Here is a 115,343-nt window from a genome sequence, read left to right as displayed (position 1 = left end):
AGTGTTTGTGCTTAAGCCGATTCTGCCGTCATGTTCACTAAGCGCGGTGTACTCTTAGTCGCTTTCTTGGCTGACACTGGGGTTTTAGGTTCTGGCAAACGTATGGTTAATGACATCACTAACGCCACCACCAGCAGGACTAAAATCACGTTGAATGTCGCAATAAAGCCACCGAATAACGAGGCGACAATCGAACCGATAATGCTGCCGACACCAAAACCTAAGTAGATAACCCCATAGTTTTTAGTTAGGTTATTCAGGCCGAAGAAGTCGCTCACCAGTGAGGGATAAACAGTAATAGTGCCACCAAAACTAAAGGCAACGCAGGCAACGGCAACGAAGAACAGATTAGCATTCAAAGGTACAAACAGCAGTAACACCATACCGACTAAAGTGATGATCTGCGCCAGCGAAATAACCCGAATGCGAGGAATTTTGTCCGACAGGATACCCAGCACCAAACGACCACTGAGGTTCGCCATGGCAATTACCGCAACCGCATTAGCAGCGACCAATACTGGCAAGTCGACCATCTTCTCGCCGATATCTTTCGCTACACCAATCACATACAAACCACTCATACAGGCCGACAGGAACATCAATGCCAACATCCAGTATTGTGGTTTACGCATGGCTTCTGCGAGGGTGAAGTCGCGGCTCTCGGCCAGCTGACTTGCGGCTGATTGTGCTGGCGCATCTTTCATCAACATGCCGCCACACAAAACTAGCGCCATGGCGATTAAGCCCCACAGTTGGAAGGTAGTTTCAAGGCCAGTATTTTCGAGTAACAGCACGTTGATGTACTTAAATCCAAGGCTACCTAGACCATAAGCGCCAATCGCTAACGCCGAAATCAGCCCTTTGCGTTCGGGGAACCACTTCACGCAGTTAGACAAAGTCATTAAGTAGCCAGTGCCATCGGCAAAGCCCACTAAAATCCCGGCACACAGGTAGAGCATCATCAAGTTACTGGCTTGGGCAGTGAGTAAGAATCCCAGCCCGAGTAATAGGCCTGCACCTAAGGTGACATTACGTACGCCGAAGCGTTCCTGTAATTTGCCCGCCATGGAAGAAGCCACGGCCAAAGACAAACTCAGCAAACCAAATACAAACGCCACTTGGCTGACAGGCTCGTCGAGCTTAGTGGCCAACTGCGCATTGAACAGGCTCCAAGTGTAAACTGAGCCGAGTGCAAACTGGGTGATAATAGTACCAACTAAGGTCAGGTACCGAGTACGGTTCATTTCTTTAGTCATGATGCATCTCGCTTTAGGGATCAGGAATTGAGTCCACTATAAGAGAGATGCCATTCGCGCCGATCAATTAAGGCATGAAATACAGATCTGCAGGAATGAATGACAATTACAGCCTCATCAGCTGTCGAAAAGCCTTAATATTACTACGGCTAACGGGCACCTCGAACGACAAATCATGCAAGCGGATCAGGTAAGTGCTATTGAACCAAGGCACGATTTCGCGGATCTTGTTGATATTGACGCAATAGGAACGGTGGCAACGGAAAAAACCCTCGGCGGGCAAGCGGCTGACAAACTCGCTAATGGTCATCTGCATCACATAACGGTCGGTGCGGGTATAGACATAGGTGAGTTTTTCATCAGCCTCGGCGTAATAAATCTGCTCGCAGGGCGTGACGATAATTCGCTCCCCTTTGACTAAGTTCACGGTACGACTCGCATTACTCGCGGCTTCATGTTGCGGCTTTGGCGCTTGTCGCCCCGCCTGTTCAATCTTCTGCAATAAGCTGATGATCCGCGGCTCATTGTAAGGCTTGAGAATATAATCGAAGGCTTCGAGCTCGAACGCTTCTACCGCAAATTCTTTATAGGCAGTCACAAACACCACATGGGGTGGATGGGTCGATTTATGCAGATTCTTCGCCAGCAATAGGCCATCGATGGACGGAATTTGGATATCCAAAAACACCACATCAACCTCATGATCCTGCAGATATTTAAAGGCCTCCAAGCCATCCTCAAAGCTTGCCACTATGTCTATTTCACTGTGGCTCTTTACTAAATACTCCAGCTCCTCACGGGCCAGATATTCATCTTCAACTATGATGGCTTTTAACATACTTGCGCCTCATTTTCCGGTAAATAAAAGCTGACTTCAGTCCCCGGCTCCAGCCGTTTAAGCTGCAGCCCTTCGCCGTACAATAACTTCACCCTCTGGTGCACATTCATCAGCCCAATACTGCTGCTTTCTATGCGACCCGCGGCGACGCCATCTATCACCTCTTGGCTGATGCCATAACCTGTGTCACGCACGGCCACGCGAATGCCAGCATCGAGTTTTTTCACTTCTATGGTCACTCTGCCCGGCGCACTGCGCGGCTGAATGCCGTGCAAAATGGCGTTTTCCACCAGCGGCTGCAACAAGAGGCAAGGTACACAAAAATGCACATCGTCGACATCGAACACCACCTCAAGCTTGTCGCCAAAACGCGCCTGCTCAATCGCCACATAATCGCGTACTTGTTTGACTTCTTCTTGGATATCAATCAGCTCATCGCCCTTGGCTAGGTTATAGCGCAGATAATCGGCCAGATTGGCAATCAACTCCCGCGCCTGCTGCGGCCGAATACGGATCAAAGAAGAAATCGCATTGAGGGCATTAAACAAAAAGTGCGGGTTAATCTTGCTCTGCAGCGCAGTAAACTCCGCCTTGCGGGTCATCTCCTGCAGTTGCTCGATACGCGACACTTCCATCTGGGTCGAAATCAGCTGCGACAAGCCCACAGCCATCTCTCGTAGCGAGCTGGTAATCCGATAGTTATTGCGATAATAAATCTTCAGCGTACCGCTTACCGTGCCGTTTTCACGCAGCGGGATTATGATGACCGAATGAAAATCCGATAAATGATATTGGCGTAAGTCGTTGTTAATAATGTTTTGATCTAGCTCTATCGCCCTTTGAGTCATTTCGCTAATCGCTTGATGACCATCGACCTCGTAGTAATCTTTGCCAACGCCCATATAGGCTAATACATCGCGAGTATCAGTAATGGCCACGGCATCGGCATGGATCTCATTACGGATAACAGCGCACACTTGCTCTAAGGCATGGCGGTCAATTTTGCGGAAGAAAGGTAAGGTTTTGTTGGCAATATCCAGCGCGAGCTTGGCCTGCTTAGCGGCAATGAGCTCTTTCTCATCGTCGAGGTCCTGCACTAGCTTAATAATCAGTCCGATACACACAGTGCCCGCAATCATGGGATAGGCAATGTGACTGACTATCTCAACGCCCACCTCGTGTGGCTCTGTCAGCAACCAAATCAACAACATGGTCAGCGTTTCGCACAACATGCCCGCCACAATGCCATAAATCCACAACTTAGATTTGGGGCATTTGTAGTAAATCCAGGTCGCCATTAGACCGGCAATAATGCTGGCGATTAAACACGGAATCGAGGTATCACCATCCATATCAATCAGATATCTATGCAGCCCCGACAGCACGCCCGCTGGAATACCAACCCAAGGGCCAAATAATATCCCGCCGGAAATAATCGCGATAATCCGCACGTTGACCAACGCGCCTTCAACCTCAATGCCGGTATAAGTACTGAACACCGCAAATAAGCAAAATATCGCCGCAACAGAAACTAACTCTGCGGGGGTGTGATTACGCTTTTGGAATAAACGCTGGAACGGTCGAGTGCGGGTTAAAAAGAACAAGGTCATCAGCATCAAGGCTGCCCGTTCAAATACCGCCAGTAACATCATTTGATTTTCGAGCACGCTTTCCCCTTTGCAGATCTGACTTAACGTGTGCAGGATTACAATCACCGAGACTAACCCAAAACTCGTCCACTATGACGGCTCGAGTAAAACATCAAACGCTAATGCCCACATAAATACAGGCTTGCTAAAGTAAAGGACAGCAAAAACTCCCATACACGCGGGCTCAGTCACATATTCACGTTTGAATCGGGTTAACAAAGTCTATTGAAGGACGATTTGCAAAATCCACGGGAATACCCGAAGCTAAAACCTTCGGCTCGAATACAAGATGAAATCTAAAACCAGTTCAGCATGCCAGATAAACACTAACTAAGTGTGTCCTCACCAAGGAATAAGGAGCGAACATGAGTGAAGTTCAAGCACAGTTTTATGGTGGCCCTAAGGAATGCCCTATTGAAAATGGCCGCATTCAAGTTCAACGAATTTCCCCCAAAATCAGTGATGTTGGCGGTATTCCCGTCGCACGGGCTATTCCACAAAAAGAGCGTCGTCTTATCGGCCCTTGGTGTTTCCTCGACCATATTGGCCCAGTCACCGACGGCCCAGAGCTAAACGTTGGTCAGCATCCACATATTGGGCTACAAACTTTTACTTGGATGCTCGAAGGCGAAATCATGCACAAGGACAGTCTCGGCAGCGCCCAAGTGATCCGCCCCAAACAAGTTAACTTGATGACCGCCGGACACGGTATCGCCCACACCGAAGAGTCCGTAGCAGGCCATAGCACTCTGCACGCGGCGCAGCTGTGGATTGCCCTACCGCTTGAGCATAAAGACACAAGCCCGAGGTTCGATCACTATCCCGAACTCCCGACGTGGCACAATGCGGGCGTTGATTTCACTCTGCTGATTGGCCGTTGGCAGCAGCAACAGGCGCCCACATTGCACTTCTCGCCGATAGTGGCGATGGATTTATTTGCCGCCGAAAACACTGAGCTTACCCTGACTCTCGACCCGAGTTTTGAATACGCCCTCATGCCACTCGAAGGCTTTTTCCGTATCGATGACCAAAGTTTCAATAATAATGATCTCGCCTATCTGGGCATGTTACGTGAAAGCGTCACAGTCGAACTCGACGCGGGTTGTCGCATACTCTTGATTGGCGGCGCACCACTGGCCGACCCTGTCAGTATTTGGTGGAATTTTGTCGGCCACAGCAAAGACGAAATCGCTAAAGCCCAAGCTGATTGGGAGGCCCACTCGACACGTTTTGATACTGTGCCCGGCTATAACGGCAAGCGCTTAGTGCCACCGCCGATACCTTGGTGATCTTCAGCTAAATAATGGCAGGCAAATACTTGATAGCTAGCCCATTAGCGTCAATCCGATAACTGCCCACGCCTAGGATGGCTTACCCCATGAGTCTATGTGGTAAGCCTGATTATTAGCTCGCAGCTTGATATGAGTGTGCGAGAACATCCCGAGTAAACTGCACGCTAAGCTACTCACTGGGCTATAAATTTTACGGATTTTTTACGCGCTATCTTAAAATGGCTTTGTTAGAGTACAGACACTTTCTTTATATGCGTCTTTCTATCCATGACTTCATCCATAGCGGCTCCCATGACTCAATACTGGCGTTCGCACCCAACATTTTTTACTGGCACAGTGCTAGTTATCGCGATTTTTAGCAGTGCATTTATCGATTATTTTGCTGGTTCCACCATAGCCGTGCTGCTGATCTTACAATTGGCCGTGGTGGCTATCGCCCTACAATGCAACACCAACTTTGCCTATTTTGCGGCAGTATTTGAGGCGACCAGTTTTAATTTTCTGTTTACCACACCGCGTTATTCGCTACAGATGTTCAATCTTGAGGACATTCTCAATTTAACTGTGTTTCTACTTGTCGCCCTCACCACCAGCAAATTGGCCGAACTTTATCGCCGCCAGCAGGCGGCACTCGAACAGGCTCAGTTACGCAACAGCATCTTATTGTCGGTTTCCCATGACTTACGCACCCCGCTCTCGACCATTATCGGCACCTTAACGACCCTGAAGGAATACATGCCTAAGCTCAGTGCGTCGCAAAAGACTGAGCTGATTGATAGCGCGGCCGCCGAGAGTCATCGTCTGCATCAATATATCGAAAACCTGTTACAGGCCACTAAGTTACAACACGGTGCACTCAAATTTAACCTAGACGAAGCCAATCTGCGCGAAGTGTTACAGCGCACTATCGCCCGCTTTCAAACCGCGCAACCTAGGATCAAAATTCACAGTGAGCCAGAGCTACCACCATTAATGATTTGCAGCTCTTTGATTGAACAGGCGATTTTTAATGTGCTCGACAATGCCCTGCACTATTCACCCACCAGCCAACCTGTAACAGTCAATCTCTATCGCCACCAAGATATGCTGCGCATCGATATTCAAGACTTAGGACAAGGCATAGCCCCATCTCAAAAGGAGGCGATTTTCGAACTGTTTTACCGCCAACATCCTTCTACCGATGGCGGCGCAGGATTGGGCCTTCCTGTCGCCAAAGGCATTATTATTGCCCATAACGGGAGTCTCAGTGCCGAAAATGTTGCTCAAGGCAGTCTGATCCGCATCGCGTTACCGATAACGAAGGAAAATGTATAAATGGCTTACAAGGTGTTAGTCGTGGATGATGAGCCGCAAATTCATACCTTTATGCGGATCTCACTCGAGGCGGAAGGCTTTGAATACATAAGCGCCACCAGCATAGCCACGGCGCTCAAACAGTACCGCAGCCATCAACCGCACCTTATCGTGCTCGACCTCGGCCTGCCCGATGGTGATGGCATCGAGTTACTCCATGCGCTGCGCCAACAGGATAAGACCCCTGTGCTAGTACTCACCGCCCGCGATCAGGAGGAAGAAAAAATCCGCCTACTCGAGGCAGGTGCTAACGATTACCTGAGTAAGCCCTTTGGGATCAGGGAATTAATCGTTCGCATCAAGGTGTTGGTTCGCGACCTTGTGGATACCTCAAGCGGCGCCGATATGCTGCAATTTGGCCCACTCACTCTACAAAAGAGCAGCCATCAATGCTGGCTTAACCAGCAGGAAATCGCCCTCACCAAAAAGGAGTTTGCCCTACTCGTTCAGTTAATGTCCCACCCTGGGCAATTGCTGAAACAGAGCGACCTGCTGCGCAATATCTGGGGCGAAACTCACCAAGAAGATGGCCATTATCTGCGGATTTTAGTCAGCCAATTGCGTAAAAAGCTTAACGATAGTGACGAACAGCAACTGATCAAAACCGAGCCTGGCTTAGGGTATCGACTCACCGACCTCGGCCCGCCCTAGGCCAGCTCGCCTCACTCTTTAGTTCAACCACACAAGGATATGAAATGGCACATTTTACTGTCATCGGATTAGGCCGCTTCGGCGTCGCTGTTAGCCGAGAACTGATCCACTTAGGTCATACGGTCACTGGTGTCGATAATGACCATAAAGCTGTTGAAAAATATGTAGAAGTTCTTACCGAAGCCGTAATTTGCGATTGCGCAGATGAGGCGTCGCTAAGGGAACTCGATCTTGCCAGTAGCGAAGTTGTGATTGTCGCTATCGGTTTTGATATGCAATCGAGCCTGCTGTGCACACTGGCACTGAAAAATCTCGGCGTGCAAAATATTTGGGTTAAAGCCAGTAATAAGGCGCACCACACCATATTGTCTAAACTCGATGTTACTCGGATTATCCACCCTGAAGAAGATATGGGGGTCCGCGTCGCCCAGTCGCTAAACTATCCCATGGTGAATAACTTTCTCGCCATCGGCGATGGGCTCTATATTGTTGAAATCCATATTAAAGCCCATTTGCATCAAGCCACTGTTGGCCAACTGCTGGGGAGCTTGCAAGAGAAAAACACTGATGAGCAAATCAACGTGCAACGCAGCCCTAAGGGCAAAGTCGCGCCGTTAATGGTCAAACGAGAGCAAAGTGTATTTAGCAAGATTGATAGCGATTTTACCTTGCACACAGAAGATGCCCTATTCCTTTGCGGTAGCCGTGCCGAGTTAAAACAGCTCGCGCCAAGGTTGGTGTAAGGTGGTTCAATGGCATCCTTCGCTCACCCTAGAGCACACTCCTAAAAGCGGCAAAAAACTCTTTGGCGCGCCGCCCTTTATTTTAAGTGCAAGCTTTGCTCTGTTGATCCTCGTCGGCACATGTTTACTTAAACTGCCCATCGCCACTGTGTCGCCCATTACTTGGCTGCAAAGCCTGTTTACCGTCACCTCGGCGGTGACAGTAACAGGGCTTGTGGTCGTCGATACTGGAAGTGTGTTCACGCCCTTTGGCCAAGTGATAATCGCGCTGTTAATTCAATGCGGGGGTTTAGGCTTGATGACCTTTGCCATTGTCACTCTAATAGCGCTGGGCGGTAAGATTGGCTTTCTGCAGCAAACCGTTGCAAAAGAGGCGTTTAATCAAACCGATACCTCGACATTAGTCTCGACCGCAAAAGCCGTGCTAGCGTTTTCGCTATTGGTTGAAGCCGTCGGCATGCTGATTTTATCTGTCTACTGGAGCGGCGAGCTGGGCTGGCAAACTAGCTTATTCCACGGCTTTTTCTATACCATTAGCGCCTTTAATAACGCGGGTTTTGCCCTAAGCCCAGATAGCTTAATGCCCTATGTGGCCGATCCCGTGATCAACCTGACCATCACAGCTTTGTTTATTATTGGTGGTTTAGGATTTTCGGTGTGGATAGATCTGCGTAGGAACAAACGTTGGTCAAAACTCACCGTTTACAGCCGCATGATGATTACTGGCACTATTGTCATCAACACGGTCGCCGTGATTGCGATTTACTTTATTGAGTACAACAACCCCAACACCTTGGCGCCCTTAAGCGAACTCGGCAAATGGTTGGCCTCTTGGTTTCAAGCCGTAACCCCGCGCACCGCAGGCTTTAATACCCTAGCGATTGACCAACTCGAAGACGCCAGTACCTTGCTCATACTCGTGCTGATGTTTATCGGCGGCGGCTCATTAAGTACCGCCAGCGGCATTAAAGTCGTCACCTTTATGGTACTGATTTTGGCCACTTATGGTTATTTACGCCGCGACGAAGCCATCTATGTGTTTAAACGGGAAATCCCCAAAGATACCGTCAGCAAAGCCTTAGCGCTGACCATCATCTCTCTGGTCGTATCTTGGCTGGCTATCTTCATACTGGTATTAAGCGAGAAAGCGCCGTTAATCGATATCGTCTTCGAGGCCATATCCGCACTGGGCACAGTCGGTTTGTCCCGCGGTTTAACAGGCAACCTCACCAATCTAGGCCAAGCCATCATCATCTTTATGATGTTCATGGGACGCCTCGGCCCACTCATGCTCGCCTATTTCCTCGCGAATCCAAGGGTGAAAAAACTGCGCTACGCAGAAACCAAACTGGCGATTGGGTAAATAGATTGGTTGAACGTGTAATGGCCAATGAGAACTGACCATTGCACTAGAGTTTGTCTAGCCTATTTTGGACATTTTCTAGTTAGACTTTTAGATTTAATCAGTGAGTTTTGGGCTGATGTTTCTATAGGATAATGTTTGGCTAAATAGCGAGTGACTTGTTGCGAGTCCTGGGGCTACAGGCAGCCATGTTTAAGGCGCTCGTTATATTTTTTCTTCAACAATAGCCCTAGCCGATTCTTTTAACAGAGTATTTTTCTGTTCTTCGAGAGACTTTTTAAGGTCTGGACATGTTGTTAGCGTCATGATTTGTTCCAAATATTTAATTTTTTTAGTGTAGTCACGTTCATGAAGAATGAGGCTAATTTCATATCGGGCAAATGCAAGAGCTAGGGTTATCAAATAAGACGCTAGGCCAGCTGTAAAAGAGATGGTTTGCTCAGTGACATAAAGGGTAACTGCTGAATTAGAAGGGAGAGTTTTAGACCATGTAAGGAGAATAAAAGTTATAACACCTGTTATAGCTGCACCACTTAATACGTCAGATTTCTTGATACCTTTTGCTTGTTGAAGCTCCTTATCACTAGACATGTTTGCCATCCATGTGATGTTTTACTATATCCCAAAGAGGATCATCAGGGTATAGGTATAGAACATTCGTTTTTTTAGAGCCATAACTGTCTACGACTACGATTCGTACTCTTCTTGTTTTTAGTCGATGAACTATCAATGGCATAAGGTAATATAAGACTACTACCACAACTATGAGTAGTGATATAACTATAGAAGTTTCCACTGTCTATCCTCGGCAGGTATATGCTCTTTAACCTTTGTGATAGTGTAATTCACTGTCGCTTTACCTGTTAGCTTAGTTTTTTCTTTGTACCAAACCCCTTCAACTTCCAGTAAATCGTCCTTAGAGAATTTTTCTTGATTATCAGACACTCGTTTCAAAAATTTTGGGTCTGTAATGTACGCGATTATACTATTTGAAGGATTATCTTTAGAAATTAACTTCCACTTAGATCTCGGGTTATAGCTCAGTGTTTCTACATAGTAGAAACCAAAAATTTCACCTTCTTCTACTATGTGCTTATGGCTTCTCTTCAGCACAAGATTATTCCTGTCCTCTTTTGTAATCTTAATTTTCGGACAAGACGATATACCATGATCAATAATTAAGGTATCGATCCCATCTTCAGTTAAAGGCGTAGCAATATCACTAATAGCAGAGCGAATTTTAGGGTTGGTTAGAATTGCGCACTGTAGTTCATCTAGAACGACCCTTTCCCCATCAATATCTATTTCAAAACCATCAGCGGTATCTTTAATTACAATTTCTGTAGTACTTAAATCCATCTGACGCAATAGGTTTATTGCACACTGAATCGAGTTGAGTACAGAGTGGCTAACGGACACTTTGTCGAGAGACTGTTGCGACTCAGATTCAGACGTAAATAGTTTTAGCCACCACCATAGCGACCCCTCTTGGAAGCCACCTTCTAACATAATTTCTGTTTCAATCTTTGATCTATATATTCTATTCGCTTCTTTATAAGCTTCACGATATATCGTGTCTAAACCATCAATGCTCGCAGAAACATAAGATGCTTTCATTTGATGAGAACGAATTCTCTTACCTGAGCCGTCATAATGTATCTTTATTGACTGGCTATTAACGAGTTCCATGTTAATCCTTTAAAAATAACGTCTTAGTCTGTATGCGCTGTTTGCAGAGCATAAATTGCTTGTTGGACTTTGCGCTGCCACATCCATGTAATTTGGTATAAATAACGATGCTATAGGAATTTTCTTTTTTGCGGTAGAGGTTTTTATACCGTTTGGTGGGTAATCACTTGATATTGTTTTAGCTTTATCATTATTTCAGGCTCACTTTTGATTGACTAATACGTGTGGTTCACTACATTTTGGCCCTACATTCAGACTAAGACTAGTACCACATCCCCTCATCGACTTACGCCCATAAGGCTGCCGGCTTTTCGCTGTTGGTCATTCAGCTATGTCTTGAGGGGGGGTTATCCTGCTATGTGAAGTGGTTAACTACACCGCTTGTCCTGCGGCGACGCCAGATGCCCAGGCCCATTGAAAATTAAACCCGCCTAACCAACCACTTACGTCCATGACTTCACCGATAAAGTAGAGTCCTGCGACTTTACTGGCTTCCATGGTTTTGGATGACAACTCATTACTATCAATACCACCTAAGGTCACTTCTGCGGTGCGGTAGCCTTCAGTGCCGTTCATTAATAGTGTCCAACGGTGGATATCATCGACTAATTTTGCGCGCTCGGCGTGCACTAGTTGATTTAAGGCTTTGTTCAACAGGGCCTCATCGAATAGCACTTCAACCAGCCGTTTAGGCAACCATTGGCTGAGAGTGTTACGCAGGCTTTGCTTAGGGTGCGCGGCGAATTGTTGCTCTAGCAATTGCGCCAAATCCATATTCGGCAAGAGATCGATTTCTATGGTTTCGCCCGCTTTCCAATAGTTGGAAATCTGCAAAATTGCAGGGCCAGATAAGCCGCGGTGAGTGAATAGCAACGCTTCGCTAAATGCAGTGCCATCTTTGGCGGTAATGCGGCTCGGCACGGCTATGCCCGACAAAGGTTCGAAACGAATTTTATCTTCACTGTGCCAGGTAAACGGTACTAAACCTGCGTGAGTTGGCAGCACTTTTAAGCCAAACTGCTCGGCCAGTTGATAACCGTAAGGCGTGGCGCCGAGTTTAGGCATGGATAAGCCGCCGGTGGCGATAACCAGTGAGTCGCAGCTCAATTCGCCGCTAGAAGTGTTGAGCTCAAAGTGCCCTGCCTCGGTCTTTTTAACGGCCAGAATATCGGTGCGCAGCTTAATGGTCACGCCTGCCCATTCACACTCGGTCAATAGCATAGTGACTATCTCTTTAGCCGAGTCATTGCAGAACAATTGGCCGTGATCGCGTTCGTGATATTCAATACCGTGGCGCTCGACCAGTTCAATAAACTGCTGCGAGGGATAACGCGCGAGTGCCGACTTAACAAAGTGGGGATTACCACAGAGGAAGTTAGCGGGCTCGACTTTAAGGTTAGTGAAGTTACAACGCCCGCCGCCGCTGATGAGGATTTTACGCCCGGCTTGCTTGGCATTGTCGAGTACGAGTACATCACGGCCTCGGTAACCCGCGGTCGCTGCACACATCAATCCCGCGGCGCCGGCTCCGATAATAATGACATCATGATGTTTCACGCTATTACTCCACACAGATAAATTGATTGGTATTGACTGCCAACAGGCAGTTTGCTGACTCACGAACCTTTAGCAGGCAAGCCAGCAACCGCTAAACGGAGCAAAGATAAGCTCAAACGTTAGGCACAAAAAAGGGCGCTATTTTAGCACCCTTTCCTTTATTCAGCATCATTGCGGCTCGCGGTTTATTGCGCGGGCGTTTCTGATTTCTTTTCTCTGCTGAGCAATTCTTTCGCAGCATCGACGGGCGATTTACCTTGGTACAAGACTTGGTAAATCTGCTCGGTGATTGGCATTTCAACCCCAAGGCGTTTCGCAAGCGTAAACACTTCTTTGGTATTGCGATAACCTTCAACCACTTGGCCGATTTCAGCCTGTGCAGTGATCACATCACAGCCTTTACCTAAGGCTAAACCGAAACGACGGTTACGGGATTGGTTGTCGGTACAGGTCAACACTAAGTCGCCTAACCCCGCCATGCCCATAAAAGTGGCCGCATTGGCCCCTAAGGCTTCGCCTAAACGCGTCAATTCAACTAAACCACGGGTAATCAGGGCTGTTCTGGCATTGGCACCAAAGCCGATACCGTCAGACATGCCCGCACCAATCGCGATCACGTTCTTTACCGCGCCGCCAAGTTGCAGTCCGGTAAAGTCGTCGTTGGCGTAAACCCGCAAACGTTTAGGGCTGTGTAACAGCTCAACGAGATCGTTGGTGAACGTAGGACAAGTACCCGCAACCGAAATGGCCGTAGGTAAACCCATGGCTAATTCTTTCGCGAAAGTCGGCCCAGATAACACCGCCAGCGGATATTGCTCACCTAACACATCACGGGCCACATCTTGCAGCAAACGTCCGGTTTCAGGTTCGAGCCCTTTCGTTGCCCATACGATGCGCGCATCGCTACGGAGTAACGGTTTAGCTTGCTCAAGCACAGTACCAAACACATGGCTTGGCACTACCACTAACACATTGTTACTGGCAGCTAAGGCTTTGGCTAAATCGGCTTCGATCTGTAAACAATCAGGAAACGCAATACCAGGCAAAAACGCTTGGTTGCACTTGTCTTGAGCGAGCGTTTGCATGTGGACAGGATCGTGTCCCCATAACAAGGTCTTATGACCGTTGCTAGCTAAAGAAATGGCAAGGGCGGTGCCATAAGAGCCCGCCCCTAATACCGTGATATCGGCAGAGTTTTTCATGTAATTAAGCGTTAGCTTCTTCGGCAGCTGGTGCAGTCGCAGCAGCTTGACGTTGTTGCACGTATTGAGCAAACAGCGCGTCGAAGTTAACTGGTGCTAAGTTCAGTTGTGGGAAAGTACCACGACCGACTAAGCTGCCCACGGTTTCGCGAGCATATGGGAATAGGATGTTAGGGCAGTATGCACCTAATGAATGGGCCAGTTGTGGCTCAGTCAGACCAGTGATAGAGAAGATACCAGCTTGTTGTACTTCACATAGGAAAGCGGTATCGCCACCGTTTTGTGCAGTTACCGTTAAAGACAGGACAACTTCATACACATCGTCAGCTAATTTAGCGCTGCGCGTGTCTAAATCTAACTTAACTTCTGGGTTCCATTCTTTTTGGAATACAGCTGGGCTGTTAGGCGTTTCGAAAGACACATCTTTAGTGTAAACACGTTGGATGTTGAATTGTGGGGCTTGTTGTTCGTTGTTTGCTACTTCAGCCATAATTTCCTACCTATCCTATCAATGTTGTATCGGCTTTTCGTTGAAAGCCAATTATTATTTGAAAGCCAATTCATCTTTGAACGTAAATTGGCTCGGGGCTTATGTTACTCAAGGCCTGTATCAGATCTCGGTATCATCCCAACTTGCACCCATATTCGGGTATCGATCGAACCAGTCTAAAAACTTACATTAAGCCCTTAGCGACCGCAGGATCAGTATGCCAAACAATGATGACTGTATTGCTGCACTGCCTAAAGGATAGGGTGCAGCTTAAATCATAACTGCCGCCGACAACTTATCTTTTGCTTTTTGAAACAGGCATATTTGCTGCCTGCCATTCACCCATACCACCTTTCAAGTTATACAGGTTTTCGAAACCTTTTTGGCTTAAAAGCTGAGCGGCTTGAGACGAGGTCATGCCAGCATTGCATACCAATATAATGGGACTGGCTTTAAACTTTTCAAGGGCTGATATCTGATTATTTTTAATATCTGCTAGCGTAACGTTAATTGCATCAACAATATGCCCCTTGCGGAACTCATCACTTGAGCGCACATCAACCACTTTAGCGTCCTGTCTATTCACCATAATCGTCAGTTCTTGGTGAGAAATACTTTTGATTTTTGACATGCTCGATTTGATGATACTCGCGACAAGCACAACAAATAATCCCACCCAGGCCAGACTTAACATTGAGTGAGCTTTAAAAAATTCGATATATTCTTGCATGATGATTGCCCGCATAAATGGCGAAAATTCGATAAGGGCACAGAGTATACCGATTGCCTTGGCAGATTGCAGCAGTTTAGTCACAGTTCGAGATCGCACTTTTAGCGCAATTGCCTAGGTGCTTGTTACAAGCCAGCCACAGAATTGGACGAATTAGTGATTCGATGACCTTAATCGGGGTAAAGCGCTTTTTCATACCCCGCTAACGTAGTAATATTTGACCAATTTCAGATTTCTATCGCTTCTATAAAACTTAAAGGTATCACTATGACGACAGCTAAACGTCCGCTCGCGTTGTTGATCCTCGATGGCTGGGGCTACCGTGAAAACACGCATAACAATGCGATTTTCCACGCCAATACTCCGGTACTCGACCGTCTCAACGCTCAATATCCCCATAGTTTGATTTCAGGTTCTGGCTTAGATGTAGGCTTACCTGATGGCCAGATGGGAAATTCTGAAGTTGGCCACATTAACTTAGGCTCTGGCCGTGTGGTTTATCAAGAACTCACTCGCATCAGTAAAGCCATTGCAGATCATGAGTTTGAACAAAATCCAGCCCTGTGCGATGCGGTTGACTCGGCCATTAAAGCCGGCGGCGCAGTACACATTATGGGTCTGCTTTCTGCCGGTGGTGTTCACAGCCATGAAGAGCATATCGAAGCGATGTGCCGTATGGCCGTTGCCCGTGGCGCAACTAAGGTTTACTTGCACGCTTTCCTCGACGGCCGCGATACACCACCGCGTAGCGCTAAGACCAGCTTGAGCCATTTTGATGATCTGTTTACTACATTAGGCCATGGCCGTATCGCCTCGATTATTGGTCGTTACTTTGCAATGGACAGGGATAATCGTTGGGATCGCGTCTCGCAAGCCTACGATTTGATCACCCAAGGCAAGTCAAAATTCCAATACGACAATGCGGTTACTGCATTAGAAGCGGCTTACGAGCGTAACGAGAACGACGAGTTCGTCTCTTCATCGGCAATTACAGATGCAGACGGCCAAGTTGCGACCTTGCAAGATGGCGATGCACTGATATTTATGAACTTCCGTGCCGACCGTGCCCGCCAAATCACCCGTAGCTTTATCAACCCAGACTTCGATGGTTTTGAACGCGCTGTGGTGCCGAAAATGCACTTTGTCACTCTGACTGAGTACGCCGGCGACATCAAAGCACCTATTGCGTATCCATCTGAAAACTTGGTAAATACCTTAGGTGAAGTGCTGCAGAAACAAGGTCGCACTCAACTGCGTATCTCTGAAACTGAGAAATACGCCCATGTGACGTTCTTCTTCAACGGCGGCAAAGAAGAGCCATTCGAAGGTGAAGATCGCATCCTAATCAACTCACCTAAAGTGGCGACTTACGATCTACAGCCTGAGATGAGTTCAGCCGAGCTGACCGACAAGTTAGTGGCGGCGATTGAGTCGACCAAGTACGACGTGATCATCTGTAACTATCCGAATGGCGACATGGTTGGCCACACGGGTAATTTCGATGCCGCCGTTAAAGCCTGTGAAGCGGTTGACGCTTGTATCGGCCGTGTAGTGGATGCACTGGCGAAAGTGGGTGGTGAGTGCATTATTACCGCTGACCACGGCAACGCAGAGCAAATGACGGACGAAACCACAGGTCAGGCGCACACAGCGCACACCAGTGAACTGGTACCTTTCGTCTTTGTGGGCCGCAATGCGACCATAGATGAAGGTGGTAAACTCAGCGATGTCGCACCGACTATCTTGACCTTGATTGGCGAAGCCATTCCAGCAGAGATGACGGGCAAGCCCTTAATCCACATTAAAGAGTAACCGTTACCTAGTGAGCACTCGACTCCTTGTTAAAGCCAGCATTCTTGCTGGCTTTATGATGTTATCTTTCTCGGCCAACGCTTCTGATTTGGAGAAGCGTCAGTCCGAGTTGAAATCAATCCAATCGCAAATAAATCAACAACAAAGCGCGTTAAAAACCACCAGTAAACAAAGAGAAAAATTGCTGTCATTGCTGCGAAGCGATGAAGAAGCGATTGCGTCAGCGGCCAAAAAAGTCAACAGCACCAAAAATAGCTTAGCGCAAATAGACACTAAACTGACCGAGCTGAAACAACGTCAAGATGAGTTAGAAACGCTAAAAGTAAGTCAGCAACAAACACTGTCGAAACAGCTGTCGAGCGCCTATCTTGCCGGTAATCACGATTACACTAAGATGATGCTCAATCAGCAAAGTCCTGCCACTATCGAGCGTATGTTGGCCTATTACCAATACCTCAATAAAGCGCGGATGAAGTCGATCAACGAATTAAAGCAAACCTTGACCGAGCTAGATGAGATCAAGGTGTCTCAAACGAGTAAGCAAAAGCAATTAACCAAACTCGTGGCCGAACAACAGGTCCAAGCCAAACGTTTGAGCCAAGAGCAAGATCAGCGACAACTGACCATCAAAGAGCTGCAACGCACCTTAAATTCTAAGGGCGCGGAGCTGGAGCAGTTGCAAATTGAGGAGGCCAGCTTAAAGCGTGTGGTCGAACAAGCGCTGCGGGCCATGAAAGACAATCCTTCGATGGAAGGTTTTGGTAAACAAAGTGGCAAACTCAAATGGCCAACTAAAGGTCGCGTCAGTGCCAGCTTTGGCAGCCAACGTTCCGGCCAAGTCGTGTGGAAAGGCACTATGTTATCCGCGCCAGAAGGGCAAAATATTCGAGCCGTTTCAGGTGGTAAGGTTATTTATGCCGACTGGTTACGCGGTTTTGGTTTAGTGATGGTTATCGATCATGGCAAAGGTTATATGAGCCTGTACGGCCATGCTCAAACCCTATTAAAAAGCCCTGGCGACATGGTAAAAAGCGGCGAAGCGATAGCTTTAGTCGGACGTTCGGGTGGACAGAGCGAGGCTGGCCTATACTTTGAAATAAGGCACAAGGGGCAAGCCGTCGATCCAGCGAAATACTGTCGCTAATCATAACGGTCCCCTCATCACAGGGGACGGCTATGAAACACATGATCCGCTATATCAGTTGCGTTGGATTAGGCCTGACTTTGGGCCTATCCATCAGCCTCTCTAGTCAAGAGAACGCTAAGTCCTATCGCAGTGATTTTGACTATCCGTTACTGCAAGATGTACTTGAAACCGTTGAAACTTATTACGTAAAAACCGTTTCGAAAGAAGAGTTAGTGCAAGCGGCAATCAAAGGTATTTTTGAGCACTTAGATCCCTATTCTAGCTTTTTGAATCACCAAGAATTACTCGATCTCAAAGACTCCAATCGCGGCGAATATTTTGGTTTCGGCTTCGAAGTCGCAACCCAAAATGACCACATCAACATCATCGCCCCCTTCGCCCATTCCCCTGCAGAACAAGCCGGAATACGCGCAGGCGACATTATCGTTAAGCTCAACGACACACTGGCGACCGAGACTAACCTCGCCAATATCCTTGCCGAGATAAAAAAACATAGCCTCAGCAATCAAAGCATTAAGCTAGTGCTTAAGCACAGCAATGACGATGCGACCTTTGAGGTGTCACTCAAGCCGAGCACTATCACTATCGAATCTGTCACCACTCAACTACTTGATGGCAATATTGGTTATGTCAGATTAAGTAGCTTCCAAGAAAACTCGACCGAAGATATGGTGCGTTCACTTAGCCAATGGCAAAACAAACCGCTTGCCGGGCTTATCTTAGATTTACGTAATAATCCCGGCGGCCTGCTCGACCAAGCCGTTAAAATTGCTGACCTATTTCTCGCCAAGGGACGCATAGTCTCAACCTCTGGCCGCTTCTTCGATGCCAACTCCGACTACTATGCCTCACCACAAACCATGCTGACTAACGTGCCCATGCTAGTGTTGATCAACAAAGGCTCGGCCTCTGCATCCGAAGTGCTCGCCGCCGCATTGCAGGAAAATGGTCGGGCTAAGCTCTTAGGTGAGACCAGTTTCGGTAAAGGCACAGTCCAAAGCCTGATCCCCATCTTAGAAGATGGTAACGCGATAAAACTCACCATTGCTCAGTACAATACCCCCAGAGGTGAAAACATTCACAACATAGGAATCGTCCCAGACATAAAAATTGCCGCAGAAACTGGTTCCGGCGCGGGTAATTTGGCTATAATCGACGCCCTATCCGCCCATGCATCTCTGGCCCAAGATCATCAAGTGACCTCAGCCATTGCATGGATACAGCATCATGACTAATAAGAAGAAACTGTGCGCTTACTTTATTCCTTGGCCCTATTGGCCCTAAGCATTTCTCAAAGTCATGCTACCCAGATTGCGCTCATTATTGATGACATAGGTTATCGTCATACCGATCAAGCCGTGCTGGCACTGCCCAGCACAGTGACACTCTCAGTGTTACCTCATACTCCTCTTGGCAAAGAACTCGCAAATGCTGGCCATAAAAAGGGCCACGAAATCATGCTGCATCTGCCTATGCAGGCGCTTAATGGTAAGGCGTTAGGGCTAGGGGGATTGACCAATACTATGACTGAGGTACAAATTCGCGCCAGTGTTGTCGATGCAATTAACAGCGTTCCTTTTGCTAAAGGTGCCAATAACCACATGGGGAGCCTATTGACTCAACTCGATGATCCTATGCTGTGGGTGATGGAAACCCTCAAACAAAAGCATCTGTATTTTATCGATAGTATGACAACAAGATTCACTAAGGCGGGAGAGACAGCGGATCAGTTGGGCGTGCCGTTATTAAAACGCCAACTGTTTCTAGACAATGACATCAGTGCCAAAGCACTCGAAAGACAATTTAGCTTAATGATAAGTCAGGCACATACTCAAGGTAACCTAGTGGCGATTGCCCATCCTTATCCAGAAACCATGCGCTTCTTAAAGGCCAATCTACAAAGACTAAAAACCGAGGGGATAGATCTAGTACCTGCATCAAGCTTGCTCCCCATCGGCATTGCACACAAAAATGGAACTAATAATGGAACTAATCCAGCTGTAACACTGAGATAGACATGTCAGGCAGCAAGGCAAGTAACTCATCACGATTACTCACAATGTCCAGCAGAGTATATTGATCGAGCACATTCAAATACGCTTCAACTGCTTGTGCTAACACGCCTTTCAACTTACAGGCAGGCGTGAATCGGCAGTAAGGTTTACTGCAATCAATCGGCGCTAACGAGTTTTCTAACACCCGAACTAACTGACCTAAGTTAATCTCACTCGCAGGCTTACCCAAACGGAAACCGCCCATCTTACCGCGAATGGTTTCGAGGTAACCCATTTTGCCTAAATGATGCACGATTTTAGATACATGATTTGGAGACAGATCAAATACCTGAGTAATTTCAGCAATTCTAAATAAAGTGGTTCTGTCTGGCTGAACCGCCAAATACATCAAGGTACGAACGCCAAAATCGGTATAACGAGTTAACTGCATATTTCACCTGTCAGCGATAAACTTAATGAGAGGTTTGAGCTTCGAGTTGGGTTATCAACCAAAGCGCCTCTTCGTTCGAATGACCGCATACATCTTCCGATGCATCAAAATCACTACAAACTGCGGGACGATCGGGCGAGCCGAAGATCAAACATAAATTGGCATCACTCAGCTGCACACAACGCTCACCCGCAGCCTTACCATTTGGCATACCAGGAATACAGCTGCTAATTGAAGGCGCAATACAGCAAGCACCACACCCAAGACGACAATTCATTTTCGTTACTCATGAAAGACATAAGGCATTATACCGTTTAATTTGTCCGAGATCAGTGTCACAGGTCAATACTGCCAAGTCGCGCACAAGCGCCATTCTGTGCGAGAAAGGCATAATATGAAATAAGTGGGACAAACTTAGACAAAAGTAGCTGAGATTTAAATTTTACGCCGACGAATATGAGGTAGCGATGCCGAGCTGGGCTGTTAAGCAGGGATGCTGTTGGCCGCGACGATTGAAATAGATAAATTCCAGATACGAAAAAGCCCTAACATTGCTGTTAGGGCTTATCGAAATGTTGGCGGAGCGGACGGGACTCGAACCCGCGACCCCCGGCGTGACAGGCCGGTATTCTAACCAACTGAACTACCGCTCCTTTAGCCTAACGTTTGCACGTTAACCTAAATTAGGCGCTTGGCGATGACCTACTCTCACATGGGGAGACCCCACACTACCATCGGCGCGTTTGCGTTTCACTTCTGAGTTCGGGATGGGATCAGGTGGTTCCACAAGGCTATTGTCACCAAGCAAATTCTGTTTATTACCGTGTCCATCGCTGGCTCACGCTAATAATAATTCGGAAAGCTGATTTGCTTTGTTTGAGTTCGCACTTCATCAAGTGTCGATATTCTGTCTAAGGCTACTTCGTAAAACCCATCTGGGTTGTATGGTTAAGCCTCTCGAGTCATTAGTACATGTTAGCTCAACGCCTCACAACGCTTACACACCATGCCTATCAACGTCCTAGTCTCGAACGGCTCTTTAGAGGAATTAAATTCCTAGGGATGACTCATCTTAGGGCTCGCTTCCCGCTTAGATGCTTTCAGCGGTTATCGATTCCGAACGTAGCTACCGGGCAATGCCATTGGCATGACAACCCGAACACCAGCGGTTCGTCCACTCCGGTCCTCTCGTACTAGGAGCAGCTCCCTTCAATCATCCAACGCCCACGGCAGATAGGGACCGAACTGTCTCACGACGTTCTGAACCCAGCTCGCGTACCACTTTAAATGGCGAACAGCCATACCCTTGGGACCGACTTCAGCCCCAGGATGTGATGAGCCGACATCGAGGTGCCAAACACCGCCGTCGATATGAACTCTTGGGCGGTATCAGCCTGTTATCCCCGGAGTACCTTTTATCCGTTGAGCGATGGCCCTTCCATTCAGAACCACCGGATCACTATGACCTACTTTCGTACCTGCTCGACGTGTATGTCTCGCAGTTAAGCTGGCTTATGCCATTGCACTAACCGTACGATGTCCGACCGTACTTAGCCAACCTTCGTGCTCCTCCGTTACTCTTTGGGAGGAGACCGCCCCAGTCAAACTACCCACCAGGCACTGTCCCTAATCCCGATAAGGGACCTAGGTTAGAACATCAAAACTACAAGGGTGGTATTTCAAGGACGACTCCATCATGACTAGCGTCATAACTTCAAAGTCTCCCACCTATCCTACACATGTAGGTTCAATGTTCAGTGCCAAGCTATAGTAAAGGTTCACGGGGTCTTTCCGTCTAGCCGCGGGTATACGGCATCTTCACCGCAATTTCAACTTCACTGAGTCTCGGCTGGAGACAGCGTGGCCATCATTACGCCATTCGTGCAGGTCGGAACTTACCCGACAAGGAATTTCGCTACCTTAGGACCGTTATAGTTACGGCCGCCGTTTACCGGGGCTTCGATCATGAGCTTCTCTTGCGATAACCCAATCAATTAACCTTCCGGCACCGGGCAGGCGTCACACCGTATACTTCCTCTTGCGAGTTTGCACAGTGCTGTGTTTTTGATAAACAGTTGCAGCCACCTGGTATCTGCGACTCCCGTCAGCTTAGAGAGCAAGTCTCATCACCAACAGGAGCGTACCTTCTCCCGAAGTTACGGTACCATTTTGCCTAGTTCCTTCAGCCGAGTTCTCTCAAGCGCCTTGGTATTCTCTACCCGACCACCTGTGTCGGTTTGGGGTACGATTCCCACTAACCTGAAGCTTAGAAGATTTTCCTGGAAGCATGGCATCAACTACTTCAGTCCCTTAGGACCTCGTCATCAGCTCTCAGTGTGTACATTAAAGTACGTGTTCCCGGATTTGCCTAAGAACACCACCTACCACCTTAAACGCGGACTACCAACGCCGCGCTAGCCTAGCCTTCTCCGTCTCTCCATCGCAGTTAGCGGAAGTACAGAAATATTAATCTGTTTCCCATCGATTACGCCTTTCGGCCTCACCTTAGGGGTCGACTCACCCTGCCCCGATTAACGTTGGACAGGAACCCTTGGTCTTCCGGCGAGGGGGTTTTTCACCCCCTTTATCGTTACTCATGTCAGCATTCGCACTTCTGATACCTCCAGCGTGGGTTACCCCTTCACCTTCAACGGCTTACAGAACGCTCCTCTACCGCGCATCTCTAATGAAATGCACCCGTAGCTTCGGTGACTAGCTTAGCCCCGTTACATCTTCCGCGCAGGCCGACTCGACTAGTGAGCTATTACGCTTTCTTTAAATGATGGCTGCTTCTAAGCCAACATCCTAGCTGTCTAAGCCTTCCCACATCGTTTCCCACTTAGCTAGTACTTTGGGACCTTAGCTGACGGTCTGGGTTGTTTCCCTTTTGACGACGGACGTTAGCACCCGCCGTCTGTCTCCCGAGTAGTACTCATTGGTATTCGGAGTTTGCAAAGGGTTGGTAAGTCGGGATGACCCCCTAGCCTTAACAGTGCTCTACCCCCAATGGTATTCGCTCGAGGCGCTACCTAAATAGCTTTCGAGGAGAACCAGATATCTCCCGGTTTGATTGGCCTTTCACCCCCAGCCACAAGTCATCCGCTAATTTTTCAACATTAGTCGGTTCGGTCCTCCAGTTGATGTTACTCAACCTTCAACCTGCCCATGGCTAGATCACCGGGTTTCGGGTCTACACCTTGCAACTAAACGCGCAGTTAACACTCGGTTTCCCTACGGCTCCGCTATTCGCTTAACCTCGCTACAAAATGTAAGTCGCTGACCCATTATACAAAAGGTACGCAGTCACGGTCTCAAGAACCGCTCCCACTGCTTGTACGTATACGGTTTCAGGTTCTATTTCACTCCCCTCACAGGGGTTCTTTTCGCCTTTCCCTCACGGTACTGGTTCACTATCGGTCAGTCAGGAGTATTTAGCCTTGGAGGATGGTCCCCCCATATTCAAACAGGATGTCACGTGTCCCGCCTTACTCGTTTTCATCAATGGTTAGTTTTCATGTACGGGGCTATCACCCTGTGCCGCTGTGCTTTCCAACACATTCCACTAACACCCCACTGACTTAAGGGCTAATCCCCGTTCGCTCGCCGCTACTAGGGGAATCTCGGTTGATTTCTTTTCCTCCGGGTACTTAGATGTTTCAGTTCCCCGGGTTCGCCTCGCAACACTATGTATTCATGTTGCGATAACAGCTTATGCTGCTGGGTTCCCCCATTCGGACATCGTTAGCTCAAATGCTTGTTACTAGCTCGCCAACGCTTTTCGCAAGTTACTACGTCCTTCATCGCCTCTGACTGCCAAGGCATCCACCGTATACGCTTAGTCGCTTAACCATACAACCCAAATGAGTTTCACTCATCTGAGTCGTATTGCGACCAGCTTGGTTTTACTTGTCTCACTTCTGACCAAAGAAGTGGACGCGCCTTAGACGTAAACTATTCAACTAAGAATAATTTACTTTTGAATATTCAAGACACTTAATAAAGTGTTTGAGAACTCATGATGCAAACGTTTCCACGTTTACATCGGTTTGTAAGTAACATGACGACAGACATCATCACGTTAAATACTATCAGCTTTCCAAATTGTTAAAGAACAATGCGTACCGGCTCGCGGCGCATTCAGCTCTGACTTCTCCTAAGAGAAGATAAACAAGCAATCTGTGTGAACACTCAAAAGGTACACGGATGTACCGAATGTCGAAAATGCAGGAGCATTTTTCGACCAAACATTAAGTTAGTCGTATAGGTAAGGAGGTGATCCAGCCCCAGGTTCCCCTAGGGCTACCTTGTTACGACTTCACCCCAGTCATGAACCACAAAGTGGTGAGCGCCCCCCCGAAGGTTAAGCTACCCACTTCTTTTGCAGCCCACTCCCATGGTGTGACGGGCGGTGTGTACAAGGCCCGGGAACGTATTCACCGTGGCATTCTGATCCACGATTACTAGCGATTCCGACTTCATGGAGTCGAGTTGCAGACTCCAATCCGGACTACGACGAGCTTTGTGAGATTAGCTCCACCTCGCGGCTTTGCAACCCTCTGTACTCGCCATTGTAGCACGTGTGTAGCCCTACTCGTAAGGGCCATGATGACTTGACGTCGTCCCCACCTTCCTCCGGTTTATCACCGGCAGTCTCCCTAGAGTTCCCACCATTACGTGCTGGCAAATAAGGATAGGGGTTGCGCTCGTTGCGGGACTTAACCCAACATTTCACAACACGAGCTGACGACAGCCATGCAGCACCTGTCTCACGGTTCCCGAAGGCACTAAGCTATCTCTAGCGAATTCCGTGGATGTCAAGAGTAGGTAAGGTTCTTCGCGTTGCATCGAATTAAACCACATGCTCCACCGCTTGTGCGGGCCCCCGTCAATTCATTTGAGTTTTAACCTTGCGGCCGTACTCCCCAGGCGGTCTACTTAATGCGTTAGCTTGAGAGCCCAGTGTTCAAGACACCAAACTCCGAGTAGACATCGTTTACGGCGTGGACTACCAGGGTATCTAATCCTGTTTGCTCCCCACGCTTTCGTGCCTGAGCGTCAGTCTTTGTCCAGGGGGCCGCCTTCGCCACCGGTATTCCTCCAGATCTCTACGCATTTCACCGCTACACCTGGAATTCTACCCCCCTCTACAAGACTCTAGTTCGCCAGTTCGAAATGCAATTCCCAGGTTGAGCCCGGGGCTTTCACATCTCGCTTAACAAACCGCCTGCGCACGCTTTACGCCCAGTAATTCCGATTAACGCTCGGACCCTCCGTATTACCGCGGCTGCTGGCACGGAGTTAGCCGGTCCTTCTTCTGTAGGTAACGTCACAGCAACAGCGTATTAAGCTGCTACCTTTCCTCCCTACTGAAAGTGCTTTACAACCCGAAGGCCTTCTTCACACACGCGGCATGGCTGCATCAGGGTTTCCCCCATTGTGCAATATTCCCCACTGCTGCCTCCCGTAGGAGTCTGGGCCGTGTCTCAGTCCCAGTGTGGCTGATCATCCTCTCAGAACAGCTAGGGATCGTCGCCTTGGTGAGCCATTACCTCACCAACTAGCTAATCCCACCTAGGTTCATCCAATCGCGGAAGGCCCGAAGGTCCCCTCCTTTCCCCCGTAGGGCGTATGCGGTATTAGCAGTCGTTTCCAACTGTTATCCCCCTCGACTGGGCAGATCCCTAGGCATTACTCACCCGTCCGCCGCTCGCCGGCAAAGATAGCAAGCTATCTTCCCGCTGCCGCTCGACTTGCATGTGTTAGGCCTGCCGCCAGCGTTCAATCTGAGCCATGATCAAACTCTTCAATTAAAGTTTTGTTGCTTCCGTCTTACGACTTTAGCGGCTCAATGAATTCTGATTTTTTGTTTCTCGCACTCCTTATAAAAGAAGGGCTAAAACAAACTGTACATATTGCTATGAACACTCATTATTACATTGATTTAAATTTTTGACTGCCAACCCTAAGGTTAAGCAGTTTCGATTAACTCAACACCTGTGAGTGTCCACACAGATTTCTTGTTTTATCTTGTTAAAGAGCAACTCAATATCCGTAAGAGGACGTGAGTACCACACTGAGCGTCGAACGCTTCCAGTTGGCTAGGGCTGCGTATTCTACGCATTTCCCGTTTCGCGTCAAGGAGTTTTTTCAACTTCTTGCTGCGATTGAATTAAGTGCGATTCTCAACAGAGAGTAAGCCATTCAATTCAATCTAACTCGTCAGCTTGCTTTCGCTGTCTGCCGTGTCAGTGGATGCGCATTATAGGGAGATTGAGAAAGTGCGCAACCCCTATTTTTAAGATAATTGTCATTTTCTCACTGTTCGTTGGATATTTGACCTGACCAGCTAGTTTTTAACCTTTATAATGCAAAAAACCACTCAATTAGGGACTTTTCTATGTCAGGGCCACTCAGAACTTACCAAGGTATTCATCCTCAATTAGGCAATAATGTGTATGTAGATGAAGCTTCGGTGCTTGTTGGCGATATTGCGTTAGATACTGATGCCAGTATTTGGCCTATGGTGGCGGCGCGTGGTGATGTTAACCATATTCGTATTGGTAAGCGCTCGAACGTGCAAGACGGTAGCATATTGCATGTGACGCGTAAGTCAGCTGCTCGTCCCGATGGTCATCCACTGATTATTGGTGATGATGTGACTATTGGTCACAAGGCGATGCTTCACGGTTGCAAAGTCGGTAACCGAGTATTAGTGGGCATGGGCGCGATTATACTTGACGGTGCGATTTTAGAAGATGATGTGATCTTAGGTGCGGGCTCTTTAGTGCCACCGGGCAAGGTATTACAGAGCGGCTATTTATATGTAGGCAGCCCAGCTAAGCAGGCTCGTCCATTAACGCCTGCCGAAATGGCCTTTTTGCCAGAATCTGCCGACAACTATGTCAGACTGAAAAACGAGTACTTAGTTGAGTTACAAAACATCTAGTCGGTTAGCGTTAGTCGCTTAGTATCGCTATATAAGAAAGGCGGCAGAGACTCATTCAGTCTCTGCCGCCTTTTGCAAAATCTATCCACTGAAACTCGCTATCAAACTAGCCTAGGCGAACTGCGCCAAACTCATCAAACTCTTCGGCTTCAATTAAGTCTTCTGCCATTTCTTCGGCGTCAAATCTCACCGCATCAAATAATGCCAGCATAGCTGCCGCTTCATCGGTGCTCGGCTGTTCAGAGAAATCATTCAGCTCACGTAATTTAGCAGCACTGATATAGCACTTGATGTTCATCCCCTGCGATTGCGCCATAAAACAGATTTGCCCTTGGGCATCGTCCCAATATTGCAGATCAGGGAAAAGAATACTTTGATTCATGCTTCCTACTTAGGCTCTGCCATTAGTTTGTCCCGCAAAAGCGTCAACACCACTTGGGTGTCGGGCTCAATACCTCGCCATAAGGTAAAACTCTTAGCCGCTTGTCCGACTAACATACCTAGCCCATCAATGACTTTCGCCGCACCTTGGGAGAGTGCCCATTGGTTAAACGCGGTGACCGAGGCGCCATACATCATGTCATAACAAACGGTTTGGGTGGTGATGATATGTGCTGGCAAAGGTGGCAACTCGCCCGCAAGGCTAGCCGAGGTTGAATTAATAATGATATCGAACTCGCCCGCAAGCTCACTCATTTCTACGGCGGTGACTTTACTCGCGTAAGCGCCGTTATCCACAGAAGTAAAAATATCGACCAAAAGCTGCGCCTTAGTGTGGGTGCGATTGCTGATGGTCAGTTGTGCAATCTCCGCATTTAATAACGGCAGAATACAACCGCGCGCCGCGCCACCAGCTCCAATGAGTAACACGCGCTGATCTTGCAAGCTACCTAAGTTAGCGATGAGATCGGCCACCAGCCCTAAGCCGTCGGTGTTATCACCGCGAATAGTGCCATCGGCCAATAAACTTAAGGTGTTGACTGCGCCAGCGAGTTTGGCTTCGGGGCTGATACTGTCACACAGCGCAAAAGCTTGCTCCTTAAAAGGCACTGTCACATTGGCGCCCTTACCGCCCGCATTGAAAAACGCCGTCAATGAGGCTTCAAAACCATCGACCGGAGCGAGAATGGCTTCATAGGTTAATGACTCTTGGGTGGGCGCGGCAAATTGTCCATGGATGAACGGCGATTTACTGTGGCTAATTGGATTGCCAAACACTGCGTATCTGTCTGTCATAGCGATATGAAATTTTAGGTTCAATGGCTTTGCAGTCTACCGCGCTTTTGAGCCCACGCAAGACGAATTATGCTCAACTAAATTTCACGCTATAATGCGCCATCGGCTCAATACACTCTACTTTAGTGAACGACTATTCCAATGAACTGGCTTAAAAAGATTTTTAGTAAACACACTCCGCCGCAGGATGATCGCGATCCTAGTCAATCTAACGCCTATGACTTAATCGGCGGCGAAAAGGTGATCCGCGCTATCACTAAATGTTTTTATCAGAAGATGGCAAGCTCAACAGAAACGACAACACTGCTTGCCATTCATAGGGCGCCCATTGCGGAGTCAGAGCAGAAGTTGTTTGAATTTTTAAGTGGTTGGCTAGGCGGACCGCAGCTTTATCAGCAAAAATATGGTCATCCCGCATTGCGAGCACGACACATGCATGTCGATATTGATGAGGCAATGCGCGATCAATGGCTGTTTTGTATGAAGTTTGCTATTGAAGAGAATATTAAAAAGCCAGAGCATCGAGCCGCCATTTTTGAGGCGATTTCAACTCTGGCCGATCATATGCGTAATCAATAACGTGGATATGGCATCCACTTTTTAAGATTAACGGCTAAACCCAGTCGCGTGGTTTGAGGTAGTTATCGTACAAATCTGCCTCTGGGCTTCCCGCCTCTGGCGTATAAGCATATTGCCAACGCACTAATGGCGGCATCGACATTAAGATAGACTCGGTACGTCCACCTGTCTGCAGACCAAACAGCGTGCCTCTGTCGTAGACTAAGTTGAACTCAACATAACGACCACGGCGATAGAGTTGGAACTGACGCTCACGCTCACCGAACTCAGTATCCTTACGACGCTCAACAATCGGCGCATAGGCCGTTAAGAAGCCATTGCCCACGGCTTGCATAAAGCTAAAGCTTTGCTCGAATCCTGCTTGATTCAAGTCATCGAAAAAAAGTCCGCCCACACCGCGGGTTTCATTACGATGCGGCAGGAAGAAATACTCATCGCACCATTTCTTATACTTGGGATAAACCTCATCCCCGAAAGGCGCACAAATATCCTTAGACGTTTGATGCCACTCGCGCACATCTTCCTCAAATGGATAATAAGGTGTTAAGTCAAAACCACCGCCAAACCACCACACAGGATCGGCACCTTCTTTTTGGGCGATGAAGAAGCGCACATTGGCGTGAGTAGTCGGTATATACGGATTGTTAGGATGGATCACTAAAGACACACCCATAGCTTCAAAACTGCGACCCGCCAATTCTGGGCGATGCGCCGTAGCTGATGCCGGCATAGCGGCGCCAGTCACATGGGAAAAGTTAACTCCAGCTTGCTCGAATACTGCACCTTGGGTTAATACTCGGCTCGTGCCACCACCGCCTTCGGCGCGGGTCCATGAATCGGCGGCAAACGTTGCTTGGCCATCCAGAGCCTGTAAACCGGCACAAATTCGGTTTTGTAAATCGAGTAAAAACGCTTTTACCACTGCAACATCAGGCACACTCATCTTGTTATCCTTATTATTGGTTTGCTCATTGTCCATTTCGTAAAATTTTGCCGCTACGCGCATCTATGATGGTCGAGGGCTGACGTTGTTCGCCGAGTTCGCCTAATACCAGTGCATCGATTTTACCGGTAAAATCAGCGAGGATTTCAGCGGCAGTTAATGCGGGATCTTCACCTGCAAGGTTAGCACTGGTCGACACTAAAGGTTTATTAAGCGCGCGGCACAGGGCTTGTACCCCAGCATGGGCCGACACTCGCACTGCGATAGAGTCAAATTCGCCACAGAGGTATTTTGAAACATGCGCTTTGATTGGCATGACAAAGGTAAAAGGCCCGGGCCACTTGGAAAATGCAAATTCAAGCTGCTCAGCCGTTAATTGTGACTCATCAACATAGGCTAAAAGCTGCTGAAAATCACTGGCGACTAAAATCAGTCCTTTTTGCCATGGGCGCTGTTTTACCGCCAATAACTTTTGGATAGCAGTGTCGTTATCAGGGTCACAACCTAGGCCATAAACCGCCTCGGTTGGATAAGCGATAACGCCACCGTCAAGAATGATGTCTTTTATATCGGATGGGTGTAGCTGCAACATTATCAAATCACCTTATGCGTCTTGTCAGTTTTTGTCATTACCCGAATCTTCGCCGCCCCATCTAACGGTCGGTTGGGGATTATACTCAAGCCGCACTAAGGCAACAAATATTATGCAATGGCCTCGCTACAAGGGGCGCTTGTACTTGCAGGTTTTTTGCGGACATTCTAAACGCATCCCCGCCGCACCTTTACGCTCGACTAAGATCCCAAAACCACAGCTCGGGCAATCTTCAGCAACCGGAGGATAATTCACAATAAACTTGCACTTAGGGTAAGCGCTACAGGCATAAAAACTCTTTCCGAAGCGGCTCGTTCTGTGCTCCAGTTTACCCGTTTTGCATTCTGGGCACGGGATATCAGGCTTGTCACCCGCTTGATCCTGTTTTTCAATATGCGTGCAGCTAGGGTATTGAGTGCAACCGATAAAGATCCCAAATCGACCAGATTTTACCGCCAGCTCGTGGCCACATTCAGGGCAAACAGAACCTTCAATCACTTGAGTTTCAATGGATTCGTGCTGCACTAAGGGACGAGTGTAATTACAGCTAGGGTAATTATTGCAGCCAATAAAACCGCCGTGCTTACTGTGCTTGACCGATAACTCGCTGCCACATTCAGGGCAAAGTTCGTATTCTTTTTCCAGTGCGTGTTCGTGGGCACTAAATAATTGTTCATCAATCTTAGACATAATCATTCACCACCTGTCGTAGCGCATTAGGATATCAAGCGCAGTGCCATCAAGGAATTTATGGCATCAAAAAAGGAGGTCTTAGCCTCCTTTCTCTCATAATTCATCTTTCACAACGATTAAGAATGTAGTCGGCCTTCGGGCTGTTCGAAGATTAAATCTTCCATTTGCTCATAAGCGGACTCATGACCAGGAGCGTTAAACAACACCATTAAGATAACCCATTTGAGATCTTCTAAAATCAGGGTTGGCTCATCCAACTCCATGACTCTATCGATCACCATTTCACGGGTTTCGACATTCAGCACTTTAACTTGCTCTAAAAACAGCAAGAAACCGCGGGATTCCACATCCAGCTTGTCCATTTCGTCCTTTGTATAGATACGAAACGAATGCTGATCGTGATTACAAAGATAAGGTTTATCCCCTTCTTGTAATTCTGCTAAGCGCTCTAACCAAGTTAACGCTTTTAAAATCTCGGATTGATGAAATCCGGCACGAGTGAGTTCCTTGGTTAACTCGTCTTCATCAACTAGTAGTTCAACTTCACTGTGAACATAGTTTTCAAATAGATACATGAGGATATCAAACATGGCTAGCTCCTCTTTACTCTGACGTAACCACCGGGTACTGCAATCACCCAACCTTGCAACTCAAGTTCAAGCATTTGTTCTAACACCAGATCTATCGTTTTCCCACTATGTTCAACTACTGCATCAATGGATGTAGTTTCATAACCTACACTAGCTAACAGAGACGAAAATGGCAAATTACAAATCTCGCCTTGCTGTATATGGTGGCATAACTTCAATTCTTCAAGGTGGTAAGCGGTTAAACTTGCCAACTCCTCCACTATATCGGCGGCTGTTTCCACAAGTTTTGCCCCATCACGTAATAAATCATGACAGCCTTGATGGTAACCGCCCAAGATTGAGCCCGGAACGGCAAACACCTCACGCCCTTGCTCCATCGCCAACCTCGCTGTGATTAAAGAACCGCTTTTACGACAGGCTTCAACCACAAGAGTCCCTAAAGACAGACCGCTAATAATCCGATTTCGTTTCGGGAAATTCCCCGCAAAGGGACCGACATCTGGCCAAAACTCGCTAAGTATACAGCCTTGCTGCTGAATATCATGATAAAGCTGCCGATGTTTTCGTGGATAAACAGTCTCAATGCCAGTCCCGAGCACAGCAACAGTTCGCCCTTGATGTTCAACACAGGCTTTATGGGCAGCGCCATCAATCCCCATAGCCATACCGCTGCAGATACCAAATCCCATTGAGGACATCTCCGCAGCCAGCTGATAAGCGACCTGCAATCCACCAGGTGAAGCATTACGACTGCCGACAATTGCAAGATAAGGAAGGGCTAACGCCTCCAAACAACCTTTAACGAACAGGACCGCGGGCGGATCTGAGAGTTGTTTTAATAACGGCGGATAAAGCGGATCGGAGAAACAAACAAGATGATTGTCTGCGGCTTGCTGCTGCCATTCGAGGGCGACATCGACTTTTTGATAATCAATAGCGAGACTATGGAGCAGATGGTCAGATAAAGGTAGCGCTTCTCTCTCGTGCTCTAACCTTTGCCTGAGGTCGTCCACTTCCATGTGCGTTAATAATTGTTGGATCCGAGCGGGTCCCAGCCCAGATACAGCGCAAACAACTAACCAATCGACCAAATGTTCAGATATTACTGACCTCTTAAGGCTAAAGACTCAGGGGCAATTAACTTATCGTCGACACGCACAGGCCGCTCAGTGGAGACAATCAAACCTAAGCTCGCTTTGTCGAATACTTTGAACACCAACAGTTTGCCATGATAGATATCTGGCATTTGAATAGCGCGATCCGATGAGACAGATGCCATTAAGTTATCGTAGGCGGTGCGCTCAGTGGCAGGCACTGGCATACCATCATTGTTGATGACGATGACTTCACCATCACGGTAAATAGAAAACACGACTCCGGGCTCAACCCCATCTTGGGTGCCTTTATCTAAGTACACCACATCCAACTTACCCGCTTCACGCATCTTTGATTCGATAGCAAGCACGACGGCTGGCGTCTTTAACTCTGCCGGTTTTGGCGTAAAGTAAGCTGACATCAAGGAATCACTTTCCATCGGCATGACTCTGAAACCCGCTTTGGTTTCACGAAAGCTGGTTAACAACTTAATTTTTGAAACCTTACCAGACTCAACCACTTGCCCAGTAGAGGCTAAAATGGCCTCTTGTCCTATCGCTTCGCCTGACGCTTTATTGAAAAACTCGCGACCACGTTCGTAAACACCGTACTTTTGATTCATCGGCAGTTCAGCATCAATATAAATCACATCACCCACAATATGGTGACGCGATGGGCTTTCACCTGCTAATACCATAGGTTGCTCGGCAAGCCAGTCGGTTGCGACAACGCGATTCTGCACTAAATACTGTTCAATTAAGGCCAAGTCGACGGCAGGAATGGCATTGCTCTTAGCAATAATCCGTCCTTCAGGACTCTTCTTCACATGGGGTTTAGCACTGTCGACCATGTCGCCGTTGCGCACAAGCCGAGGCTGACCATCGACAAACACGAGCGTGAGTTGATCGCCAGGATAAATAAGATGGGGATTGGCAATCTGTGGGTTTACATCCCAAAGACGTGGCCATTTCCATGGATCATTTAGAAACGCTGCGGAGATATCCCAAAGAGTATCGCCCTTTTTCACCACATATGACTCAGGATGCCCCGCTTTCAGCGTAAGGGTATCGGCGGCAACAAACGTGCAATTGAATGTCATTAACGCGAGTAAAATTAACCGTTTCATGGGTATTTCCATGTTGTTTGGCTCTTAGTTTGAGCTTTTACTGTTATTGATAGGCACTAAAGATTAAAATTAACCCATTAGCATCAGTCAGTATAACTAACTGGCAGAGATTTGACAGACTTGTTAAGAGTTTATGTATGGCACAATTAAAAGTATTACAATTTCCTGACGAAAGATTGCGGACACAAGCCACACCCATCACAGAGTTTAATGCCGAGCTGCAAACTCAAATTGATGATATGTTCGAAACCATGTACCAAGAAAAAGGTATCGGTCTGGCCGCGACCCAAGTGGATTACCATAAACAACTTATTGTCATGGACTTACAAGATGAAGTCGAGCGACCTAAAGTGTTTATTAATCCCGAAATTATCGCCAGCAGCGGTGACTTCTGTAATGAAGAAGGCTGCCTGTCGGTTCCGGGGATTTATGCCAAAGTCGATCGCGCCGAATTTGTTACGGTAAAAGCCTTAGACAGGCACGGCAACGAATTTATTGTTGAGGCCGATGAGCTTTTTGCTATCTGTATTCAACACGAAATGGATCACCTCAAAGGCAAATTGTTTGTCGATTATCTGTCGCCGCTAAAACGTCAGCGGATCAAACAAAAACTTGAAAAAGCGGCCCGATTGGACGCCAAAGAAGCATAGGATCAGATTTGAAACCACTCAACATCATCTTTGCCGGAACACCGGATTTTGCCGCTCGCCACTTACAAGCACTGCTGAACTCACACCACAATGTGATTGGCGTTTACACTCAGCCCGATAGACCCGCTGGCCGCGGCAAGAAACTGACCGCCAGCCCAGTAAAAGAACTCGCCGTCGCCAACAATATTCCTGTGTATCAACCCGGTTCATTACGTAAAGAACCCGCGCAACAAGAACTTGCCGCACTCAACGCCGATATCATGGTGGTAGTTGCCTACGGTCTTATCCTGCCAAAAGTCGTATTAGATACACCGCGTTTAGGTTGTATTAACGTTCACGGTTCTATTTTGCCACGCTGGCGTGGTGCCGCACCGATCCAACGCGCGCTTTGGGCCGGCGACAAAGAAACTGGCGTGACCGTTATGCAGATGGATGTGGGTTTAGATACCGGCGATATGCTACTGAAAACCACTCTGCCGATTGAAGATAGCGACACCTCAGCCAGCCTTTACGAGAAATTGGCGGAACAAGGTCCTGTTGCCCTATTGCAAGCCCTCGAAGGTCTAGCAAACGGCACCTTAGCCGCTGAAAAACAAGATGAAGCCTTAGCGAACTACGCAGAAAAACTCAGTAAAGAAGAAGCCAGACTCGATTGGAATAAATCTGCCCAGCAACTCTGGCAAGAAGTCCGTGCCTTTAATCCTTGGCCAGTGAGTTACTTTGAGCATCAAGGCAATACCATTAAAGTGTGGCAGACCCAAGTTAGCGAAACCACCAGCACAGCCGCTCCGGGCACTATTATCAGCGCCAGCAAAAAAGGCATAGAAGTCGCCACCGCCGACGGCGTATTAACCCTGCTGAGTATGCAGCTGCCGGGGAAAAAGCCGCTCAATGTTGCCGATATTCTCAATGCTCGAGGTGAATGGTTTAGCCCGAATACTCGCCTCGCAAACGAGGCACAATAGTATGAACTTGCGCGCGCTGGCTGCGAAAGCCATCTTCGAAGTATTAGAAAAAGGCGTGTCACTCTCAGTGGCATTGCCCGATCAACAAAAGCACCTTGCCAGTGGCAAAGATAAAGCCCTACTCGCCGAGCTCTGTTACGGCGTGATGCGCACTCTGCCGCAAATAGAGAAACGCATCAGTGAATGCCTAGCGAAACCACTCAAAGGTAAGCAAAGGATTATCCACCAGTTGCTGATCATAGGTTGCTATCAACTTTACTTCACTCGCATTCCAAGCCACGCCGCGATTTCAGAAACCGCCGAAGCCTGTCGCCAGTTAAAATTTGAAGGCATGGTTAAGGTCGTTAACGGTGTACTGCGCAACATTCAGCGTCAGCTTTCGCCGCTAAGCACTGAGTCAGATACCTTAAGCTATAACACGCCCGCTTGGTTGATTAAGCGCTTGAAAGAAGCCTATCCCGAGCAGTGGCAAGACATCATTCAACAAAGCCATGAACGCCCACCTATGTGGCTGCGTAACAATCGCTTATCCCAGAGCCGTACCGAATACCTTGCTGCCTTAGCCGAACTCGAGATTGAAGCGAGCGAAGGCAGCAGTGCCGATGCCATCCTTTTAGCGCATCCAAAAGATGTCGCCACACTGCCACGCTTCCATGAAGGCGCAGCCTCAGTGCAAGATGGCGCGGCGCAATGGGCGGCGACATTACTGGCGCCACAAGCGAATGAGTTAATCCTCGATGCCTGCGCGGCGCCCGGTGGTAAAAGCTGTCATCTACTCGAACTTGAACCAAGCATTAAACTGGTTGCCGTCGACTTTGATGCCAAACGCCTCGAACGCGTGCAACAGAACCTTGACCGCTTGTCATTAAAAGCGGAGCTTATCCATGGCGATGCGGCCAATATTGACTCATGGTGGCAAGGTGGACAATTTGATCGTATCTTACTGGACGCGCCATGCTCGGCCACGGGAGTGATCCGCCGCCATCCCGATATTAAATGGTTACGCAAAAACCATGACATCGAAGAACTGGCTGAACTACAACAGCAAATTCTCGATCATTGCTGGAAGTGGCTCAAACCCGGTGGCACGCTTCTTTATGCCACTTGCTCGATTTTACCGCAGGAAAACCGCGACCAGATCAGTGCGTTTTTAGAGAGAACGGCAGATGCTAAGCTAGACACACTCTCCCAGCAAAATTCGCCACAGGATATAGGTTGGCAAATCACGCCAGGACAAGACAATATGGATGGGTTCTATTACGCCCGTTTATTAAAAGCGACCGATTAGGAAGTAAGCAAGGCCATGAAAATTATCATATTAGGTGCGGGTCAAGTCGGGGGAACCTTGGCCGAGAATTTGGTAGGTGAGAATAATGACATCACCATAGTCGATCATGACAAATCCAGACTACGCGCCCTGCAAGATAAATATGACCTTCGCGTTGTGGCGGGCCATGCAGCCCACCCTGATGTGCTCAGAGAAGCGGGCGCAGAAGATGCCGACATGCTGATCGCGGTAACCAATAGCGATGAATGCAACATGGCCGCCTGTCAGATTGCTTACACCCTTTTCGGCACACCAACAAAAATTGCCCGTATTCGTTCAGAACCTTATCTGGCGATGCGCGATAAACTCTTTATCGACAGTGAAACCAAAAATAGCGACGGTCGCCCCCGCGGCGGCTTCGTGATCGATGAATTAATCGCCCCTGAACAGTTAGTGACCGCTTACATTCAGCGACTTGTTGAATATCCCGGTGCACTGCAAGTACTCGAATTTGCCGAAGGACGGCTAAGCCTAGTGGCCGTTCGCGCCTATTATGGCGGCCCACTGGTGGGGAATGCGTTAGCGGCACTGCGCGAACACATGCCGAATATTGATACCCGGGTTGCGGCGATTTTCCGCCAAGGCCGCCCTATCATGCCTCGCGGTACCACGATTATCGAAGCCGATGATGAAGTCTTCTTCGTCGCCGACAGTCGACACATTCGCGCTGTTATGAGCGAAATGCAAAAGCTCGATAACTCATACCGCAATATTATGATCGCCGGTGGCGGTAACATAGGCTTAGGTTTAGCCAAACGCCTTGAGCGCACCCACTCAGTTAAACTGATTGAGCATAAGTATGAGCGGGCTGAAGCACTATCGGAGCAACTGGAAAATACTACCGTGTTCTGCGGTGACGCTTCGGATCAAGAATTACTGCTCGAAGAACACATAGATCAAACCGACGTATTTATTGCGGTGACCAATGACGATGAAGCAAATATTATGTCGGCATTGCTGGCAAAACGTATGGGCGCGAAAAAGGTCATGGTGCTGATCCAGCGCGAAGCCTATGTGGATATCGTCCAAGAAGCTAATATCGACATTGCTATCTCACCCCAGCAAGCCACCATTTCGGCACTGTTAACCCATATCCGTCAGGGTGATATCTGTAACGTTTACTCCCTACGTCGCGGCGCCGCCGAGGCAATTGAAGCGATTGCCCACGGGGATGCCAGCACGTCTAAAGTGGTTGGCAAAGCCATTGGCGATATTAAGTTGCCACCGGGAACCACCATTGGTGCTATTGTCCGCAACGACGAAGTATTAATGGCTCACGACAAAACCGTGATAGAACAAGGGGATCACGTGATCTTATTCCTAGTGAATAAAAAGTTTGTCGGCGAAGTCGAGAAGCTTTTCCAACCAAGTGCTTTCTTCTTCTAAGAACCTAAGTAAGCCAACTTATGCTGAACTTTAGACCACTATTGTTTATTTTAGGGCTGTTTTTGTCCATGCTGACAGCCTTCATGTTGATCCCACTGCTTCTCGCCGTGTTCAATGCCGAGGAAACCGTGGGCTCTTTCATGCTGTCGGCGTTAGTGACAGGCATTAGTGCCAGCTTGTGTTTACACAATGGCCAGAGCAAGACTATTAACCTCAATATCCGCGATATGTTCCTGTTAACCAGCTTGACGTGGTTGATCGTGAGCCTGTTTGCGGCCATGCCCTTTACCCTATATCACGGGATTGGCTATACCGACGCCTTCTTTGAGACTATGTCCGGCATCACGACCACAGGTTCTACTGTGCTCTCGGGGTTGGATACCATGGATCACAGCATTTTAATCTGGCGTTCTTTATTGCAGTGGCTTGGCGGGATTGGTTTTATCGTGATGGCGGTGGCCATTCTGCCCTTCTTGAACGTCGGTGGTATGCGGCTGTTCCGCACTGAATCGTCCGATTGGAGCGATAAAGCCGTACCACGCACCCAAAGTATGGCTAAGTACTTATTCTTTATTTATATTTTGCTAACTGTTGCCTGCTGCGTTGCTTATCATCTGGCGGGAATGACGTGGTTTCAAGCCATCAACCATGCCATGACCACCCTATCGACTGGCGGCTACTCAACATCTGATAGCTCAATGGCCGCGTTTTCGCACTCGGCTCACTGGGTTGGCGTGTTCTTTATGTCGGCGGGTGGCTTACCGCTACTCATGTTTGTGCACACCATACAGCAAAGGGATCTGCGCATTTGGAACGATGCTCAGGTCAAAGGCTTCTTGTTTTTCCTGACTTTCGTGTCTTGTTCTATTGGCTTTTGGCTGTGGCAAACCCGCGACATTGAACTCCTCGATGCGCTGCGTTTATCCAGCTTTAACGTAGTTTCTGTGGTGACCACTACAGGTTATGGCTTAACGGATTACGGTGCTTGGGGCGCCTTTGCCAACATCGCCTTTATGTTCTTAATGTTTGTCGGTAGCTGCTCTGGCTCAACTTCAGGCGGGATTAAAATCTTCCGCTTTCAAATCGCTGGCGCCATTATGCGCGAGCAATTGAAACAGCAATGTCATCCAAACGGTATCTTTAGGGAACGCTACAACAATCGCATCATCAGTGAAGATATCGTCCGCTCGCTGATCACTTTCGTGCTGTTGTTTGTAATGGTGATTGTAGGCTTGTCGGTAATTTTAGTGCTCACAGGGCTCGACCCTATGACCAGTTTCACGGGCGCTATCACGGCGGTCACGAACGTAGGTCCTGGCTTAGGGCCGATTATTGGCCCTGCGGGTAACTTCTCAACCCTGCCCGATGTGGCGAAATGGGCGTTGTCACTCGGCATGCTCCTCGGTCGTTTAGAAATTCTGACCGTAGCAGTGTTATTCCACCCGAGTTTCTGGAAGTATTAATTCTGTAGAGCTTGGATACTAAAAAGGCGCTTAACAAGTTAAGCGCCTTTTTTATTAAGCCTGACCCGTCCTAAATAGCGGTAACGTCGACTAATTCAAGCAGATGATCGGCATAGACCTTCACATCAACCCAGTCGGTGTAATCGATAACCGACTTAGGATCGGTTGGGCCTTTGGTCATCTTCATAATCAACTGGATCATCAACCTGTCGTACCAAGGCCATGAAGGATAATCCACTTTCCCCGCAATAATTTTAAGATCGGCTGGCGTCCACGGCGATAAGGCGATGAACTTTTGCAGATATTTATTATTCTCAGGAATACGTTTTTCTGGATTTCTCGCTACCACGTTGACGCAGAAGAAACTGTTTGGCAATGCACCCAAAGCCTCTGCATGTTGCTCGATAAACTTGAACACACTCTTATCATAGGTGCCATAGAGTACGCAGGCACCTAAGGCGACAACCTCGTAATCGGGCCAATTGATACAAGTTGCGGCAGCACTATTGATATCGACAAGGTCGACCTTAGCGCCACGAAAGGTTAATTGGTCGGCAATTGCATTGGCAATCTTGGCCGTGTGGCCACCACGGGTAAAATAAAGTACGAGAACGCGTGTCATAGGGAATTACCGATCCACTGAGTTAATGTCACCATTGTGGCAAGATTACGTTAAATAAACCTCTGATAGGATCACAAATCAGCCGTATCTCATATTCTGAGATGCAAAAATTGAGATCTGCATGGCTGAGCAGTATGATTGCGTAAACACAGGTGTTCAATTAGAATTATCTAATCAAAAGCGATGAAGTGAGTGACCTTATGCAAAATGACATAGATGTAGCTGCAATGGTAACTAATGCGGAAAGTGCGGCTAAATGGCTTAAGGCCATAGCGAACCCTTATCGCCTAATGATTTTATGCCTATTACTAGACAAAGAGTTGAGCGTAACTGAACTCAATGCCACTGTACCATTAAGCCAGTCGGCACTATCCCAGCATTTAGCCGTATTACGCGCTGAAGATCTGGTGGATACCCGTAAGAGCTCGCAAATTGTTTACTACAAGCTCAAGAACGAACAAGTCACCCAAGTGATTTCGATTCTGCATAGCCGCTACTGCGCAGTGTAACACGGTAAAGCTAGCTTAAATTTAAGCCCTAATCGCTTGCAAGTGATTAGGGCTTAATGGTTTTTAGTGCTGGCTAAAGCGGTTACCGAAGGCGTCGACTTTTTCCCAATCGGTAAACTCAAAGGTGCCTGTGATATCGGTTGGCCCTTTAGTCATCCACATGATGAAACGTATCATAGTGCGATCGAAGAAACCGTATTTAGGATAATCAATCTTGCCCGCAAACACTTCAAGCAACTGTGGCTGCCATAGTGAAAGCTGCAGAAACTTTTGCATATAAGGATTGGTTTCAGGCGTATTCTTTAAGGGTTTACGCGCCACGACATTAACGGTAAAAAAGCCGTTAATCTTAGTATCGAGCACCGCATGGTGGCGGTTTACAAACTGGTAAAGTTCAGGTCTATGCTTACCATAACGAATACTGGCGCCGATCAGCACTTTATCAAAATCAGCTAAGCTCAACGCATCAGCCTGCTCTAATGTGACCAGAGCAACCTGCTCTCCCGCCTGCTCTGCAATCGTCTTCATTTTTTGGCAAATTGCCAATGTTTGGCCATCAATCGTCGAATAGATTATTAACGTCTGCATGATTAATTCTTCCAAAAAGTTGGCGTAAACAAAATCAGTAAGGTAAATACTTCGAGGCGACCAAACAGCATAGCCGCGACTAATACCCATTTGGCGCCATCGCCAATACTGGCGTAGTTACTGGCTACCGCACCTAAGCCTGGGCCTAGATTGTTTAAGCAAGCCGCGGTAGCACTAAAGGCGGTAATATCATCTAATCCCATCGCCATGAGTGCAAGCATACAGATCACAAACACCAGCGCATAGGCAGAGAAGAATCCCCACACGGCATCGACAACGCGATCGGGCAAGGCTTTAGAACCGATACGGATAGAGAACATCGCCTTAGGATGAACCAGTCGCTTTAATTCGCGCGAGCCCTGTAACAGCAGCAAAATGACCCGAATCACCTTAATCCCACCCGCAGTTGAGCCACCACAGCCACCGATAAAGCTCGAAAATATCAATAGAATAGGTAAAAACAGCGGCCACATGTGGAAGCTTTCAGTACCAAACCCTGCGGTAGTGGCCACGGAAACCGCCTGAAATAAGGCATGGTCTAAGGTTTCTTCCGGCGAATCATAAATGCCCGAATGATAAAGCGTGAGGAAACAAATCGCGGTAAGAATGAGTTGAATCGCCACCAGCATCTTAAATTCGGCATCTTTAAAATACACTTTAACGTTAATTCCTCGCCGCGAAAATGCCGCAAAATGCACGCTAAAGTTAACCGCAGAAACGATTAAAAAGAATACACAAATAAGGTTAATCACTGAACTATCAAAATACCCCATGCTAGCATCATGGGTCGAAAAACCGCCAATAGCGATAGTTGAAAATGAATGGCAAACCGCATCGAACACACTCATGCCCGCCATCCAATAGGCGGTAGCACAGGAAATAGTTAACAATAAATAGATATACCACAGTGCCTTAGCGGTTTCGGCGATCCGCGGGGTCATCTTACTGTCTTTCACTGGGCCCGGAATTTCAGCGCGATAGAGCTGCATCCCCCCTACGCCAAGCACAGGTAAAATTGCCACGGCGAGCACAATAATCCCCATACCGCCGAGCCATTGCAGCATATGGCGATAAAACAGAATGGCTTTAGGTAAGAAGTCGAGCCCGACAATCACTGTGGCTCCGGTGGTGGTTAATGCAGAGAAAGATTCGAAGAAGCTATCGGTCCAGCTAAGGTCGGGTTGACTCGAGAAGATAAACGGTAAAGCACCGATGGAACCCAGTACGGTCCAGAACAGGACCACAATCAAGAAACCCTCTCGGGTACGCAATTCTTCTTTACAGTGGCGATTGGGATACCAGAGCCAGAAACCAATAAATAGGCTGACAAAAAATGCCTGCATAAACGCCGTACCGCCGCCATCGTTATACCAAACAGCGATCAGTGCTGGTGGCAGCATAGTGATTGAAAATAAACCAATCAGCAGGCCTATGATTCGTATTATGGTTTTATATTGCATTAAGCGAGTTCAATCATTCCATTGGCTGCAAAGGTATTTTCAGCATTTGGGCTATTTTGGCATAATTTACGCAGGCATCACAGCTCAAACTCAGGCCTCAAACTTCCCTGACTGAGCGTCGCCAGCGACTCACACAGTAATGCCTGTTGCTGCCTGCCTATCTCGAACACAATATCGACCGCTTCAGCAAATTGCTTATCGATTATCACGGCATCGACTTGCTGTAATAGATGCTCAACATCGCGCAGCTGCGCATAATCACAATGCAACTTGGCGGGATAACGTAACTGTTTTAGTCGCGTCGGCAATTGAACCAAACCTTGCCTTAAGCCCGACGTATAAGCCCGAACCAGTCCACCTACGCCTAGCTTAGTACCGCCATAATAACGCACCACAACAGCGCCCACTTCGCCGATATTCGCCCCTTGCAACACAGCTAACATAGGGCGACCAGCACTGCCGGCAGGTTCGCCGTCATCACTCGAACCAATCAAGACGCTATCATCCGGTGCGCCAGCCACAAAAGCTGAGCAATAATGGCTTGCGCCGGGATAGTCACGCTTTATGTCAGTGAGTACTAACTTAAATTTATCAAAGCTATCGCAATGAAACAGAAAAGAGATAAAGCGGCTATGCTTTATCTCTTCTTCGACCACGATATCTTCACAGGGAACGCTATAACTTTCGAGCACACATCCGCCCTAATCTTTACCCTATGATCAATCGGTCAAACCGAGTTCTCGGGTCATGTTCTCGTTTCTATCTTGATGCACTATGACGTTATCTTCGATGCGAATACCACCAAAAGGTCTTAACTCATCAACCGTTTGCCAGTTGATCTGTTGGCCACGACTATCTTGTTTAAGCTCATTAAGCAGAGTATCGATAATGTATAACCCGGGTTCCATGGTCAGCACTTGGTTTGGCGCTAAAATGCGGGTGCAACGTAGGAATGGATGGGCCTCTGGCGCCGCAATATGAGTTCCGCGTTCATCGTGGGAGAAGCCGCCAACATCATGCACTTGTAGGCCTAACATATGACCTAAGCCATGGGGGAAGAAAGCACTGGTTATGCCTTGATCGACCAAACCTTGGACATCACCTGTGGCTAAATCAAAATCCAATAGCATTTGCGCGACTTTAGCATGGGTGGCCAAGTGTAAATCGGGATAACGCACGCCCGGACGCATCATGTCGATAAGCTCTAGCTGCGCCTTGTTCATCGCAGTGATCAATTCATCGAAACGATTCTTCTCGAATGCATAGGTTCTGGTGATATCAGAGGCATAGCCAAAGTAACTCGCGCCGGCATCGATAAGAAATGACAAACGTTTCGCAGGGCTTTGGTGTTCAAGTGCGGTGTAATGCAAAATCGCCGCATTTTGGTTGAGGGCGATGATATTGCCATAGGGCACTTCATTCTCGCTCTGGCCTACGGCAGATAAATAATGCTGCTGGATTTCGAACTCGCTCGCACCATTATAAAAGGCATTTTTAGCCGCCAAATGTCCCTGCACCGCAATTTGATTCGCGCGGCGCATACATTCCAACTCATATTCGGTTTTAGTGGTTCTGTGGTAATGCAGATAACTCATCACAGCATCGGGATTACGACTGGTAAAACCCAGCACTTCGGCCACATCTAAATGCTCACCTAAATAGGCCCAATTGGCGATATCTGTCGGTAAAAACTCAGCGACCTTATCAGCCTTGGTCAGCAGCTTAATATCGAAATACTCAGTCCAAAACATATCAGGCACATCAGACACTTTGTGCCAAAAATCCACAGGACGATAAAAAATCAGTTGCGGCTTATCACGGCCGTCAACCACTAACCAACAATTCGGATTATCCAACACTGGCAACCATGCCTTGAAGTGCGGGTTTGCCTTAAAGGGATAATTGATATCATCCAAAAACATCCGATGCGGCTGACCCGAATGGATCACTAAACCAGACAAGGCTTCTCGAGACAAAATCTCTGCGACTCGACGGTTTAACTCGGCAATATGGGCACGATAGTGATGAGCCAACTGATCCATTTGTCATCTCCTGCAATGAATAAAAGTTAATAATATGAGCCGAATTTGCTCACATATTCTTAATCTGATCATGAACAACAGATTCAATCAAAACACTAAACTGTCACTCAATCTAAAATACATGGCCGCTGAACAAACAACATTAAAGCGATAACGTCATGATTATCTTTAATAGTTACGTTCAACCCTAGCATGGCTGCAGCGTTTAAACGTCTAAGGTAAACAGCCACAAAGACCTATTTATCCGCAAAGTGATTTAACGCATTCTAGGTGTTCTACACTCTGTGCAGTGTATCACAAAGGTGAAAAATCACTCTAGCCGACAAGAAATTAAACAGTCGTTTAAATTGGGTGTTGTAATTTATCGAATTTCGAAGCACACTGGCACACAACTGGTCAAATGATGGCCGAAGCTGCTGTGAGATAGAGAGTCGTACTAGCACCAACACATAATGGTGGGTATCACTTTTAAGCCAAAAGGAAGCAAGCAATGATCTACCAAAGTCCTACAATTCAGGTTGAGTTACTCGAGGATAATATTGCCAAGCTGTGCTTTAACGCACCCGGTTCGGTGAACAAATTCGACAGAGAAACCCTCGCCTCGCTCGATGCGGCATTAGACAGCATCAAGCAAGATTCCAATATCAAAGCGTTAGTGCTGACCTCAAGTAAAGATACCTTTATTGTGGGCGCCGACATTACCGAATTTTTAGGCCTGTTCGCACAAGATGACGCCGTATTGCTCTCTTGGGTTGAACAAGCCAACGCAGTCTTCAACAAACTCGAAGACTTGCCTTTCCCAACCGCATCAGCAATCAAAGGCTTTGCCTTAGGTGGCGGCTGTGAAACCATTCTGGCAACCGATTTCCGTATCGCAGACACCACAGCCAAAATCGGTTTACCCGAAACTAAACTCGGCATCATCCCAGGTTTTGGCGGCACAGTTCGTCTGCCACGTGTGATTGGTGCAGATAACGCACTTGAGTGGATCACGACCGGTAAAGACCAACGCGCTGAAGATGCACTGAAAGTCGGCGCTGTTGATGCCGTGGTTGCACCACAAGCGTTAGAAGCTGCTGCGATTCAAATGCTGAAAGATGCTGTTGCTGAAAAGCTGGATTGGCAAGCACGTCGTAACCGTAAACTGTCTGCGCTAACACTGCCAAAACTTGAAGCTATGATGTCATTCACCACAGCCAAAGGCATGGTGTTTGCGGTTGCGGGTAAACACTACCCTGCACCAATGGCTGCTGTAAGCGTAATTGAGCAAGCATCGACTAAAGGTCGTGCTGAAGCATTACAAATCGAACATCAAGCCTTTATCAAGCTGGCTAAAACCGACGTTGCTAAGGCACTTATCGGTATTTTCCTTAATGATCAATTTGTTAAAGGTAAAGCGAAGAAAGCCGGCAAGTTAGCGAAAGAAGTCAACAACGCGGCCGTATTAGGCGCAGGCATTATGGGCGGCGGCATCGCTTACCAAAGCGCCAGTAAAGGCACACCGATTGTCATGAAAGACATTGCCCAGCCAGCATTAGATTTAGGCCTCAATGAAGCCGCTAAACTGCTGTCTGCCCAAGTCGCCCGTGGCCGTTCAACGCCAGAAAAAATGGCCAAAGTGCTGAACAACATCACGCCTTCGTTAGATTATGCCGCAATTAAACACAGTGATGTTGTCGTTGAAGCCGTTGTTGAACATCCAAAAATCAAAGCACAGGTTTTAGCCGAAGTTGAAGGTTATGTGAGTGAAGATGCAATTATCGCGTCAAACACCTCAACAATTTCAATCAACTTACTCGCTAAGAGCATGAAGAAACCTGAGCGTTTCTGCGGTATGCATTTCTTCAACCCAGTGCACAAAATGCCGTTGGTCGAAGTTATCCGTGGCGAGCATAGCTCTGAAGAAACCATCGCCTCTGTTGTGGCTTATGCCAGCAAAATGGGCAAGACCCCAATCGTTGTTAATGATTGCCCTGGCTTCTTCGTTAACCGCGTACTCTTCCCTTACTTTGCAGGCTTTAACGGCTTACTTGCCGAAGGTGGCGACTTTGCTGCAATCGACAAAGTGATGGAAAAACAATTCGGTTGGCCAATGGGTCCAGCTTACCTGCTCGACGTAGTCGGTTTAGACACAGGTCATCACGCCCAAGCTGTTATGGCTGAAGGTTTCCCTGATCGCATGGGTAAATCAGGCACTGACGCGATTGATGTGATGTTTGAGAACAAACGTCTTGGCCAGAAAAATGGTAAAGGTTTCTATGTCTATTCAGTCGATAGCCGTGGCAAGCCGAAGAAAGATGTCGATCCAACAAGCTACGGCCTATTGAAAGATGCCTTTGGCGAGTTAAAAGCCTTCGAAGCCGATGACATTATTGCCCGTACAATGATCCCTATGATCATCGAAACCGTGCGCTGTTTAGAAGAAGGTATTGTCGCATCGCCTGCCGAAGCGGATATGGGCCTAGTTTATGGCTTAGGTTTCCCGCCATTCAGAGGCGGCGTGTTCCGTTACTTGGATACCATGGGTGTCGCAAACTTTGTGGCCTTAGCAGACAAATACGCTCACTTGGGCGGTCTGTATCAAGTCACTGATGCGATGCGCACATTAGCAGCCAATAACGGTAGCTACTACCAAGCCTAATTAGCGGGAAAGGAATTTAATCATGAAACAAGCTGTTATCGTAGACTGCATCCGTACTCCGATGGGCCGCTCAAAGGCTGGCGTATTTCGTAATGTGCGTGCAGAAACTCTGTCTGCCGAACTAATGAAAGGTCTGTTGCTGCGTAACCCGCAACTCGACCCAAACCTGATTGAAGATGTGATTTGGGGTTGTGTGCAACAAACCCTAGAGCAAGGCTTCAACATCGCCCGTAACGCTTCGCTATTAGCGGGCATTCCAAAGACTGCTGGCGCTGTGACGGTTAACCGCCTATGTGGTTCATCAATGGATGCTATCCATCAAGCTGCGCGTGCGATTATGACTGGCATGGGCGACACCTTTATTATTGGTGGCGTAGAACACATGGGCCACGTGCCAATGAGCCATGGTGTCGACTTCCACCCAGGTCTTGCTAACAACGTGGCAAAAGCCTCTGGCATGATGGGTTTAACGGCTGAAATGCTGGGTAAACTGCACGGTATTACCCGTGAACAGCAAGATGCTTTTGCGGTACGTTCACACCAACGCGCTTATGCTGCGACGGTTGAAGGCCGCTTTGCCAAAGAAATCTATGGCATTGAAGGTCACGATGCTAACGGTGCCTTAATTAAAGTACTGCAAGACGAAGTGATCCGCCCAGAAACTACCATGGAATCTCTGGCTGCACTGCGCCCCGTGTTTGATCCAGTAAACGGTACAGTGACTGCTGGTACTTCTTCTGCACTGTCTGATGGCGCATCAGCCATGTTGATCATGGAAGAATCTAAAGCGCGTGCACTTGGCTTACCAATTCGTGCACGCATTCGCTCTATGGCGGTTGCAGGTTGTGACGCGGCTATTATGGGTTACGGTCCAGTGCCAGCCACGCAAAAAGCACTGGCTCGCGCCGGTATCACAGTTGCCGATTTAGATGTGATTGAACTTAACGAAGCGTTTGCTGCTCAGTCTTTACCTTGTGTGAAAGATTTAGGTCTAGCAGATGTGGTTGATGACAAAATAAACCTCAACGGCGGCGCAATTGCACTAGGTCACCCACTGGGTTGTTCAGGCGCTCGTATCTCTACGACGCTGATCAACTTAATGGAAGACAAAGACGCGACCTTAGGGTTAGCGACCATGTGTATTGGTTTAGGCCAAGGTATCGCCACTGTATTCGAACGCGTTTAATTCGTTACTCGAATAATTTCAAAGCCGGAACTTGTTCCGGCTTTTTTATGCCAAATTTTCTGCCAGCGTAAATATTAATATTTCTCATTTCTTCTGCTGTTCATTTGAAAATCAGTCCGTTATCAACTTAACTACAAGGGCATCACTGGCTATTGTGGACAACAACAGGCAAGCAATCATCAGCCAAATCTAGGCAGTGTAGTGCAAGGATGCAATTCGTTGTTTTACAAGAGGAATGCCTGATGCTACAAACGGAACAGACCCTTTTCGAACAAATGCGGATCACTGAGCTGGAGATCGAGTCTCGTAAGGCGCTCTTCTCTTTTACTGGGGCAGACGTAAAGGCCCTACAATCCTTTAAGCCCATCATTGAAGAAAACATCGATAAAATCGTCGATGACTTTTATGGCTTACAAACCAGCGTGTCAGAAATTGCGCTGCTGATCGGAGACTCAGACACCCTTGCCCGCTTACGTACCGCACAGAGAAGATATGTGCTCGATTTATTTAATGGTGTTTATGATCTTGAGTACGTAAACAATCGCCTGCGGATTGGGTTGGTCCATAAACGCATTGGTGTTGAGCCTAAGCTTTACCTGTCTGCGGTACACACGCTAAAAGAGCTTATCTACGCCGTGATCAACTGTTCAGTGCAAGATACACATCAAGGCGAATGTATCCGTGCCGCGATTGATAAACTGGTGCTGTTTGATGTCACGCTGGTATTTGATACTTATATTCGCAGCTTAGTATCCGAGATTGAGAACGCTAAGGATAAAGCCGAAAAATATGCCCAAAGCATGGAAAGCAAAGTCAAAGAGCGGACACAGCAGTTAGAAGAACTGTCGCAAACCGATCCCTTAACAGGCCTGCTTAACGTTAGGCATTTACAAGAAACGGCAACGCGCATACTCAGGGCCGCCCAAAGGCGTGCAGAACCCGTCAGCGTGATCTACTTAGACGTAGATGATTTTAAGTCATTCAACGACACCCAAGGCCATAGATCTGGGGATGAAGTACTGCGCGCTGTAGCAAAAGCGATTAAAGAAATCACTCGGGCCGAGGACCATTGCTTTCGATATGGTGGAGATGAGTTCTGTATCATTATGCCTAACTGCCGTGAAGAACAAGCTCGGGATAATTTCATCACTCGATTCAATCAAAAAATAAAACTCAGTTTAAACAATATTTCCTTAAGCTTTGGCATTATTGATACTGGACCCTACGAATATGAAGAAGCCAATAGCTTAATTCATAAAGCCGATCAGCGAATGTATAGCTACAAACGTGCATCCAAACAGCAGCAACAAACTATGGCGGCAGCAAATGATTTAGCACCTGAGAATAGTACCGCAGATGTCCATTCAATCTCTCAATCTCAAAGCGTTGATAAAGCCGTCGAGTAATTTTGAAACCCATTCGTCATCATGTTCCACGTGGAACATTAAATATCTAACATTCGTATTGATAGATACATCTCAATGAAACCAGATCACAAATTGAAACCGCCAACTTGGTTTATCATGGGGGCTAGAGTAACATTAGCTAATTCTGCTTAACCGTTCAGTAGAGGTAATATGAACGACGCTTTCTCAACCGCACAGCATAGACTCGATGCTCTTGGTTTACGCTGCCCAGAGCCTGTAATGATGGTGCGTAAAACGGTAAGACAAATGGCTGCTGGCGAGACTCTGCTGATCATTGCCGATGATCCTGCTACGACGCGCGATATTCCAAGCTTTTGTGAATTTATGGATCACACCTTAATTGCCAGTGAAACCACACAAACGCCATATCAATATTTGATCAAAAAAGGACTTTAAGTCGTATTCGTTAACGACTTAATCATGAACAAAGGATGTGAGAAACTATGCCAAAACTGCTGGCGATTGCCTATAAAACTGTAAAGCGCGGCCCAATGAATGAAGTTCTCTGTGCCAATGTCACCCAACTCAGTGGCGTAGAGAAAGATGTGTTTGGTCGTCCAGGCAAACGCCAAGTCACTGTGCTTTCTAAACTTCAGTGGCAACAGGCCTGCCATAGTATCGAGGCAGATTTACCTTGGACGACTCGCAGAGCAAATCTGCTGGTTGATGATCTCGTATTTAGCAGTGCCGATGTTGGTAAACATTTACAGATCGGCGAGTTGCGACTTGAAATCACGGGTGAGACCGACCCCTGTAAAAAAATGGAAATAGCACATGTCGGTTTAGAAGCCGCGCTCACGCCAGATTGGCGAGGCGGTGTAACCTGCCGAGTATTGAATGATGCCATGATCCATTTAGGCGATGAGATCACTCTGGTTAATCCAAGCTAATTTTATTCCCAGCTAGTCGGCTCTCTTAGTTAATTCTCCATACTCCTCAGTAAATAGAACCAAGTGACTTGGTTCTACTTCTGCTATGCCAGCTCTCTTATCCATATCGCCATGACTTATCCTTCACTCGGTCATCAATTGAAACAGTATTTACGTTTTCCTTCTTATCTATTTATGCGATAACTAGACTGAGTATTAACAAAAGTTCATCTTAAAATTAATACCACTCGAGCAGTCCATAAGAACGATAACAGGAAGTGACATGTTGAAATCTAAACTTACCCCGCTTTATATCGCCCTCGCTCTAGGTATGAATACCCTCGCCGTTAACGCAGCAGAAACGAAGGAAGCCGAATGGAATGTTAACGCTCCAGCAAATGCTCCCTTAGAGCAAGTCAAAATTGATGTTAATGAAGGCACTTGGATGAACCTTAGTGTCAGTCCAGATGGCAAGCATATCGTCTTCGACTTACTCGGCGACATTTATCAAATCCCAGTATCAGGCGGTGAAGCTAAGCCATTAGCCCAAGGCATTGCTTGGCAGATGCAGCCCGTCTATAGCCCAGATGGCAAACACATCGCATTTACCTCGGATGGCGATGGTGGTGATAACATTTGGATCATGGATGCCGATGGTAGCAATCCACGAACTGTCACCCAAGAAACATTCAGGTTGCTAAACAGTCCAGCTTGGAGCCCTGACTCTCAGTATCTTGTTGCACGTAAGCATTTTACCGCCAGCCGCAGTTTAGGTGCGGGTGAAGTGTGGCTATACCACGTAGCGGGCGGCGAAGGCGTCAAACTAACTGAACGCCCAAATGATCAGAAAGATTTAGGCGAACCCGCGTACTCGCCCGATGGCCGTTATATCTACTTTAGCCAAGATGATACGCCAGGCAAAACATTCCACTATTCAAAGGACTCAGTTAACGGTATCTACAAACTCAAACGTTATGATACCCAAACCGGTGACATTGAAATTTTGATTGAAGGTACCGGTGGCGCAATTCGACCAACACCAAGTCCTGATGGCACTAAGCTCGCCTATATAAAGCGCGATGATTTTAATTCATCACTCTACCTGCTCGACCTCAAGTCTGGTGAAACCACTAAACTGTTTGGCGAACTAGACCGTGATATGCAAGAGACTTGGGCGATTCATGGCGTCTACCCGACAATGGCGTGGACTCAAGATAACAAGGATATTTTCTTCTGGGCGAAGGGAAAGATTAACCGCCTGAATGTTGCCAACAAAACACTCACAGATATCCCCTTTAGCGTAAAAACTGAGTTAGCAGTACAACCCTCAGTGCGCTTTAAGCAAGATATAGATAAAGATGTTTTCGAGGTCAAAATGCTACGTATGGCGCAGGTCTCTCCCGATGGCAGTAAAGTCGCCTTCGAAGCACTAGGGAAGATTTGGTTAAAATCATTACCCGATGGAAAAATGTCGCGCTTAACTGAACTCAATAATGGGATTGAAGAACTGTATCCCCAATGGTCCCGCGATGGCAAAAATATTGTTTTCACCACTTGGAATGACCAAGACCAAGGAACAGTGCAAGTCATTAGTGCCAAAGGTGGCAAACCTAAGCAGCTAACATCTGAGCCAGGAAAGTACGTAGAACCCACCTTTTCACCGGATGGTGAACTCGTTGTGTATCGCAAAACCCAAGGCGGTAACCTCACACCAAGAACTTGGTCGCAGGAGCCTGGACTATATAAAGTCGATATCAAAGGCAAACAAAATATGAAGATCAGTGCCGATGGCTACCAAGCTCAATTTGGTGCCAATGCCGATCGCGTCTTTTTTATGAATAGCAGCGAAGATGAAACGCCACAGTTATCATCTATCAACTTAGATGGCTTCGATAAGCGAGTTCATTACAGCAGTAAGCATGCGACTGAGTTTAGGGTTTCACCCGATGGTGAGCAACTCGCCTTCGCTGAACGCTTTAAGGTTTGGGTGACGCCTTTTGCTAAACACGGTGAAACAGTTGAGATTGGACCCAATGCCAACAATCTACCCGTAAGCCAATTGAGTGTCCGTGCGGGTGAAAGTATCAGTTGGAACAGTAAAAGCAACCAACTGTATTGGACGCTTGGCCCCGAACTTTATCAAGCCAAGGTTGATACTCAATATCTCAATAAAGATGAAAAGGCTCAGCCAAGCATTATCAATTTAGGCTTTACCGAAAAGGCCGATGTTCCACGTGGAACAATCGCCTTCGTCGGTGGCAAAGTGATTACAATGGAAAATGACCAAGTCATCGACAATGGCGTGGTCATAGTCAAAGATAATCATATTGTCGCCGTAGGTGATGCCAATATCGGGATTCCTAAAGATGCACAGATCATCGACATCAAAGGAAAATCGATCATGCCAGGGCTATTCGATGCCCACGCCCATGGACCGCAAGCAGATGATGAAATTGTGCCACAACAGAACTGGGCGCTGTATTCTGGCCTTTCCTTGGGTGTCACCACGATTCACGATCCCTCGAATGACACGACAGAGATTTTTGCCGCTTCCGAACAACAAAAAGCAGGACACATAGTTGGCCCGCGTATTTTCTCTACTGGTACCATATTATATGGTGCCAATGCGCCTGGCTACACATCGCATATAGACTCACTCGATGATGCCAAGTTTCATCTTGAACGTCTGAAAAAAGTCGGGGCGTTTAGCGTAAAAAGCTACAACCAACCGCGACGCAATCAGCGGCAACAAGTCATCGCTGCCGCTCGTGAACTCGAAATGATGGTCGTGCCTGAGGGTGGCAGTTTGCTGCAACACAATCTCACTATGGTCGCCGATGGCCATACAACGGTTGAGCACTCTCTGCCAGTGGCAGCGATTTATAACGACATCAAACAATTCTGGAGCCAGACTAAAGTCGGTTACACCCCAACCTTAGTGGTCGCCTATGGCGGTATTTCGGGCGAAAACTACTGGTACGACAAAACCGATGTGTGGGCGCATCCACGCCTGTCCATGTATGTCCCCGCCGATATATTACAGGCGAGATCAATGCGACGCCCGCATGCTCCAGATGGCCACTATAATCATTTCAATGTTGCAAAAGTCGCTAACGAGCTCAATAAGTTAGGGGTTCACCCAAATATTGGCGCCCACGGTCAGCGTGAAGGTTTAGCGGCACATTGGGAAATGTGGATGTTCGCCCAAGGCGGCATGAGTAATATGGAAGTATTGAAAACGGCCACCATTAATCCTGCGACAACCTTTGGTATGGAACAACAGCTAGGCTCGATTAAAGAAGGTAAGCTCGCAGACTTAATCGTTATTGATGGTGATCCATTAGCCGACATACGCGTCACAGATAAAGTCACTTATACCATGGTCAACGGTAAGCTTTTTGATGCTGAGACGATGAATGAGCTTAATGGGGATAAGGAAAAACGTAAGCCATTTTTATTTGAGAAAATCTAAACTCTATCCTCAAGGCTAGAATGGGAGAGTCGCTTTCCTGTTTTAATTATTTGGTTTAACCAGATATCACCAATGAAGATAAAAGCATGTTCCACGTGGAACATGCTTTTTTACATTTTGTGCATTGTTTATTGTGTATATGGACAAGAACTCGAATATTGCTATGAGTACTGTCCTACATCACATCAGCAAGATGAACGATTACTGATGTTAGCAGTGATGCTGACCGGCACAGGAATCAACACAGGCCTGGTAGGAAATACACTCTACAAGGTGATCATTTACCATACCCACCGCCTGCATAAAGGCATAACAAATTGTTGGACCGACGAAATTAAATCCAAGCTTCTTTAACGCTTTTGACATGGCTTCAGATTCTGGTGTTTGTGCAGGAACCTGCGACATAGCAGTAAACTGATTAACTATGGGCTTACCACCAACAAAGCTCCATAAAAATGCAGAGAAATCCTTCCCATCGGCAGTATAGGCTAAATATCCTGTAGTGGCACACTAATTTTGGCCACCTAAATAGAGGTGATATTATTACCTCGTAGATGACTTTAGGTGAACACGTGAGATCGACAACCAGAAAAACATTTAGTGCTGAATTCAAACTTGAAGCAGCCCAATTAGTCCTCGATAAAAACCATAGCATCATCGAAGCTGCAAAGGCGATGAACGTAGGTAAGTCCACTATGGATAAATGGGTGAGACAGTTAAAACTAGAACGCTAGGGTGGCACACCAAAAGCATCTCCGATTACCCCTGAAAAAATTGAAATCCGTGAGCTGAAGAAGCAAATAGCTCGTCTTGAGGAGCACAATCTTATCCTAAAAAAGGCTACCGCTCTCTTGATGTCAGACTCGATGAACAATTTACGCTAATCAGCGCACTCAAGCAGAGCCACTCTATTCTCACAATTTGTAATGCATTCAAAGTACATCGAAGTAGCTATAAGTATTGGCTAAAAAGAAAAGAACATATTGATGCAGACTTGACTATTTTATGCAGTGAAGTGAAGGCCGCACATCGTATTAGTCATGGCTCTGCCGGTGCGCGAACGATAGCGCAATTAGTGACTAACAAAGGGATTGGTCTCAGTCGTTATCGAGCCCGTAATCTAATGAAAAAGCTTGGGCTATTAAGCTGTCAGCAGCCTAAGCATTCTTATAGGAAAGCGACACAAGAGCATGTTGCAATCCCCAATACGCTTAATCGACAGTTTGCAGTAACTCAACCAGATCAAGTGTGGTGTGGCGACGTGACGTATGTTTGGGTCGGTAATCGTTGGGCATATTTAGCGGTTGTTCTAGACCTGTTTTCCCGTAAACCTGTTGGGTGGGCTTTGTCATTATCACCTGACAGCGAGCTGACCTGTAAAGCCTTGAAAATGGCATTTGAGTTAAGGGGGAAACCTGAGAATGTGATTTACCACAGCGATCAAGGTTCACATTACACAAGCTTGAAATTCAGACAATTAATATGGCGTCTTCAGATTGAGCAAAGTATGAGTCGCCGCGGGAATTGTTGGGATAACGCACCAATGGAGCGTTTCTTTAGAAGTTTGAAATCTGAGTGGATACCCGCCAGTGGTTATGGGAATTTTACAGAAGCAGATAAAGAGATCACAAATTACATCACTGGATATTACAGTGAGACCAGACCCCATCAATATAATGGTGGGTTAACGCCAAATGAGTCAGAACGTTTATATTGGAATGACTCTAAAACCGTGGCCAATTTTACTTGACCACTACAATCCTTTGGCATTCTTGATGATAGAGTTCACCTTCAAGCGATTACGCACTATGCCGGGATTCAACATAAGCTCCACCACTTTCGCCTCATCAAAGCCAGCAATCACTTCGGGTTCAAAATTGGCAAAGGCTTGTTCGTAATTTTGTTGTTTCTTCAGGATAGTTATCCAAGATAATCCGGCCTGTTGACCATCTAAACACAACTTAGCAAACAGCTCCTTAGGATCATAAACCGGCCGCCCCCACACTTTGTCATGATACTCACGATACAAGGGATCATCACTTACCCAGCCACAACGGATCTCTTCCATGGTATATAACCTTATTGTTTTAATTAAGAAGGTAAAAAATAACCTACATAAGCAGATATCTACAAGGTATAATCGAACCCATTTTCTATTCAGGCTGACGGCAGTAGACAAGTAGACATGACGACAAAACACGACGTAAAAACATTTCAGGGTTTCATTCTCACCCTGCAGGAATATTGGGCACAGCAAGGCTGTGCAATCGTTCAACCTCTAGATATGGAAGTCGGCGCGGGAACATTCCACCCACAAACTTTCCTACGTTCTCTAGGGCCAGAACCTATGAGCAGTGCCTATGTGCAGCCATCGCGCCGCCCTACGGACGGTCGTTACGGTGAAAACCCTAACCGTCTGCAGCACTACTACCAATTCCAAGTCGTGTTGAAGCCTTCACCTGACAATATTCAAGAGCTGTATTTAGGCTCACTGCAAGCGCTGGGTATCGATACTCAAATCCACGATATCCGCTTTGTAGAAGATAACTGGGAATCACCAACACTAGGTGCTTGGGGCTTAGGCTGGGAAATCTGGCTTAATGGTATGGAAGTAACTCAGTTTACTTACTTCCAACAGGTTGGCGGCATCGAATGCAGCCCAGTCACAGGTGAAATCACCTATGGCCTAGAGCGTCTGGCTATGTATATCCAAGGTGTTGATAGCGTTTATGATCTCGTTTGGACCGATGGTCCACTGGGTCGCATCACCTATGGCGATGTGTTCCATCAAAACGAAGTCGAGCAATCGACCTATAACTTCGAACACGCCGATGTGGACTTTATGTTCACCCTGTTCGATCAGTGCGAAAAAATGTGTCAGCATTTATTGTCACTGGAAAAACCTTTACCTCTGCCCGCTTACGAGCAAGTGATGAAAGCCTCGCACGCCTTCAACTTACTCGATGCCCGCCATGCCATTTCAGTGACCGAGCGCCAACGCTACATCTTACGCGTTCGCACTATGGCGAAAGCGGTCGCAGAATCTTATTATCAGGCACGCGAAGCGCTTGGCTTCCCAATGTGTAAGTAGAGGTAAAAACATGAATTTTGAAAACTTACTCATAGAGTTAGGCACAGAAGAGTTACCACCTAAGTCACTGCGTAAACTGGCTGAATCCTTTTTAGCTAACTTTACCGAAGAACTCAGCAAAGCCGATTTAGCATTTAGCTCTGCCGTTTGGTACGCAGCGCCACGTCGTCTGGCGATTAACGTCACTGAACTTGCGCTTGCACAAGCCGACAAAGTGGTTGAGAAACGTGGCCCCGCCGTGAGTTCAGCCTTTGATGCTGAAGGTAAGCCAACTAAAGCCGCCGAAGGTTGGGCACGTGGTAATGGTATTACTGTTGAGCAAGCGGAACGTTTAGTGACAGATAAAGGCGAATGGTTAGTCCATAACGCCAAAGTTGAAGGCGTCGAAACAAAAAGTTTGATCGCTGCTATGGCTCAACGTGCACTCGATAAATTACCCATCCCTAAGCCAATGCGTTGGGGCAATAATAAAACCCAATTTATTCGCCCTGTGCACACCGCGACTATGTTGTTAGGCAGTGAGTTGATTGAAGGTGAATTGCTGGGTATCAAATCGGCACGCACTGTTCGCGGTCACCGCTTTATGGGACTCAAGCAGTTTGAATTAGCGCACGCTGATCACTACCTTGCCGACCTAAAAGAAAAAGGCAAAGTCATCGCCGATTACGAAAGCCGTAAAGCATTGATCAAAGCCGATGCCGAAAAAGCCGCCGCTAAGATTGGTGGTACAGCCGATATCGAAGATAGCCTACTTGAAGAAGTCGCCTCTTTGGTTGAATGGCCAGTGGTATTGACCGCCAGCTTCGAAGAAAAATTCTTAGCCGTACCGTCTGAAGCTTTGGTCTACACCATGAAGGGCGATCAAAAATACTTCCCAGTCTTTGATGAAGTGGGCAAGTTACTGCCAAATTTTATCTTTGTGACCAACATAGAATCTAAAGATCCTGCGCAAATTATCTCTGGTAACGAGAAAGTCGTTCGTCCACGTCTTGCCGACGCCGAATTCTTCTTTAATACTGATAAAAAACATACGCTGGAATCACGTTTACCTAGCTTAGAAACAGTATTGTTCCAACAGCAGCTGGGTACATTAAAAGACAAAGTAAATCGTATCTCTGCCCTAGCCGGCTTTATTGCCGAGCAAACTGGTGCGAATGCGGTTGATGCAGCACGCGCAGGTTTGTTATCTAAAACCGATTTGATGACCAATATGGTGATGGAATTTACCGACACTCAAGGCACTATGGGTATGCATTACGCCCGCCTCGATGGTGAAACCGAAGCCGTTGCAGTTGCAATGGAAGAACAATACAAACCTAAGTTCTCTGGCGATACAGTGCCAAATGCTGGCGTATCTTGCGCTGTCGCATTAGCAGACAAGCTCGATACTTTAGTCGGTATCTTTGGTATTGGCCAAGCACCAAAAGGCGCAGCCGATCCCTTTGCCCTACGCCGCGCAGCAATTGGCGTGCTACGTATCATAGTAGAAAACAAGCTACCACTTGATTTAGTTGATCTTATCGCTAAAGCTCAAGCACTGCATGGCACTAACTTAAGCAACGCCAATGCAAGCGATGAAGTGTTAGAGTTCTTAATGGCACGCTTCCGCGCTTGGTATCAAGATAAAGGCATTGGTGTTGATGTGATCTTAGCCGTGCTAGCACGTCGCCCAACACGCCCAGCTGATTTTGATAGCCGTATCAATGCGGTATCACACTTTAGAAGCCTAGAAGCTTCTAGTGCACTTGCGGCAGCGAACAAACGTGTATCCAACATTCTGGCTAAGGTTGAAGGTGCTTTACCAACAACCATCAATGCGAATCTGTTAACTGAAGCCGCAGAGCAAGCATTAGCGGCCAAGTTGAACGAGCTGCAACCACTACTGGCGCCTTTGTTTGCCAATGCCGATTACCAACAAGCCTTAACCTTGTTAGCTGGCCTACGTGAAAGCGTGGATCAGTTCTTCGAAGATGTGATGGTAATGGCGGATGATGAAGCTTTGAAAAACAATCGTTTAGCATTGTTGAATAATCTACGCGAGCAGTTCCTGCACGTCGCGGATATATCACTACTGCAATAACAATACTAACGTTTTTTAAATTATCGCTTTATAAAAAACGCGCTAAATAGCGCGTTTTTTATTGCCCTGATTTCTTAAACAGCCCAATCAGAACTGCGTCAGTTTTTGATGTAAGCCATCAAATTGAGTTTGATCTAAGTTAACTTGCTGCAGTAAATTCGCCAGTATTTCAGGAGACAATTGCCCTGCTTGATGCAGCATAGAAATCTCGCTGATCACATTCGCCCGCCATATCACAGCGGCGAGCCCAACTTGCGGGCGCGAGTTCACACTGGCGAGCTTGTCTAATTCTGTTTCAAAGGTATTGGGTAACTGCCAATGCTTAGCGAGCAATGAACTTAAGGTTAACGATTTCGTCGTCATCACTTGTCTAAATAACCCAGAATTAGGCTGCTCTCCCGGCTCCGCCTGCACAAACGCATCGAGTAGCATTTTGAAAATGGCTAGCTTGCCGACATCATGCAGTAAACCCAATAAAAAAGCCGTATCTTGATCTTCGTCGCTTAACTCACTGGCGAGAAAGGCGACCTGCATCGAGTGGCGCCAAATTTCAGCGCCGAAACGACGAAAATAGATTGGCTTGATATCCAACATTTCACGCACTAGGCAAGTGGTGACAAACTTTCTCAACTGTTCACGACCAAGCTGTACCAAAGCCTGTTGTAAACTGGTGATATCCCTATCGCTACGTTTAAACGCAGGGGAGTTACATAGCTTAAGTACCTCAATACTCAGTAAAGGATCTCGCTCAATAAGCGCTAATAGATCCTTAATATCAAACTGAGGATCGGCCAGCTTACGATCTAGCTCCAATACCTTTGACGGTAGCTTTAGCACTTTTTCGGCGATCACTTGTGGCGATGCCAAGGCCTGCTCTATCTCCGCCATGACTCGGCGTTCAAGATTATTAGCTACACCGCCAGTGTCCTTAACCCGTGTTGGAAACAACAAACTATAAAAGAGTGCGGCTAAATCCACAGATACCACACTAATGTCTTCGAGAGGTTTAGCTGGCTTTCGCGCAGGTTCAAGCGACTTACCTAAGTCAGTGGTTGAAAAACTTTTGGGCCTCTCAACCGTCGCTGTATCGCGAATATTAAAGAGCTTATTAAAAAGTGATTTAATCAAGGAGCATCAACCTGTCATTATAAATAATTGTTAAAAAGTCAGTTAAATATTGCCCATAATAAATCCATTTTGATCCGCTAAAGCTATATATAAACACGTTGCAGACATGCTAATGGCTTGCTTAAGTGTAACATATTCAATTCATTTCTGACGTCTACAATCCCGCTATTGCTGCCTTTATAAAGACAATCTTGGTTACAACTTGAAACCTCAAAAAACTTACATTCTGGCAGCATTTAGCTGACAATATGTCCACCCTTCATAAAGTGATACGTATTTCGTCTCCCTTTAAGTCATTCACGACATACTCGCCAGCTAACGACGGAATATTTGATGATCGAGGTAATAAAAGCGGGTGCACTAACCACAGTTCAAGATCTCGGACGCATGGGATACCGACATTTAGGTGTAACCCAAGCTGGCGCCTTAGATAGACCTGCCCTGTGTTTAGCAAACCGCCTATTATCAAACCCAGATAACACACCCGTATTAGAATTGACCTTCGGCCAATCGATTTTTTTGTTTAAACGCGACGCTTGGATTGCCTTAACCGGTGCCGATTTCGATGCTCGTATAGACAATAAGCCCATAGTTTGCGGCTGGCGTTACTCCATTAAGGCAGGGCAAAAACTCAGTCTTAGAGGGGGAAATAAAGGCATGCGTGCTTATATTGCCGTTGATGGTGGCGTTAAAGTACCGCTAGTGATGAATTCTGCCGCTACCGATTTAACCTCAGGTATAGGTGGATTTCATGGCCGCGCATTAGAAGCGGGCGATCGCCTGACCTTAGGTTCTGCTCATCCACTAAGAAGGCAAGTCGGTGCAATTCAAAAAAGTTGGGATGGGCATATTCGCGCACTCGCGACCAAGCACACTCAAGCCTTCTCGTTAAAATCTCAGCAAACATTCTGGCAAACACAGTGGCAACTTTCAGCTGAAAGTGATCGTGCGAGTGCAATACTCAAAGGTGATACGTTAACATTGGCAAAACCATTCCCTGTTCAATCACACACAGTTACGCCCGGAGTGGTTCAAGTCTCCGCTTCTGGGCAACCACTCGTGTTACTTGCCGATGCGCAGACCACCAGCAGTCATCCTCAAATAGCCGTGATTATTGAAGCCGATCTTTGGAAGCTTGCGCAAACTCGCCCAGGGCAAACAGTTAAATTCGAATTGGTCGACGATGAACAAGCCGCAACGGCGCAGGCAGAATGGCATGACTACTTCTATCGCTTACAACGCAGTCTAGGTTAACAGGCCGCTTAATCATCGCGTCCAAGAAACATCACCCCGCATTCCTAGCAAGCTTCATTCGACTTCATTCAAATAGTCCCCACAATAACGCTAATTCGCACTTAGGTTCGGTGTAACTTGCTGGCTATAAAATAGTGCCACATCTTGCAATTGCTCAGAGCTTAACGCGCTGACCTGAGCTTGCATCAAAGGATCGAGTCGTAAACCTGCTTTAAAATCGACGAGCTGTTTATTGAGGTAAGCAAATTTCTGTCCCTTCAAGTTTGGGAATTGCTTGGCCATAGCGATCACTGCATTACCATGACACGACTCACACTGAGCCGTAGCCAACGCCTGACCACGTTCACTATCTGCTTGATAAACCTCTCCAAAAACCTCTGTAGATAAGCCACATAAGGCAATCAAGCTTATGATAAGAGCTTTCATTTAGTTTCCTTAGAGACAGAATTAACGAGCGCAGGCGGCAGGCTAGGTTCTAAGGGAAGACGCCTAAAAAGCGTCATATCCATTTCAGCTTGACCATAATAAGTGCTTAGATAACTCAAGGTAGGCTCCCAAGTATCCGACAAGTCCCACAGGCCTTGAGTGTCAACCATCCACTGCAGAGTCTCTTTCCAAAAAGCTTTATCGCCATGATTTTGCACGACTATCATGCTGGTATGGCAAGCATTACACTGATAATTCACTAACTCCCAGCCTGGAGCCATAATTAAACCCGATTTAGGGTCCACAGGATACTCAGCGGCTAGCGAAATACTGGATGCCACTAGCCCAAGAAAAATAAATAGCTTGTTCAGCACTCTCATTACACCACCCTGACGACAATACGATGGCAACCATTAAACATATATCCCTTAGGATTCCATTGTGGCTGTACTACTGGCTGACTATCTCCTTGGTTATCAGTCGCTTTGGCCCAGATTTCATAATATCCCTGCGACGGTAATTGCAATTCAATTTTCCACTGCTGCCATGCCGCTACGTTTTTAGGTTTTTCTAACTCAGCGGTAAACCAGCGGGTTCCATAGTCATAACTCACTTCCACTTTAACGACTTCCCGCAATCCCGCCCAAGCATGGCCTGCGATAACCATCTTTTGACCCACAGCTAATTCGGTTCCGGATTGAGGCTCGGTAATCAAGGACTTCACTATCATTTCTTCAATGATTCGGTAGTCTTTATTGTCAACGGACTCACCTGGCGCTATCGGATACTTAGGGAGTTGATATGCTGGCGCTTCCATTTTATGTCCATCATGCACTTTATTGCGCACACTGATCCCCGTCGCCGCTTTTTGCGAAACGGATCCCGGCCGGCCACCAAACACAATACGTAAGGGATATCCATGTAGATACGGAATGTCCTCACCGTTCATCGACCATGCAATGAGTCCAAGCTCTTCGAGCGCCGCCTTTATTGGCACACCGCGTGAAATCGCCTCACCTTTACCGCTCAAATGCCGATCAACACCGTGATGACCCGTGTAAATAGCATCGGCTTTAATACCGCAATCCTTAAGCACGTCGCTCACCAAGACACCCGTCCACTCGGAGCAAAATACCCCAGCATTATTCCATTGATTGCCTTTAGTGCTAGGAAAGAAGCCTGAACGGCTATTGCCACCACATTCAATCAGTAACTGTAATGTGTAATGCTTAAAGCGGCGCTTGAGCTCATCGATTGTGTAGGTTTTCGGGGTAGCAACGGACTCGCCATCCACTTTAAAAGTCCAAGTCTTAGCATCAAGTGCCTTAAAATCAGGCACTATGCCATTCCAGCGGATAAATGAGGCATCTGCTGGCGTCACAGCAGGAGCAAGTTTATGCTCCGGTGGAAACGCATTCAGTGGATGAGTGTTTAACACTTTGAAATAACTCGGCAAGTCCTCAGCTTTAGTCCAAGTTAATGCTGATATATCCAGAGGAGTAACGGCAGCGGGAAGCTGATCGGCAAATACCCACTTAACGGGTAAAGCTGATAGCACAGACGTCGCTACCGCTCCTTTAATAAAAACCCGACGATTAAGATCCATGTTATTTATCCTTTCCGAGGTAAAAGTAATCCGCCATCTGCTGCATATCAGCCTCACTCAACAATTGGGCGACTTTGGTCATAGTGGGATCTTGGCGATTTCCCGTCTTAAAGGCTCGAAGCTGCTTCAACAGGTAATCCGAGTTTTGCCATCCAATGTTAGGAATATGCTCAAAACGACTCATGCCAGACTCGCCATGGCAGGCCTTACACATATTCAATAACTTATTAGCCTCATCGGCGTTTACCACAGCTGGTAACATAAATATCAGCACGCTCGCCGGATAGATCACTCGCAGCCACATCCACAGTTCTCATCAGTTAGTCTTCATCCCGACGAGTTCCATCGAACGAAGTAATTAAGATATGCTTAAATTATCCCAATGCGGTGAGTCGTTTAAATTCAATAAAAGTGATTCGAAAGCTCAAGAGAAATGACGCGTATTAGCGGATGTAGAAAGGGTAAAATATTCATTAGTCATAGGTGAAATGAGCCCATATAGTAGCTTTGCAGAAACACTCGGCATTTCACTCAAGGACAAACAATGGATCTTTATATTGGCAATAAAAACTACTCTAGCTGGTCACTGCGGGCTTGGTTAATGGCCGCAAAATCTGGCGTGCAGTTCAACGAAGTATTACTGCAACTCGATACCGACAGTTTTTATCAGCAACTCAAAGCTATATCTCCCACTTTAAAAGTACCGACATTAGTCGATGGCGATATCACGGTATGGGATTCACTCTCGATTTGCGAATACCTCAACGACACCTATCTTGCCGGTAGTGCATGGCCGCAAGAACCTAAACAAAAAGCCAAGGCCAGATCGATTGCCAGTGAAATGCATTCTGGCTTTAATGCCGTGCGTAACGCTCTACCAATGAACATACGCGCGAGCCGTTATGTAGAACTCACAGATGCGGTCCGCAAAGACATTGAGCGCATCGATGCGATTTGGTCAGCACAAATGGCCGAGTTTTCCCCATCACATGCTGAAGGTACTTGGTTATTTGGCCAATGGTCGATTGCCGACATGATGTTTGCGCCTGTGGTCATGCGCTTTCTCACCTACGATATTGAAGTCTCGCAGGCAAGCCGTGCCTATATGCAGCATGTGATCAGCTGTCCGGAAATGCAGGCGTGGATGAGTGCGGCTAAAGCTGAGACTGAAATTATTGCTGCGGATGAAGCGGGTATTGATCGATAGAAGAGATAAATCATAGAGATAAAAAGGGAAAGCCTTGGCTTTCCCTTAATCATTCACGTACTAATGCGAGTCACTTAACGCGCATTACACGTCTAATATTATACATCTAGCACTATACGTCTAAGTTAGCCACGTTCAATGCGTTCGCTTCGATGAACTCACGACGAGGTTCAACTTGATCACCCATCAAACAAGTGAACAACTGATCGGCACCCACAGCATCATCAATCGTGACTTGCAGCATACGGCGTGATTCAGGATCCATTGTAGTTTCCCACAATTGCTCAGGGTTCATCTCACCCAATCCTTTATAACGTTGAATGTATAAGCCGCGTTTGGCTTCAGAAATCGTCCAATCTAGCGCTTCAAGGAAGCTGCCGACTTCTTTAACACGTTCGCCGCGTTGTACATAGCCGCCCTCTTCAATCATGCCATCTAACGCCGCACCTAACTTACCGATACGTTGATAATCGCTTGATTGGAAGAAGTCATAAGTAAACAGATAGTTAGTATCGATACCGTGTTTACGAATGGTGATCTTAGGCAGATACACTTTACGCTCAGGATCGAGAATCGGCTCAGCAGAATACAGTACGCCGCTGCTTTCCATTTCCACCAGCTCATGGATAAAGGCATCGATCCACTCTTTCATCTTGCCTTCATCGGCCAACATATCGTTGGTGATCATTGGGTGGTAAAGCATACGGTTAGTAATGTGCGTTGGATAGCGCTGCTCTAAACGGGCAACAATGGCTTCCACTTCACGATACTGAGTCACTAAACGCTCTAACGGCTCACCTGACATACCAATCGCACCTTGGGTTGGGTACACAATAGTGCCATCCAATGCTTGAGTCGTGAGATATTGAGTTAATGCTGGCTCGTCTTTCAAATACTGTTCTTGCTTGCCCTTTTTCACTTTAAATAGTGGTGGCTGAGCAATATACACATAACCACGTTCAATCAATTCAGGCATTTGACGGAAGAAGAAGGTCAACAGCAAGGTACGAATGTGCGAGCCGTCGACGTCAGCATCCGTCATGATGATGATGTTGTGATAACGAGTTTTATCTGGGTTATATTCGTCGCGACCAATACCACAGCCGAGCGCCGTGATCAGTGTGGCCACTTCTTGAGAAGACAACATCTTATCGAAGCGTGCTTTCTCAACGTTTAGAATTTTACCTTTCAGTGGCAGAATCGCTTGGTTCTTACGGTTACGTCCCTGCTTAGCGCTACCGCCAGCAGAGTCACCTTCCACTATGTAAATTTCTGAAAGACCGGGATCTTTTTCTTGGCAATCGGCCAGCTTACCTGGCAAACCACCTAAATCGAGTGCGCCTTTACGACGGGTCATTTCACGGGCTTTACGCGCCGCTTCACGGGCACGGGCCGCATCGACAATCTTACCGACAATCAACTTCGCATCGGCTGGGTTTTCCAGCAGATAATCGTTCAGCTTCTCACCCATGGTTTGTTCAACCGCGGTTTTCACTTCACTAGAAACCAGTTTATCTTTGGTTTGCGAGCTGAACTTAGGATCAGGCACTTTAACAGAGATAACGGCGGTCAAACCTTCACGGGCATCGTCGCCAGTCGCGCTAGTTTTGCCTTTCTTGTTATAGCCTTCGTTTTCCATGTAGCTGTTGAGGTTACGTGTCAACGCACTACGGAAACCGACTAAGTGAGTACCACCATCACGCTGTGGAATGTTGTTGGTAAAACAGAAAATATTTTCTTGATAACCGTCATTCCACTGCATAGCCACTTCAACGGTAATGCCATCTTCACGCTCTTGCATAAAGTGGAATACGTCTTTGTTGACGGGGGTTTTATTACGGTTCAAATAATCTACGAATGCGCTAATACCGCCTTCGTATTTAAAGAATTCATTCTTGTTGTCACGTTCATCAACCAGACGAATACCTACGCCTGAGTTAAGGAATGACAGTTCGCGCACGCGCTTTGCCAAAATTTCAAAGTGAAACTCAACATCGCTAAAGGTATCTTCACTTGGCCAAAAACGGATTTCGGTACCGGTTTTAGTCGCGTCACCAATCTCTTTGATTGGCGCATCAGGCACACCGTGAGTATAAAACTGCTCGTACACTTTGCCAGCACGACGAATGGTCATTTGCAGCTTTTTAGATAAAGCGTTTACAACCGATACACCCACACCGTGGAGACCGCCAGACACTTTATAGGAGTTATCGTCGAACTTACCGCCGGCATGCAATACCGTCATGATAACTTCTGCTGCCGATACGCCTTCTTCCTCATGGATAGATACCGGAATACCACGGCCGTCATCCTTAACAGAAACCGAACCATCGACATGGATAGTAATGGTAATATCGCTGCAGTGGCCGGCTAAGGCTTCATCGATAGAGTTATCGACTACTTCGAACACCATATGATGTAGACCCGTACCGTCGTCGGTGTCACCAATATACATCCCAGGTCTCTTACGTACTGCATCAAGGCCCTTAAGGACCTTAATACTCGAAGAATCGTAACTATTCTCTGACATATTATTCTCTCAATGGTTATTCAATTACCGTTACACGTCCCTGTTCCACATGAAACATCCTACTGGGAGGCGTGTGTAACGAATCGACTATTGCAGCAGGATCGATGGCGGTCACAAAAACTTGTGCTCCGGTATCCGTTAACTGCTTAAGCAATAGCTGCCTATGCTGTGCATCCAACTCGGACGGAAGATCATCCACAAGATAAATACTGTGTTTATCTATTTGTTGTTTGAGCAACTTTCCCTGTGCAATACGCAGTGCACAGACTAATAATTTCAATTGACCACGGGACAGGGCATCCTGCGCCGGCAAAGTGCCTACACGAAGTCTAAGGTCAGCTTTATGGGGACCGCTGACGGTATGACCTGTGGCCAAATCTCTGGAATATTGGTTTTCGAGTAGTTCTGCAAAATCCGTTTTACTATCCCAGCCGCGCGTAAATGAAACCTTCACATCTACACTCGGTAAAAACTCCCCGATTATACCCTTAAGTAGCTCATTTAACGAGTCTACATAATGGTTTCGTATTTCAGTAACCTGCTCGGCATAACGCACAAACTCTTGGTCCCAAAATTGAATATTACTGTAGGCCGAGCCATTTCTAAGCAATTGATTTCTTTGCTTAAGAACGCGGCGAACATTCGTCCAAGCACCATAAAACTGTGGGTCAGCATGAAATGCGCCCCAATCGATAAATTGTCGGCGGGATTTTGGGCCTTCAAACAGTAAAGAAAAGCTTTCAGGCGTGATCACTTGAATAGGTAACGTTTCGGCTAATGTCGACAGACGTTTGACTTTTTCGCCGTCGATTCTCACTTCAGTCTCACCACTACGAAATCGGCGCAAACCGATTTTACTGTCACCGCGCGCTAAATTTAAAGTTGCAAAGAGCGTTAACTTATCGTCGTCGTTATTAATCACTCGTTGGGATAAATGGCTGCGAAACGATCGCCCCATACCGAGGAAATAAATCGCCTCAAGAATACTGGTTTTGCCGCTGCCATTTTGGCCATAAATCAAGTTAATCCCAGGTGCGGGGATTAACTGTGCGGACTGAATGTTGCGAAATGCTTCGATATTGAGACGGGTCAGGCTCATGCATTACTCATTAAGCCGCGTAAACGGCGAAGGCAAGGATTCATAACACTTAACAGGCAACTCAATCGCTGCCACAGGCTAAGGCTATCGGTAAATGAGTGAAGGAATGGCCAATGCTGCGTATTAAACACTGTGCCGCCGTTAAGCGGCATAGACATCGAAGACAGAGGTACAAACACGGGTAACGTAAAAATCGATGGTTTATAAGCGCATCGGCATAACCACATACATGGAATCTTCTTCCAAATGGTTTTCGATTAAGGCGCTGGAGTTACCATCAATGAGCGTGATACGCACATCATCGGACTTAAGGTTGTTGAGCACGTCGAGTAAATAACTGACGTTAAAACCAATTTCTAAGGCTTGGTTGTTGTATTCCACATCGATGATCTCTTCCGCTTCTTCCTGTTCAGGATTGTTAGCGGTGATCTTGAGCAGACCATTTTCGAGTTGAATACGCACACCACGGAATTTTTCGTTCGATAAAATCGATGCGCGGGTCAGCGCTTGCTTCAGGTGATTACGACTCGCAATCACTATTTTATCACCGCCCTTTGGCAATACACGGCGATAATCAGGGAAGCGGCCATCAACTAATTTACTGGTAAATACAGTGTTAGCCGTAGTGGCACGAATGGCATTATCACCAATGGCAATCGCGATATCGAGATCGTCCGACTCCAATAAACGCGCCATTTCCATTACGCCTTTGCGTGGAACAATGACTTGTTTTTCAGGTAATTGTGCTTCAATCGTGCGATGACTTAAGGCCAAACGGTGGCCGTCGGTCGCAATCGCGCGCAACACATTACCTTCAGTTTCAAACAATAAACCGTTGAGGTAATAACGCACATCTTGGTTAGCCATAGAAAATTGCGTTGAGTCGATAATCGACTTCAATACGCCCTGCTTCAAGCTAAATTCAATCTCAGCTTGGAAGGCTTCAACGTTGGGATATTCTTCTGCGGGCAACGTCGCTAAGGAAAAACGGCTACGGCCTGAACGCAGCAACCATTTATTATCTTGTTGCTCGACTTTCAGCTCGCTTTGTTCTGGCAAAGACTTAACAATATCGAGCAGCTTTTTAGCCGGAACCGTAGTACGACCTTCTTCGATATCACCGTGAACCACAACTTGGCCCACGAGTTCGACTTCTAAATCGGTACCGGTCAGCTTAAGTGAGTGACCACTTACTTCTACAAGGAGGTTAGACAAAATGGGCAAATTATGGCGTCTTTCTACCGCACCACACACCAATTGCAACGGTTTTAATAGGGCATCCCTATCAATTGAGAATTTCATAGTGTCCAAATTCCTTGTTTTAAGAAGATAAGGTTCTAATCAAATTAGCATAATCTTCTTTAATGTCGTGGCTCTCTTCCCGTAGCTGAGCAATCTTACGACAGGCATGCAACACTGTGGTGTGATCTCGACCACCAAAAGCATCACCAATTTCCGGCAAGCTTTGGTTAGTTAATTCTTTGGATAACGCCATTGCCACTTGTCTAGGCCGCGCGACACTGCGTGAACGGCGCTTAGACAACATATCAGCCATCTTGATCTTGTAGTATTCAGCTACGGTTTTCTGAATATTGTCTATAGTGACTAATTTTTCTTGAAGTGCCAAGAGGTCACGTAAAGCTTCACGAACAAAATCAATGGTAATTGGGCGGCCAGTGAAGTTAGCATTCGCAATAACGCGGTTTAACGCCCCTTCTAGCTCACGCACGTTTGAACGTAAACGTTTAGCAATAAAGAAGGCCACTTCATCGGGCAAGTTAATGCCACTCTCTTGGGCTTTACGCATCAAAATCGCGACGCGGGTTTCTAACTCTGGTGGCTCAATCGCCACAGTTAAACCCCAACCAAAACGCGATTTCAATCTGTCTTCAACACCGTCGATCTCTTTTGGATAACGATCTGAAGTCAAAATAATTTGGTGATTCCCCTCAAGTAAGGCGTTGAAGGTATGGAAGAATTCTTCTTGGGATCTGTCTTTATTGGCAAAAAATTGAATATCATCGATAAACAAGGCATCGACGCTACGGTAGTAACGTTTAAATTCTTCGATCGCATTGTTTTGCAGCGCTTTAACCATGTCTTGGACAAAACGCTCGGAATGCATGTAAACCACTTTGGCATTCGGATTATTTTTAATGATCCCGTTACCGACAGCGTGCAACAAGTGAGTCTTACCTAGACCTGTTCCGCCATATAAGAATAATGGGTTATAAGCACCACCTGGATTTTCAGCCACTTGCAACGCCGCAGCCTTACCTAATTGGTTCGACTTACCTTCTACGAAGTTATCAAACTGGTAGCTAGGATTGATGTTACTGCGGTGATTCGCGTTCGCCATCGGCTCGGCTTGGACGTTAAACGTCGTGCCTACTGTCGCTTTAGTTTGAGTATTCGCTACACGAGTTGGCGCTATAGGTGCTGGCACACTTGGCTTTTTCGCCGAAGGACGACTACCAATATCGAAACGCAATTTAGGTGCATCGCTGCCCATCTGCTCAGTAAAGAACTGATTAATGATATTGATGTACTTATCTCTGACCCAATCAAGCACGAAGCGGTTGGGCGCATAAAGCACCAGAGTATCTCCATCCATTTCGGCTTGTAACGGTCTGATCCACATACTGAACTGCTGAGCAGAAAGCTCATCTTGCAATCGTCCGATACATTGTTGCCAAAGTGAAACAGCCACTTAGTTATCCCCAAAAGATCATCAAAAAAGAGGTGTATTCTATAGCGAGATCTCAAGGATCGCTATCCTTAAAAAATATTTATCCCCAGCGAGATCATTCTGTGTGGATATCCTCGATCATCAAAGATCCAAAACGATCCTTTTATTCTGCACTATCCGCAAATCCTGCTTTATTAAGCGATCCACATTGATCTATAATAGCGCCCCTTCGATCGGCTCGAAGATCCCCTGCACTACTATATATAGTGTCCATACACAGAGTTATCCACATCTTATGGTGTATTCTGGGGATTGATCAAAGGATACGCTGGCAGAAATAAAGCACTTACTTACTTTCGTTGTTGACGTGACTAAGTATTGTGATTACAATTCGGCCTCTTTTTTGCCCTTACCTCTATCCTAGAGATAAGGATATGTTCACTAATTAACAAAGACGGATTGCCATCATGAGTAAACGTACTTTTCAACCTAGCAACCTGAAGCGCAAGCGTTCTCACGGCTTCCGCGCTCGTATGGCTACTGTAGGCGGCCGTAAGGTGCTTGCACGTCGTCGTGCGAAAGGTCGCGCTCGTTTATCTGCTTAATAAGTGGGTAACTAGTTGACTAGCTATACCTTTTCGCGGGAGTTACGTTTGTTAACTCCCGCGCAATTTAAATCTGTATTTTCCAATCCCATCAAAGCATCTTCTGCTGAAATTACCTTGCTCGCTATTCCTAACACGGAACAACATCCGCGTATGGGCCTTACTGTTGCCAAACGCTTTGTAAAACGCGCCAATCAACGTAACCGTATTAAGCGTGTGATCAGAGATAGTTTTCGCTTAAATCAACACGACATTCCTCATCTTGATATTGTTGTGCTTGTCAGAAATGGCGTGATGGAAATGGAAAACGCTGAAATCAACAAATTGATAGAAAAGCTATGGCGCAAACTCAGTCGCCGCTACAATGGCTAGCGACCACGTTAATTCGTGGCTATCAAGTATTCATAAGCCCTATACTGGGCCCTCGATGCCGTTTCAATCCCACCTGCTCTCACTACGCTATTGAAGCAATAAAAGTGCATGGAACCGCGAAAGGTTGTTGGTTTGCATTGAAACGCATATTAAAATGTCACCCTTTACATCCCGGCGGTAGTGATCCCGTCCCCCTAAAAATGACAGGTGTAATAAATAGGCTATGGAATCTCAACGCAATATATTGCTCATAGGACTACTGTTTGTCAGCTTTTTGCTGTGGCAACAGTGGCAAGCAGACAAAGCTCCTAAACCAGTTGCAACCGAATCGTCCTTAGTGGCGAACGCGGCAAACTCACACAGTGCCGATGTTCCAGAAGCTGATACAGGTGTTCCTGCAGCAGTGACAGCAACCAGCAAACTGATTACCGTGAAAACCGACCAGTTGGATGTTCAAATTAATCCAATCGGTGGCGACATTGTTTTTGCTGCGTTAGTTTCGCACAAAATGGAACAGGATAAAGATCAACCCTTCGTGTTGCTTGAGCAAACGAAAGATTTCACTTATATAGCCCAGAGCGGTCTTATAGGTCGCGATGGTATCGACAGTAGCGCCAAAGGCCGTGCCGCATTTAGCACTGCAGCGACTGAATATACCTTAGCTGAAGGTCAAGACACTTTAGAAGTGCCATTAACTTATGTAGCCGACAATGGCGTGACATACACTAAAGTGTTTGTATTCCATCGCGGTAAGTTCAACGTCGATGTTGACTATAAAATCAACAACACTTCTGCGGCTCCGCTGCAAGTTCAGATGTACGGTCAAATTAAACAAACGATTAAACCGTCTGAAAGCAGCATGGTCATGCCTACCTACCGTGGTGGCGCATTCTCTACGCAAGATGTGCGTTATGAGAAATACAAATTTGATGACATGGCGAAAAGCAACCTGAACCAAGCGACGTTGGGCGGTTGGGCTGCCATGCTACAACATTACTTCGTTTCTGCTTGGATCCCACCGGCTACCGACAGCAACACAATTTTCTCTAGTGTCAGTGCGGGCGGTTTAGCCAATATTGGTTTCCGCGGCGCGGTATATGATATTGCTCCAGGTGCGACTCAAGAAATTAGCTCACAGTTCTACGTTGGTCCTAAGGATCAAAAAGCACTGTCAGCCATCTCTGATACCTTAAACCTAGTGGTCGATTATGGCTTCCTATGGTGGTTAGCAGTACCTATTCACTGGCTATTGATGTTCTATCAGTCATTCGTCGGTAACTGGGGTATGGCTATTATTCTGATCACCTTAACCGTTCGTGGTTTACTGTTCCCGCTGACAAAAGCGCAGTACACCTCAATGGCGAAGATGCGTAACCTGCAACCTAAACTGACTGACTTGAAAGAACGCTTTGGTGATGACCGTCAAAAGATGGGTCAGGCCATGATGGAACTGTATAAGAAAGAAAAAGTTAACCCTATGGGTGGCTGTTTACCTATTATTTTACAGATGCCAATCTTCATTGCCTTGTACTGGGTATTGTTAGAAAGCTTCGAGCTACGTCACGCCCCCTTTATGTTGTGGATCCACGATTTATCGGTACAAGATCCTTACTACATATTGCCGTTGCTAATGGGCGTATCTATGTTTGTGATGCAGAAGATGCAACCTATTGCACCGACTATGGACCCAATGCAAGTGAAAATGATGCAGTGGATGCCAGTGATCTTTACCGTATTCTTCCTCTGGTTCCCAGCGGGTCTAGTACTGTACTGGTTAGTGGGTAACATAGTTGCTATCACGCAACAGAAGATTATTTATGCAGGTCTAGCGAAAAAAGGCTTAAAATAAGCCTAAGATTTGCAAGACTCTAGCGCATCGTTACAGATTAATGTGAACGAATGACACTAAAAGGCGGCTTAATTGGCCGCCTTTTCCTTTACATGATTTAGTAGATATTAGTTTGGTGGGTATTTCCGTGACAACTGACACTATCGTGGCTCAAGCCACCGCGCCCGGACGTGGCGGCGTTGGCATCATTCGAATTTCAGGCGACAAGGCCAGTGATGTCGCTATGGCCGTATTAGGTCATCTTCCTAAAACCCGATATGCCGATTATTGCGATTTTAAGAGTGCATCGGGCCAAGTAATAGACCAAGGCATAGCGCTGTTTTTTAAAGGACCGAATTCCTTTACTGGCGAAGATGTCTTGGAACTTCAAGGCCACGGCGGCCAAATTGTCCTCGACATGCTGATCAAACGTGTAATGGAAGTCGGTGGTATTCGTATCGCAAAACCAGGTGAGTTCAGCGAACAAGCCTTTATGAACGATAAGCTCGACTTAACCCAAGCCGAAGCCATTGCCGACCTTATCGACGCCACCAGTGAGCAAGCCGCAAAAAGTGCGCTGCAATCACTACAAGGTGAATTTTCTAAGGAAGTCCACGAGCTGGTGGACCAAGTCACTAACCTGCGTTTATACGTTGAAGCCGCAATTGATTTCCCCGATGAAGAAGTCGACTTTTTAAGTGACGGCAAAATTGCCAATGCACTCTATAAAATCATCGACAAACTTGACCTAGTGCAAGCCAGTGCCAAGCAAGGTTCTATCATTCGTGAAGGGATGAAAGTGGTGATTGCCGGTCGTCCCAATGCCGGAAAATCAAGCTTACTGAATGCGTTAGCGGGTAAAGAGTCGGCCATTGTGACTGAAATTGCCGGTACAACACGCGACGTATTACGTGAACATATCCATTTAGATGGTATGCCGCTGCACATTATTGATACCGCAGGCCTGCGTGATACCACAGATACGGTAGAACAAATTGGCATTGAACGCGCATGGAATGAGATAAATAGCGCCGATCGCGTGCTATTTATGGTGGACGGCACGACAACCGCCGCCGTCGATCCCCATGCTATTTGGCCTGACTTTGTCGATCGCCTCCCCTCCAATTTAGGTGTAACAGTGATCCGTAATAAAGCCGATCTTACTGGCGAAGACCTAATGATGACTGAAGAACAAGGTTATAGCGTCTACCGGATCTCGGCTAAAACAGGCTTAGGTGTTGAAGAATTAAAGCAACACTTGAAGTCACTTATGGGTTATCAGAGTAATCTCGAAGGTGGCTTTATCGCCCGTCGTCGTCACTTAGAAGCCCTTGAATTAGCCGCAGGACACCTGCAATTGGGTAAAGAACAGTTAGAGGTTTACCTTGCCGGAGAGCTGCTGGCGGAAGAGCTACGTATGTGCCAATTAGCACTATCAGAGATCACTGGCCGCTTCACTTCTGACGATTTACTCGGCAAGATTTTCAGCTCTTTCTGTATAGGGAAGTAAAATAGTAAAACGCATCAAACCAAATCAAAACAACATTATGATTTTAAAATAATTTTTTTTACTTGGTGGGAAGTGATTTGAAGGGTTTTGTCGATTCTTGCGCCATGTGTGCGCCACAGATAAATTCTGGCGCACATATGGCGCACAAGATGAGAAAAACCAATGAAAATCAGCATACATAAACGAGATCCAGATAAGAATGGTCAACGTGCTATCAGGTTAGTTTACTATTATGGGTCAAAGACCTCGGAAGACGGCTCAAGAGCTCAGAAACGCTCATATGAGACGTTAAACCTGTTCCTCTACGCCAAACCCAAAAACGCAGTTGAACGCGAGCACAACAAAACTACATTGCAAAAAGCTGAGGCCATTCGTGCCAAGCGTCTACTGGAAATGGAATCAGCCAAACACGGCTTGGATGACCGCACAAAACTCAATGCCAGCTTCTTTGACTACTTCGACCATATTACAGCGAGTAAAGCATACGGTAGCAAATCCAACTACTCAATTTGGGTTTCTGCGGGCATCCATCTCCACCGTTATCACCGCCACGCAGAACTCACTTTTGAACAGATAGATAAATACTTTTTGGAAGGGTTCCGCCATTACCTACAGCATGAGGCAATAACAAAATCAGATACCGGCCTCTCCAGAAATACCGCCTGTAGCTATTTCAATAAAATCCGGGCAGCACTCAACCAAGCGCAACGAGACCGAATCATCAGAGATAACCCTGTTGAACAAGTCAAATCCATCAAAGCAGAAAGGACACAGCGCACTTATCTCACTCTGGATGAGGTAAAGGCCCTTACCAAGGCAGAATGCCGTTACGATGTACTACGAAGAGCATTTCTTTTCTCCTGCACGACAGGACTACGCTGGTCAGACATTCATAAACTGGTGTGGGGTGAAATTGAACTATTTGCTCAAGGGCACTACCGAATCATATTTTCCCAGATAAAGCTCAAAAACTCGGGCAATGGCCTGCAATATCTCGATTTACCGGATTCTGCGGTGCGTCTACTCAACTTGGAGAACAAGGGGAAACCAACTGAACGGGTTTTTAAGGGTTTACGTTACGACAGCTATAGCAACGTAGCTCTAGTGCAGTGGGCTATACGCGCCGGGATAACCAAACACGTAACCTTTCATGCAGGCCGCCATACCTTTGCAGTAAACCAACTTGCCCGTGGCCTGGACATCTATTCCCTGTCCAGATTGCTTGGCCACAGCGAACTCAGAACAACAGAAATCTACGCAGATATTCTGGAAACCCGCCGCACAGAGGCCATGCGGACCTTTCCTGATATCTTCGATGAGTCATCAGACTAAGAGCATTATTGCTACCAAACGACTAAATCTTTACAAAGAAAAGGGCACCTCGACAGTGCCCTCCATCAACCACATAAGATCGTTAGTTTTTACATCCGTTCTTATCACATGTGATTTTCTCGTGGGAATTAACCCAGTGATCGGCATTTTTCTTCGTATCAGTGCCGCAGCCAGTGGTGCCGCCTTTAGCACCGCTGTGTACTACACCGGTTGGGGTATGTTTAACAGACATATTGACCGTCCCTAGCTAATGATTTGTTTTTAAAAGCGCATTCGCACGCACATTAAGACTTAGTCATTAAAGCCTGAGCTGTCAATTCGACGAGTAACCGTTACATGTCACAGTTAAAGAACGTGACATGTAACGTATATAACCATTCCTATTTATTTTCAAAAAGTTAAGCCTCAACCTAATATCTCCGACCATACAATTTTCGGTTAGCGACTAGATGATCAGCAGCGGCTTTATCAATCTCATCAGAAGAAGCCACACGATTACTCTGCAACCAAGCCAAGATATCGGCTCTCCTGAAGAACACCCGATTACCATTAGGTTTGAAGAATGGGATCTTGCGTTCATGGGTCAATCGGTACAAAGTGCTTTTCTTTAGCCCTGTCAGCTCAGCACATTCCTCAACGGTGAGGATTTCCTTTGTTGTGTCAGGACGTTGTTCACTTTTGATGTGATCGGTAATCAGTTTTTTAAGCTGTGACATATCCATCAGCATGCGCTGAAGCATCTCTTTTTCAGTCATGTTGATACTCTCCTACACTGCCAAGTTAAAGTGGGATAAACGGGAAACTGGGAACACTAAGCTAGTCGTCATGTTCAACCCTCTCTAAATCTTCAAGGTGGCGCCTAACTTGGTCAGGTTTGAGCGCAAAAAAACGTTGAAACTCACCATTAATCCGCGTCTTATAGGTTCCCCTAGAGCGCTCGTTCGTTACCAAGCAACCGCGTTGCAGCAAGATTTCCACTTCTCGCATATAGTGAGTGGGAAGTTCAAGTTTTTGCAGGAAATGAGTTTTGTTGATAAGCCACAATTCGCATCCATCCAGTGAACGGCGGTAACCTGGCATTCCCTTGCCTGAATCCTGATCAATTTCACCGATATTGCGTTCCCAGTTGCGCATCGCTTTTTCCAATGACCTAAGCAGCCTAAACTCTTCGGAATTCTTAGAGTGCCCACGATTAGCGAGCCACGCACTAAGGACTTTATGTACCGCATCGAGTGACTCTTCCTCAGACCACGGCAAGATGAAATTTCGACTAGCGAGGCATAGTGCAGTACCAATCAGTGCAAATCGTCTAACGACTCGCTGTACTTGAGAGGCCATTGAATCGCTTGTCCAAGCGCTGCTAAGACGACCTATTTCATAGCTGAGGTAGCGGCTAAGCTCATCATGCAGCCCTGTAAGTAGCGATAACCACTCTCGAATTACTGTGCCATGAAAGCACTGACAAGACGTTTTAAGCTCATCAACGAATTGTTGAGCGCTCTTACGGCCATGTAATTCATCGAATGCGCCATGTATACCAAAAATTGGGATCTCCACCAGTCGTATCTGCTGACCAGCCCTAAGTGGCTTACCTATCTGCTGAAGTAATTCGGCAATCCAAACTTCCCCGCTACTTAGTACCAGCGTTCGCCATTGTGACGTCGCGGCCAACTCTCCGGTCACGTTAGCGCGCAGTTTTCCTGCGCCATTCATGATCTGATAAATGGCAGTATCAACGTCTTCTGGGCGAGCCATTCCTATCTCATCCAGCGTCAGCAACATATCGTTGTGCTCTGATGAGACTGCAGCCAATCCATTGCTTGTCGAGATCCAGCTACGTCTATAGCTATCGCTGCCATATAAGCTTGCCGCAATCTGCAATAAAGTTGTTTTACCGGCAGAAGAAGCACCAACAAAATGAAAGGCTCCATTTTCCATACCAGAAGGGGCTAGTAATGGTGCTGCCAACCCAGTTCCTATGCAGAAAATAGCTAGCGGATTCCCACGGCATAGCTTCCCAACATGGTTTTGCCAATCACTCAAACTCCCAGCTTCCTCTAACAGCTTGGAACTGGACAACTGACCCACAAAATAATGGGGTTCGTCAGCAGAGCCCACAGTCCAACTGCTTGTGGCAAATATGGGCCCATGCCAGCCTGTGCGATTCACCACAGTTGCCGGAGCAGCAAGAGCCATCTGTTCTACTAGATAATGTTGAAGCCGACTCCAACTTGATTGGCCTGGGGTTAATGGATACCCAGTATCGACCAGCATATCCCTGATCTGGCGGGCGTTATCGCTGTTAAGATCACGGGCGTAGACAACTTCTCGTAACCTAACCCCATCAAAATTTTGCCATTCCAGCAGCGCTCCATGCCCATGTCGTTTGTCAGTTAAACGAGTGCGAGCCAAAACCTGAATCCAACCGCCTATTCGCAGCCAACGATCAGAGGACAAGCAATAGATCCCATCATCCTGCAACTTATTTTGCATCACTTCCCCCTTTTATAAATCACTCAACCATGTAGCAATATCGCTGTACCTAAACCGCACAGAGCGGCCATTGGGATTGGGTTTTATTGGAGGAGGAAAGCGTCCATCTCGCACGTAGCGACGAAGTGTCGCTTGTGACGTTTGCAAAACGTCACACACTTCTGCATAAGTTAGTAACCGTTCTTCTTTAGGTTGGTTATTACCCTTCATGATAACTCCTGTTTATTATCTAGCTTGCAGGAGCAATCATCTCGAAAAAGGCTAACTAAACAGACCGCTGGAACGGCCCTTTTTGGACACATTCATAAAAACTGTCAATATACTGATATTTAATGAAATTTATTTAGTATCAACTTGAGAAACAGCCTCGGGAGTACAAAAAAGCTAAGCCATTGATGAGTTGGCCGACATTACCGTATCAATTTGTGCGCCAGTGAAAAAACTTTCACATGTGAAAGCTTAGAGACCTGACGATTTACACTGAACAAAGCTAGGTCCCCCATAAAAAGTGGAATCGTTTGGATTAGGTCTTTTGAGGAAGATAGCAGTTGTATGGAATAAATCGTCCAAGGTCCCCCATCAGATAGTTATTGGAAAGGAATTGGCTAGGTCTTCTGGCTAAGGCGCGACAACAAAAGACCAGTGTGCCCCAAAAGGGCACGAAGGCAGGCGATGAATTAGATCATGAGACAATAGACTCACTCTGTATTCAACATACCGAGGATTATGTCATGATCAAAAATCATTCATTTTTAGAACAACAGATAGCTACATTTGGTGCCGCACTAAATGGGGGAAATCAACCGCAATCTGAGTACATAGAAGCCTTCTCAAAATCATTTAAAGGGCTAGAAACACAAATTAATATTTGGGAAACCTTTATTGCCAATAGCACAAATGTTAATCAAGACGATGCTATGCTTTTTTCATTATCAGTCTCAGAGCAATATCTACACTACACCCATAAATCGACCGAAATAGAACAGCTCCGCTACTTCTACATAGCACAAAAAATTGCAGACTTGTTCTGGCAGAACAACGTTGCACATAGAGGTAAAAACTCTGAAGGCTACCCAGGTCATTTTGGTTGTCGTGTAAGGCTAAGAAACAAAAAACTCGAAATTTTTTGGGTTTATAACCAGTTTAAGCCTAAAAAGAATTCTGACGGATTCCAGGTGATCAGCCATTACCTCCCCCGTGAGGGAAATTATCGCTATCCACAAAGCACTTTTACCCGAGCACAAGATTGGGAAAAACCGGTGATTACTGCTGTTGAAGATGCTTTCTCAATAATCCGCAGAGCCAACTCAAATCTAATGCGGGTTAGACAACTGTGCCGTTGGAATGACACAAATCTCTACCAAATGGCGGGTGATATCGACGATTTTAAGATGGATAATCCTTTATAATTATTATATTAAAACACAGCCCTCAACTCATTCGAGATCAGGACTGTATGATAGCGACTATTTGTCTTTTTTGAGTATGGCTTTGAGTGCTGCAATATTAGCCCGCGCGCCTTCGGCTTCTTTTAAACGGCGGCGCTGCTGGGCAAAGCGGTCAAACTCCAATTTAGCCTTATCATCTGCCGCTTTTTTGGAAATTTTTCCTGCACCGTTTAATACATCTCTATCGTTAAAACTCAAGAACTGATCAAGCTTATCGGCCCAGTCCTGCAAGAATACCTGCTTACGGCGTAGCGCTTGGTCTTCGGCAAAATCGAGCCACATATTGACGATACGATTGAGCTCTTTGATTTCGTCTTCATGCATATAATTCTTGGCAATGGTGACGTCTGTCTTGCGTACTTCATCACCTTTATAGCTGGTTAGGCCCATATCCGGTTTACTGGCGTCGACTCGGTTGGCGATAAGCTCAGCGGCAGTCATTTGCGTACAGGCATAATGCAACTTGTTCTGGATGGTTTGAAAGAAGCGGTTGGTCTCTTGGTTGGATGGCTCGTAATCAGCAGCCATGGTAAAGATTTCTTTCACCCGCAGATAAACGCGACGCTCACTGGCGCGGATATCACGAATGCGTTCCAGCATTTCATCAAAGTAATCTGGCACAGCAGAATAGCCAACGGGCGGATTTTTCAGGCGCTCGTCATCCATGACGAAGCCTTTGATCAGGTACTCTTGCAACATTCTGGTTGCCCATTGCCGGAACTGGGTGCCACGTGTTGAGCGAACTCGGTATCCTACCGCAAGAATAACCGGAAGACTGTAGTGACGAATACTTCGCTTTACTTCTCTGCCGCCTTCCAGTTGAACTTGTAAGTAATCCTTACAAGTTGAAATTTGCTCAAGCTCTTCTTCAGAATAGACAGCTTTTACGTGTTGGGTGATCGCTTGAGAGCTAACTTGATACAGCTCAGCCATTGCAGCCTGAGAAAGCCACAAGGTGTCTGATTCAAAACGACACTCGACGCGAGTTTGACCGTCAACACTGGTGAATAAAACAAACTCGCCTTGAGGGGCTTGGGGAATGTTATCAGTCATACAATTAGCCTTCTTACATCATAGTGTTGCGATAATCACTAAAATACCGCATCAATAATGCTCTTCTATGTACCCGTAAGCCTTTTGGAACAACTCTTTGTCTTTGCCCAAACCAAACTGAGCCAACGTTAACAACAGCGCTTTTTGAATCTCTCTAGGACCACTGTTAGAGTTTTGCCAACCTTCAAAACGAGTAGCGTTGACGATTTTGTCGATTTGCTCAACCACATCACCGATTAACTTGGGTGTGGTTTCGGGGCGAGTTTCTAAGAAGAGCTTGGTTAAAGCCTGCTTATTGTCCTCTTCGGTAACCACATGCTCGCCAGTTTCGCGCTCAGCTTGCACCGTGTCTTTGGCGGCATCTAATAGGCCTTTTAACCAGTCGATGGCTTTAATTACACCCGCTTCGTAGTCCTGACGGAGCTTTTCAAGCCGTTCTCCAAGCTTAACGAAGGTTGGATCACCACTACCGCGCAAGCGTCCCATCAAATCGATTTCAAGACGCTTAGCGCGCTTCTCTTGCTCTTTTTCTGTGAGAGTAAAGATTGAGTGCTCATCCATAATCAGCTCGTCGATATCATCACGGATGCGGTTGATGTCGGTATGCTCATGGATCATCTTGATAGTTTCAGGACCAAGCGCAGCCCACACTAACGCCCCTGTTTGGCCGACTGGGCGCACCGATTCGTAAATCTGTGCCAACCACTTATAATCTTTGCGGTACGGGGCTAAAAAGGTGTCAGGGTTAATGGCCGACCAAAGTTTGGCTAATACGCCAAAGCTCGCGGCAAACTCATCACGCGTCGCATTGGTTGGTAAGCATTCTTGCGCTGCCATAATGCCTTCGAAGCCTTCTAGGGTGCGGTCAACGCCAGGGAAGAAGGATAAACACTTCTCTAGCTGGGCCGGTAACAACTCTTTAAAAGCCTCAATGCCTTCGACCACGCCGTCAATTTCTTCAGGGTTGTAGGCTAACGCAGTGCGTAGATTTTCAAACACGCCGAGATAATCGATGATCAGGCCCATATCTTTACGCACTTCGTTCGTTTCGTACAAACGGTTGGTGCGGCACATGGCCTGTAGTAGCGTGTGATCGCGCAGAGGTTTATCTAAGTACATGCAGTAGCAAATTGGCGCATCAAAACCGGTAAGCAACTTCGCCGTGACAATAATCAGCTGTAACGGGTGTTTTGGATCTTTAAAACTTTCTATCAAATCTTTCTGGGTTTGCTCTTCGGCGTCAACCTGTTGCCAACGTTCAAAGTCCAACTGCTGAATTGGCAATTCCAACTCGTCATGCCATTTGCGCCAATCTTTGTTGAGCTTGTCTTTTTTACCACCTTCTTCGACTTTTACCGGTGCTTGGTCAACGTTCATCACCACTTCAACGGCATCAAAGCCGAGCTTTTCACCCAGCAAGTAGTACATTTGCACGCAGGCATCGCGGTCGTACACCACCACCATACCTTTCATCTTTTTTGGCTTCACGTGGGCGGTAAAGTGCTTAGCTATATCGGAGCTTACTGCGGCCATACGTTTCGGGGCTTTTAGCATTACCGCTAACTTACCGGCGCGTTTTGAGAGCGCAGCCTTTTCTTCGTCGTCCAAGTTGTTTTCTTTGGCAAGATTTTCGAATTCTTCGTTAATAGCATCCCTATCTACCCGCAACTCAGCTAAACGGGGTTCGAACTTAACCGGGTTGGTGGCACCATCGCGGATCGACTGTTTATAGCAGTAGCGATTCATATAGCGACCGGGGTCTTCCTCGGCGCCGAATAGCTTAAATGTGTTACGGTCAATGCCTGAAATGGGCGTACCGGTTAACCCATAAAAGTGCGCTTGCGGCAGCGCCCAGCGCATCTTATCCCCCAAACCACCTTCTTGGGTTCGGTGAGCTTCATCCACTAACACAATAATATTATCGCGATTGTTGAGGCCGTTAGGGTTACTGTCGTCGATCTCAACATCTTTAAACTTAAAGATGGTGGTAATTAAAATGCCACGGCTGCCTTGCTCGATATGTTGGCCGAGCTTTTTACAGCTTTGTACCTTGATAAGATTTTTAACGTCGGCACCACCAAAGGTTTCATTGATTTGGGTATCGAGATCACGCCGGTCAACCACAATCAATACGGTGGGATTTTTAAGCTCATTGTCACCACGCAACATTTTGGCAGCGTAGAGCATCAGTAATGATTTACCGGAACCTTGGAAATGCCAGATAAGGCCTTTCTTTGGGTAGCCTTTGCGCACACGGTCAACAATCTGCTTGGCCGCTTCAAACTGTGGGTAACGTGGCAGAATTTTAATGCGCTTGGGTGGTGTGTTCTTACCTGTTTTGACGGTTGAAAACAGCGCAAATGATTCGAGCAACTGCAATAAGGTTTGTGGGTTTAGCAATCCCTCGCAACTATCTAACACTGATGCGAGCCCGGGCATAATCTCATCCCGCAATTCGGTATTGTGCCAAGGTCCCCAATCTTTTACTCGGGCGTTGATAGCACCGTAGGCAAAGGTTTTGCCTTCACTGGCGAAACAAAGCAAGTTAGGCACAAAGTAAGGTTCAACGTTGTGCCAGTAGTACTTTTCTCCACCCATAAAATCAGCTGCACCATCCTGCCAGGTCACACTTGGGCGAGTGGCACTTTTGACTTCCCCCACCACCAAGGGAATGCCGTTTACATAGAGCACAATATCAAAATAGACTTCGGTAGCCGCGATATAGTGCACCTGTTGTGACACCACAAAGTGATTGTTGTCGATATTGTCGAAATCAATCAGGTTGATGGTGATATGGTCGCCATTCTCACCAAAGGGTAAGGTCTTTTCGGCCATTAACCATTCATGAAAATTCTCATTGGCTTTTACTAAGCCTGTGTGACGTGCTTCCAACACTACTCCACGCAGTTTGTAAATCACTTCATCGGCGTAATCAGGCTGTTTGGCGATATCGGGGTTTAACGAACATAACGCGTCTTTGAGCCATTCATCGACAAAGATATCCTGCGCTTGCTTAGGCAGGTTCTCACCGTGGCAGTAAGTCCACTTTACGCCGCTTAAACCCTTTAAGCGGTCGATAATTCCATTTTCTGTGACGGTTTGTTCGTTAAACATACAGCTAAACTCCTAAAAGCGCATATATCAATGCCTGCCTTAATTTAAAATAATGCTCTTTTTTATTTCGCAGGGTTATCATTGTTTCCTCAATACGCTCAAATTTCTGCATTAAAGGAGAGAGGTTAGATAACACTTCAGGATTAATAAAAATTTCGTCGAATACTCTTGCCGAAACACGCTGCCTGCCAGATGTCCCTTCCATATGATGAAGAGCGTAATGCCTGAATTTTTTGGTTTTTACTACATAAAAACCTAGTTTTTTGTTGCTCGATGTTCTAGAGCGAATGACTATGAATTCCGTAGAACCGATTGCTACATCATGCTCAGCCAAGAAGTCGACATAGCCAGCCTTACCATTTTCAAAGCAAGGAGTTATTCTAGCTAGGAGCACATCATTTTTCTCGAATTTTGCCCCGGAACTTTTTCCAGATTTCGTTTCGCTTTTGTAATCAATTTTAGGTAGTTCTATATCCAAGCAAGCCATATCAACATAGGGGCGGGAATCCCCCGTCGTTGACACCTTTGGGTTTATCCGAAATACAGTGCTCAGTGATTTCCAGCCCCTTTTTCGTCCAACTGAGGCTGTCTCAAGGTTTTTCCCGATCTCCGAATCAATTAAATCCTGATATAGCTTTTTTACTGCTAGAACACTTTCATTAAGATTCTTATAACACTCTTGAAACTTTTCTAAAATTTCTAAGGCATTTTGTTGTCTGCTTCCAGCTACAACATTGAACTCAAAGCTAACTACATCTTTCCAGCGAATATGCTTATTTGTCGAGCCAATCGTATTTCTTAGCGTGTGCTGACAAAACGCTTCTGACTGAAAGATAAATGGCAATAAACCAGGTTCCAAAAGATCACTATTTTTCGAAGAAAAAACTACAACTTTTTCTCCGCAATATCCCTCTCTATCAGCAACAGCTACCTTTCTTAGCTGAGGGTTTCTTGTAAGAAATAGTAAGTCGCCTTTATTGAATCGTTTTCCGAATGTAGGACCCATATCATCAGGAGCAATTCCATACCGTGAAAAATTTATTTCATTGCTATCAAAGTCTTCTCCGCGAACGCAAAAGCCGACCTTGGGATCTAAGCAGTTCTTCTCCCATATGTTTTTTTCTTCTACTAAATCAGATAGCGTAATCTTCATTACTATTTGCCCTCAAACAAAGACGAGACATTTTCGCTCAATTGGTTTCTCAACGAACGCCAACATGCAATCTCATAAGTAACATCGAAACTACTTTCTGTACTATTCATGTATATAGGAACGTTTAAGTTATAATCTTTGCTCTTAATATCTTCTATTGTGGCAACAACAACTTCTACGCCTGAACAGCTTTTCAGAGAGTTGTAAGATTTAACGATACTTTCTATGTTTGATTCGCTTAGATGCGCATGATTTCTAGTGATTACTATCTCATCATAAGCATTGATAAAAGCAATTTTTCTCTTTAATTCACTTCTTTTATTGCAGTTCAACAAAACAATGCAAGACGGCATAGGCGAGTTATAGAAAAGTCCAGGACCAAGACTTATTACACATTCAATAATGTCTGTCTTTACAATATTTTTCCTCAGCTCCTTTTCACTTTCCCGAAATAAGACTCCATTTGGCCAGAGCATAGCAGCGCGGCCAGTGTCGGGTTTTAGGCTTTTAATGATATGAGTATAAAAAGCATAATCCGCACAGCCTTGCGGCGGTACGCCGTAGAGGTTGCGGCCGTATGGGTCGGCGACAAACTTATCGCGGTTCCACTTTTTAATCGAATATGGCGGGTTGGCGAAAATCACATCAAACTGCTTGAGCTGGTCGTTTTCAATAAACTTGGGTTCAGCCAAGGTGTCGCCGCGTAGCACATCGAACTCTTCAATGTCGTGCAGGAACATGTTCATACGAGCTATAGCGGAGGTAAGCAGGTTAACCTCTTGCCCGTGTAAATGTACAGAACGCCACTCTTTACCTTGAGAACGGAGATCCATTACCGCATTAAGCAGCATACCGCCGGTGCCGCAGGTTGGGTCGTAAGCCGATTCACCGGGTTTTAAACCCATAATGCGTGTCATTAAATGCACGACGGTACGGTTGGTATAAAACTCGGCGGCGGTGTGGCCAGAATCGTCGGCGAATTTTTTGATTAGGTATTCGTAGGCCTCACCCAGATCATCCTGAGCAACCGATTTAATCCCCAGCGGGATTTTACTGAAATGCTCAATAAGATCAGATAGCAGATAATCAGGTAGACGCTCTTTATTCGTCCACTGGGCATCACCAAACACGCCATGTAAACGCGGGTTGTTGGCTTCAATTAAACGCAGTGCGTTTTGAATCGCCTCTCCAATGTTCTTGCTGGTGTGGCGCACCTTTTCCCAACTGGCTTCTTTAGGAATATCAAAACGGTGGAACATCGGCATAGCGGCGTATTCAGAATCGCCTTCATGGATCTCCAATGCTTCGGTGTATTCTTCCAAATACACATCCGATAGGCGCTTATAAAATAGCAGCGGGAAGATGTACTGCTTGTAGTCTGAGGCGTCGATTTGGCCGCGCAAAAACTCGGCTGCGCCCCAGAGTAAATCCTCTAATTTTTTCTTATTTAATGCGCTCATGATGTCTTCTTATCGCTTAGTTGCTGTTTTACTTGCAACCCAAGCGCGGTTAAACGGTATTTTTGGTTACGGCTGGTTGGCTTGTCTGGAATGGTCATTTCTACCAAGACAGGGGTTATCTCCAGTGCCGGCTTTAAGTAGTTTTTACGGAAGTGTTCGGCATCTTTTAGGGTCAAGGAATCCTGTAATTCCATTCGTGACTGCTCACCTTTAATTGCCAGTAGGAGCTTCGCAACTTCCGGGGTAACTTCCGGGGTAACTTCCGGGGTAACTTCCGGGGTAACTTCCGGGGTAACTTCCGGGGTAACTTCCGGGGTAACTTCCGGGGTAACTTCCGGGGTAACTTCCGGGGCGAACAGCGTCAAGGTCACGCCGGATGTGCTGTCTGAGTGCCATTTCGGTTCGGGGAGGCCCGCCTCTGTACAGGCCTCTTGGATCACCACACTGCCGCGGCCAAGCTTTTCCATATAGCCCTGTAGGTATAAACCGTGGGCGATGTCGGGGTTACGCAGTACCGAGATATGGCCTTGCCGAATTTTGTTCTCGTCTATGCCTTGCGGAAAAGCACCCGCATTCCAAATTTTCAGGTGCACAGGGCTAACTTCGACCTTAATACCACCGGCAAAGTTGCTGTAATCGCGGTGGGCAAAGGCATTTACAATGGCTTCGCGTACCGCTTGTTCCGGGTACATGGGGATATCTTCGCGCTGATTATTGGCGCTGCTAAAACGTGCGCGCGATGGCGTATTGCGCATAACAAAGGTAATGAGCTGCTCGATCACGTCGGCCATTGGGCCATCGAGGTGCTGTAAATCCTGATATTCGTCGTCGGCCTTATGGCGATAACATACAGCGCGCACGCGGGCTTGCGGATGGCGTTTACCCGGCGCACTGGCCAGTAACACATCGGCGGCATTGGTTAAACGGCCGTATTTGGCCAACGATAATAGTTGCAACTGGTGCAGAAAGCCTTGTTCTGCTTGCGCTACTTCTTTGGGAATGCGTTTGGCGGATAACAGCTTGTTACAAGCGCTGGTTGATAAACCTTGTTCGTCGAGTTCAGACGAGAACAAACGCTCCCAGCGGGTAGGTTCTACTTGCTTGCGCATGACCATGTCGCGGATGGTATCGACATCGGCTTTTTTGGTTTGCTCGCCTGCACGTATGTAGATGTCACTGTTAAAGGCGTAAGGGATGTCTTTTCCGGCCGGCACTTCAACAATTAATAGCTGTTTGTTTTCGACTTCCTGTACTTCTATCGAAAACAGTACTGGCGGTTGAATCGCCGATTTAAGCTGGCTTTCTAGCTGTTCAGCCACTTGCACAGCATGTTCTACGCCCTTGATTTGGCCTTTATCATCGACACCGCATAGCAGGTAACCACCTTGGGTATTTAAAAAGGCACAGACTTGTGGGCCGCAGTGTTTTAACTCGCAACTTGTAAGGTATTCAAGGGTTTGGTTTTCGCCCAGTGACAGGAGTTGTTTTAGTTGTGCGGCCGTTTTACTCATGGCGTGCTCCTACTGAGGCGCTAACTTGACTGACATTTTGAAAATGTTCGGTCAGGCGCTGCTCTACGTCTTGATAGCGAGAGAACTGCGCAACCACAAAAAGGTTAGCGCCGTCGTCGCGATCGAACTTTTGCACCCAGTTGCCTTGGCGATCATCCTGTGGCAGTTGTTCCATGGTGGCGTCTTCGTACATTTGAATGACGCGAATATCACTTATCGAACTTGCTTTGCGTGACAGCTTAAGTTTGCTTCTGCCCTCAGTACCAACAAATGGTCCTTTTACTCTTTTCCCATTCTCATCTCGGGCATTTTCGTCGTCATCCACACACCAAAGATCATTTAATAACTTGCGTGCAAATACGACATGATCGTGTGCTAAAAACCAGCGAGGTTTATTGAGCTCAATGGCTTTTTTCATCTCTTGGTGGGTAATGGACAGCCCAGTTGCATCAACGCCACTACCGTATTGCGGGGTAATGATGCCTAAAAATAGGTCGCATTTTTCTACTGCTTTTAAGCAGCTTTCGAAGGCGGTTTCGTTGGACGATACCGGTACAGTGCCTTTATGCGACATCCAAACTTCATAACCAAAGGCGGTTAGTAGTGAATATACGCGGTCGAGCAGCTCTTCTACGCCATAAACGGTGGATGACACCATCACCGTGAGCTTTTTGCTCATAGTTCAAACCCTTGCTTGATCAGCAGTGCTTCCAGTTCATTTTCGGCTTGCTCCAGGGCGGCCAGCTTTTGTTGGAAGTCTTTTAGCGCCTCTTCCACTGTAATGGTTTCTTCTTCAAGCGGTTTTTGTACATAACGTGCAATATTTAAATTGAAGTCGTTTTCTTCAATTTCACTATGGGGAACCCAACGCGCAACGCCTTCGATGTCATCAGCTTCAGGGCCTTTGGTGCGCATCTGCCGATAAATCTCATAAATGTCGTCCGCTTGGGTTTCTGACAAGGTATTTTGTGCCCGGCCTTTGGTAAAAATCTCTTCAGCATTGATGATCAGCACGTGATCTTGGTGAGCTAAAGGCCTTTGTTTGCGCAGCACTAAAATACAAGCAAGAATACCGGTGCCATAAAACAGGTTAGAAGCAACGCCGATGACGGCGACAATGCGGTTTTCTTTGAGTAAATTCTCGCGAATTTTCCCTTCTGCACCACCACGGAATAGCACCCCGTGTGGCAATACCACCGCCATGCGACCACTCTCGTTCAAAGATGCAAACATATGTTGCACCCAAGCAAAATCACCGTTGGTTTTAGGGGCTAAACCATATTTCGCTCTGCCATAAGGGTCAGCACTCCAGTTATCATATCCCCACTCTTTCAAACTAAATGGCGGGTTGGCGATAACACAATCAAAGGTTTCTAAACGATCATTCTTAAGGAATTTAGGATCACGCAGCGTATCACCCCGAACGATATGAAAATCCTCCTGTCCATGCAGGAAAAGGTTCATACGGGCAATGGCTTCAGTGGTCAGGTTCTTTTCTTGGCCTTTTATTTTTAGTAGGCGTGGATCACCGCCGTTCTCTTTAACGTGGTGGATGGTTTCCAGCAGCATGCCACCAGTACCACACGCAGGGTCATAAACGCCTTCACCTGCTAGTGGGTCAAGAATATTGACCATCAAGCGAACAATAGTACGAGGAGTGTAAAACTCCCCCGCCTTTTTGTTGGCCTTGTCAGCAAAGCGTTTAATCAGATATTCGTATGCCCGGCCCATGTCGTCGTTGCGAACGGACGCAACACCAAGATTTACCTTGTTGAAATGGTTGAGCAAGGTAGCAAGCAGTTCATCAGATAAACGTTCTTTGTTGGTCCAACTGGCATCACCGAAGATTCCATGTAGTTTGGGATTAGCCATTTCGATACCACGAAAAGCATCTTTTAATGTCTGGCCGATGTTTTTGGTCTCGGAAAAGACATCTCTCCAATGACAATATTCAGGAATTTGAATGCGATGGAACATATCGCCTTTGGCGAGCTCAGCGTCACCCACTTGCTCCATTGCTTCGAGATATTCTTCGTCGTACACATCGCAGATACGTTTGAAAAAGAGGATCGGAAAAATATAGGTTTTGTAATCTGAAGCATCGATAGGCCCGGTAATGATATGAGCTGCGTGCCAAAGGTGTGCTTCGAGGTCTTTGATGTTAATTAGGGTCATTGTTTACTCATTTCCGACGGATTCCGCAGGCGATTTTTCTAGCAATTCTTGTATGTTGCAGTTAAATAAATCACACAGCTTATCTAGTGCGTCTAGGTCCACTTTTAGCGCGGTTTCCTTATAAAGTAGTGTGATGGTGGTGCGGCTTAGGCCGGTTTCGCGCATCACATCACTAATACGCATTTTATGTTCGCCCATTAAACGGGCAAGGTGGCAGCGGATCATGCTTTCTCCACGAGAGTATTCACACATTTGCGTTTTATTTCATTGAAAATTTCAATCACAACATATTGATTGAAGTATGATTTTTAACCATTAAAACTTAGGGTAGTCACTACAGCTTACCCTATCACGATTATGATTTTTCTCAACTTATTTGAGTTGAAATGTAATTTTTTAGGGTAATGAGAACAGATTATCAGTGTGAGGATTTTGAATTGCCGTAATCAAGAAAATGATACGGCAGAAAGTAGTGGAATTACTGCTCTGTACAACCGATATTCTTCGAGATAGTTGCAATCAGGTGCCGCGAACACCCCAACATATCCTGAATGTCACTATAGCTATGGCCGGTCTTCAATAGGCTGGCTATGTGTTGATGCCGTTTCAGATCTGGTTGACGCCCATTGTATTTTCCATCAACTTTAGCCTTTGCGATTCCCTGAGATTGACGACGTCGCCGGTCATCATAATCTTTGCGGGCAACTGCGGCGAGCATATCCAACATCATGGCATTAACCGCCTGTAAAATAGCGCCGGTAAAGTCAGTTTCGCTATGTTGTTGTAAAGCCAGCCAACTGGTGGGAAGTTCCGGTGAAACAATGGCTAGGCGTTTGCTGGCCAGCTTTTGTTTCAACGTATCCCAATCACTTTGCTTGAGCCGCGCCAGACGGTCGATCTGTTCAACTAGCACAATGTCACCCTCGCCTGACTCGGCAATCAAACGCATCAACTCTGGCCGGTGCAACGTGGCGCCAGAAACATTCTCAATATAAAAGGCAGCGATTAGCTGGCCATGCTGAGCAGCAAACTGGATGAGGGATTCTCGTGCCCGTTCAGCATTTTGTTCTTTGGTTGATGCGCGAAGGTAAGCTCGAATTAACATCTTGATCTCCACAGTCTGTTATAAGTGGTACTTTATCTCTGGTCTGGTTTAGGTGGTTCTGTTGGTAGTAAAACCAGTCTGATGGCTAGTTCCGTTGATGTGTACTCAAAAGGAACCAGCTAAGTGCCAAAATCAGTCATCAAACCCAATATGGTTTCTATAGTCGTAATCAAAACTATCCATGAAAACGGAACTATCTGGTTTCATTCGTTTATGACGACTTGGTATTGGGTAGGTTTTATTTAACTTCATCATATTTCTGACAAACGCAACGAATAGATAGCCAGCCCAAAGTGCCAAGGACATTTGCCAACACAAATAAGTGAGTGCACACCAAAAAGGAACGGCTAACCACCATCTGCGTTGGATAAATGCGAAAGCTTTAAAGCACCAAATTACCAATGGCAAACCTGCGAGCAAGAATCCCCATCCAGAGTCTTGAGCTAGCATCAATCCCAGTAGTAAAACACCAAGCAACACTATATTTACTAAATCATTTTTGAGATTTTGACTCATGTTTCCCCTCCAACTCTTCGGTTTGAGGTTTGTCTTGGCCTGACAATTTCTGATTGGCTCTATAGCTGTAAAGACACCAGAAAGTGACCAAACTAAAAAATAGGAATAGCCCAAGCATTCCCCAGTCAAATGCAGTCATAACGACCTCCGCTCACTCGAATATCCATTCCCTGTAAACTGAATAACTTGGAAAACATAGAATCAGTCATTTCATCGAGTTCAGATAATTCGAATTCAGGAACTATAAGAGGCATGCCAAAATACTGAAGGTTACGATAGGATGATGGCTCAAAAATGCCGTGCGGATAGCTGTCTAACGTGTTGAAAGTCTGATTCAGTCTGAGATCAACAATCCAACCGCCAGGAAGCTCAATCCAACTATGTGGATAGACTAATTCTCCCGTGCTCTTGCATTTGACACATCCCACTCTAGGTTGATGAAACACCGAATTTCTCGTCAGTAGATGACTGATCAGGTAGGTAATAATTATGGGGTCAGTTTGGAGTTCATCCATCGCCAGAACAATATTGTCTAGATCCTGATATTCACTATTCATAAAGCAGGCTCCTTAAACAACTGTTGTTTTCCTTGTTCATACAGCACTGGATATGGGAGAGATTGGCCATCCTGAACCACAAGGTTAGGTGGGTAATAGATCACCATCCACGATGGCAATGCAGCACTGACGGCTCTATAAAACTCATCAACTGGAAAGTCTTGTGGACCTGACTGGCGGAAAAAAAAGCGAGAATAGTTCTTCGAGTGATTGGCGACGATGTTGTAGCTTTCGGACTCACCACCTTTAATATAGAGCGGGCTCTTCCAGAGATAAGGAGTCGTAATGTTATAAGCAACCACACATTGACCAATACCGCATCCATGCTCAGCGCTTTCAACAGACCAAAGAATCATGGGATGGCCATCAATTTCCGGCGTTTCTACATTACTCAGTTTAGTGATATTCAACGCCATATCATCGGCCATATGCAGGATAGCCTGATCGACAAGATGCACGTATTTCTCATAAGCCTGAGATTCTGAAGTAGCTGCAGATGCGGGCATCCATCCCATAAGACTTGGTCTAGCCGAGGGATTGTCTGGTGTCATCATTATATCGGTAGCGTTAAACGCGAACGTCTGCGTACCAGAAAGACGCCTAAGCGGATCATCAAATGAAGTCGTTAGCCTGGCGAGATCAAGCAATGGAACCAACATACCCTTGCTATAAGAGTGGACACCATCGTGGGAATCTCTCAAATCCAAATCGTAGATGCCCCCGGCTCGCGCTAGATTTAAAGCCCGAGATTCATCTTGAGCATAATGACGGGGTCCAGTTACGCAATCAGACAAGGACACACATAAAGCGATTAATGATAAAGATGGGTATTTTTTCATGATTACCTCCTGCTTTATAAAGATTCGCATGGAGGTAGTAAAATGCAAGCTATTTTGATAAATTTTTATTAAAAATCAATGGTTTGTACTGATAGTACAAACTTCAAAATGGGTAACAATAGCAGTTTATATTCTTTTCCCACTTTCCCAGATATCCCACTTTAAAAATGTTGAGAATCCCCTAGAATAGATACTTCCATGACAAAACCCGACAAATGAGTTGCACTCCACATGTGCGCCAATATTCTTCTAACAATTTGAATAGTTTTACATTTTTAGTTTCTGTATCGGGAAGTAATATTCTCAACATGTGAACTGCTTTTCTAGCTAAGGCTTGTTGTGCTCAACAAGCCTTTCTTTTAACTAAAAGCTCGTTATCCCGCTTATATTCCTCCCTAAATCCCTCTCCCTTTACGCGCATAAATCCCAGATTTACACAGCATCTCATAGAGACAAGCCTGGTTTTACCTTATGATGAAGCCGTATTAACACCCGAATACAGCCCCAAAAAGGCAGTAAACGAGTGTATTTCAGCGAGATTATCCATAAAAGGTATCGTCATAAATGGCAAAGATTGAAGTAATAGTCGGCACAACATTGGGCAGTGCAGAGTATGTCGCCGACGAAATGATGGCGCAATTGACGGATCAAGGGCACCAAGTTCAAGTGCATTTAACCCCAACTCTGTGTGAAATCGACACCCATGCACTGTGGATTATCGTGTCATCTACCCACGGCGCAGGTGATCTTCCAGATAATATCCAGCCCTTTTTCAATGAAATTACCGAGCAAAAACCGGATCTCAGCCAAGTGAACTTTGCCTTATGTGCAATTGGCGACTCAAGTTACGACACCTTTTGCCAAGGCCCTGAAAAATTAATTTCAGCCATTCAAGACTGCGATGCTAAAGCCTTTGTGGATAAGATCCAGATCGATGTACAGCTTGATCCCGTGCCAGAAGACCCAGCCCTTGCATGGTTAGCACAATGGCAACAGGAGATTTAAGATCGCCTATGGGATAAGGTCGCGATCTATGTACAGTTTAGATCCTATTTATCCACAATTTACTTATTTAAAGTATAAACATGTGGATAAGCTATTATTTAGATCTGATCAACCTCTGTACTATTCACACTCCGATCTGCTTAATGATCCACCCTGTGGATAAGTAGGCGATCTATCCCCATGTTTAATGGCGTTAGATCGCGATCAGATCACAGGATCAAGATCGCGCTAATTAATGATTTATATACTGAATTTGGGTTATGCACAGAAAAACGCGATCCTAATAGTAAACATAATAAGAAGATCTATATAAAGATCTTAAGATCTATTAGTCAGGATCATCTCGATCGAGCAGCGTAAAATGATCATTCACCTAGCGCAAAGCAAATGCTAAAATACTCGGCTCGTACTGAGTCTCTTAGCAATTGAAGGTAGTGGCATGCATTTTCATGAACGGTTTGATGTTATTGTTGTTGGTGGTGGTCATGCCGGAACTGAAGCCGCGTTGGCAGCAGCAAGAATGGGATCAAAAACATTATTACTAACGCACAATATCGATACGTTAGGACAAATGTCATGTAATCCAGCGATCGGTGGCATAGGCAAAGGCCACCTAGTGAAAGAAATTGACGCCTTAGGCGGTGCAATGGCGATCGCAACCGATTATGCAGGGATCCAATTTAGAACCTTGAATTCAAGCAAAGGCCCAGCAGTACGAGCGACACGTGCACAAGCTGACCGTGCGCTGTATCGTCAAAAAATCCAAAACATATTACAAAACCAACCTAACTTACGTATTTTCCAACAAGCCGTTGATGACTTAATTGTTGAAAATCATCAAGTCGTTGGCGTAGTGACTCAAATGGGATTAGCCTTTGAATCTCCAGCCGTTGTGTTAACAACAGGCACATTCTTAAGCGGCAAAATCCACATAGGGTTAGAAAACTACAGCGGTGGCCGTGCAGGCGATCCACCAGCCATTGCCTTAGCCAATCGTTTACGTGAATTACCGATCCGTGTGGGCCGTTTAAAAACTGGTACCCCGCCACGTATCGATGCAAACACGATCGATTTTTCTCAAATGGCTGAACAAAAAGGTGATTCTCCGTTACCTGTGATGTCGTTTATGGGTGATGTCAGTCATCATCCAAAGCAGATTTCTTGCTGGATCACTCATACCAATGAAAAAACCCATGAAATTATTCGTGGTGGTTTAGACAGAAGCCCAATGTATTCAGGCGTAATCGAGGGTATTGGCCCACGTTATTGCCCATCGATTGAAGACAAGATCCACCGGTTTGCGGATAAATCTTCGCATCAGATCTTTATCGAACCTGAAGGGTTAAATACCAATGAGATCTACCCTAACGGGATCTCGACCAGCTTACCTTTCGATGTACAGCTGAATTTAGTACGTTCGATCAAGGGCATGGAAAACGCAGAAATCATGCGTCCAGGTTATGCGATCGAATATGATTATTTCGATCCAAGAGATCTTAAAAACTCATTAGAAACCAAAGCGATCAATGGGTTATTCTTCGCTGGCCAAATAAACGGCACAACCGGTTATGAAGAAGCCGGTGCTCAAGGTTTATTAGCGGGCATGAATGCATCACTGCAAGTGCAAGGCAAAGAAGCTTGGTGTCCACGTCGTGACGAAGCGTATCTTGGGGTGCTGGTTGACGATCTGTCGACTCTGGGTACCAAAGAACCGTACCGCATGTTTACTAGCCGTGCCGAATACCGTTTGTTACTCCGTGAAGATAACGCCGACATTCGCTTAACGGCAAAAGGTCGCGAACTCGGTTTAGTCGACGACGCTCGCTGGGCAGCATTTAGTGAGAAGCTAGAATCCATTGAACTTGAACTGCAAAGGCTACGTGGCCAATGGGTACATCCAAATTCGCCTTTGATCCATGCGTTAAACCCACATTTGAATACGCCTATCTCTCGCGAAGCGTCATTTGAAGAGTTACTGCGTCGTCCAGAAATGGATTACAGCAAGTTAATGCAGATTGAAGGTTTTGGTCCTGGGCTTGAAGATCCACAAGCAGCTGAACAAGTTCAGATCCAAGTGAAGTACTCTGGTTATATTCAACGCCAGCAGGAAGAGATCAACAAAGCCGTGCGTAATGAGAACACAGGTTTACCTTTGACGCTCGATTACAAAGAAGTACCGGGCTTGTCGAACGAAGTGATTGCTAAGTTAAATAACCACAAACCAGAAACCATAGGCCAAGCGTCACGGATCTCTGGTATTACCCCTGCGGCTATTTCAATTTTGTTGGTTCACCTCAAAAAGCGTGGCTTATTACGTAAGAGTGCGTAAAAGCTAGCTTAATCGCTGCTTAGGTCATAGAAGGGAAGCATTCAGGCTTCCCTTCATCGTTTTCGGGCTTCATAATAGCCTTCGCGTTCATAATCGTATCTTTGTTGAGGTTGCTCAGTGTTATCTGCCCAGTTAGAGGCTTATTTAGCCGAAATTAATTTGCCCGCAACCGCCGAGCAAAAAAAACAACTAATTGATTTTGTTGGCATGCTCAACAAATGGAATAAAGCCTATAACCTGACATCGGTGAGAGATCCCGAAGCCATGTTGATCCGTCATATCATGGACAGCTTAGTGGTTTCAAAACATCTACAAGGTGAACGTTTTATCGATGTGGGCACTGGACCCGGTTTACCTGGGATCCCGTTAGCGATTATGAATCCCGATAAACAATTTGTGTTATTGGACAGCTTAGGTAAACGCATTCGTTTTCAAAAACAAGTGTCCTTTGAATTAGGCATTCATAACATCAGCTCAGTTGAAAGCCGCGTAGAAGCTTATCAACCTGAGCAAAAATTCGACGGCGTATTAAGTCGTGCATTTGCTTCAATCCAAGATATGCTGACTTGGTGCCATCATTTACCCGCCGAACATGGGCAGTTTTATGCGCTTAAAGGCCTGTTAAATGATGAAGAAATGCAACATATTCCAAGTGGATTTGCAGTGAAAGAAGTCATCGAACTTAAGGTGCCTAAACTCGATGAACAAAGACATTTATTGAAAATAATCAAAGAATAACAGGCTTGAAAGTGATGAATAAATCATTTTTAGGTAAGGGCAATAAACCAGCATTTACATACAGGGTGATATTGTGGGTAAAGTGATTGCCGTGGCTAACCAAAAAGGTGGCGTAGGAAAAACAACTACTTGCGTTAACCTCGCCGCTTCGTTAGCAGCAACAAAACGTAAAGTCTTATTGATCGATCTCGATCCCCAAGGTAATGCCACTATGGGTAGTGGTGTCGATAAATACGAGGTCGAAAATACGGCCTACGAATTATTGGTCGAAGAAAAAACCTTCGACGAGATCGTCATTAAAAACACTGCGGGTAAGTATGATCTGATCGCCAGTAATGGCGATGTCACAGCGGCAGAGATCAAACTGATGGAGTTTTTTGCGCGTGAGATCCGTTTGCGTAACGCGCTCGCACCGATAAAAGATCAATATGATTATATCTTTATCGACTGCCCTCCTTCATTGAACATGTTAACTGTGAACGCTATGTCAGCGGCCGACTCTGTGCTCGTGCCTATGCAGTGCGAATACTATGCTCTAGAAGGCTTAACGGCGCTGATTGATACCATCACTAAACTTGCCGCTATGGTTAACCCAGGGCTTGGCATTGAAGGCATTTTACGCACTATGTACGATCCGCGTAATCGTTTGTCTAATGATGTGTCCGATCAGCTAAAACAGCATTTTGGTGACAAGGTATATCGTACTGTGATCCCACGTAATGTCAGGCTGGCTGAGGCGCCAAGTTTTGGTGCGCCTGCTATGTATTACGATAAATCGAGTGCCGGCGCTAAGGCGTATCTAGCGCTTGCGGGTGAAATGATCCGTCGTTCAGAACAACAAACTCAGGCTAAGCAAGCGTAAAGGATCACCATGACGTTAAAGAAAAGAGGATTAGGCAAAGGGCTAGATGCCCTACTGAGTAACAGCCATGCCGCCAGTAAAAAACACACTGACGAAGCTAATGTTGTCGATAAAAAAGAAGAGCTTATCCATCTCGATTTAGACTTATTACAACCGGGTAAGTATCAACCTCGAAAAGACATGTCTCCCGAAGCGTTGGAAGAACTGGCGCATTCTATCCGCAACCAAGGCATTATTCAGCCCATCGTTGTGAGACAAGTGGCAAACGACATGTATGAGATCATTGCGGGCGAACGTCGCTGGCGTGCTTCTCAACTTGCTGGCTTAAATAAAATCCCCTGCATAGTCAAACAAGTGCCCGATGAAGCCGCTGTTGCTATCGCTTTGATTGAAAACATCCAGCGTGAAGATTTAAATGCCATGGAAGAAGCCATTGCATTGCAACGTTTAATGCAAGAATTTGAACTGACTCACCAACAAGTTGCCGATGTTGTGGGAAAATCCAGAGCGAGTGTATCTAACTTGTTACGTTTAAACGGCTTAAATGAGCCGGTAAAACGTCTACTCGAGTATGGCGACATCGATATGGGTCATGCTCGCGCTTTGTTAGCAATTGAGGGAGAAGAACAAACAAATCTTGCGAGATTAGTGGCCGCTAAGGAATTAACCGTTCGCGAAACTGAACGATTAATTAATCAAACCTTAAATCCGCCTAAACAAGCCGAAACTACGACTAAAGATCAAGATGTTTGTCGTTTAGAGCAGCAGTTAATTGAAAGATTAGGTGCCAAGGTTTCTATCGCTCATAGTAGTAAGGGCACAGGTAAAATTGTAATTAACTATCAGAATCTGGCTGAATTAGACGGAATTCTTAGTAAAATTCATTAATGTCTGTAGATTAACAGTTTTTAATGTAAATTTGTGACAGATGCTAATCTTACATTTTAACTCGTTTGGCGCTAGATCACGTTAAAAGTGTTGTTTTTCCTTATCTCAAAGTTGCAATGAAGGCGTGAAAAGGTATACTTTCGCAAGCTTTTTGTGCATCGACATAAATACGGGTATTTGTCATCCGGTCATCGAAACAAAAAGTATGAATGCGGAGAGGATGAATTGAGTAAGGTTTTAGCGCGTCGTGGCCGGTGGTCAGCCTATAAATTGGTGATGATGCAGGCGGCGGTCGCTGGGGGTGCTTCAATTCTCTTTTTCGCCGTGTGGGGAGTTCAGTTTGGCTATTCTGCTTTAGCAGGTGGTTCAATCGCTGTGCTCCCTAATTTTGTATTCGCAACCCTCGCTTTCTCCCACACGGGAGCAAGTTCAGCTGCAAAAGTCATAAAGGCTTTTTACTGGGGGGAAGCGGTAAAGTTGCTGTTAACCATCGCAATGTTTTCGTTTGTATTTATCAATCTTAAGGTCGCTTTTATGCCGCTTTTTGTTTGTTATGTGCTGACGCTAATCGTGCATTGGACAGCTCCTTTATACTTCAAGCAAAGTTAAGTGGGATGAATCATGGCTGCAACTGGTGAAGCGTTAACACCGCAGGGCTATATCCAACATCACCTTACCAACTTAAGTGTTGGTGAAGGCTTTTGGACATGGCACATTGATTCGTTGTTCTTTTCGGTTGGTCTTGGTGTTCTGTTCCTGTGGATTTTCCGCAGCGTTGGTAAAAAAGCGACTTCCGGTGTTCCTGGCAAACTGCAATGTTTTGTTGAGATGATCGTTGAGTTCGTAAATAACAGCGTGAAAGAAAGTTTTCATGGTCGCAATGCTCTGATCGCACCTTTAGCTCTGACCATTTTTGTATGGGTATTCATGATGAACTTCATGGATATGATCCCTGTAGATTGGCTGCCTCACGCAGCAAGTTTAATGGGTATTCCATATCTTAAAGCGGTTCCGACGACTGACGTTAACATTACCTTTAGCTTAGCTATCGGTGTGTTCTTGCTGATTATTTTCTACAGCATTAAGGTCAAAGGTGTGTCTGGGTTTGTTAAAGAACTGACACTACAGCCCTTTAACCATAAGGCAATGATACCCGTCAACCTCCTATTAGAGACTGTTACTTTGATAGCAAAACCAATTTCATTGGCATTGCGACTCTTTGGTAACTTGTACGCAGGTGAGTTGATCTTCATCCTTATTGCGCTGATGTATGGTACCAACTTGTTATTATCTACCCTAGGTGTGACTTTGCAACTGGGTTGGTTAATATTCCACATTTTGGTTATCACACTGCAAGCGTTTATCTTCATGATGTTGACCATTGTTTATTTAAGCATGGCGCATGAAGATCATTAAGGATTGCTGAAGAAATTTTAAACTAAATCATCAACTAATATAGATTTAGATACTGGAGATACAGATGGAAACGATTTTAGGCATGACAGCTATCGCTGTTGCTCTGCTGATTGGTATGGGTGCTCTTGGTACTGCAATCGGTTTCGGCTTATTAGGCGGCAAGTTCTTGGAAGGCGCTGCGCGTCAACCAGAAATGGCTCCTATGCTACAAGTTAAAATGTTCATCGTAGCGGGTCTTCTTGACGCCGTAACTATGATCGGTGTTGGTATCGCATTATTCATGCTATTTACCAACCCACTGGGTGCAATGCTGTAAAAAACGCTTCTGTCTTAACTCTAAATAGGAGGCTGTTGTGAATTTCAACGCTACCCTAATCGGTCAGACGGTCGCCTTTATCATCTTCGTGTGGTTTTGCATGAAGTTTGTATGGCCCCCTTTGATGAATGCCATCGAAGAGCGCCAAAAAAGGATTGCTGACGGTCTAGCTGATGCTGATCGTGCGGTAAAAGACCTGGAGTTGGCACAAGCGAAAGCGACTGACCAACTAAAAGAAGCCAAGGTAACGGCTAATGAAATTATTGAGCAAGCTAACAAACGTAAAGCTCAAATAGTTGAAGAAGCCAAAACCGAAGCAGACGCTGAGCGTGCTAAAATCATCGCTCAGGGTAAAGCAGAAATTGAAGCTGAACGTAATCGCGTCAAAGAGGATCTGCGTAAGCAGGTTGCTACTCTTGCCATCATGGGTGCTGAGAAGATCCTTGAGCGTTCTATTGATCCAGCCGCCCACAGTGACATAGTTAATAAACTAGTCGCTGAAATTTGATAAGGGAGTTGAGTTATGGCTGAATTAACCACCATCGCTCGCCCTTACGCAAAGGCAGCTTTTGACTTTGCTATTGAACAAGATGCAGTGGATTCATGGGCAGAAATGCTTACGTTTGCCGCATTGGTGAGTGAAAACGAAACCATGCAACCACTGTTAGCTGGCTCTTTAGCCAGCACTAAGCTCGCAGCACTCTTTATTAGTGTGTGTGGCGAGCAAGTCAATGTGCAAGGTCAGAACCTGATAAAGGTAATGGCTGAAAACGGTCGCTTAAAGGTACTACCTGCTGTATCTCAGTTATTTACTGAATACCGTAATGAGTGGGCAAAAGAAGTGGAAGCCGATGTGGTTTCTGCAACTGAGCTGAGCTCTGAACAACAACAGCAGATTAGTATTTCTTTAGAGAAACGTCTCGCACGCAAAGTTAAGCTGAATTGCAGCACTGACGCCGCGCTCATCGCCGGTGTAATCATTAAGACAGGAGACCTAGTCATCGATGGCTCGGTCCGCGGTAAGTTATCGCGTCTGTCTGATAAGCTGCAGTCGTAATTGGGAGTTTGAGCATGCAACTGAATTCCACTGAAATCAGCGATCTGATTAAGCAGCGGATCGAGCAGTTCGAAGTCGTTAGCGAATCTCGTAACGAAGGTACTATCGTTGCGGTAAGTGACGGCATCATCCGCATCCACGGCCTAGCCGACGTGATGCAAGGTGAGATGATCGAACTGCCTGGTAACCGTTTTGCAATCGCGTTGAACCTTGAACGTGATTCTGTCGGTGCCGTAGTAATGGGTCCTTATGCTGATTTAGCAGAAGGCGTAAAAGTGAAAACGACTGGCCGTATTCTGGAAGTTCCAGTTGGCCGCGGTCTTCTTGGCCGCGTTGTTAACACTCTAGGTGAGCCAATTGACGGAAAAGGACCTATCGATAACGATGGTTACTCGCCAATTGAAGTTATCGCACCAGGTGTTATTGAACGTCAGTCTGTTGATCAACCAGTTCAAACTGGTTACAAAGCCGTTGATGCCATGATCCCTATCGGTCGTGGTCAACGTGAATTGATCATTGGCGACCGTCAAACTGGTAAAACAGCTATGGCGATCGACGCAATTATCAACCAGAAAAATTCTGGCATTAAATGTGTGTACGTTGCGATTGGCCAAAAGGCTTCTACTATCGCTAACGTAGTGCGCAAGCTAGAAGAACACGGTGCGTTAGCTAACACTATCGTTGTTGTTGCAACGGCTTCTGAAGCTGCTGCTCTGCAATACTTAGCGCCATATTCTGGTTGTTCTATGGGTGAATACTTCCGTGACCGCGGTGAAGATTCTTTGATCGTATACGATGATTTGTCTAAGCAAGCAGTTGCTTATCGTCAAATTTCGTTACTGCTCAAGCGTCCACCAGGCCGTGAAGCTTACCCAGGTGACGTATTCTATCTACACTCACGTTTACTAGAGCGTGCATCACGCGTTAACGCGATTTATGTAGAGAAGTTCACTAAAGGTGCAGTAACTGGCAAAACCGGTTCTTTAACCGCGCTGCCTATTATTGAAACGCAAGCGGGTGACGTTTCTGCATTCGTACCGACCAACGTAATTTCTATTACCGATGGTCAGATCTTCCTTGAGACCGATCTGTTTAACTCTGGCCTACGTCCAGCGGTTAACCCAGGTATTTCTGTTTCTCGTGTTGGTGGTGCGGCTCAGACTAAGATCATCAAGAAACTGTCTGGTGGTATTCGTACCGCACTAGCACAGTATCGTGAGCTTGCTGCGTTCTCGCAATTTGCATCTGATCTTGACGATGCAACACGTGCTCAACTTGAGCATGGTGTGCGTGTTACCGAACTGATGAAGCAAAAGCAATATGCTCCAATGAGCGTAGCCGCTCAAGCTGTGTCTATTTTCTCAGCTGAAAAAGGTTACCTGAAGAGTGTTGAGCTGAATAAGGTCGGTAATTTCGAAGCCGCTCTGCTCTCGTTCATGAACAGCGAGCATGCTCCTTTAATGAAGCTTATCAATGATACTGGCGATTATAGCGCTGATATCGAAGCTGAATTAAAAGCTGGCCTCGACAAGTTCGTAGCAACCCAAACCTGGTAACAATGATAGAGGTGTCTTAAGACACCTCAGGTCCAGATTGGAGAGTAGAGATGGCCGGCGCTAAAGAGATTAAAACCAAGATCGCGAGTGTGAAAAACACTCAGAAGATCACGTCCGCCATGGAAATGGTGGCAGCCAGCAAAATGCGCAGAGCGCAGGAACGCATGGCTGCGAGCCGTCCATATGCGGAAAGCATGCGTAAGGTGATCGGTCACGTAGCGCAAGGTTCTCTCGAGTATAAACACCCCTATTTGGAGGTGAGAGAGGCTAAGCGGGTTGGTTACATTGTTGTGGCAACCGACCGTGGCCTTTGTGGTGGTCTGAACGTTAACCTTTTCAAAAAGGTTATCGCAGACGTGAAAAGCTGGAAAGCCCAAGGTGCAGAATTTGAATTTTGCCCAATCGGCGCACGTAGTGTGCAGTTTTTCAAAAACTTCGGTGGACAAGTGTCTGCTCACGCTTCAGGTTTAGGCGATGCTCCAAAGCTCGCTGACTTGATCGGGACAGTCGGTGTCATGCTAGAAGCTTACAACGAAGGCAAGCTGGATCGTCTGTACGTGGTATTTAACAAATTTGTGAATACTATGACGCAGACTCCTGTGATCGAGCAGCTGCTACCTTTGCCTAAATCAGAAGATGATGAAACTGCTCATCGTTGGGATTATATCTACGAGCCAGATCCAAAAGCACTTTTGGATACTTTATTGGTCCGTTATGTAGAATCTCAGGTTTACCAAGGTGTTGTTGAAAACATTGCCTCTGAACAAGCTGCCCGTATGGTGGCGATGAAGTCGGCAACAGACAACGCTGGTGAGCTTATCAACGACTTGCAACTGGTCTATAACAAGGCCCGTCAGGCTGCGATTACGCAAGAACTGTCGGAAATTGTTTCTGGTGCCTCTGCGGTTTAGGTTAGGTAACGAATACAAGTTTTAGAGGATTAATCATGAGCACAGGTACTGTTGTCCAAGTGATTGGCGCGGTTGTGGACGTAGAGTTTCCACAAGATGCCGTACCTCAAGTATATGACGCTCTGAAAATCGTAGGTGAAGGCCCGTGTAATGGTTTGGTGCTGGAAGTTCAGCAACAACTAGGTGGTGGTGTAGTTCGTACCATCGCTATGGGTTCTTCTGACGGTCTGCGTCGTGGTCTTGAAGTAGTAAACTCAGGTTCACCTATTACTGTTCCTGTTGGTACCGCCACTCTTGGCCGTATCATGAACGTATTAGGCGAGCCTATTGATGAAGCGGGTCCAATCGGTGAAGAAGAGCGTTATGTTATTCACCGTACAGCTCCTTCATACGAAGATCAATCAAGCTCTACTGAACTATTAGAGACTGGTATCAAGGTTATTGACCTTGTTTGTCCATTCGCTAAGGGCGGTAAAGTTGGTTTGTTCGGTGGTGCGGGTGTTGGTAAAACAGTTAACATGATGGAACTGATTAACAACATCGCTAAAGCCCACTCGGGTCTTTCTGTATTCGCCGGTGTAGGTGAACGTACTCGTGAAGGTAACGACTTCTACTACGAGATGAAAGATTCTGGCGTTCTCGACAAAGTGGCCATGGTTTATGGTCAGATGAACGAGCCTCCAGGTAACCGTTTGCGCGTTGCACTGTCTGGTCTGACTATGGCAGAGAAGTTCCGTGACGAAGGTCGTGACGTACTGTTGTTCGTTGACAACATCTACCGTTATACCTTAGCCGGTACTGAAGTATCTGCACTATTAGGTCGTATGCCTTCTGCGGTAGGTTATCAACCAACATTGGCTGAAGAGATGGGCGTTCTGCAAGAGCGTATCACTTCAACTAAGACCGGTTCTATTACCTCTGTACAAGCGGTATACGTACCTGCGGATGACTTGACCGATCCGTCACCAGCAACAACCTTCGCTCACTTAGATGCGACTGTTGTACTGTCACGTCAAATTGCTTCTCTGGGTATTTACCCTGCGGTTGACCCATTGGATTCGACTTCACGTCAATTAGATCCATTGGTTGTTGGCCAAGAGCATTATGATGTTGCTAACGGCGTACAAACTGTACTGCAACGTTACAAAGAGCTGAAAGATATTATTGCGATTCTGGGTATGGATGAATTGTCTGATGAAGACAAAACAACTGTATTCCGTGCTCGTAAGATTGAGCGTTTCTTGTCTCAGCCTTTCTTCGTAGCAGAAGTCTTTACTGGATCTCCTGGTAAGTACGTTTCTCTGAAAGACACTATCCGTGGCTTTAAGGGTATTTTGAACGGTGAGTTTGATCACCTGCCAGAACAAGCGTTCTACATGGTTGGCTCAATCGATGAAGTCATCGAGAAAGCGAACAAAAAGAAATAACTAAGTAGCAATACTTAGTTTCTTAAGGAGAACGGGATGGCAGCCATGACAGTACATCTTGATATAGTAAGTGCAGAGAGCAAAATCTTCTCTGGTCGTGTAGCTTCGCTGCAAGTGACTGGTTCAGAAGGTGAGTTGGGCATAATGCATGGCCATGCTCCTTTGCTGAGTTATATCAAACCTGGCATGGCGCGCATCGTCAAGCAAGACGGCAGTGAAGAAGTGTTTTACCTTTCAGGTGGTATTCTGGAAGTACAACCTTCTACTGTTTCCGTATTGGCTGATGTGGTTATGCGTGCCAAAGATATTGATGAGCAAGCGGCATTAGAAGCTAAGCGTCGTGCAGAAGCCCATATGGCAAATGCAGGTGCTGACTTCAATTATGACGCGGCTATGGTTGAACTAGCTAAGGCTATGGCTCAATTACGTGTTGTTGAAACCATCAAGAAAAACATTGCCAGATAAGGTTATTGTTTGTGAAAAAAGGCGACCATAAGGTCGCCTTTTTTGTGGCCGAAATTTGGGTAAGCGTGTTTTTGAGTTATTCCTATCGCTATCCGCTTCGCTTTTCGATGAGCTTTCCGTTAAAATTGCGCCACTAATACCAATCGTATTAAATATCTGTTCATTCAGCGGGAATTCAACACGCTGAAGACATAGTGGTGCTCTGTCGAAAGCCTTAAACGCAGTATAAAGCGCGCTGCCATGTATTTAACATCGGCCGCCCTTCGGGAGCCTCACAGGCATCCCACTCCGGTGTTGCATTGACTTAAAAGGGAATAACCATTTCTGCGTCAATGCGCCTTGGATTGATATGCCTGTGAGGCTCTGAACTGATTAGATATTTAATGTGATTGGTATACGACCGTAATTTTTTCACCCTTTTGGGTATTTGTTCAAGGATATGACAATGGCATTAAATGTAGTGATCTTAGCAGCTGGCAAGGGAACACGGATGCGCTCTGATCTTCCTAAGGTATTACATCCCATCGCCCATAAGAGCATGGTGCAACATGTCATCGATACCGCCCATAAAGTGGGTAGTGACGCAATTCAGTTAGTCTACGGTTATGGTGCTGACAAGCTACAAGCCAGCTTAGGTGAGCAACAACTTAACTGGGTATTGCAAGCTGAGCAATTAGGCACGGGTCATGCGGTTGCGCAGGCAAGCCCGCATATTGCTGACAATGATACTGTGCTCATTCTTTACGGCGATGTGCCACTGATTCAACAATCGACCCTTGAAGCCTTACTCGCTGCCCGTCCTGAAAATGGCGTGGCCATTTTAACGGTGAATTTAGCAGATCCTATGGGTTATGGCCGTATTGTCCGTACTCCTTGTAAAGGTCAAGAACAAGGGAAAGTCGTTGGTATTATTGAGCAGAAAGATGCTACAGCAGAGCAGCTACTGATCAACGAAATCAATACCGGCATCATGGCCGTTCCAGGTAAACAACTTAAAGCTTGGTTGAGCCGTTTATCCAACAATAATGCCCAAGGCGAATATTATCTAACGGATATTATTGCCATGGCGCACGCAGATGGCGTTGCTATTGATACTGCCCAGCCACAATCTGCGATTGAAGTGGAAGGCGCCAATAACCGGGTGCAACTGGCGCAACTTGAACGCGCTTACCAAGCCCGTGAAGCCGAAAAACTGATGTTGGCGGGAGCGAACCTGCGCGACCCAAGCCGTATCGATATCCGTGGTGACGTCACCGTCGGTATGGATGTGATGATCGATATCAATGTGATATTCGAAGGCAAAGTGACCTTAGGTAATAATGTCACTATTGGCGCAGGTGCGATTTTAATCGATTGTGAGATTGCCGATAACGCTGAGATCAAACCTTACTCTATTATCGAAGGCGCTAAGCTTGGTGTTGCTGCCAGTGCTGGTCCATTTGCGCGCTTACGTCCCGGCGCAGAGCTTAAGCAAGATGCGCACATAGGTAACTTTGTTGAAGTGAAAAAAGCGGTTATCGGCGTGGGTTCTAAGGCTGGACACTTAGCCTATTTAGGCGATGCCGTTATAGGTGATGGCGTTAATATCGGCGCTGGCACTATTACTTGTAATTATGATGGTGCTAATAAGCATCTTACCGTTATCGAAGATAATGTTTTTGTTGGCTCAGACACTCAGCTGGTGGCACCTGTCACTATAGGTAAAGGCGCAACCTTAGGCGCTGGCTCAACCATTACCCGCGATGTGGGTGAGAATGAGTTAGTCATTACCCGTGTTAAACAAAAGCACCTGACGGGTTGGCAACGTCCAGTCAAAATTAAAAAGTAAGTTTATTTAACTCAACTGAGTATCTATAAAGCGGCCATGTGCCGCTTTTATATTTAGTCAGATTGTTGGAAATTCGATTCGTTTAATTCAGATGGAAACAATAAAAGTCACGAAATTAAGGTTGAGTTAATCCTGTTGTGGTAACTGCAATTTATTGGTTTTAAACAGATTTAGATCTATATCACAGCTAATTGTAAATTCGTGTAAAGAAGATTAAATAAAAACACTTCTCATTTATATTGCCTGCAATTCTAAGACGAAAGGTCTAATTGAGGTGTTGGCAATGGTATTTAAATATTCAGTTTTAGGTTTGGCCGTAGGTTCGGCATTAATGGCTATGCCTGTGTTGGCAGAGGTGGCTAGCGACGCAAATATCGAGCGCATTAATGTCACTGGCCGCACTTTTAACGATTATAAAGTGGGTACAGCATCAGGCGCCATGCGCGGTGATATCGACTTAATGGATACCCCACAATCAGTTAATGTGATCCCCGATTTTGTCACGGACGAACAGCTGGCGACTAACCTCGCTGAAGTGTTAGTTAACGATTCGAGCGTGACGACAGGAACGACACGCTGGAACCGCCAAGTCTTTAGCATCCGTGGCTTCGAGTTAGATTCTGGTAATGGTTATCTCATCAATGGCCATCAGCAATGGTCCCATTACGTACAACCCATCGAAACCCTGCAGCAAGTCGAAGTGTTAAAAGGCCCTTCGAGCATGTTGTATGGTCAATCTGGCCCTGGTGGTTTAGTGAATATGGTCACTAAGAAACCAACCTATGATTCAATGCTTAACTTAGGTTTTGATACCGATGGCTACGGTTCTACCCGTGCACAGCTTGATGCGGGTGGCAGTTTAAACGAAGCACAAAGTATTCGTTACCGCGGTGTGTTAGTGAAGCAAGACACCAAATACTGGCGTGAGTATTCCGCTAATGATGAGAACCAAGAGCGCGATCGCTGGTTAGGTTATCTCAATATGGAATTTGACCTAAGCGACGATTTGTTACTGTCGGTTAAATACGACCATACCCAAGATAAAGCAGGTATCGATGCGGGTGGGTGGTTAGATAAACAAGGTAATGTCATTGGCGAACGTAAAACCGTTTGGGATGCGCCTTGGGCCTTTACTGACAATACAGTGTCAAACTTAGGTGCCGATCTGACTTGGCATATGAGTGACAACTGGAAAGTCAAAGCGGGTTATAACGAGCAGCAGTTCAATCGCCAACGTTTTGATTCTGCGCCGCAATATACAGAAGACCCATTCACCAAAGGCTATAGCATCAAGCCATTTGATCGTTACGACGATTGGCAGCATAAAACCGCTTATGCCGATTTCACCGGTGAATTTGCATTAGCAGGTATGGAGCATCAGTTGTTAATTGGCGCCAATTACCTCGATTACTATTATGGTCAGTATATTGATAGATACGTTGATGTTGCGACTAAAGGCACTATTACAGTTGTTCCTGGCCAGCCTATAGTAAAACCCGATTTAGATTATCATCGAGATACGACTAAGTCAGAAAGCGAATACAAGTATTACGGTTTTTATTTGCAGGATTTAATGACCATTAACGAACAATGGAAATTGCTCGCTGGGGTTCGTTATGACGAACAGAAAAAAGATGGACTTGGTGAAAACAGCTATGCCGTATCGCCTAAATTTGGGGTGATCTACTCACCAGCGGATAACGGTAGTGTTTATGTTAACTATTCTAAGAGCTTTACACCACAATCTGGTATTACCGACCCTTTAAATGTTAATCATGACACTAACCTAAAACCAGAATATGGCATTCAATATGAAGTCGGTACTAAGTGGGAATTGTTTGATGACAGCTTGCTATTAACTGCTGCAGTATTTGATATCACGCTGGAGAATATCTCAGTAACTGAGCTACTAACATCAAGTGACCCACGAAGTGAAGATGGAAAATACACTTCAATCACCACCCAAGGCGGTGAGCAAAAACACCGTGGTTTTGAGGTGGGGGCACAGGGCAAACTTGGTGATAGCTGGTTTGTGACATCATCTATGATGTACTTAGATGCTGAGTATCAAACTGGTGACATTCGTGAAGGTAAAACACCAATCGATGCCCCTGAATGGTCGGCAAATATTTGGACTCGTTATGAAGTGACCGATAACTTTGCGATGAACTTCGGTGCTATTTATGTGGGTGAGCGTTTTGCCGATACCAATAATACCATCAGTAAAGACGGCTATGTGCGCTTCGATATAGGTGCAGCCTACACTATGGATATCATGGGTAAAGATGTGAGCCTTCGTGCCAACGTCAGAAACCTATTCGATGCTGAATATTTAGACGGTGGCAGCGATAAGATGGTCACTATCGGCCAAGGCCGTAACTTTAGTGTTGCTGTTGAAGCTAAGTTCTAAATTTATTAGGTTTTAAATTCATTTAAAGCCGCTTGTCCTTAAAGGATAAGCGGCTTTTTTTATTGGCTGATGTTTAAGTTCACTATTACAGAACGATAAAAATACGCCGGAACATGCGAAACCGTGTTTCGAATACTAGCAAAAAAGTTTCGTTTCACTATAATGCATCTTTCGAATCGAAACTTATCTGAAAGGTTTTATGAATAAACGAAACACACAGCAGCGTCGCCACAGCATAATCACCATATTGAATGAACTGGGTGAAGTGAGTGTTGATGAACTGTCGTTACGTTTTGAAACCTCAGAAGTGACGATTCGCAAAGATCTGGCTGCGCTTGAGAAAACAGGCCTGCTACTGCGCCGTTACGGTGGCGCCGTGGCGATTCCTGACGAAGTGACCCAACAGTTTTCTGCCAAAATCGCGCCTAATAAGCTGTCTATTGCAAAAACCGCCGCGCAGCTGATCAAAGATCACAATCGCATCATTATCGATAGCGGCACTACGACTTCTGGCTTGATTGAACAGCTGAACGATAAGCGTGGGCTGGTGGTCATGACGAATGCATTGCACCTTGCCAATGCCATCCATGAACTTGAAAACGAGCCAACCTTATTGATGACCGGTGGTACTTGGGATCCGCATTCTGAATCCTTTCAAGGTCAAGTCGCCGAGCAAGTGTTGCGCTCATATAACTTCGACCAACTGTTTATCGGTGCCGATGGTATTGATCTTGAACGCGGCACCACTACCTTTAACGAGTTAACTGGTCTAAGCAAAGTCATGGCCGAAGTGTCCCGCGAAGTGATCGTTATGGTGGATTCAGACAAAATCGGCAAGCGGATCCCTAACTTAGAGTTACCGTGGGCTAAGGTGAGTGTGTTGGTCACCGACGATCGTATCGACGAGAGCGCGCTAAAACAAATTTCAGATCAGGGCGTGCGAGTCATGCTAGCGCCCTACGCTCAATAGTGAGTGAAAATAACTTAACAACTTCATTTTTAATTTATAGGTAAAGACTATGTGTGGAATCGTAGGCGCTGTGGCGCAAAGGGATGTGGCTGAAATTCTAGTAGAAGGCTTACGCCGCTTAGAATATCGCGGATATGACTCCGCAGGCGTTGCCGTTATTCACAATGGTGAACTCAATCGCACGCGCCGCGTTGGCAAAGTACAAGAGCTTTCAGCAGCGCTTGAAACTGACCCATTAGCGGGCGGAACCGGTATCGCGCACACTCGCTGGGCGACCCACGGTGAACCGAGTGAGCGTAATGCTCACCCGCATTTATCGGAAGGTGATATCGCGGTGGTGCACAACGGCATTATTGAAAACCACAATAAACTGCGCGAGATGCTAAAAGGTTTAGGCTATAAATTTAGCTCAGATACCGATACTGAAGTGATTTGTCACTTAGTACACCATGAGCTGAAAACTAACAGCACTTTACTTTCTGCCGTACAAGCCACAGTTAAGCAACTCGAAGGCGCCTATGGCACAGTGGTAATCGATCGCCGCGACAGCGAGCGCTTGGTTGTGGCTCGCTCAGGTAGTCCTTTAGTGATTGGTTTTGGTCTAGGTGAAAACTTTGTCGCCTCGGATCAACTGGCACTCTTGCCTGTGACTCGTTCATTCGCCTTCTTAGAAGAAGGTGATGTGGCCGAAGTAACCCGTCGCAGCGTGAGTATTTTCGACTTAAACGGTAATGCCGTTGAGCGTGAAGTCAAAGAATCTGAAATTACCCACGATGCTGGTGATAAGGGCGAATATCGCCACTACATGCTTAAAGAGATTTACGAGCAGCCATTGGCACTGACGCGCACTATCGAAGGCCGTATCGCAAACAAGCAAGTATTAGATACAGCCTTTGGTGATAACGCTGCTGAGTTCTTAAAAGATATCAAACACGTGCAAATCATCGCCTGTGGCACTAGCTACCATGCGGGCATGGCGGCGCGTTACTGGTTAGAAGATTGGGCTGGCGTATCGTGTAACGTCGAAATTGCCTCTGAATTCCGTTATCGCAAGTCGCACTTATTTCCAAATAGCTTATTAGTCACGATTTCACAATCTGGTGAAACTGCTGATACTTTAGCGGCCATGCGCTTAGCGAAAGAAATGGGTTACAAAGCCACGTTGACGATTTGTAATGCGCCAGGTTCGTCACTGGTTCGCGAATCTGATATGGCTTACATGATGAAAGCGGGCGCCGAGATTGGCGTGGCATCCACAAAAGCCTTCACAGTTCAGCTTGCAGGCTTATTAATGTTGACTGCGGTGATCGGTCGCCACAATGGTATGTCTGAGCAAATGCAGGCTGACATCACTCAAAGCTTACAATCTATGCCAGCTAAAGTAGAACAAGCTTTAGGGCTAGATGCTGCGATTGCTGAACTGGCTGAAGATTTTGCCGATAAACACCATGCGTTATTCCTTGGCCGTGGCGATCAATACCCGATTGCGATGGAAGGCGCGTTAAAGCTGAAAGAGATTTCTTACATTCATGCTGAGGCCTATGCCTCTGGCGAATTAAAACACGGCCCACTGGCGCTTATTGATGCCGATATGCCTGTGATCGTCGTTGCGCCAAACAATGAATTGCTCGAAAAACTGAAATCGAATGTCGAAGAAGTGCGTGCCCGTGGTGGATTAATGTACGTGTTTGCCGACGTGGATGCCGAGTTCGAGTCGGATGACACGATGAAAGTGATCCCAGTGCCACACTGCGATATCTTTATGGCGCCGCTGATTTACACTATTCCGCTACAGCTATTGTCGTACCATGTTGCGTTGATCAAAGGTACCGACGTGGATCAACCACGCAACCTAGCAAAATCTGTAACAGTAGAATAAATATAAGCATTTAAATAAAAACCGCCTTTATTGGCGGTTTTTTCATTTAGATTCACAACAAAACGACGCTTAACTTACAGCAATAGCAAATGCTGGTGGCTTAGCTTTCTATGCTGGAATGACATCTAGCTCGTGCTGCTTTTTTGCCTCAATGCGTTTCCATACTTTGTCGTGGAAGTAAAACACCACAGTGTTAATCGCGGGTTCAACTAAGGCCACTGCGCCGCCGACGATCACGCTGCCGGTTAATAAATAGGTTACGGTAAAAGCGACGCTAAAATGTAGTACGGCAAAAGTAAGTGTCTTAGTCATGATCTTGTCCTCTAAATAGGCTCCCAGCGGGAATACCTAGATGATAACAATTCTCATTAAAATTAAAAGCCGTGTTTTCAGATTAGTTTAAACGGTTTTATCTATTTATCCGTTGTAAAAAACATAAAGCCCTCACTCTGGAGGGCTTTGGGCTGCTAGCAGTAAATTA

General features: G+C 46.3%; 101 protein-coding genes, 1 tRNA gene, 3 rRNA genes and 4 pseudogenes. 53 read left to right on the top strand and 56 right to left on the bottom strand.

Features of this window, described 5'->3' with window-relative positions:
* Window positions 1-11 precede the first annotated feature (11 nt).
* The 3 genes from OX890_RS02465 to OX890_RS02455 form a co-directional block, all read right to left on the bottom strand.
* Window positions 12-1,256 (bottom strand): L-lactate MFS transporter, encoded by a 1,245-nt coding sequence (locus OX890_RS02465; RefSeq protein WP_126490865.1) that lies wholly within the window; start codon window positions 1,254-1,256, stop codon window positions 12-14.
* A gap of 106 nt (window positions 1,257-1,362) precedes the next feature.
* Window positions 1,363-2,094 carry a LytR/AlgR family response regulator transcription factor gene (locus tag OX890_RS02460; protein WP_006083764.1) on the bottom strand — a complete coding sequence of 244 codons (732 nt, stop codon included), beginning with the start codon at window positions 2,092-2,094 and terminating at the stop codon, window positions 1,363-1,365.
* Window positions 2,088-3,761: a sensor histidine kinase gene (locus OX890_RS02455; protein ID WP_172599542.1), complete on the bottom strand. Its 1,674-nt coding sequence runs from the start codon at window positions 3,759-3,761 to the stop codon at window positions 2,088-2,090. Before OX890_RS02455 ends, OX890_RS02460 begins: the two co-directional genes overlap by 7 nt.
* Before the next feature lie 347 nt (window positions 3,762-4,108).
* Here OX890_RS02455 and OX890_RS02450 point away from each other — a divergent pair, with 347 nt between their 5' ends.
* The 5 genes from OX890_RS02450 to OX890_RS02430 all read left to right on the top strand — a co-directional run bounded on the left by OX890_RS02450 (window position 4,109) and on the right by OX890_RS02430 (window position 9,145).
* Window positions 4,109-5,032, top strand: coding sequence for a pirin family protein (locus tag OX890_RS02450; protein ID WP_268650044.1), 924 nt, complete (start codon window positions 4,109-4,111; stop codon window positions 5,030-5,032).
* 270 nt (window positions 5,033-5,302) lie between these two features.
* Window positions 5,303-6,349, top strand: a complete 1,047-nt coding sequence (locus tag OX890_RS02445; RefSeq protein WP_126490863.1) for a sensor histidine kinase — start codon at window positions 5,303-5,305, stop codon at window positions 6,347-6,349.
* Window positions 6,350-7,039, top strand: a complete 690-nt coding sequence (locus OX890_RS02440; RefSeq protein WP_011982013.1) for a response regulator transcription factor — start codon at window positions 6,350-6,352, stop codon at window positions 7,037-7,039.
* Window positions 7,040-7,083: 44 nt separating this feature from the next.
* Entirely contained in the window at window positions 7,084-7,782 is a 699-nt protein-coding gene (locus tag OX890_RS02435) for a potassium channel family protein (protein WP_126490862.1), read from the top strand.
* Window position 7,783: 1 nt separating this feature from the next.
* Complete coding sequence (locus OX890_RS02430) at window positions 7,784-9,145, top strand: TrkH family potassium uptake protein (RefSeq protein WP_268650043.1); 1,362 nt, start codon at window positions 7,784-7,786, stop codon at window positions 9,143-9,145.
* 204 nt (window positions 9,146-9,349) lie between these two features.
* Here OX890_RS02430 and OX890_RS02425 read toward each other — a convergent pair whose 3' ends face one another.
* The 6 genes from OX890_RS02425 to OX890_RS02400 all read right to left on the bottom strand — a co-directional run bounded on the left by OX890_RS02425 (window position 9,350) and on the right by OX890_RS02400 (window position 14,813).
* On the bottom strand, window positions 9,350-9,736 hold the full coding sequence (locus tag OX890_RS02425; RefSeq protein WP_006084812.1) for a hypothetical protein: 387 nt from the start codon (window positions 9,734-9,736) through the stop codon (window positions 9,350-9,352).
* A gap of 189 nt (window positions 9,737-9,925) precedes the next feature.
* Window positions 9,926-10,834, bottom strand: coding sequence for a hypothetical protein (locus tag OX890_RS02420; RefSeq protein ID WP_006084811.1), 909 nt, complete (start codon window positions 10,832-10,834; stop codon window positions 9,926-9,928).
* Window positions 10,835-11,206: 372 nt separating this feature from the next.
* A complete protein-coding gene (locus OX890_RS02415; protein ID WP_126490860.1) occupies window positions 11,207-12,391 on the bottom strand; it encodes an NAD(P)/FAD-dependent oxidoreductase in 1,185 nt (394 codons plus the stop codon).
* A 185-nt stretch (window positions 12,392-12,576) separates the two neighbouring features.
* Window positions 12,577-13,593, bottom strand: a complete 1,017-nt coding sequence (gene gpsA, locus OX890_RS02410) for an NAD(P)H-dependent glycerol-3-phosphate dehydrogenase (RefSeq protein WP_006084809.1) — start codon at window positions 13,591-13,593, stop codon at window positions 12,577-12,579.
* A gap of 4 nt (window positions 13,594-13,597) precedes the next feature.
* Window positions 13,598-14,083: a protein-export chaperone SecB gene (secB, locus tag OX890_RS02405; protein WP_006083777.1), complete on the bottom strand. Its 486-nt coding sequence runs from the start codon at window positions 14,081-14,083 to the stop codon at window positions 13,598-13,600.
* Window positions 14,084-14,378: 295 nt separating this feature from the next.
* Entirely contained in the window at window positions 14,379-14,813 is a 435-nt protein-coding gene (locus OX890_RS02400; protein ID WP_126493409.1) for a rhodanese-like domain-containing protein, read from the bottom strand.
* Between the two features lie 267 nt (window positions 14,814-15,080).
* Between OX890_RS02400 and gpmM the strand changes: the two genes are divergently transcribed.
* The 4 genes from gpmM to OX890_RS02380 are packed head-to-tail and all read left to right on the top strand — an operon-like array spanning window position 15,081 to window position 19,787.
* Window positions 15,081-16,625, top strand: a complete 1,545-nt coding sequence (gene gpmM / locus OX890_RS02395; RefSeq protein ID WP_011982007.1) for a 2,3-bisphosphoglycerate-independent phosphoglycerate mutase — start codon at window positions 15,081-15,083, stop codon at window positions 16,623-16,625.
* 10 nt (window positions 16,626-16,635) lie between these two features.
* Entirely contained in the window at window positions 16,636-17,769 is a 1,134-nt protein-coding gene (locus OX890_RS02390) for a murein hydrolase activator EnvC family protein (RefSeq protein ID WP_006083781.1), read from the top strand.
* Window positions 17,770-17,801: 32 nt separating this feature from the next.
* A complete protein-coding gene (locus OX890_RS02385; RefSeq protein ID WP_011848272.1) occupies window positions 17,802-19,007 on the top strand; it encodes a S41 family peptidase in 1,206 nt (401 codons plus the stop codon).
* A gap of 12 nt (window positions 19,008-19,019) precedes the next feature.
* Entirely contained in the window at window positions 19,020-19,787 is a 768-nt protein-coding gene (locus tag OX890_RS02380) for a divergent polysaccharide deacetylase family protein (protein ID WP_268650042.1), read from the top strand.
* Here the strand turns inward: OX890_RS02380 and OX890_RS02375 are convergent.
* The 6 genes from OX890_RS02375 to OX890_RS02350 all read right to left on the bottom strand — a co-directional run bounded on the left by OX890_RS02375 (window position 19,762) and on the right by OX890_RS02350 (window position 26,027).
* Window positions 19,762-20,217 carry an Rrf2 family transcriptional regulator gene (locus tag OX890_RS02375; RefSeq protein WP_006083784.1) on the bottom strand — a complete coding sequence of 152 codons (456 nt, stop codon included), beginning with the start codon at window positions 20,215-20,217 and terminating at the stop codon, window positions 19,762-19,764. The two genes, OX890_RS02380 and OX890_RS02375, sit on opposite strands and share 26 nt — an antisense overlap.
* A 22-nt stretch (window positions 20,218-20,239) precedes the next feature.
* A complete protein-coding gene (locus OX890_RS02370; protein WP_012586352.1) occupies window positions 20,240-20,494 on the bottom strand; it encodes a YkgJ family cysteine cluster protein in 255 nt (84 codons plus the stop codon).
* A gap of 299 nt (window positions 20,495-20,793) precedes the next feature.
* Window positions 20,794-20,870: transfer RNA gene (locus tag OX890_RS02365), tRNA-Asp, on the bottom strand.
* 36 nt (window positions 20,871-20,906) lie between these two features.
* A 5S ribosomal RNA gene (rrf, locus tag OX890_RS02360) occupies window positions 20,907-21,022 on the bottom strand.
* A 139-nt stretch (window positions 21,023-21,161) separates the two neighbouring features.
* Window positions 21,162-24,066: ribosomal RNA gene (locus tag OX890_RS02355) — 23S ribosomal RNA — on the bottom strand.
* 416 nt (window positions 24,067-24,482) lie between these two features.
* Window positions 24,483-26,027 (bottom strand): 16S ribosomal RNA (locus OX890_RS02350).
* Together the 16S, 23S and 5S rRNA genes with 1 tRNA gene alongside form the textbook arrangement of a ribosomal RNA operon.
* A 587-nt stretch (window positions 26,028-26,614) precedes the next feature.
* Between OX890_RS02350 and OX890_RS02345 the strand changes: the two genes are divergently transcribed.
* Window positions 26,615-27,163, top strand: a complete 549-nt coding sequence (locus tag OX890_RS02345; RefSeq protein WP_006083786.1) for a gamma carbonic anhydrase family protein — start codon at window positions 26,615-26,617, stop codon at window positions 27,161-27,163.
* Window positions 27,164-27,269: 106 nt separating this feature from the next.
* Here the strand turns inward: OX890_RS02345 and OX890_RS02340 are convergent, their stop codons facing one another.
* Both OX890_RS02340 and aroE read right to left on the bottom strand, forming a co-directional pair.
* Window positions 27,270-27,545: a DUF1488 domain-containing protein gene (locus OX890_RS02340; protein ID WP_006083787.1), complete on the bottom strand. Its 276-nt coding sequence runs from the start codon at window positions 27,543-27,545 to the stop codon at window positions 27,270-27,272.
* Window positions 27,546-27,550: 5 nt separating this feature from the next.
* Window positions 27,551-28,399, bottom strand: a complete 849-nt coding sequence (gene aroE / locus OX890_RS02335; RefSeq protein ID WP_126493407.1) for a shikimate dehydrogenase — start codon at window positions 28,397-28,399, stop codon at window positions 27,551-27,553.
* 141 nt (window positions 28,400-28,540) lie between these two features.
* Between aroE and OX890_RS02330 the strand changes: the two genes are divergently transcribed.
* The gene (locus OX890_RS02330; RefSeq protein ID WP_012586348.1) at window positions 28,541-28,978 is read left to right on the top strand and encodes a group II truncated hemoglobin; all 438 of its coding nucleotides are present in this window, start codon (window positions 28,541-28,543) and stop codon (window positions 28,976-28,978) included.
* 34 nt (window positions 28,979-29,012) lie between these two features.
* Here the strand turns inward: OX890_RS02330 and hemF are convergent, their stop codons facing one another.
* From hemF to OX890_RS02300, 6 genes are all read right to left on the bottom strand, one after another.
* The gene (gene hemF, locus OX890_RS02325; protein WP_126490855.1) at window positions 29,013-29,921 is read right to left on the bottom strand and encodes an oxygen-dependent coproporphyrinogen oxidase; all 909 of its coding nucleotides are present in this window, start codon (window positions 29,919-29,921) and stop codon (window positions 29,013-29,015) included.
* A gap of 25 nt (window positions 29,922-29,946) precedes the next feature.
* Window positions 29,947-30,513, bottom strand: coding sequence for an L-threonylcarbamoyladenylate synthase (locus OX890_RS02320; protein WP_226060052.1), 567 nt, complete (start codon window positions 30,511-30,513; stop codon window positions 29,947-29,949).
* 126 nt (window positions 30,514-30,639) lie between these two features.
* Entirely contained in the window at window positions 30,640-31,203 is a 564-nt protein-coding gene (locus OX890_RS02315) for a DNA topoisomerase family protein (protein ID WP_071939894.1), read from the bottom strand.
* A gap of 119 nt (window positions 31,204-31,322) precedes the next feature.
* Window positions 31,323-31,796, bottom strand: coding sequence for a DUF494 family protein (locus tag OX890_RS02310; protein WP_006083793.1), 474 nt, complete (start codon window positions 31,794-31,796; stop codon window positions 31,323-31,325).
* A 2-nt stretch (window positions 31,797-31,798) separates the two neighbouring features.
* Window positions 31,799-32,815, bottom strand: a complete 1,017-nt coding sequence (gene dprA / locus OX890_RS02305) for a DNA-processing protein DprA (protein WP_172599541.1) — start codon at window positions 32,813-32,815, stop codon at window positions 31,799-31,801.
* Window positions 32,816-32,898: 83 nt separating this feature from the next.
* Complete coding sequence (locus OX890_RS02300; protein WP_006084796.1) at window positions 32,899-34,029, bottom strand: LysM peptidoglycan-binding domain-containing protein; 1,131 nt, start codon at window positions 34,027-34,029, stop codon at window positions 32,899-32,901.
* Between the two features lie 125 nt (window positions 34,030-34,154).
* On the opposite strand from OX890_RS02300, the gene def reads away from it, so the two are divergent.
* From def to OX890_RS02275, 5 genes are read left to right on the top strand one after another with little or no spacing between them, the layout of a single operon-like run.
* Window positions 34,155-34,667, top strand: a complete 513-nt coding sequence (def, locus tag OX890_RS02295; RefSeq protein WP_006084795.1) for a peptide deformylase — start codon at window positions 34,155-34,157, stop codon at window positions 34,665-34,667.
* An 8-nt stretch (window positions 34,668-34,675) separates the two neighbouring features.
* Window positions 34,676-35,632 carry a methionyl-tRNA formyltransferase gene (gene fmt, locus OX890_RS02290; RefSeq protein WP_126490852.1) on the top strand — a complete coding sequence of 319 codons (957 nt, stop codon included), beginning with the start codon at window positions 34,676-34,678 and terminating at the stop codon, window positions 35,630-35,632.
* A gap of 1 nt (window position 35,633) precedes the next feature.
* The gene (gene rsmB / locus OX890_RS02285) at window positions 35,634-36,920 is read left to right on the top strand and encodes a 16S rRNA (cytosine(967)-C(5))-methyltransferase RsmB (RefSeq protein WP_259508273.1); all 1,287 of its coding nucleotides are present in this window, start codon (window positions 35,634-35,636) and stop codon (window positions 36,918-36,920) included.
* A 15-nt stretch (window positions 36,921-36,935) separates the two neighbouring features.
* On the top strand, window positions 36,936-38,345 hold the full coding sequence (trkA, locus tag OX890_RS02280; RefSeq protein ID WP_006083799.1) for a Trk system potassium transporter TrkA: 1,410 nt from the start codon (window positions 36,936-36,938) through the stop codon (window positions 38,343-38,345).
* 20 nt (window positions 38,346-38,365) lie between these two features.
* Window positions 38,366-39,808 carry a TrkH family potassium uptake protein gene (locus tag OX890_RS02275; protein WP_126490850.1) on the top strand — a complete coding sequence of 481 codons (1,443 nt, stop codon included), beginning with the start codon at window positions 38,366-38,368 and terminating at the stop codon, window positions 39,806-39,808.
* A gap of 70 nt (window positions 39,809-39,878) precedes the next feature.
* Here OX890_RS02275 and hemG (OX890_RS02270) read toward each other — a convergent pair whose 3' ends face one another.
* A complete protein-coding gene (hemG, locus tag OX890_RS02270; protein WP_126490849.1) occupies window positions 39,879-40,430 on the bottom strand; it encodes a menaquinone-dependent protoporphyrinogen IX dehydrogenase in 552 nt (183 codons plus the stop codon).
* Window positions 40,431-40,630: 200 nt separating this feature from the next.
* On the opposite strand from hemG (OX890_RS02270), the gene OX890_RS02265 reads away from it, so the two are divergent.
* Window positions 40,631-40,939, top strand: a complete 309-nt coding sequence (locus OX890_RS02265; protein WP_006083802.1) for an ArsR/SmtB family transcription factor — start codon at window positions 40,631-40,633, stop codon at window positions 40,937-40,939.
* A gap of 63 nt (window positions 40,940-41,002) precedes the next feature.
* On the opposite strand, the gene hemG (OX890_RS02260) is transcribed toward OX890_RS02265, so the two are convergent.
* From hemG (OX890_RS02260) to pepQ, 4 genes are all read right to left on the bottom strand, one after another.
* Window positions 41,003-41,527 carry a menaquinone-dependent protoporphyrinogen IX dehydrogenase gene (hemG, locus tag OX890_RS02260; RefSeq protein ID WP_011845350.1) on the bottom strand — a complete coding sequence of 175 codons (525 nt, stop codon included), beginning with the start codon at window positions 41,525-41,527 and terminating at the stop codon, window positions 41,003-41,005.
* Between the two features lie 2 nt (window positions 41,528-41,529).
* The gene (locus OX890_RS02255; protein ID WP_126490848.1) at window positions 41,530-42,987 is read right to left on the bottom strand and encodes a TrkH family potassium uptake protein; all 1,458 of its coding nucleotides are present in this window, start codon (window positions 42,985-42,987) and stop codon (window positions 41,530-41,532) included.
* A 77-nt stretch (window positions 42,988-43,064) separates the two neighbouring features.
* Window positions 43,065-43,679, bottom strand: a complete 615-nt coding sequence (locus OX890_RS02250; RefSeq protein WP_063883867.1) for a YigZ family protein — start codon at window positions 43,677-43,679, stop codon at window positions 43,065-43,067.
* 27 nt (window positions 43,680-43,706) lie between these two features.
* Window positions 43,707-45,029 carry a Xaa-Pro dipeptidase gene (pepQ, locus tag OX890_RS02245; protein WP_268650041.1) on the bottom strand — a complete coding sequence of 441 codons (1,323 nt, stop codon included), beginning with the start codon at window positions 45,027-45,029 and terminating at the stop codon, window positions 43,707-43,709.
* Window positions 45,030-45,519: 490 nt separating this feature from the next.
* On the opposite strand from pepQ, the gene fadB reads away from it, so the two are divergent.
* The 6 genes from fadB to OX890_RS02215 all read left to right on the top strand — a co-directional run bounded on the left by fadB (window position 45,520) and on the right by OX890_RS02215 (window position 54,624).
* Window positions 45,520-47,670: a fatty acid oxidation complex subunit alpha FadB gene (gene fadB / locus OX890_RS02240; RefSeq protein WP_063883865.1), complete on the top strand. Its 2,151-nt coding sequence runs from the start codon at window positions 45,520-45,522 to the stop codon at window positions 47,668-47,670.
* Between the two features lie 22 nt (window positions 47,671-47,692).
* Complete coding sequence (gene fadA / locus OX890_RS02235; protein ID WP_006083808.1) at window positions 47,693-48,856, top strand: acetyl-CoA C-acyltransferase FadA; 1,164 nt, start codon at window positions 47,693-47,695, stop codon at window positions 48,854-48,856.
* A 242-nt stretch (window positions 48,857-49,098) separates the two neighbouring features.
* Window positions 49,099-50,262, top strand: a complete 1,164-nt coding sequence (locus tag OX890_RS02230; RefSeq protein WP_268650040.1) for a diguanylate cyclase domain-containing protein — start codon at window positions 49,099-49,101, stop codon at window positions 50,260-50,262.
* 171 nt (window positions 50,263-50,433) lie between these two features.
* Window positions 50,434-50,679, top strand: a complete 246-nt coding sequence (gene tusA / locus OX890_RS02225) for a sulfurtransferase TusA (RefSeq protein ID WP_006083810.1) — start codon at window positions 50,434-50,436, stop codon at window positions 50,677-50,679.
* Between the two features lie 47 nt (window positions 50,680-50,726).
* Window positions 50,727-51,173: an MOSC domain-containing protein gene (locus tag OX890_RS02220; protein WP_268650039.1), complete on the top strand. Its 447-nt coding sequence runs from the start codon at window positions 50,727-50,729 to the stop codon at window positions 51,171-51,173.
* A 262-nt stretch (window positions 51,174-51,435) separates the two neighbouring features.
* A complete protein-coding gene (locus OX890_RS02215) occupies window positions 51,436-54,624 on the top strand; it encodes an amidohydrolase family protein (protein WP_268650038.1) in 3,189 nt (1,062 codons plus the stop codon).
* A gap of 210 nt (window positions 54,625-54,834) precedes the next feature.
* Here the strand turns inward: OX890_RS02215 and OX890_RS02210 are convergent.
* Window positions 54,835-55,122: pseudogene (locus tag OX890_RS02210) on the bottom strand (DNA-3-methyladenine glycosylase I); the annotation flags it as partial.
* Between the two features lie 56 nt (window positions 55,123-55,178).
* Here OX890_RS02210 and OX890_RS02205 point away from each other — a divergent pair.
* Window positions 55,179-56,374: pseudogene (locus tag OX890_RS02205) on the top strand (IS3-like element ISSba5 family transposase).
* Window positions 56,375-56,383: 9 nt separating this feature from the next.
* On the opposite strand, the pseudogene OX890_RS02200 reads toward OX890_RS02205, so the two are convergent.
* A pseudogene (locus OX890_RS02200) lies at window positions 56,384-56,692 on the bottom strand (DNA-3-methyladenine glycosylase I); the annotation flags it as partial.
* Between the two features lie 117 nt (window positions 56,693-56,809).
* Here OX890_RS02200 and glyQ point away from each other — a divergent pair.
* Window positions 56,810-57,715: a glycine--tRNA ligase subunit alpha gene (glyQ, locus tag OX890_RS02195; RefSeq protein WP_006083814.1), complete on the top strand. Its 906-nt coding sequence runs from the start codon at window positions 56,810-56,812 to the stop codon at window positions 57,713-57,715.
* 10 nt (window positions 57,716-57,725) lie between these two features.
* Window positions 57,726-59,795 carry a glycine--tRNA ligase subunit beta gene (glyS, locus tag OX890_RS02190; protein ID WP_268650037.1) on the top strand — a complete coding sequence of 690 codons (2,070 nt, stop codon included), beginning with the start codon at window positions 57,726-57,728 and terminating at the stop codon, window positions 59,793-59,795.
* 87 nt (window positions 59,796-59,882) lie between these two features.
* Here glyS and OX890_RS02185 read toward each other — a convergent pair whose 3' ends face one another.
* The gene (locus OX890_RS02185) at window positions 59,883-60,923 is read right to left on the bottom strand and encodes an HDOD domain-containing protein (protein ID WP_011981988.1); all 1,041 of its coding nucleotides are present in this window, start codon (window positions 60,921-60,923) and stop codon (window positions 59,883-59,885) included.
* Between the two features lie 333 nt (window positions 60,924-61,256).
* Here OX890_RS02185 and OX890_RS02180 point away from each other — a divergent pair, with 333 nt between their 5' ends.
* Window positions 61,257-62,177, top strand: coding sequence for a biotin-dependent carboxyltransferase family protein (locus OX890_RS02180; protein WP_006084778.1), 921 nt, complete (start codon window positions 61,257-61,259; stop codon window positions 62,175-62,177).
* A gap of 90 nt (window positions 62,178-62,267) precedes the next feature.
* On the opposite strand, the gene OX890_RS02175 is transcribed toward OX890_RS02180, so the two are convergent.
* From OX890_RS02175 to OX890_RS02160, 4 genes are read right to left on the bottom strand one after another with little or no spacing between them, the layout of a single operon-like run.
* Window positions 62,268-62,603: a c-type cytochrome gene (locus tag OX890_RS02175; protein WP_011845339.1), complete on the bottom strand. Its 336-nt coding sequence runs from the start codon at window positions 62,601-62,603 to the stop codon at window positions 62,268-62,270.
* Complete coding sequence (locus OX890_RS02170; protein ID WP_006084776.1) at window positions 62,600-62,983, bottom strand: hypothetical protein; 384 nt, start codon at window positions 62,981-62,983, stop codon at window positions 62,600-62,602. Before OX890_RS02170 ends, OX890_RS02175 begins: the two co-directional genes overlap by 4 nt.
* Window positions 62,983-64,209, bottom strand: a complete 1,227-nt coding sequence (locus OX890_RS02165; protein ID WP_126490839.1) for a sulfite oxidase — start codon at window positions 64,207-64,209, stop codon at window positions 62,983-62,985. Before OX890_RS02165 ends, OX890_RS02170 begins: the two co-directional genes overlap by 1 nt.
* A gap of 1 nt (window position 64,210) precedes the next feature.
* Window positions 64,211-64,513: a c-type cytochrome gene (locus OX890_RS02160; RefSeq protein ID WP_011845337.1), complete on the bottom strand. Its 303-nt coding sequence runs from the start codon at window positions 64,511-64,513 to the stop codon at window positions 64,211-64,213.
* A gap of 240 nt (window positions 64,514-64,753) precedes the next feature.
* On the opposite strand from OX890_RS02160, the gene OX890_RS02155 reads away from it, so the two are divergent.
* Complete coding sequence (locus OX890_RS02155) at window positions 64,754-65,416, top strand: glutathione S-transferase family protein (protein WP_259528458.1); 663 nt, start codon at window positions 64,754-64,756, stop codon at window positions 65,414-65,416.
* Window positions 65,417-65,528: 112 nt separating this feature from the next.
* Here OX890_RS02155 and gyrB read toward each other — a convergent pair whose 3' ends face one another.
* The 4 genes from gyrB to dnaA form a co-directional block, all read right to left on the bottom strand.
* Entirely contained in the window at window positions 65,529-67,946 is a 2,418-nt protein-coding gene (gyrB, locus tag OX890_RS02150; protein ID WP_006083823.1) for a DNA topoisomerase (ATP-hydrolyzing) subunit B, read from the bottom strand.
* Between the two features lie 16 nt (window positions 67,947-67,962).
* The gene (recF, locus tag OX890_RS02145) at window positions 67,963-69,045 is read right to left on the bottom strand and encodes a DNA replication/repair protein RecF (protein ID WP_011845334.1); all 1,083 of its coding nucleotides are present in this window, start codon (window positions 69,043-69,045) and stop codon (window positions 67,963-67,965) included.
* Between the two features lie 201 nt (window positions 69,046-69,246).
* Window positions 69,247-70,347, bottom strand: a complete 1,101-nt coding sequence (gene dnaN, locus OX890_RS02140) for a DNA polymerase III subunit beta (RefSeq protein WP_006083825.1) — start codon at window positions 70,345-70,347, stop codon at window positions 69,247-69,249.
* Window positions 70,348-70,366: 19 nt separating this feature from the next.
* The gene (gene dnaA, locus OX890_RS02135) at window positions 70,367-71,755 is read right to left on the bottom strand and encodes a chromosomal replication initiator protein DnaA (RefSeq protein ID WP_006083826.1); all 1,389 of its coding nucleotides are present in this window, start codon (window positions 71,753-71,755) and stop codon (window positions 70,367-70,369) included.
* A gap of 446 nt (window positions 71,756-72,201) precedes the next feature.
* On the opposite strand from dnaA, the gene rpmH reads away from it, so the two are divergent.
* The 6 genes and pseudogenes from rpmH (at window position 72,202) to OX890_RS02105 (ending at window position 77,381) form a co-directional block, all read left to right on the top strand.
* Window positions 72,202-72,339, top strand: coding sequence for a 50S ribosomal protein L34 (gene rpmH, locus OX890_RS02130; protein WP_006083827.1), 138 nt, complete (start codon window positions 72,202-72,204; stop codon window positions 72,337-72,339).
* 15 nt (window positions 72,340-72,354) lie between these two features.
* On the top strand, window positions 72,355-72,711 hold the full coding sequence (gene rnpA, locus OX890_RS02125; RefSeq protein ID WP_006083828.1) for a ribonuclease P protein component: 357 nt from the start codon (window positions 72,355-72,357) through the stop codon (window positions 72,709-72,711).
* Window positions 72,678-72,931, top strand: a pseudogene (gene yidD / locus OX890_RS02120) (membrane protein insertion efficiency factor YidD). The gene rnpA and the pseudogene yidD overlap by 34 nt, the downstream one beginning before the upstream one ends.
* Before the next feature lie 3 nt (window positions 72,932-72,934).
* Window positions 72,935-74,560 (top strand): membrane protein insertase YidC, encoded by a 1,626-nt coding sequence (gene yidC, locus OX890_RS02115; RefSeq protein WP_006083830.1) that lies wholly within the window; start codon window positions 72,935-72,937, stop codon window positions 74,558-74,560.
* A gap of 127 nt (window positions 74,561-74,687) precedes the next feature.
* Window positions 74,688-76,049, top strand: a complete 1,362-nt coding sequence (gene mnmE / locus OX890_RS02110; protein WP_012588973.1) for a tRNA uridine-5-carboxymethylaminomethyl(34) synthesis GTPase MnmE — start codon at window positions 74,688-74,690, stop codon at window positions 76,047-76,049.
* 162 nt (window positions 76,050-76,211) lie between these two features.
* On the top strand, window positions 76,212-77,381 hold the full coding sequence (locus tag OX890_RS02105; protein WP_268650036.1) for a site-specific integrase: 1,170 nt from the start codon (window positions 76,212-76,214) through the stop codon (window positions 77,379-77,381).
* An 82-nt stretch (window positions 77,382-77,463) separates the two neighbouring features.
* Here OX890_RS02105 and OX890_RS02100 read toward each other — a convergent pair whose 3' ends face one another.
* The 4 genes from OX890_RS02100 to OX890_RS02085 all read right to left on the bottom strand — a co-directional run bounded on the left by OX890_RS02100 (window position 77,464) and on the right by OX890_RS02085 (window position 80,084).
* Window positions 77,464-77,613 (bottom strand): hypothetical protein, encoded by a 150-nt coding sequence (locus OX890_RS02100; RefSeq protein WP_014611895.1) that lies wholly within the window; start codon window positions 77,611-77,613, stop codon window positions 77,464-77,466.
* 178 nt (window positions 77,614-77,791) lie between these two features.
* Entirely contained in the window at window positions 77,792-78,136 is a 345-nt protein-coding gene (locus OX890_RS02095; protein WP_268650035.1) for a helix-turn-helix transcriptional regulator, read from the bottom strand.
* Window positions 78,137-78,197: 61 nt separating this feature from the next.
* Window positions 78,198-79,874, bottom strand: a complete 1,677-nt coding sequence (locus OX890_RS02090; RefSeq protein ID WP_268650034.1) for a DUF927 domain-containing protein — start codon at window positions 79,872-79,874, stop codon at window positions 78,198-78,200.
* A gap of 12 nt (window positions 79,875-79,886) precedes the next feature.
* Window positions 79,887-80,084 carry a helix-turn-helix transcriptional regulator gene (locus OX890_RS02085; protein WP_175233746.1) on the bottom strand — a complete coding sequence of 66 codons (198 nt, stop codon included), beginning with the start codon at window positions 80,082-80,084 and terminating at the stop codon, window positions 79,887-79,889.
* A 521-nt stretch (window positions 80,085-80,605) separates the two neighbouring features.
* Here OX890_RS02085 and mobI point away from each other — a divergent pair.
* Window positions 80,606-81,283 (top strand): conjugative transfer protein MobI(A/C), encoded by a 678-nt coding sequence (gene mobI / locus OX890_RS02080; protein ID WP_268650033.1) that lies wholly within the window; start codon window positions 80,606-80,608, stop codon window positions 81,281-81,283.
* Window positions 81,284-81,340: 57 nt separating this feature from the next.
* Here the strand turns inward: mobI and OX890_RS02075 are convergent, their stop codons facing one another.
* The 12 genes from OX890_RS02075 to OX890_RS02020 form a co-directional block, all read right to left on the bottom strand.
* Window positions 81,341-82,375: a virulence RhuM family protein gene (locus OX890_RS02075; protein WP_268650032.1), complete on the bottom strand. Its 1,035-nt coding sequence runs from the start codon at window positions 82,373-82,375 to the stop codon at window positions 81,341-81,343.
* A gap of 51 nt (window positions 82,376-82,426) precedes the next feature.
* On the bottom strand, window positions 82,427-85,489 hold the full coding sequence (locus OX890_RS02070; RefSeq protein WP_268650031.1) for a type I restriction endonuclease subunit R: 3,063 nt from the start codon (window positions 85,487-85,489) through the stop codon (window positions 82,427-82,429).
* A 4-nt stretch (window positions 85,490-85,493) separates the two neighbouring features.
* The gene (locus OX890_RS02065; protein ID WP_268650030.1) at window positions 85,494-86,642 is read right to left on the bottom strand and encodes a restriction endonuclease subunit S; all 1,149 of its coding nucleotides are present in this window, start codon (window positions 86,640-86,642) and stop codon (window positions 85,494-85,496) included.
* Between the two features lie 2 nt (window positions 86,643-86,644).
* The gene (locus tag OX890_RS02060; RefSeq protein WP_268650029.1) at window positions 86,645-88,102 is read right to left on the bottom strand and encodes a type I restriction-modification system subunit M; all 1,458 of its coding nucleotides are present in this window, start codon (window positions 88,100-88,102) and stop codon (window positions 86,645-86,647) included.
* A complete protein-coding gene (locus tag OX890_RS02055) occupies window positions 88,099-89,613 on the bottom strand; it encodes an RNA-binding domain-containing protein (RefSeq protein WP_268650028.1) in 1,515 nt (504 codons plus the stop codon). Before OX890_RS02055 ends, OX890_RS02060 begins: the two co-directional genes overlap by 4 nt.
* On the bottom strand, window positions 89,606-90,292 hold the full coding sequence (locus OX890_RS02050) for a DUF4062 domain-containing protein (RefSeq protein WP_268650027.1): 687 nt from the start codon (window positions 90,290-90,292) through the stop codon (window positions 89,606-89,608). Before OX890_RS02050 ends, OX890_RS02055 begins: the two co-directional genes overlap by 8 nt.
* Window positions 90,289-91,788 (bottom strand): type I restriction-modification system subunit M, encoded by a 1,500-nt coding sequence (locus OX890_RS02045; protein ID WP_268650026.1) that lies wholly within the window; start codon window positions 91,786-91,788, stop codon window positions 90,289-90,291. Before OX890_RS02045 ends, OX890_RS02050 begins: the two co-directional genes overlap by 4 nt.
* A gap of 3 nt (window positions 91,789-91,791) precedes the next feature.
* Window positions 91,792-92,013: a helix-turn-helix domain-containing protein gene (locus OX890_RS02040; protein WP_115164826.1), complete on the bottom strand. Its 222-nt coding sequence runs from the start codon at window positions 92,011-92,013 to the stop codon at window positions 91,792-91,794.
* 253 nt (window positions 92,014-92,266) lie between these two features.
* Window positions 92,267-92,893, bottom strand: coding sequence for a recombinase family protein (locus OX890_RS02035; protein ID WP_263179525.1), 627 nt, complete (start codon window positions 92,891-92,893; stop codon window positions 92,267-92,269).
* A 132-nt stretch (window positions 92,894-93,025) separates the two neighbouring features.
* Complete coding sequence (locus OX890_RS02030; protein WP_049766862.1) at window positions 93,026-93,409, bottom strand: hypothetical protein; 384 nt, start codon at window positions 93,407-93,409, stop codon at window positions 93,026-93,028.
* Between the two features lie 125 nt (window positions 93,410-93,534).
* Window positions 93,535-93,966, bottom strand: a complete 432-nt coding sequence (locus OX890_RS02025) for a hypothetical protein (protein ID WP_259523887.1) — start codon at window positions 93,964-93,966, stop codon at window positions 93,535-93,537.
* Window positions 93,963-94,805, bottom strand: a complete 843-nt coding sequence (locus OX890_RS02020; RefSeq protein WP_268650024.1) for a hypothetical protein — start codon at window positions 94,803-94,805, stop codon at window positions 93,963-93,965. The genes OX890_RS02025 and OX890_RS02020 overlap by 4 nt, the downstream gene beginning before the upstream one ends.
* A 564-nt stretch (window positions 94,806-95,369) precedes the next feature.
* Here OX890_RS02020 and mioC point away from each other — a divergent pair.
* The 18 genes from mioC (at window position 95,370) to glmS (ending at window position 114,862) form a co-directional block, all read left to right on the top strand.
* Window positions 95,370-95,810 (top strand): FMN-binding protein MioC, encoded by a 441-nt coding sequence (mioC, locus tag OX890_RS02015; RefSeq protein WP_006083832.1) that lies wholly within the window; start codon window positions 95,370-95,372, stop codon window positions 95,808-95,810.
* A 439-nt stretch (window positions 95,811-96,249) separates the two neighbouring features.
* Window positions 96,250-98,139: a tRNA uridine-5-carboxymethylaminomethyl(34) synthesis enzyme MnmG gene (gene mnmG / locus OX890_RS02010; RefSeq protein WP_012588971.1), complete on the top strand. Its 1,890-nt coding sequence runs from the start codon at window positions 96,250-96,252 to the stop codon at window positions 98,137-98,139.
* A 117-nt stretch (window positions 98,140-98,256) separates the two neighbouring features.
* On the top strand, window positions 98,257-98,877 hold the full coding sequence (gene rsmG, locus OX890_RS02005; protein ID WP_268650023.1) for a 16S rRNA (guanine(527)-N(7))-methyltransferase RsmG: 621 nt from the start codon (window positions 98,257-98,259) through the stop codon (window positions 98,875-98,877).
* 73 nt (window positions 98,878-98,950) lie between these two features.
* Window positions 98,951-99,739, top strand: a complete 789-nt coding sequence (locus OX890_RS02000) for a ParA family protein (protein ID WP_006083836.1) — start codon at window positions 98,951-98,953, stop codon at window positions 99,737-99,739.
* Window positions 99,740-99,748: 9 nt separating this feature from the next.
* Complete coding sequence (locus tag OX890_RS01995; RefSeq protein ID WP_006084765.1) at window positions 99,749-100,627, top strand: ParB/RepB/Spo0J family partition protein; 879 nt, start codon at window positions 99,749-99,751, stop codon at window positions 100,625-100,627.
* A gap of 225 nt (window positions 100,628-100,852) precedes the next feature.
* Window positions 100,853-101,236 carry an ATP synthase subunit I gene (locus tag OX890_RS01990; protein WP_006084764.1) on the top strand — a complete coding sequence of 128 codons (384 nt, stop codon included), beginning with the start codon at window positions 100,853-100,855 and terminating at the stop codon, window positions 101,234-101,236.
* Window positions 101,237-101,248: 12 nt separating this feature from the next.
* On the top strand, window positions 101,249-102,043 hold the full coding sequence (atpB, locus tag OX890_RS01985; protein ID WP_006083839.1) for a F0F1 ATP synthase subunit A: 795 nt from the start codon (window positions 101,249-101,251) through the stop codon (window positions 102,041-102,043).
* Window positions 102,044-102,107: 64 nt separating this feature from the next.
* Window positions 102,108-102,359 carry a F0F1 ATP synthase subunit C gene (gene atpE, locus OX890_RS01980; RefSeq protein ID WP_006083840.1) on the top strand — a complete coding sequence of 84 codons (252 nt, stop codon included), beginning with the start codon at window positions 102,108-102,110 and terminating at the stop codon, window positions 102,357-102,359.
* A gap of 37 nt (window positions 102,360-102,396) precedes the next feature.
* A complete protein-coding gene (gene atpF, locus OX890_RS01975) occupies window positions 102,397-102,867 on the top strand; it encodes a F0F1 ATP synthase subunit B (RefSeq protein ID WP_006083841.1) in 471 nt (156 codons plus the stop codon).
* Between the two features lie 15 nt (window positions 102,868-102,882).
* Window positions 102,883-103,416: a F0F1 ATP synthase subunit delta gene (atpH, locus tag OX890_RS01970; protein ID WP_006083842.1), complete on the top strand. Its 534-nt coding sequence runs from the start codon at window positions 102,883-102,885 to the stop codon at window positions 103,414-103,416.
* Window positions 103,417-103,430: 14 nt separating this feature from the next.
* On the top strand, window positions 103,431-104,972 hold the full coding sequence (atpA, locus tag OX890_RS01965) for a F0F1 ATP synthase subunit alpha (RefSeq protein ID WP_006083843.1): 1,542 nt from the start codon (window positions 103,431-103,433) through the stop codon (window positions 104,970-104,972).
* Window positions 104,973-105,022: 50 nt separating this feature from the next.
* Entirely contained in the window at window positions 105,023-105,883 is an 861-nt protein-coding gene (atpG, locus tag OX890_RS01960; protein ID WP_006084762.1) for a F0F1 ATP synthase subunit gamma, read from the top strand.
* Between the two features lie 35 nt (window positions 105,884-105,918).
* Window positions 105,919-107,310, top strand: coding sequence for a F0F1 ATP synthase subunit beta (gene atpD / locus OX890_RS01955; protein ID WP_006083845.1), 1,392 nt, complete (start codon window positions 105,919-105,921; stop codon window positions 107,308-107,310).
* A 36-nt stretch (window positions 107,311-107,346) separates the two neighbouring features.
* On the top strand, window positions 107,347-107,775 hold the full coding sequence (locus tag OX890_RS01950) for a F0F1 ATP synthase subunit epsilon (protein WP_006083846.1): 429 nt from the start codon (window positions 107,347-107,349) through the stop codon (window positions 107,773-107,775).
* Between the two features lie 445 nt (window positions 107,776-108,220).
* Window positions 108,221-109,603, top strand: coding sequence for a bifunctional UDP-N-acetylglucosamine diphosphorylase/glucosamine-1-phosphate N-acetyltransferase GlmU (gene glmU / locus OX890_RS01945; RefSeq protein ID WP_268650022.1), 1,383 nt, complete (start codon window positions 108,221-108,223; stop codon window positions 109,601-109,603).
* 283 nt (window positions 109,604-109,886) lie between these two features.
* Window positions 109,887-112,013, top strand: a complete 2,127-nt coding sequence (locus tag OX890_RS01940; protein WP_126493371.1) for a TonB-dependent receptor — start codon at window positions 109,887-109,889, stop codon at window positions 112,011-112,013.
* Window positions 112,014-112,212: 199 nt separating this feature from the next.
* Entirely contained in the window at window positions 112,213-112,983 is a 771-nt protein-coding gene (locus OX890_RS01935) for a DeoR/GlpR family DNA-binding transcription regulator (RefSeq protein WP_126493369.1), read from the top strand.
* Window positions 112,984-113,032: 49 nt separating this feature from the next.
* Window positions 113,033-114,862, top strand: a complete 1,830-nt coding sequence (gene glmS, locus OX890_RS01930; protein ID WP_006079348.1) for a glutamine--fructose-6-phosphate transaminase (isomerizing) — start codon at window positions 113,033-113,035, stop codon at window positions 114,860-114,862.
* A gap of 108 nt (window positions 114,863-114,970) precedes the next feature.
* Here glmS and OX890_RS01925 read toward each other — a convergent pair whose 3' ends face one another.
* Window positions 114,971-115,174, bottom strand: coding sequence for a DUF2061 domain-containing protein (locus OX890_RS01925; protein ID WP_012090669.1), 204 nt, complete (start codon window positions 115,172-115,174; stop codon window positions 114,971-114,973).
* Window positions 115,175-115,343 lie beyond the last annotated feature (169 nt).

The organism is Shewanella sp. DAU305 (assembly GCF_026802235.1).
Lineage (GTDB): Bacteria > Pseudomonadota > Gammaproteobacteria > Enterobacterales > Shewanellaceae > Shewanella > Shewanella baltica.
The sequence above is the reverse complement of the archived record's forward strand: the minus strand, read 5'-3'. Positions and strand labels throughout refer to the sequence as shown.

Bases quoted from the DNA above. Each gene is read 5' to 3' on its own strand.
- gpmM (WP_011982007.1), top strand. From the start codon at position 15,081: ATGACGACAGCTAAACGTCCGCTCGCGTTGTTGATCCTCGATGGCTGG.
- OX890_RS02435 (WP_126490862.1), top strand. From the start codon at position 7,084: ATGGCACATTTTACTGTCATCGGATTAGGCCGCTTCGGCGTCGCTGTT.
- mnmG (WP_012588971.1), top strand. From the start codon at position 96,250: ATGCATTTTCATGAACGGTTTGATGTTATTGTTGTTGGTGGTGGTCAT.
- hemG (WP_126490849.1), bottom strand. From the start codon at position 40,430: ATGACACGCGTTCTCGTACTTTATTTTACCCGTGGTGGCCACACGGCC.
- OX890_RS02400 (WP_126493409.1), bottom strand. From the start codon at position 14,813: ATGCAAGAATATATCGAATTTTTTAAAGCTCACTCAATGTTAAGTCTG.
- OX890_RS02440 (WP_011982013.1), top strand. From the start codon at position 6,350: ATGGCTTACAAGGTGTTAGTCGTGGATGATGAGCCGCAAATTCATACC.
- OX890_RS02180 (WP_006084778.1), top strand. From the start codon at position 61,257: ATGATCGAGGTAATAAAAGCGGGTGCACTAACCACAGTTCAAGATCTC.
- OX890_RS02060 (WP_268650029.1), bottom strand. From the start codon at position 88,102: ATGAGCGCATTAAATAAGAAAAAATTAGAGGATTTACTCTGGGGCGCA.
- OX890_RS02330 (WP_012586348.1), top strand. From the start codon at position 28,541: ATGAACTGGCTTAAAAAGATTTTTAGTAAACACACTCCGCCGCAGGAT.
- OX890_RS02075 (WP_268650032.1), bottom strand. From the start codon at position 82,375: ATGACTGATAACATTCCCCAAGCCCCTCAAGGCGAGTTTGTTTTATTC.
- OX890_RS02175 (WP_011845339.1), bottom strand. From the start codon at position 62,603: ATGAAAGCTCTTATCATAAGCTTGATTGCCTTATGTGGCTTATCTACA.
- tusA (WP_006083810.1), top strand. From the start codon at position 50,434: ATGAACGACGCTTTCTCAACCGCACAGCATAGACTCGATGCTCTTGGT.
- OX890_RS02055 (WP_268650028.1), bottom strand. From the start codon at position 89,613: ATGAGTAAAACGGCCGCACAACTAAAACAACTCCTGTCACTGGGCGAA.
- trkA (WP_006083799.1), top strand. From the start codon at position 36,936: ATGAAAATTATCATATTAGGTGCGGGTCAAGTCGGGGGAACCTTGGCC.
- secB (WP_006083777.1), bottom strand. From the start codon at position 14,083: ATGGCTGAAGTAGCAAACAACGAACAACAAGCCCCACAATTCAACATC.
- OX890_RS02445 (WP_126490863.1), top strand. From the start codon at position 5,303: ATGACTTCATCCATAGCGGCTCCCATGACTCAATACTGGCGTTCGCAC.
- glmS (WP_006079348.1), top strand. From the start codon at position 113,033: ATGTGTGGAATCGTAGGCGCTGTGGCGCAAAGGGATGTGGCTGAAATT.
- OX890_RS02165 (WP_126490839.1), bottom strand. From the start codon at position 64,209: ATGGATCTTAATCGTCGGGTTTTTATTAAAGGAGCGGTAGCGACGTCT.
- OX890_RS02375 (WP_006083784.1), bottom strand. From the start codon at position 20,217: ATGCAGTTAACTCGTTATACCGATTTTGGCGTTCGTACCTTGATGTAT.
- OX890_RS02370 (WP_012586352.1), bottom strand. From the start codon at position 20,494: ATGAATTGTCGTCTTGGGTGTGGTGCTTGCTGTATTGCGCCTTCAATT.
- atpA (WP_006083843.1), top strand. From the start codon at position 103,431: ATGCAACTGAATTCCACTGAAATCAGCGATCTGATTAAGCAGCGGATC.
- OX890_RS02070 (WP_268650031.1), bottom strand. From the start codon at position 85,489: ATGTTTAACGAACAAACCGTCACAGAAAATGGAATTATCGACCGCTTA.
- OX890_RS02220 (WP_268650039.1), top strand. From the start codon at position 50,727: ATGCCAAAACTGCTGGCGATTGCCTATAAAACTGTAAAGCGCGGCCCA.
- atpE (WP_006083840.1), top strand. From the start codon at position 102,108: ATGGAAACGATTTTAGGCATGACAGCTATCGCTGTTGCTCTGCTGATT.
- mioC (WP_006083832.1), top strand. From the start codon at position 95,370: ATGGCAAAGATTGAAGTAATAGTCGGCACAACATTGGGCAGTGCAGAG.
- atpB (WP_006083839.1), top strand. From the start codon at position 101,249: ATGGCTGCAACTGGTGAAGCGTTAACACCGCAGGGCTATATCCAACAT.
- OX890_RS02465 (WP_126490865.1), bottom strand. From the start codon at position 1,256: ATGACTAAAGAAATGAACCGTACTCGGTACCTGACCTTAGTTGGTACT.
- OX890_RS02090 (WP_268650034.1), bottom strand. From the start codon at position 79,874: ATGCAAAATAAGTTGCAGGATGATGGGATCTATTGCTTGTCCTCTGAT.
- OX890_RS02310 (WP_006083793.1), bottom strand. From the start codon at position 31,796: ATGTTTGATATCCTCATGTATCTATTTGAAAACTATGTTCACAGTGAA.
- OX890_RS02425 (WP_006084812.1), bottom strand. From the start codon at position 9,736: ATGTCTAGTGATAAGGAGCTTCAACAAGCAAAAGGTATCAAGAAATCT.
- mobI (WP_268650033.1), top strand. From the start codon at position 80,606: ATGATCAAAAATCATTCATTTTTAGAACAACAGATAGCTACATTTGGT.
- hemG (WP_011845350.1), bottom strand. From the start codon at position 41,527: ATGCAGACGTTAATAATCTATTCGACGATTGATGGCCAAACATTGGCA.
- OX890_RS02035 (WP_263179525.1), bottom strand. From the start codon at position 92,893: ATGTTAATTCGAGCTTACCTTCGCGCATCAACCAAAGAACAAAATGCT.
- OX890_RS02170 (WP_006084776.1), bottom strand. From the start codon at position 62,983: ATGAGAGTGCTGAACAAGCTATTTATTTTTCTTGGGCTAGTGGCATCC.
- OX890_RS02275 (WP_126490850.1), top strand. From the start codon at position 38,366: ATGCTGAACTTTAGACCACTATTGTTTATTTTAGGGCTGTTTTTGTCC.
- OX890_RS02025 (WP_259523887.1), bottom strand. From the start codon at position 93,966: ATGAATAGTGAATATCAGGATCTAGACAATATTGTTCTGGCGATGGAT.
- rpmH (WP_006083827.1), top strand. From the start codon at position 72,202: ATGAGTAAACGTACTTTTCAACCTAGCAACCTGAAGCGCAAGCGTTCT.
- OX890_RS01995 (WP_006084765.1), top strand. From the start codon at position 99,749: ATGACGTTAAAGAAAAGAGGATTAGGCAAAGGGCTAGATGCCCTACTG.
- OX890_RS01935 (WP_126493369.1), top strand. From the start codon at position 112,213: ATGAATAAACGAAACACACAGCAGCGTCGCCACAGCATAATCACCATA.
- OX890_RS02095 (WP_268650035.1), bottom strand. From the start codon at position 78,136: ATGACTGAAAAAGAGATGCTTCAGCGCATGCTGATGGATATGTCACAG.
- OX890_RS02100 (WP_014611895.1), bottom strand. From the start codon at position 77,613: ATGTCTGTTAAACATACCCCAACCGGTGTAGTACACAGCGGTGCTAAA.
- OX890_RS02265 (WP_006083802.1), top strand. From the start codon at position 40,631: ATGCAAAATGACATAGATGTAGCTGCAATGGTAACTAATGCGGAAAGT.
- OX890_RS02085 (WP_175233746.1), bottom strand. From the start codon at position 80,084: ATGAAGGGTAATAACCAACCTAAAGAAGAACGGTTACTAACTTATGCA.
- def (WP_006084795.1), top strand. From the start codon at position 34,155: ATGGCACAATTAAAAGTATTACAATTTCCTGACGAAAGATTGCGGACA.
- OX890_RS02045 (WP_268650026.1), bottom strand. From the start codon at position 91,788: ATGACCCTAATTAACATCAAAGACCTCGAAGCACACCTTTGGCACGCA.
- OX890_RS02315 (WP_071939894.1), bottom strand. From the start codon at position 31,203: ATGTCTAAGATTGATGAACAATTATTTAGTGCCCACGAACACGCACTG.
- OX890_RS02385 (WP_011848272.1), top strand. From the start codon at position 17,802: ATGAAACACATGATCCGCTATATCAGTTGCGTTGGATTAGGCCTGACT.
- OX890_RS02020 (WP_268650024.1), bottom strand. From the start codon at position 94,805: ATGAAAAAATACCCATCTTTATCATTAATCGCTTTATGTGTGTCCTTG.
- OX890_RS02450 (WP_268650044.1), top strand. From the start codon at position 4,109: ATGAGTGAAGTTCAAGCACAGTTTTATGGTGGCCCTAAGGAATGCCCT.
- glyS (WP_268650037.1), top strand. From the start codon at position 57,726: ATGAATTTTGAAAACTTACTCATAGAGTTAGGCACAGAAGAGTTACCA.
- OX890_RS01925 (WP_012090669.1), bottom strand. From the start codon at position 115,174: ATGACTAAGACACTTACTTTTGCCGTACTACATTTTAGCGTCGCTTTT.
- hemF (WP_126490855.1), bottom strand. From the start codon at position 29,921: ATGAGTGTGCCTGATGTTGCAGTGGTAAAAGCGTTTTTACTCGATTTA.
- OX890_RS02345 (WP_006083786.1), top strand. From the start codon at position 26,615: ATGTCAGGGCCACTCAGAACTTACCAAGGTATTCATCCTCAATTAGGC.
- aroE (WP_126493407.1), bottom strand. From the start codon at position 28,399: ATGACAGACAGATACGCAGTGTTTGGCAATCCAATTAGCCACAGTAAA.
- OX890_RS02255 (WP_126490848.1), bottom strand. From the start codon at position 42,987: ATGCAATATAAAACCATAATACGAATCATAGGCCTGCTGATTGGTTTA.
- OX890_RS02320 (WP_226060052.1), bottom strand. From the start codon at position 30,513: ATGTTGCAGCTACACCCATCCGATATAAAAGACATCATTCTTGACGGT.
- OX890_RS02340 (WP_006083787.1), bottom strand. From the start codon at position 27,545: ATGAATCAAAGTATTCTTTTCCCTGATCTGCAATATTGGGACGATGCC.
- OX890_RS02155 (WP_259528458.1), top strand. From the start codon at position 64,754: ATGGATCTTTATATTGGCAATAAAAACTACTCTAGCTGGTCACTGCGG.
- recF (WP_011845334.1), bottom strand. From the start codon at position 69,045: ATGAGCCTGACCCGTCTCAATATCGAAGCATTTCGCAACATTCAGTCC.
- dnaN (WP_006083825.1), bottom strand. From the start codon at position 70,347: ATGAAATTCTCAATTGATAGGGATGCCCTATTAAAACCGTTGCAATTG.
- OX890_RS02050 (WP_268650027.1), bottom strand. From the start codon at position 90,292: ATGAGCAAAAAGCTCACGGTGATGGTGTCATCCACCGTTTATGGCGTA.
- gpsA (WP_006084809.1), bottom strand. From the start codon at position 13,593: ATGAAAAACTCTGCCGATATCACGGTATTAGGGGCGGGCTCTTATGGC.
- OX890_RS01940 (WP_126493371.1), top strand. From the start codon at position 109,887: ATGGTATTTAAATATTCAGTTTTAGGTTTGGCCGTAGGTTCGGCATTA.
- OX890_RS02160 (WP_011845337.1), bottom strand. From the start codon at position 64,513: ATGTGGCTGCGAGTGATCTATCCGGCGAGCGTGCTGATATTTATGTTA.
- OX890_RS02230 (WP_268650040.1), top strand. From the start codon at position 49,099: ATGCTACAAACGGAACAGACCCTTTTCGAACAAATGCGGATCACTGAG.
- OX890_RS02105 (WP_268650036.1), top strand. From the start codon at position 76,212: ATGAAAATCAGCATACATAAACGAGATCCAGATAAGAATGGTCAACGT.
- gyrB (WP_006083823.1), bottom strand. From the start codon at position 67,946: ATGTCAGAGAATAGTTACGATTCTTCGAGTATTAAGGTCCTTAAGGGC.
- atpH (WP_006083842.1), top strand. From the start codon at position 102,883: ATGGCTGAATTAACCACCATCGCTCGCCCTTACGCAAAGGCAGCTTTT.
- OX890_RS02460 (WP_006083764.1), bottom strand. From the start codon at position 2,094: ATGTTAAAAGCCATCATAGTTGAAGATGAATATCTGGCCCGTGAGGAG.
- OX890_RS02065 (WP_268650030.1), bottom strand. From the start codon at position 86,642: ATGAAGATTACGCTATCTGATTTAGTAGAAGAAAAAAACATATGGGAG.
- fadB (WP_063883865.1), top strand. From the start codon at position 45,520: ATGATCTACCAAAGTCCTACAATTCAGGTTGAGTTACTCGAGGATAAT.
- OX890_RS02300 (WP_006084796.1), bottom strand. From the start codon at position 34,029: ATGGAAATACCCATGAAACGGTTAATTTTACTCGCGTTAATGACATTC.
- atpD (WP_006083845.1), top strand. From the start codon at position 105,919: ATGAGCACAGGTACTGTTGTCCAAGTGATTGGCGCGGTTGTGGACGTA.
- atpG (WP_006084762.1), top strand. From the start codon at position 105,023: ATGGCCGGCGCTAAAGAGATTAAAACCAAGATCGCGAGTGTGAAAAAC.
- OX890_RS02030 (WP_049766862.1), bottom strand. From the start codon at position 93,409: ATGAGTCAAAATCTCAAAAATGATTTAGTAAATATAGTGTTGCTTGGT.
- yidC (WP_006083830.1), top strand. From the start codon at position 72,935: ATGGAATCTCAACGCAATATATTGCTCATAGGACTACTGTTTGTCAGC.
- rsmB (WP_259508273.1), top strand. From the start codon at position 35,634: ATGAACTTGCGCGCGCTGGCTGCGAAAGCCATCTTCGAAGTATTAGAA.
- glmU (WP_268650022.1), top strand. From the start codon at position 108,221: ATGGCATTAAATGTAGTGATCTTAGCAGCTGGCAAGGGAACACGGATG.
- pepQ (WP_268650041.1), bottom strand. From the start codon at position 45,029: ATGGATCAGTTGGCTCATCACTATCGTGCCCATATTGCCGAGTTAAAC.
- OX890_RS01950 (WP_006083846.1), top strand. From the start codon at position 107,347: ATGGCAGCCATGACAGTACATCTTGATATAGTAAGTGCAGAGAGCAAA.
- OX890_RS02040 (WP_115164826.1), bottom strand. From the start codon at position 92,013: ATGATCCGCTGCCACCTTGCCCGTTTAATGGGCGAACATAAAATGCGT.
- OX890_RS02420 (WP_006084811.1), bottom strand. From the start codon at position 10,834: ATGGAACTCGTTAATAGCCAGTCAATAAAGATACATTATGACGGCTCA.
- dprA (WP_172599541.1), bottom strand. From the start codon at position 32,815: ATGGAAGTGGACGACCTCAGGCAAAGGTTAGAGCACGAGAGAGAAGCG.
- fadA (WP_006083808.1), top strand. From the start codon at position 47,693: ATGAAACAAGCTGTTATCGTAGACTGCATCCGTACTCCGATGGGCCGC.
- OX890_RS02215 (WP_268650038.1), top strand. From the start codon at position 51,436: ATGTTGAAATCTAAACTTACCCCGCTTTATATCGCCCTCGCTCTAGGT.
- glyQ (WP_006083814.1), top strand. From the start codon at position 56,810: ATGACGACAAAACACGACGTAAAAACATTTCAGGGTTTCATTCTCACC.